At 43.0% G+C, this 115,343-nt stretch carries 106 protein-coding genes and 2 pseudogenes (2 of these 108 cut by a window edge); 53 read left to right on the top strand and 55 right to left on the bottom strand.

The genetic code is table 11. From position 1 onward, the window contains the following. The 4 genes from MAS10914_RS0103920 to MAS10914_RS0103900 form a co-directional block, all read left to right on the top strand. On the top strand, positions 1 to 505 hold the 3' end of the coding sequence (locus MAS10914_RS0103920) for an acetate kinase (protein ID WP_026082322.1). The gene continues 719 nt to the left of window position 1, outside the view; only the last 505 of its 1,224 coding nucleotides appear in the window; the start codon falls outside the window, past its left edge; its stop codon occupies positions 503 to 505. 545 nt (positions 506 to 1,050) lie between these two features. Then, a complete protein-coding gene (locus MAS10914_RS0103915; RefSeq protein ID WP_017314595.1) occupies positions 1,051 to 1,410 on the top strand; it encodes a hypothetical protein in 360 nt (119 codons plus the stop codon). Between the two features lie 671 nt (positions 1,411 to 2,081). Then, the gene (locus MAS10914_RS0103905; RefSeq protein ID WP_017314593.1) at positions 2,082 to 2,621 is read left to right on the top strand and encodes a Dps family protein; all 540 of its coding nucleotides are present in this window, start codon (positions 2,082 to 2,084) and stop codon (positions 2,619 to 2,621) included. A gap of 122 nt (positions 2,622 to 2,743) precedes the next feature. Continuing rightward, positions 2,744 to 3,511, top strand: a complete 768-nt coding sequence (locus MAS10914_RS0103900; RefSeq protein ID WP_017314592.1) for a ChaB family protein — start codon at positions 2,744 to 2,746, stop codon at positions 3,509 to 3,511. A 149-nt stretch (positions 3,512 to 3,660) separates the two neighbouring features. On the opposite strand, the gene MAS10914_RS0103895 is transcribed toward MAS10914_RS0103900, so the two are convergent. Both MAS10914_RS0103895 and MAS10914_RS0103890 read right to left on the bottom strand, forming a co-directional pair. Then, entirely contained in the window at positions 3,661 to 4,086 is a 426-nt protein-coding gene (locus tag MAS10914_RS0103895) for a TIGR02588 family protein (RefSeq protein WP_017314591.1), read from the bottom strand. After that, the gene (locus MAS10914_RS0103890; protein WP_017314590.1) at positions 4,083 to 4,976 is read right to left on the bottom strand and encodes a TIGR02587 family membrane protein; all 894 of its coding nucleotides are present in this window, start codon (positions 4,974 to 4,976) and stop codon (positions 4,083 to 4,085) included. The genes MAS10914_RS0103895 and MAS10914_RS0103890 overlap by 4 nt, the downstream gene beginning before the upstream one ends. Positions 4,977 to 5,398: 422 nt before the next feature. On the opposite strand from MAS10914_RS0103890, the gene MAS10914_RS0103885 reads away from it, so the two are divergent. Continuing rightward, on the top strand, positions 5,399 to 5,581 hold the full coding sequence (locus MAS10914_RS0103885; RefSeq protein WP_026082321.1) for a CsbD family protein: 183 nt from the start codon (positions 5,399 to 5,401) through the stop codon (positions 5,579 to 5,581). Between the two features lie 177 nt (positions 5,582 to 5,758). Here MAS10914_RS0103885 and MAS10914_RS0103880 read toward each other — a convergent pair whose 3' ends face one another. Beyond that, positions 5,759 to 6,031, bottom strand: coding sequence for a GlsB/YeaQ/YmgE family stress response membrane protein (locus MAS10914_RS0103880; protein ID WP_017314588.1), 273 nt, complete (start codon positions 6,029 to 6,031; stop codon positions 5,759 to 5,761). A gap of 687 nt (positions 6,032 to 6,718) precedes the next feature. Beyond that, positions 6,719 to 7,438, bottom strand: coding sequence for a response regulator (locus tag MAS10914_RS0103875; protein WP_017314587.1), 720 nt, complete (start codon positions 7,436 to 7,438; stop codon positions 6,719 to 6,721). Between the two features lie 478 nt (positions 7,439 to 7,916). Here MAS10914_RS0103875 and MAS10914_RS33425 point away from each other — a divergent pair, with 478 nt between their 5' ends. The 5 genes from MAS10914_RS33425 to MAS10914_RS0103850 all read left to right on the top strand — a co-directional run bounded on the left by MAS10914_RS33425 (position 7,917) and on the right by MAS10914_RS0103850 (position 14,612). Then, positions 7,917 to 10,310, top strand: a complete 2,394-nt coding sequence (locus MAS10914_RS33425) for a PAS domain S-box protein (RefSeq protein WP_017314586.1) — start codon at positions 7,917 to 7,919, stop codon at positions 10,308 to 10,310. Positions 10,311 to 10,659: 349 nt separating this feature from the next. Then, positions 10,660 to 11,091: a response regulator gene (locus tag MAS10914_RS0103865; protein ID WP_017314585.1), complete on the top strand. Its 432-nt coding sequence runs from the start codon at positions 10,660 to 10,662 to the stop codon at positions 11,089 to 11,091. A gap of 205 nt (positions 11,092 to 11,296) precedes the next feature. Beyond that, positions 11,297 to 12,625 carry an ATP-binding response regulator gene (locus MAS10914_RS29545; protein ID WP_017314584.1) on the top strand — a complete coding sequence of 443 codons (1,329 nt, stop codon included), beginning with the start codon at positions 11,297 to 11,299 and terminating at the stop codon, positions 12,623 to 12,625. Between the two features lie 64 nt (positions 12,626 to 12,689). Further along, positions 12,690 to 13,811, top strand: a complete 1,122-nt coding sequence (locus MAS10914_RS0103855) for a hybrid sensor histidine kinase/response regulator (protein WP_017314583.1) — start codon at positions 12,690 to 12,692, stop codon at positions 13,809 to 13,811. 363 nt (positions 13,812 to 14,174) lie between these two features. Next, the gene (locus MAS10914_RS0103850) at positions 14,175 to 14,612 is read left to right on the top strand and encodes a DUF2294 domain-containing protein (RefSeq protein ID WP_017314582.1); all 438 of its coding nucleotides are present in this window, start codon (positions 14,175 to 14,177) and stop codon (positions 14,610 to 14,612) included. An 18-nt stretch (positions 14,613 to 14,630) separates the two neighbouring features. Here MAS10914_RS0103850 and MAS10914_RS0103845 read toward each other — a convergent pair whose 3' ends face one another. After that, a complete protein-coding gene (locus MAS10914_RS0103845) occupies positions 14,631 to 15,080 on the bottom strand; it encodes a response regulator (protein ID WP_017314581.1) in 450 nt (149 codons plus the stop codon). Positions 15,081 to 15,681: 601 nt separating this feature from the next. Between MAS10914_RS0103845 and MAS10914_RS0103840 the strand changes: the two genes are divergently transcribed. The 3 genes from MAS10914_RS0103840 (at position 15,682) to MAS10914_RS0103830 (ending at position 20,063) form a co-directional block, all read left to right on the top strand. Then, positions 15,682 to 16,131 (top strand): hypothetical protein, encoded by a 450-nt coding sequence (locus MAS10914_RS0103840; protein WP_017314580.1) that lies wholly within the window; start codon positions 15,682 to 15,684, stop codon positions 16,129 to 16,131. A 133-nt stretch (positions 16,132 to 16,264) separates the two neighbouring features. Further along, entirely contained in the window at positions 16,265 to 17,395 is a 1,131-nt protein-coding gene (gene recF / locus MAS10914_RS0103835; protein WP_017314579.1) for a DNA replication/repair protein RecF, read from the top strand. Positions 17,396 to 17,699: 304 nt separating this feature from the next. Continuing rightward, complete coding sequence (locus MAS10914_RS0103830; protein WP_017314578.1) at positions 17,700 to 20,063, top strand: putative PEP-binding protein; 2,364 nt, start codon at positions 17,700 to 17,702, stop codon at positions 20,061 to 20,063. Positions 20,064 to 20,111: 48 nt separating this feature from the next. Here MAS10914_RS0103830 and MAS10914_RS0103825 read toward each other — a convergent pair whose 3' ends face one another. The 7 genes from MAS10914_RS0103825 to MAS10914_RS31980 all read right to left on the bottom strand — a co-directional run bounded on the left by MAS10914_RS0103825 (position 20,112) and on the right by MAS10914_RS31980 (position 26,814). Next, positions 20,112 to 20,354, bottom strand: a complete 243-nt coding sequence (locus MAS10914_RS0103825) for a hypothetical protein (RefSeq protein WP_156818084.1) — start codon at positions 20,352 to 20,354, stop codon at positions 20,112 to 20,114. Positions 20,355 to 20,385: 31 nt separating this feature from the next. Next, on the bottom strand, positions 20,386 to 21,444 hold the full coding sequence (locus MAS10914_RS0103820) for an RNA-directed DNA polymerase (RefSeq protein WP_017314576.1): 1,059 nt from the start codon (positions 21,442 to 21,444) through the stop codon (positions 20,386 to 20,388). A gap of 25 nt (positions 21,445 to 21,469) precedes the next feature. Beyond that, entirely contained in the window at positions 21,470 to 21,811 is a 342-nt protein-coding gene (gene avd / locus MAS10914_RS0103815; protein ID WP_026082319.1) for a diversity-generating retroelement protein Avd, read from the bottom strand. A 187-nt stretch (positions 21,812 to 21,998) separates the two neighbouring features. Further along, complete coding sequence (locus MAS10914_RS0103810) at positions 21,999 to 23,573, bottom strand: formylglycine-generating enzyme family protein (protein WP_017314574.1); 1,575 nt, start codon at positions 23,571 to 23,573, stop codon at positions 21,999 to 22,001. 5 nt (positions 23,574 to 23,578) lie between these two features. Continuing rightward, positions 23,579 to 24,646, bottom strand: coding sequence for a hypothetical protein (locus MAS10914_RS29540; protein WP_017314573.1), 1,068 nt, complete (start codon positions 24,644 to 24,646; stop codon positions 23,579 to 23,581). A gap of 15 nt (positions 24,647 to 24,661) precedes the next feature. Then, positions 24,662 to 25,675, bottom strand: coding sequence for an AAA family ATPase (locus MAS10914_RS0103800; protein ID WP_017314572.1), 1,014 nt, complete (start codon positions 25,673 to 25,675; stop codon positions 24,662 to 24,664). Beyond that, positions 25,672 to 26,814 (bottom strand): hypothetical protein, encoded by a 1,143-nt coding sequence (locus MAS10914_RS31980; protein WP_017314571.1) that lies wholly within the window; start codon positions 26,812 to 26,814, stop codon positions 25,672 to 25,674. The genes MAS10914_RS0103800 and MAS10914_RS31980 overlap by 4 nt, the downstream gene beginning before the upstream one ends. Before the next feature lie 174 nt (positions 26,815 to 26,988). Between MAS10914_RS31980 and MAS10914_RS0103790 the strand changes: the two genes are divergently transcribed. After that, a complete protein-coding gene (locus MAS10914_RS0103790) occupies positions 26,989 to 27,270 on the top strand; it encodes a hypothetical protein (RefSeq protein WP_017314570.1) in 282 nt (93 codons plus the stop codon). 217 nt (positions 27,271 to 27,487) lie between these two features. Here the strand turns inward: MAS10914_RS0103790 and MAS10914_RS0103785 are convergent, their stop codons facing one another. Beyond that, entirely contained in the window at positions 27,488 to 28,666 is a 1,179-nt protein-coding gene (locus tag MAS10914_RS0103785) for a baeRF7 domain-containing protein (RefSeq protein WP_017314569.1), read from the bottom strand. A gap of 182 nt (positions 28,667 to 28,848) precedes the next feature. Then, positions 28,849 to 29,520, bottom strand: coding sequence for a DUF1361 domain-containing protein (locus MAS10914_RS0103780; protein ID WP_017314568.1), 672 nt, complete (start codon positions 29,518 to 29,520; stop codon positions 28,849 to 28,851). Between the two features lie 546 nt (positions 29,521 to 30,066). On the opposite strand from MAS10914_RS0103780, the gene MAS10914_RS0103775 reads away from it, so the two are divergent. Beyond that, a complete protein-coding gene (locus tag MAS10914_RS0103775) occupies positions 30,067 to 30,366 on the top strand; it encodes a Ycf66 family protein (RefSeq protein ID WP_017314567.1) in 300 nt (99 codons plus the stop codon). 303 nt (positions 30,367 to 30,669) lie between these two features. Here the strand turns inward: MAS10914_RS0103775 and MAS10914_RS0103765 are convergent, their stop codons facing one another. From MAS10914_RS0103765 to MAS10914_RS0103745, 4 genes are all read right to left on the bottom strand, one after another. After that, entirely contained in the window at positions 30,670 to 31,146 is a 477-nt protein-coding gene (locus MAS10914_RS0103765) for a hypothetical protein (RefSeq protein WP_017314565.1), read from the bottom strand. Positions 31,147 to 31,381: 235 nt separating this feature from the next. Then, positions 31,382 to 32,104: an energy-coupling factor ABC transporter ATP-binding protein gene (locus tag MAS10914_RS0103755; protein ID WP_017314563.1), complete on the bottom strand. Its 723-nt coding sequence runs from the start codon at positions 32,102 to 32,104 to the stop codon at positions 31,382 to 31,384. Between the two features lie 80 nt (positions 32,105 to 32,184). Continuing rightward, on the bottom strand, positions 32,185 to 32,847 hold the full coding sequence (locus MAS10914_RS0103750) for an energy-coupling factor transporter transmembrane component T family protein (RefSeq protein WP_017314562.1): 663 nt from the start codon (positions 32,845 to 32,847) through the stop codon (positions 32,185 to 32,187). After that, positions 32,840 to 33,763, bottom strand: coding sequence for an energy-coupling factor ABC transporter permease (locus tag MAS10914_RS0103745; RefSeq protein ID WP_017314561.1), 924 nt, complete (start codon positions 33,761 to 33,763; stop codon positions 32,840 to 32,842). The genes MAS10914_RS0103750 and MAS10914_RS0103745 overlap by 8 nt, the downstream gene beginning before the upstream one ends. A gap of 685 nt (positions 33,764 to 34,448) precedes the next feature. Here MAS10914_RS0103745 and MAS10914_RS36090 point away from each other — a divergent pair. Together MAS10914_RS36090 and MAS10914_RS0103735 are read left to right on the top strand one after the other, a co-directional pair. Then, positions 34,449 to 34,583, top strand: a complete 135-nt coding sequence (locus tag MAS10914_RS36090; RefSeq protein WP_269635042.1) for a hypothetical protein — start codon at positions 34,449 to 34,451, stop codon at positions 34,581 to 34,583. A gap of 19 nt (positions 34,584 to 34,602) precedes the next feature. Further along, on the top strand, positions 34,603 to 36,867 hold the full coding sequence (locus MAS10914_RS0103735; RefSeq protein WP_017314559.1) for an alkaline phosphatase family protein: 2,265 nt from the start codon (positions 34,603 to 34,605) through the stop codon (positions 36,865 to 36,867). Positions 36,868 to 37,280: 413 nt separating this feature from the next. Here MAS10914_RS0103735 and MAS10914_RS31975 read toward each other — a convergent pair whose 3' ends face one another. From MAS10914_RS31975 to MAS10914_RS0103710, 5 genes are all read right to left on the bottom strand, one after another. Then, positions 37,281 to 40,685, bottom strand: a complete 3,405-nt coding sequence (locus MAS10914_RS31975; protein WP_017314558.1) for a tetratricopeptide repeat protein — start codon at positions 40,683 to 40,685, stop codon at positions 37,281 to 37,283. Between the two features lie 182 nt (positions 40,686 to 40,867). Continuing rightward, positions 40,868 to 41,698: an energy-coupling factor ABC transporter ATP-binding protein gene (locus tag MAS10914_RS0103725; protein WP_017314557.1), complete on the bottom strand. Its 831-nt coding sequence runs from the start codon at positions 41,696 to 41,698 to the stop codon at positions 40,868 to 40,870. Then, positions 41,673 to 42,485: a cobalt ECF transporter T component CbiQ gene (cbiQ, locus tag MAS10914_RS0103720; protein WP_017314556.1), complete on the bottom strand. Its 813-nt coding sequence runs from the start codon at positions 42,483 to 42,485 to the stop codon at positions 41,673 to 41,675. The genes MAS10914_RS0103725 and cbiQ overlap by 26 nt, the downstream gene beginning before the upstream one ends. Then, complete coding sequence (locus tag MAS10914_RS0103715) at positions 42,469 to 42,783, bottom strand: energy-coupling factor ABC transporter substrate-binding protein (RefSeq protein WP_017314555.1); 315 nt, start codon at positions 42,781 to 42,783, stop codon at positions 42,469 to 42,471. The genes cbiQ and MAS10914_RS0103715 overlap by 17 nt, the downstream gene beginning before the upstream one ends. Before the next feature lie 103 nt (positions 42,784 to 42,886). Then, entirely contained in the window at positions 42,887 to 43,606 is a 720-nt protein-coding gene (locus MAS10914_RS0103710) for an energy-coupling factor ABC transporter permease (RefSeq protein ID WP_017314554.1), read from the bottom strand. A 510-nt stretch (positions 43,607 to 44,116) separates the two neighbouring features. Here MAS10914_RS0103710 and MAS10914_RS0103700 point away from each other — a divergent pair. The 8 genes from MAS10914_RS0103700 (at position 44,117) to MAS10914_RS0103670 (ending at position 51,249) form a co-directional block, all read left to right on the top strand. After that, positions 44,117 to 45,139, top strand: coding sequence for a multicopper oxidase domain-containing protein (locus tag MAS10914_RS0103700; protein ID WP_017314552.1), 1,023 nt, complete (start codon positions 44,117 to 44,119; stop codon positions 45,137 to 45,139). Positions 45,140 to 45,608: 469 nt separating this feature from the next. Then, entirely contained in the window at positions 45,609 to 46,112 is a 504-nt protein-coding gene (locus MAS10914_RS0103695) for a transposase family protein (protein WP_017314551.1), read from the top strand. A gap of 217 nt (positions 46,113 to 46,329) precedes the next feature. After that, positions 46,330 to 46,497, top strand: coding sequence for a hypothetical protein (locus tag MAS10914_RS35295; protein ID WP_232224099.1), 168 nt, complete (start codon positions 46,330 to 46,332; stop codon positions 46,495 to 46,497). A 555-nt stretch (positions 46,498 to 47,052) separates the two neighbouring features. Continuing rightward, positions 47,053 to 48,087 (top strand): ComEA family DNA-binding protein, encoded by a 1,035-nt coding sequence (locus MAS10914_RS0103690; protein ID WP_026082315.1) that lies wholly within the window; start codon positions 47,053 to 47,055, stop codon positions 48,085 to 48,087. 139 nt (positions 48,088 to 48,226) lie between these two features. Further along, positions 48,227 to 49,174 carry an FTR1 family iron permease gene (locus tag MAS10914_RS0103685; protein WP_017314549.1) on the top strand — a complete coding sequence of 316 codons (948 nt, stop codon included), beginning with the start codon at positions 48,227 to 48,229 and terminating at the stop codon, positions 49,172 to 49,174. Positions 49,175 to 49,294: 120 nt separating this feature from the next. Beyond that, positions 49,295 to 49,795 (top strand): helix-turn-helix domain-containing protein, encoded by a 501-nt coding sequence (locus MAS10914_RS0103680; RefSeq protein ID WP_017314015.1) that lies wholly within the window; start codon positions 49,295 to 49,297, stop codon positions 49,793 to 49,795. Then, a complete protein-coding gene (locus tag MAS10914_RS0103675) occupies positions 49,780 to 50,367 on the top strand; it encodes an IS630 family transposase (RefSeq protein WP_332248791.1) in 588 nt (195 codons plus the stop codon). Before MAS10914_RS0103680 ends, MAS10914_RS0103675 begins: the two co-directional genes overlap by 16 nt. 33 nt (positions 50,368 to 50,400) lie before the next feature. Then, entirely contained in the window at positions 50,401 to 51,249 is an 849-nt protein-coding gene (locus MAS10914_RS0103670; protein WP_017314548.1) for an MOSC domain-containing protein, read from the top strand. 162 nt (positions 51,250 to 51,411) lie between these two features. Here the strand turns inward: MAS10914_RS0103670 and MAS10914_RS0103665 are convergent, their stop codons facing one another. From MAS10914_RS0103665 to MAS10914_RS0103655, 3 genes are all read right to left on the bottom strand, one after another. Continuing rightward, positions 51,412 to 51,660 carry a hypothetical protein gene (locus MAS10914_RS0103665; protein ID WP_017314547.1) on the bottom strand — a complete coding sequence of 83 codons (249 nt, stop codon included), beginning with the start codon at positions 51,658 to 51,660 and terminating at the stop codon, positions 51,412 to 51,414. Positions 51,661 to 51,840: 180 nt separating this feature from the next. Continuing rightward, on the bottom strand, positions 51,841 to 52,068 hold the full coding sequence (locus MAS10914_RS0103660; RefSeq protein WP_017314546.1) for a hypothetical protein: 228 nt from the start codon (positions 52,066 to 52,068) through the stop codon (positions 51,841 to 51,843). 197 nt (positions 52,069 to 52,265) lie between these two features. Then, the gene (locus MAS10914_RS0103655; RefSeq protein ID WP_017314545.1) at positions 52,266 to 52,664 is read right to left on the bottom strand and encodes a hypothetical protein; all 399 of its coding nucleotides are present in this window, start codon (positions 52,662 to 52,664) and stop codon (positions 52,266 to 52,268) included. Between the two features lie 642 nt (positions 52,665 to 53,306). Between MAS10914_RS0103655 and MAS10914_RS0103650 the strand changes: the two genes are divergently transcribed. The 3 genes from MAS10914_RS0103650 to MAS10914_RS0103640 all read left to right on the top strand — a co-directional run bounded on the left by MAS10914_RS0103650 (position 53,307) and on the right by MAS10914_RS0103640 (position 59,756). Then, entirely contained in the window at positions 53,307 to 56,951 is a 3,645-nt protein-coding gene (locus MAS10914_RS0103650; protein WP_017314544.1) for a WD40 domain-containing protein, read from the top strand. Between the two features lie 171 nt (positions 56,952 to 57,122). After that, positions 57,123 to 58,811 (top strand): B12-binding domain-containing radical SAM protein, encoded by a 1,689-nt coding sequence (locus MAS10914_RS0103645; RefSeq protein WP_017314543.1) that lies wholly within the window; start codon positions 57,123 to 57,125, stop codon positions 58,809 to 58,811. 54 nt (positions 58,812 to 58,865) lie between these two features. Beyond that, positions 58,866 to 59,756, top strand: a complete 891-nt coding sequence (locus MAS10914_RS0103640) for an ion channel (RefSeq protein WP_017314542.1) — start codon at positions 58,866 to 58,868, stop codon at positions 59,754 to 59,756. Between the two features lie 52 nt (positions 59,757 to 59,808). On the opposite strand, the gene MAS10914_RS29525 is transcribed toward MAS10914_RS0103640, so the two are convergent. Next, entirely contained in the window at positions 59,809 to 60,339 is a 531-nt protein-coding gene (locus tag MAS10914_RS29525) for a PstS family phosphate ABC transporter substrate-binding protein (protein ID WP_071599793.1), read from the bottom strand. A 31-nt stretch (positions 60,340 to 60,370) separates the two neighbouring features. Here MAS10914_RS29525 and MAS10914_RS0103630 point away from each other — a divergent pair, with 31 nt between their 5' ends. Together MAS10914_RS0103630 and MAS10914_RS0103625 are read left to right on the top strand one after the other, a co-directional pair. Further along, positions 60,371 to 60,667 (top strand): transposase, encoded by a 297-nt coding sequence (locus MAS10914_RS0103630; protein ID WP_017314541.1) that lies wholly within the window; start codon positions 60,371 to 60,373, stop codon positions 60,665 to 60,667. Further along, on the top strand, positions 60,664 to 61,209 hold the full coding sequence (locus tag MAS10914_RS0103625; protein ID WP_026082314.1) for a transposase: 546 nt from the start codon (positions 60,664 to 60,666) through the stop codon (positions 61,207 to 61,209). Before MAS10914_RS0103630 ends, MAS10914_RS0103625 begins: the two co-directional genes overlap by 4 nt. Here MAS10914_RS0103625 and MAS10914_RS29520 read toward each other — a convergent pair. From MAS10914_RS29520 to MAS10914_RS0103600, 5 genes are all read right to left on the bottom strand, one after another. Continuing rightward, on the bottom strand, positions 61,206 to 61,904 hold the full coding sequence (locus MAS10914_RS29520; RefSeq protein ID WP_051151110.1) for a substrate-binding domain-containing protein: 699 nt from the start codon (positions 61,902 to 61,904) through the stop codon (positions 61,206 to 61,208). The two genes, MAS10914_RS0103625 and MAS10914_RS29520, sit on opposite strands and share 4 nt — an antisense overlap. Further along, positions 61,894 to 62,712 (bottom strand): ATP-binding cassette domain-containing protein, encoded by an 819-nt coding sequence (locus tag MAS10914_RS0103615; protein ID WP_017314539.1) that lies wholly within the window; start codon positions 62,710 to 62,712, stop codon positions 61,894 to 61,896. The genes MAS10914_RS29520 and MAS10914_RS0103615 overlap by 11 nt, the downstream gene beginning before the upstream one ends. Before the next feature lie 26 nt (positions 62,713 to 62,738). After that, a complete protein-coding gene (ssuC, locus tag MAS10914_RS0103610) occupies positions 62,739 to 63,521 on the bottom strand; it encodes an aliphatic sulfonate ABC transporter permease SsuC (protein ID WP_017314538.1) in 783 nt (260 codons plus the stop codon). A gap of 23 nt (positions 63,522 to 63,544) precedes the next feature. After that, the gene (gene ssuD, locus MAS10914_RS0103605) at positions 63,545 to 64,678 is read right to left on the bottom strand and encodes an FMNH2-dependent alkanesulfonate monooxygenase (protein WP_017314537.1); all 1,134 of its coding nucleotides are present in this window, start codon (positions 64,676 to 64,678) and stop codon (positions 63,545 to 63,547) included. Positions 64,679 to 64,878: 200 nt separating this feature from the next. Continuing rightward, complete coding sequence (locus MAS10914_RS0103600; protein WP_017314536.1) at positions 64,879 to 65,967, bottom strand: sulfonate ABC transporter substrate-binding protein; 1,089 nt, start codon at positions 65,965 to 65,967, stop codon at positions 64,879 to 64,881. A gap of 1,147 nt (positions 65,968 to 67,114) precedes the next feature. On the opposite strand from MAS10914_RS0103600, the gene MAS10914_RS0103590 reads away from it, so the two are divergent. Beyond that, the gene (locus tag MAS10914_RS0103590) at positions 67,115 to 67,483 is read left to right on the top strand and encodes a BON domain-containing protein (protein ID WP_017314534.1); all 369 of its coding nucleotides are present in this window, start codon (positions 67,115 to 67,117) and stop codon (positions 67,481 to 67,483) included. Positions 67,484 to 67,529: 46 nt separating this feature from the next. Here the strand turns inward: MAS10914_RS0103590 and MAS10914_RS0103585 are convergent, their stop codons facing one another. After that, positions 67,530 to 68,483, bottom strand: a complete 954-nt coding sequence (locus MAS10914_RS0103585; protein ID WP_017314533.1) for an alpha/beta fold hydrolase — start codon at positions 68,481 to 68,483, stop codon at positions 67,530 to 67,532. A 523-nt stretch (positions 68,484 to 69,006) separates the two neighbouring features. Here MAS10914_RS0103585 and infC point away from each other — a divergent pair. Next, positions 69,007 to 69,540: a translation initiation factor IF-3 gene (infC, locus tag MAS10914_RS0103580; RefSeq protein WP_017314532.1), complete on the top strand. Its 534-nt coding sequence runs from the start codon at positions 69,007 to 69,009 to the stop codon at positions 69,538 to 69,540. 3,401 nt (positions 69,541 to 72,941) lie between these two features. Next, positions 72,942 to 73,382, top strand: a complete 441-nt coding sequence (locus MAS10914_RS36370; protein ID WP_084786439.1) for a Crp/Fnr family transcriptional regulator — start codon at positions 72,942 to 72,944, stop codon at positions 73,380 to 73,382. A 13-nt stretch (positions 73,383 to 73,395) separates the two neighbouring features. Here the strand turns inward: MAS10914_RS36370 and MAS10914_RS0103570 are convergent, their stop codons facing one another. Both MAS10914_RS0103570 and MAS10914_RS0103565 read right to left on the bottom strand, forming a co-directional pair. Beyond that, positions 73,396 to 74,403 carry a phosphate ABC transporter substrate-binding protein gene (locus MAS10914_RS0103570; RefSeq protein ID WP_017314530.1) on the bottom strand — a complete coding sequence of 336 codons (1,008 nt, stop codon included), beginning with the start codon at positions 74,401 to 74,403 and terminating at the stop codon, positions 73,396 to 73,398. A gap of 503 nt (positions 74,404 to 74,906) precedes the next feature. Beyond that, complete coding sequence (locus tag MAS10914_RS0103565; protein ID WP_017314528.1) at positions 74,907 to 76,430, bottom strand: flavin monoamine oxidase family protein; 1,524 nt, start codon at positions 76,428 to 76,430, stop codon at positions 74,907 to 74,909. 144 nt (positions 76,431 to 76,574) lie between these two features. Here MAS10914_RS0103565 and MAS10914_RS36575 point away from each other — a divergent pair, with 144 nt between their 5' ends. Continuing rightward, on the top strand, positions 76,575 to 76,745 hold the full coding sequence (locus tag MAS10914_RS36575) for a type II toxin-antitoxin system PemK/MazF family toxin (RefSeq protein WP_198014958.1): 171 nt from the start codon (positions 76,575 to 76,577) through the stop codon (positions 76,743 to 76,745). A gap of 140 nt (positions 76,746 to 76,885) precedes the next feature. On the opposite strand, the gene MAS10914_RS0103560 is transcribed toward MAS10914_RS36575, so the two are convergent. The 9 genes and pseudogenes from MAS10914_RS0103560 to MAS10914_RS29510 form a co-directional block, all read right to left on the bottom strand. Then, positions 76,886 to 78,310 carry a cobyrinate a,c-diamide synthase gene (locus MAS10914_RS0103560; protein WP_017314527.1) on the bottom strand — a complete coding sequence of 475 codons (1,425 nt, stop codon included), beginning with the start codon at positions 78,308 to 78,310 and terminating at the stop codon, positions 76,886 to 76,888. A gap of 47 nt (positions 78,311 to 78,357) precedes the next feature. Next, positions 78,358 to 79,737, bottom strand: coding sequence for a glucose-6-phosphate dehydrogenase assembly protein OpcA (gene opcA / locus MAS10914_RS0103555; protein WP_017314526.1), 1,380 nt, complete (start codon positions 79,735 to 79,737; stop codon positions 78,358 to 78,360). Positions 79,738 to 79,877: 140 nt separating this feature from the next. Then, the gene (zwf, locus tag MAS10914_RS0103550) at positions 79,878 to 81,407 is read right to left on the bottom strand and encodes a glucose-6-phosphate dehydrogenase (RefSeq protein ID WP_017314525.1); all 1,530 of its coding nucleotides are present in this window, start codon (positions 81,405 to 81,407) and stop codon (positions 79,878 to 79,880) included. A 91-nt stretch (positions 81,408 to 81,498) separates the two neighbouring features. After that, positions 81,499 to 82,644: a transaldolase gene (tal, locus tag MAS10914_RS0103545; RefSeq protein ID WP_017314524.1), complete on the bottom strand. Its 1,146-nt coding sequence runs from the start codon at positions 82,642 to 82,644 to the stop codon at positions 81,499 to 81,501. 226 nt (positions 82,645 to 82,870) lie between these two features. Next, entirely contained in the window at positions 82,871 to 83,920 is a 1,050-nt protein-coding gene (fbp, locus tag MAS10914_RS0103540; RefSeq protein WP_017314523.1) for a class 1 fructose-bisphosphatase, read from the bottom strand. 388 nt (positions 83,921 to 84,308) lie between these two features. Beyond that, complete coding sequence (locus MAS10914_RS0103535) at positions 84,309 to 84,584, bottom strand: RNA recognition motif domain-containing protein (protein ID WP_026082313.1); 276 nt, start codon at positions 84,582 to 84,584, stop codon at positions 84,309 to 84,311. A gap of 580 nt (positions 84,585 to 85,164) precedes the next feature. Beyond that, on the bottom strand, positions 85,165 to 85,386 hold the full coding sequence (locus MAS10914_RS0103530; RefSeq protein ID WP_017314521.1) for a hypothetical protein: 222 nt from the start codon (positions 85,384 to 85,386) through the stop codon (positions 85,165 to 85,167). Positions 85,387 to 85,565: 179 nt separating this feature from the next. Beyond that, positions 85,566 to 86,636 (bottom strand): annotated as a pseudogene (gene nrdJ / locus MAS10914_RS29515) (ribonucleoside-triphosphate reductase, adenosylcobalamin-dependent); the annotation flags it as partial. A 310-nt stretch (positions 86,637 to 86,946) separates the two neighbouring features. Continuing rightward, positions 86,947 to 88,173: pseudogene (locus MAS10914_RS29510) on the bottom strand (ribonucleoside-triphosphate reductase, adenosylcobalamin-dependent); the annotation flags it as partial. Between the two features lie 126 nt (positions 88,174 to 88,299). Here MAS10914_RS29510 and MAS10914_RS0103520 point away from each other — a divergent pair. Further along, a complete protein-coding gene (locus MAS10914_RS0103520; RefSeq protein WP_017314520.1) occupies positions 88,300 to 88,881 on the top strand; it encodes an Npun_F5749 family FMN-dependent PPOX-type flavoprotein in 582 nt (193 codons plus the stop codon). A 218-nt stretch (positions 88,882 to 89,099) separates the two neighbouring features. On the opposite strand, the gene cysE is transcribed toward MAS10914_RS0103520, so the two are convergent. Together cysE and MAS10914_RS0103510 are read right to left on the bottom strand one after the other, a co-directional pair. Next, a complete protein-coding gene (gene cysE, locus MAS10914_RS0103515; RefSeq protein WP_017314519.1) occupies positions 89,100 to 89,924 on the bottom strand; it encodes a serine O-acetyltransferase in 825 nt (274 codons plus the stop codon). Between the two features lie 223 nt (positions 89,925 to 90,147). After that, entirely contained in the window at positions 90,148 to 91,836 is a 1,689-nt protein-coding gene (locus tag MAS10914_RS0103510) for a DUF3352 domain-containing protein (protein ID WP_017314518.1), read from the bottom strand. Between the two features lie 211 nt (positions 91,837 to 92,047). On the opposite strand from MAS10914_RS0103510, the gene MAS10914_RS0103505 reads away from it, so the two are divergent. The 6 genes from MAS10914_RS0103505 to MAS10914_RS0103480 all read left to right on the top strand — a co-directional run bounded on the left by MAS10914_RS0103505 (position 92,048) and on the right by MAS10914_RS0103480 (position 95,980). Next, positions 92,048 to 92,407: a rhodanese-like domain-containing protein gene (locus tag MAS10914_RS0103505; RefSeq protein ID WP_017314517.1), complete on the top strand. Its 360-nt coding sequence runs from the start codon at positions 92,048 to 92,050 to the stop codon at positions 92,405 to 92,407. 399 nt (positions 92,408 to 92,806) lie between these two features. Then, positions 92,807 to 93,898, top strand: a complete 1,092-nt coding sequence (hrcA, locus tag MAS10914_RS0103500) for a heat-inducible transcriptional repressor HrcA (protein WP_017314516.1) — start codon at positions 92,807 to 92,809, stop codon at positions 93,896 to 93,898. A gap of 106 nt (positions 93,899 to 94,004) precedes the next feature. After that, positions 94,005 to 94,685 carry a hypothetical protein gene (locus MAS10914_RS0103495; protein WP_017314515.1) on the top strand — a complete coding sequence of 227 codons (681 nt, stop codon included), beginning with the start codon at positions 94,005 to 94,007 and terminating at the stop codon, positions 94,683 to 94,685. 4 nt (positions 94,686 to 94,689) lie between these two features. Then, positions 94,690 to 95,370 carry a hypothetical protein gene (locus MAS10914_RS0103490; RefSeq protein ID WP_017314514.1) on the top strand — a complete coding sequence of 227 codons (681 nt, stop codon included), beginning with the start codon at positions 94,690 to 94,692 and terminating at the stop codon, positions 95,368 to 95,370. 63 nt (positions 95,371 to 95,433) lie between these two features. Then, positions 95,434 to 95,766: a DUF4258 domain-containing protein gene (locus MAS10914_RS0103485; protein WP_017314513.1), complete on the top strand. Its 333-nt coding sequence runs from the start codon at positions 95,434 to 95,436 to the stop codon at positions 95,764 to 95,766. Further along, entirely contained in the window at positions 95,756 to 95,980 is a 225-nt protein-coding gene (locus MAS10914_RS0103480) for a YgiT-type zinc finger protein (protein WP_017314512.1), read from the top strand. Before MAS10914_RS0103485 ends, MAS10914_RS0103480 begins: the two co-directional genes overlap by 11 nt. Positions 95,981 to 96,087: 107 nt before the next feature. Here the strand turns inward: MAS10914_RS0103480 and crtW are convergent, their stop codons facing one another. Together crtW and MAS10914_RS29505 are read right to left on the bottom strand one after the other, a co-directional pair. Next, entirely contained in the window at positions 96,088 to 96,855 is a 768-nt protein-coding gene (crtW, locus tag MAS10914_RS0103475; RefSeq protein WP_026082311.1) for a beta-carotene ketolase CrtW, read from the bottom strand. A gap of 301 nt (positions 96,856 to 97,156) precedes the next feature. Beyond that, positions 97,157 to 97,330 carry a hypothetical protein gene (locus MAS10914_RS29505; RefSeq protein ID WP_017314510.1) on the bottom strand — a complete coding sequence of 58 codons (174 nt, stop codon included), beginning with the start codon at positions 97,328 to 97,330 and terminating at the stop codon, positions 97,157 to 97,159. Between the two features lie 336 nt (positions 97,331 to 97,666). Here MAS10914_RS29505 and MAS10914_RS0103465 point away from each other — a divergent pair, with 336 nt between their 5' ends. Then, entirely contained in the window at positions 97,667 to 98,485 is an 819-nt protein-coding gene (locus MAS10914_RS0103465) for an SDR family NAD(P)-dependent oxidoreductase (RefSeq protein ID WP_017314509.1), read from the top strand. A gap of 24 nt (positions 98,486 to 98,509) precedes the next feature. On the opposite strand, the gene MAS10914_RS0103460 is transcribed toward MAS10914_RS0103465, so the two are convergent. The 6 genes from MAS10914_RS0103460 to psbA all read right to left on the bottom strand — a co-directional run bounded on the left by MAS10914_RS0103460 (position 98,510) and on the right by psbA (position 103,989). Next, complete coding sequence (locus MAS10914_RS0103460) at positions 98,510 to 98,959, bottom strand: SRPBCC family protein (protein WP_017314508.1); 450 nt, start codon at positions 98,957 to 98,959, stop codon at positions 98,510 to 98,512. A gap of 170 nt (positions 98,960 to 99,129) precedes the next feature. Next, complete coding sequence (locus MAS10914_RS32545) at positions 99,130 to 99,318, bottom strand: CPXCG motif-containing cysteine-rich protein (RefSeq protein ID WP_071599792.1); 189 nt, start codon at positions 99,316 to 99,318, stop codon at positions 99,130 to 99,132. A gap of 102 nt (positions 99,319 to 99,420) precedes the next feature. Continuing rightward, the gene (locus tag MAS10914_RS0103455) at positions 99,421 to 101,064 is read right to left on the bottom strand and encodes a B12-binding domain-containing radical SAM protein (protein ID WP_017314507.1); all 1,644 of its coding nucleotides are present in this window, start codon (positions 101,062 to 101,064) and stop codon (positions 99,421 to 99,423) included. 21 nt (positions 101,065 to 101,085) lie between these two features. Then, the gene (locus MAS10914_RS0103450) at positions 101,086 to 101,340 is read right to left on the bottom strand and encodes a SemiSWEET transporter (RefSeq protein WP_017314506.1); all 255 of its coding nucleotides are present in this window, start codon (positions 101,338 to 101,340) and stop codon (positions 101,086 to 101,088) included. A gap of 260 nt (positions 101,341 to 101,600) precedes the next feature. Beyond that, positions 101,601 to 102,689: a chorismate synthase gene (gene aroC, locus MAS10914_RS0103445; RefSeq protein ID WP_017314505.1), complete on the bottom strand. Its 1,089-nt coding sequence runs from the start codon at positions 102,687 to 102,689 to the stop codon at positions 101,601 to 101,603. Positions 102,690 to 102,906: 217 nt separating this feature from the next. Beyond that, complete coding sequence (gene psbA, locus MAS10914_RS0103435) at positions 102,907 to 103,989, bottom strand: photosystem II q(b) protein (RefSeq protein WP_017314503.1); 1,083 nt, start codon at positions 103,987 to 103,989, stop codon at positions 102,907 to 102,909. 454 nt (positions 103,990 to 104,443) lie between these two features. On the opposite strand from psbA, the gene cofG reads away from it, so the two are divergent. From cofG to MAS10914_RS0103405, 6 genes are all read left to right on the top strand, one after another. Then, a complete protein-coding gene (cofG, locus tag MAS10914_RS0103430; RefSeq protein ID WP_017314502.1) occupies positions 104,444 to 105,457 on the top strand; it encodes a 7,8-didemethyl-8-hydroxy-5-deazariboflavin synthase subunit CofG in 1,014 nt (337 codons plus the stop codon). A gap of 19 nt (positions 105,458 to 105,476) precedes the next feature. Continuing rightward, complete coding sequence (locus MAS10914_RS31425) at positions 105,477 to 105,731, top strand: hypothetical protein (protein WP_071599873.1); 255 nt, start codon at positions 105,477 to 105,479, stop codon at positions 105,729 to 105,731. Between the two features lie 151 nt (positions 105,732 to 105,882). Beyond that, positions 105,883 to 107,235: an ATP-binding protein gene (locus tag MAS10914_RS0103420; RefSeq protein ID WP_026082310.1), complete on the top strand. Its 1,353-nt coding sequence runs from the start codon at positions 105,883 to 105,885 to the stop codon at positions 107,233 to 107,235. Then, positions 107,216 to 108,601, top strand: a complete 1,386-nt coding sequence (locus MAS10914_RS0103415) for a tetratricopeptide repeat protein (RefSeq protein WP_017314499.1) — start codon at positions 107,216 to 107,218, stop codon at positions 108,599 to 108,601. Before MAS10914_RS0103420 ends, MAS10914_RS0103415 begins: the two co-directional genes overlap by 20 nt. Before the next feature lie 49 nt (positions 108,602 to 108,650). After that, positions 108,651 to 108,872, top strand: a complete 222-nt coding sequence (locus MAS10914_RS0103410) for a hypothetical protein (RefSeq protein WP_017314498.1) — start codon at positions 108,651 to 108,653, stop codon at positions 108,870 to 108,872. Beyond that, positions 108,850 to 109,179: a type II toxin-antitoxin system PemK/MazF family toxin gene (locus MAS10914_RS0103405; RefSeq protein ID WP_017314497.1), complete on the top strand. Its 330-nt coding sequence runs from the start codon at positions 108,850 to 108,852 to the stop codon at positions 109,177 to 109,179. The genes MAS10914_RS0103410 and MAS10914_RS0103405 overlap by 23 nt, the downstream gene beginning before the upstream one ends. Here the strand turns inward: MAS10914_RS0103405 and MAS10914_RS0103400 are convergent. Then, on the bottom strand, positions 109,176 to 109,805 hold the full coding sequence (locus MAS10914_RS0103400) for a Uma2 family endonuclease (protein ID WP_017314496.1): 630 nt from the start codon (positions 109,803 to 109,805) through the stop codon (positions 109,176 to 109,178). The genes MAS10914_RS0103405 and MAS10914_RS0103400 overlap by 4 nt on opposite strands. A 170-nt stretch (positions 109,806 to 109,975) precedes the next feature. On the opposite strand from MAS10914_RS0103400, the gene hflX reads away from it, so the two are divergent. The 5 genes from hflX to MAS10914_RS0103375 all read left to right on the top strand — a co-directional run. Further along, a complete protein-coding gene (gene hflX, locus MAS10914_RS0103395; RefSeq protein ID WP_071599791.1) occupies positions 109,976 to 111,718 on the top strand; it encodes a GTPase HflX in 1,743 nt (580 codons plus the stop codon). A 689-nt stretch (positions 111,719 to 112,407) separates the two neighbouring features. Then, entirely contained in the window at positions 112,408 to 113,337 is a 930-nt protein-coding gene (locus MAS10914_RS31970; protein WP_017314494.1) for a cistern family PEP-CTERM protein, read from the top strand. Between the two features lie 564 nt (positions 113,338 to 113,901). Continuing rightward, on the top strand, positions 113,902 to 114,174 hold the full coding sequence (grxC, locus tag MAS10914_RS0103385) for a glutaredoxin 3 (protein WP_026082308.1): 273 nt from the start codon (positions 113,902 to 113,904) through the stop codon (positions 114,172 to 114,174). A 135-nt stretch (positions 114,175 to 114,309) separates the two neighbouring features. Beyond that, a complete protein-coding gene (gshB, locus tag MAS10914_RS0103380; RefSeq protein WP_017314492.1) occupies positions 114,310 to 115,275 on the top strand; it encodes a glutathione synthase in 966 nt (321 codons plus the stop codon). Next, positions 115,272 to 115,343, top strand: partial view of a hypothetical protein gene (locus MAS10914_RS0103375; protein WP_017314491.1) — the 5' end (the start) only. Its footprint extends 144 nt past the window's final position; 72 of the gene's 216 nt are visible here — the first part of the coding sequence; it begins with the start codon at positions 115,272 to 115,274; the stop codon falls past the right edge of the window. The genes gshB and MAS10914_RS0103375 overlap by 4 nt, the downstream gene beginning before the upstream one ends.

The following is a 115,343-nucleotide window of genomic DNA, read 5'->3' as shown; positions in this document are numbered from 1 at the left end:
AGATGGATTGATGATGGGCACTCGTTCTGGTGCTGTTGACCCAGGAATTCTGATTCACCTGATGCGGCAATCTGATTATTCGGTTGAGAAACTCGACCATGTTCTTAATCGTGCTTCTGGCTTACGTGGAATTTCTGATGTCTCTAATGATATGCGACAGATTAGAGAGGCAATTTCCCAAGGTAACTCCCGCGCTCAATTAGCATGGGATATCTACGTGCATCGCCTGCGGTCTTATATGGGTGCTATGCTTGCAACCTTAGGGGGATTAGATGCCCTGGTGTTTACCGCAGGTGTGGGTGAAAATAATCCTGATATTCGCGCCGCCGCTTGTGAAGCCTTTGGATTTTTGGAACTAAAACTTGACCCCGAAAAAAATGCACATCAGCCTGTTGATGTGGATATTGCTACCCCTGATTCGGCGGTGCGGGTACTCGTGATTCACACGGAAGAAGATTGGGAAATTGCTTGTGAATGTTGGCGAGTGTTGAAACAGAGTTGTTGAGTGACAAATAATTTATCACCACAGTTAAATTATTTATTGCTCAACAGTTGGTTTCCGTAAAATTTACAGAGGAATTATGTCTGTTAAAAATGTTTAGCATATTAATAATGACTAATAGTGAATACAATTAGTAATAATCACTTAAGAACCCAAAACCGTACAAATTTTATCTACCTATAGATTGATTCTGTTGCAAGCGCAGCTAAAAAAATTTCAGTCTACAGGTCGATCCATACTTTATTGAATTCAAAGTAGAAAGAAGATTACGCTGATCCTTAACGAAATCTTATTGGGAGCCGCAATCAAGCAAGTAAAGATAGAAGCATATATAATTTAACATTCAAATTGACGAAATTAAAGTATAGGCTTCTGTGTTAAAAGTTAAGATTGTTTTGCAACCACTGCTCAAACTTTCTCGATAGATACCAAATTAGGTAAGCTATAGTGTATCCAAGATTCATGACAGGCAGTATTTATGATGCTTGTCAGCCAGGAATTGTAACCAGGCGTGACTTTTGGATAGCCTAGTTTTTGGAGGAGTTTAAATGAAGAATATTGGTTTTGATTTATCTATGTTACGTCCAGTGCGTTTTGTCATTGTGGCATTTACCTGTGCATTACTGATTTTCTCTAATGCTTTGCCTGCTGCTGCAATTGGTAGCCAAAAGAGCAATCCTGAAGACGCGACCACACAGCTCCTTGGAACTCAGAAAGAAACAGACAAACTATCTACAGAAGCACCTCCAGGATTGGAAGAGACACAACAGAGAGCAAACGAGGGACTTAACGAGATTCAAGGAGCTGCTGATATTGAGAAGATGAAGCGTCCAGAGAATTCTCAAACGGCAACCACAGTAGAAGATGAAGTGAAAAACTTGTTGAATAAAGTCACAGGTAACCAGTAAGTAGGACTTCATGCCTTTTCATAAACCAGGGTATACTTTGGTGTACTTTGAGAAGTTGGTGTGACAAGTAAGTTATTGCTCAATGTTCTAGTGTTTTGAGCAGTTTGATAATTATCACCGTTTTGTAGGCATCTTGATTGCTCAGTCAAGATGTCTATTTCTATCTTGGATGTCGCAAGAGGACTCCCGTTACAGGCTTCGCCTTAACGGTGAGATGAATTGCGACCAATAAAAAACATGGCTTTGCAATACCTTGGTGTAGTAGAATATACTTGCCACCAAAAAAATTAGGGTTAGGCAAGATTGGTGTTTCTCCACCAGACAACTCGCATCACCAAAAGGAAATACCTGATGAACAGGGGGGTCGAATGTTGTGAATGAGACAAACGATACATCAGAATAAGTATTTTGTGACTGCGGTCGGGCAGCCCGTGGTAGTAAAACAGATGCTTGTGGAGGGGAATCTGTCGGGGTCAGTGCCTGTGGGAGAGTTTTTAACTCGTTATACCACAGTGGGCTAGAAAAACCTGTTGAAGCAAGAATCTCCCTTCAAGGCTTCGCCTGTGAAGGTGAGAGTGTCAATTAAAGATGACAATCCTTCCTTCGGTTGATGATCGTATGGGATTGAATTTGTGAAGTTAGTAAAGAAGCTAGCTGAGGGATTCAAAAAAATGCGAAAGATAAACATTGGTTTGACCGAAGAACAACGTCAAGGTGTTATTAATCTGTTGAATCAAGATTTGGCAGATGCCTATGTACTGTTAGTGAAAACGAAAAAGTTCCACTGGGATGTTGTCGGACCTCAATTCCGCAGCCTGCACCAGATTTGGGAAGAGCAGTACCAAGCACTGACTGAAACTATCGATTCCGTAGCTGAGCGGGTTCGTGCTTTAGGCGGTTACCCTGTTGGCACATTGGAAGGATTTCTGAAGATTGCTAGCCTCAAGGAGGAAGGCGGTAACGTCCCCACAGCAACTGGTATGGTGGCTCGACTGGTGGATGACCACGAGCAGGTTATTCGGAACTTGCGGGAGCATATAGATCAGTGCAGTGAGAATTTCCATGATGAGGGAACTGCTGACTTCCTGACAGGATTGATGGAAGGACATGAGCAGATGGCTTGGATGCTGCGCTCATTTATTGAAGGGCAGTCACTGGAACCAGACGGTACACAAACCCTTGCAGGAACCAAAACTCCTGTCGGCGTGTAGCCATCGGCTGATTGAGCTTAAAGCATAACGTTTAAGTTGAAAACGGCAGATTGAGGTTTGAGTAAATCTTCCGCATCTATCCCCTCAGTCTGCCAACTGAAAAAGTTAAAAGGAGTATTCAAGTGCCAGAACCATATAAGGCAGAACGTACCATCTCGGCTATTTTTAAAGAGCACAAGCAAGTTGATGATCTTATTCGGCGTTTACTAGACCGGGGTGTTTCTAGGGATCATATCTCGGTGATGGGTAGAAACTTTCAGTCAGAAACTCGAATAGCTGGCTTTATTACTAAAAGAGATGTGATTTTGGGAGGTTTGAGAACTGGGGCAATCTTTGGCTCATTGTTCGGTTCCTTCCTCAGCTTGCTCACGGGAGTAGGCGTACTGTTCATTCCCTTTGTTGGTCCAATTGTAGCAGCAGGTCCTATTGGTGCAATTTTATTAGGGGCTGCTAGTGGTGCGCTCGCAGGTAGTGCAGGTGCTGGTTTAGTATCTGTTCTCACCACATTGGGTATGCCAGAAGACAAAGCAGCAATTTACCAAACTCGCTTGCAAGCTGGTGAATTTTTGGTGATGGCAGAAGTTCCAAGTGATCGTGCTGGAGAATTCCAATTACTGATTCAAAGTGCTGGTGGCGAAGAAGTTCACACAATTGAGCAGGCGTTACCTCGTGCTTGTGCTGGTGGCTGCAACACTCCTGAGGATTTATCTCCAGAAATTCGCTCTCATCTTTCACCTGAAGCTCAAGGCACATTCGTTGAACGCTATAACACTGTACTAAAAGAAACGAATGATGAAACCAAGGCTGAACATGCAGCTTGGGAAACAATTCATCAGCAATATGATGAAGATGAAAATGGCATTTTTTCTAAGGCAAAAACAACCGTTTAGTAAATCTTCCAATAGTTAACAGTTACTATTAACTATTGATTATTAACAATACAGTTCAGTTAAGGATTGTTTGTGGAGATTCCATGCGTGTAGAGACGTTGCATTGCAACCTCTCTACATTTGAACCGTATTGGACTATTAACAAATTGTTAGGGCAATTTATAACTAGAAACTCTGATTGTTAACTGACCTTTTCGTGGGTCTTGCCTAAACACAAAAGCTCCTTTTTCCTTCTCGCCACCAGATAAAAAGTCAATCTGCATATCCCCCGTTTCTTCTACTTTGCCATTTATCTGCAACTCTGCCATAATCTGAATCGACTCGGCTGTTTCTCCTCCAGAATTAGCCACTTCAAAGGGAACATAAAACTGTCCATCTACTTCACGAATTGCCTGTTTGTTACTGACAGAAAGGATAGGAGGTTGATCCTTTTCGTTGACCCAAGTATAACCTACCAAACTGACAACCACTGCAAGGATGAATGAAGCTGCACTTAATGTTACCCATTCCGCTGGTGTTCTCTTTGGTTGTTGTTGTTCTTTTTTCCCATCAGTGAATTCATCTGATTTCGTCATACTGCTAACCGTCCTGCTGCACCTCCGATAGTCGCAGGCAATCCAAGTATCAAACTCTGCTCAAGCCAAATTGCCCAAGGGTCGCTAAAAGTTAATTTTTGAAAGAACCACAACATAAATGCAGCTGCTAGCAGTGACACCAAGTATGACATAACTGTTTCGCTGATAGGTCGTTGGAAAATTCCTTGTTGCTGCCTGCGCTTTTGTTGATCTGAAAAGCCTGCTTCAAACACAATGCCATAGGAAATGAGCACAGATGTGGCAATAATTGCCAAAAGCCAGGGTGGTGACACCGCTGCTGCTAACATAGGAATTTCATCTGTTGGCGCAATGTTAAATGCAATGACGGTAGCACCAATTAAGGTTGCACCTATATCAGCGAGGGTTCTATGTAACTCGTCTGGGTTCTTTGTGCTTTTATGACTAGCTTCACCGCCTGTTCGCCCTTGAGCATTCCCATCACGAGTATCTCCTAAAAACTGGTTGGCTAATGCCACACCTAAGGTAAATGGGACGCTTTCAAAGACAATTTTACCCAAGGCTTCTTGAAGTGGAGATTCAGATGTGACTTCTTGCAGTAACAGGAGCATAAAGGCAGAACAAGTTAATCCAATCGCTATCGCTTCTACAGTATCTGTTACTGCTCCATAAGGTGGTGAGTGCCTTCTGCTTCTACGAAAACCTTCTGTCCGGTTAAGCAAGAAAATGACCAGAAACATCAATGCGATCGCCAAAATTATCATTGATGGTTTTGCTAGCGAGCCTATCCACCAGACTTCCATTGTGTAGAGCAAAGGGATGCCAAACAAAAAACCTCCACACGCACCCCGAATGATGTCATTAATCTCATTGACCCACACATTTTTTCTACGCTTTGTTCCTACACCCATACTTTGCTAGCCATGAGTCCTTTCTTTTATGGTAGGTATTTAGTTATTAACAAGCATTCTAAATGCGTTGGCTCACATCTACTAGGCGAATTGGTCTAAGAAATAATTGCTATTGACCCTGAATGACCAATTCGCCTTTATTTTTCCTCACTATCCACGATTTAGGAAACTTTAACTTAATCAAGAGTAAAATCTTTAAATATTTTTTATACTAACTTACTACAGTTCTTGCTTGCATCTATCGCTAGATAGGAGTTTTCTATTAATTTATATAAAATATTCTTTGTCTCTAAACTTTTTCCTGAAAACCTGTTTCTTTCTTTTTTATGATTCAAATCATTCTTCTGATAGGTACGCACAAAAACCAACCATGATAATTTATGATTCTGGAGAAAATATTAATTATAAAGAAGAGGCAAAATATGAGCGTTGAGAAGAGAGTAGAAGCAACTGCCAAAAATATCGAAGGTAAAGTTCAAGAAATAATTGGTGACTTAAGTGGCAACCCACAAGATAAAGCCGAGGGTCAAGCTAAACAAGCTGAAGCACAAGTCATTCATACCACCGAGAACATAAAAGATGAAGTCAAAAAAGTTATAGAATAGTCTAATAACTATTCTAAGAAACTTTGGTTATATGTGTCATTAACCACAGTTTTTGAGTCATAAATATTCTATAAAATACTCCAGCTTGTAGAGCACACTGGAGTATTTTGATAGATATAAGAAAAAAAGGTTAGTCCTACTGAATTGGCTCTAACCATTGTTTCCGCTATCATTGATCTAAACAGCGCTGCGATTAGTAATTAAGCCCCATATGAAGATAGCAACCATTGCGCCAAGGACAGCAACAATCAGACCAGGAATACTTAGGGTAGCTGCAGTTAGTTGAATCGTTCCCGTTTCTAACAGGGTAACTATGCTACCTCCTACAAATGCTCCAATAATACCTAAAATCATCGTGGAAAGAATCCCACCGCCTTGACGACCAGGATAAATAGCTTTACCGATTGCCCCAGCTATAAGACCCAGAACTATCCAAGCAATAATGTTCATAATTTCATTCCCCAATTCCTTAACACTGTTGTAATTAATCTATCAATTGAAATCAAATAACTCTTCTATCGCAAGTCCAGTAGCTATTCTGTCGTAAGAAATAACTGTTAGAAATACTGTCAAATGCAGTTAAAGTGTTTGCAACAGAGCTAATGAGTTGCGTAGATCAGGGAAATTAGTATTAGTTAAAAATGACATCTGGCATCATCTGGGAGTTTTCAAACTTCCTAAAAGCACAAAACCCGCTGACGCGGGCTAAATAAAAAGGAGTAGATGAACCGGATTTAATATGAGTCCAAAAGTTAAATCCTGTTCGTCATGTAAAGCAAATCTTTATTTATTTACTAGCACAAATATAGTTGATGCTTCATACAAAATCATTAGAGATTTGCATTCATACTACAGCTGACTACACCCTAGTGGTTGTTCGGCTTGCTTATTTTCAGCCTAACACGTCAGAGGAACTGCAAAGTAGACAGTTAGACTGTTTGAACTCTTGTTCATTACTCAACTGAAGGGTATGGGTAGTGGTGTGAGAATTGCAATCTGTTATCAGATTATGAGTGGAAAAACTTAGCAGAGTTCTACAGTGCATTTCCTCATGAGAGTAGGGTGCTGAGTTTGTGATTCAGATTCTGCTGCTCATTTAATCATTGGCAAGACTCAATCCACGCATTGGCGTATACTTCATGCTACTAAGCCAGAACGTAGCGCGCGAACAGCAGCTTGGGTACGGTCATCAGCACAAAGTTTATTCAGGATGTTGCGAACATGGGTTTTAACGGTGCCAACTGTGATGTATAGTTTCTCAGCAATCTGCCCGTTGCTGCACCCAGCGACAATCAGCTCTAGAATCTCCAGTTCTCGTTGAGTGAGTGGATAAGTTTCCAAAACTTGCTCGTACTCTGATGACAGTGCCTCAATTTTTACAGTCTTGGGCTGATCAGATGGCTGGTTTTCTGGGATACCTTGCCGCATTTGCTGTAGCACCACATTGGCGATCGCCGGATCGATCCAAGAGTTACCTCCGTGAGTCGCTTGGATGGCTTCCGTCAACTTATCGATGCTCGTATCCTTCATGTAGTAAGAATCAGCCCCTGCTGCAAAAGCAGCAAGTACAGCATCCTCTGTATGATCCATTGTCAAGACAAGGATTTTTGTTGTTGAATCACCTGTCTCGGCTTGGAAGTGCCTGAATCTTCGGGTGAGTTCAATCCCATCTATGTCTGGCAAACCAATATCCACAACAGCCACATCTGGCTTCGCTGTTTCCAGAAGTTTCAGTCCTTTGGTCCCATTTGGTGCTTCACCAATAACTCGAAGTGTGCTATTTGACTGCAATGCAGCCTTTAGCCCCATTCTTGTCAAGTCATGATCCTCAATTAAAACAATACTAATTTCACTCATTGCTACACTCACGCTCCGTTAATTGCATCTGTCGATAGCCGACATTTTGCCCACTGTTTTTTTTATTTTCCAAAACCAAAGATAGATGATATTTTAACAAACTTGCATCCACCGATAGAAGTAAGGAACTTACTATCTTCTTTCCTTTTGACACAGGCTAATATCTAGCTTGGGGTATATGGAGAATTTATGAAATATTATGAAATACTTGTACACATTCCAACTGGTAGCTCTCAAATTTACTAGTTGAGAGAATGTGTCTTTCCTCGTGCAAGAAGGCAGAAGGGAATAATACTTATTCCATAATGGTTTAGCTGTTTTTTTACTACCCTTGTGATTTCCGCCACGCTGTACTAGTCGTTAAGTAATAATTTAGTCATTTATAACTAGTTTGTAGCTACTAATAACTCTGGATACGAATTAAACTATAACGCTAATTTTCTAGAAGAGTTAATAAATTTTAACAAAAAAGAAAGGTATGGCTCAAGATTTCAAATCTGCTGACACTAATACAAAGAAATTAGAGCAGGTCGAAGCAGCTTTACGAGAAAGTGAGCTACGTTTTCGTGCCATCTTCAACCAGACCTTTCAATTTATGGGAATCATCAAGCCAGATGGCACTCTCGTTGAAGCTAATCGAAGGGCATTAGAATTTGGAGGATTGACCAGCGCTGAAGTGATTGGGCGCTTGTTTTGGGAAGCTAGCTGGTGGGATTCACCCAAAACTCAGGCAATCCTACGAGAAGCAATTGCTCATGCTCTAAAAGGAAAATCCATTCGCTGCCAAGTCAATGCTGCTTCTTCAAACAATACAGTCGCAACTATTGACTTCTCTATTAAACCCTTTAGAGATGAAACTGGGCAGATAGTATTATTAGTAGCAGAAGGTCGGATTTTCCCTAATACAGATGTAGAGCATTCGCCAAATCACCAAAATAACGAACAATTGGAGCATGAAACAGTTTCCCCCGTACAGTGGGAAATGAAAGAACAAAACCAGCTTTACAGGGATATTGTCAACAATATGCAATTCGGCTTGGTTGTGTGGCATTTAGAAGACCCCAACGATATTACCTCGTTTCGGCTTGTGACCACAAACCCTGCTGCATCCCGGCTGACAGGACTCACTCTCGAACAAGAAATTGGCAAGCGAATCGTTGAATGTTTTCCCAAAATGTTTTTGGAGAGGAAAACATCTTTGGAACTGTATGCAGAGGTTGCCAAATCCGGTCGAGCAGTAGACCAGTATCAAGTTTATTACGGCGATGAACGCATACCAGGTAGCTATTTCAGCGTTAAAGTGTTTCCATTACCGAATCTGTGTATTGGAATTGCGTTTGATAACATTACTCAGGGTAAGCAAGCCGAGCGAGCATTGCTCGAAAGTGAGCGCCGTTGGGCAACTCTAGCAAAAATGTCCCCTGTAGGGATTTTTCGTACAGATTTATCAGGAAACTATCATTACGTCAACAAACGATGGTGTGAAATTGCTGGACTTTCTGTAGAAGATGCTCTTGGCAAAGGGTGGAGACGTGCTGTCCATCCAGAAGACCTAGAGCGTATCGACACACAAGTCAAGCCAGAGGAATACCTGCCACTTGAGTATGAGTTTCGCTTCGTGCATCCAAATGGGAGGATAAACTGGGTGTTTTCTCAAGCAGTACCTGAAACTGAGGACGACGGGAAGGTGATTGGCTACGTTGGTACAGTTACAAATATCACTCAACACAAGCAGGCAGAGCAAGCACTGCGCGAGAGCGAGGAAAGATTCCACGCGATGGCAGAAAATGCTCCTGTGATGATTTGGGTGTCTGGTGTAGATCAGCTCCGTACTTACTTTAATAGTGGTTGGCTAGAGTTTACCGGACGCACAATGGAACAAGAACTAGGCAATAGTTGGACACAAGGAGTGCATCCTGAAGATATCAAGCATTGTTTAGAGACACAGAGCATCGGGTTTGATGCGAGGGAACCATTTATGATGGAATACCGCCTCAGACGTTTTGATGGTGAATATCGCTGGATTTTAGATAAAGGCACTCCCAGGTGGAATCCAGATGGCAGTTTTGCTGGATACATTGGTTCATGTATTGATATTAGCGATCGCAAGGAAGCAGAAATTGCTCTCCAACAAAGGGCAGAAGAACTCACACGCACGAATATAATTTTGGCGCAAACAACAACATTGTTGAAAAAACGCAATGATGAACTAGACCAGTTTGCCTACGTGGCGTCCCATGATTTGAAGGCGCCTTTGCGGGCGATCGCCAGCCTCTCAGAATGGATGGAAGAAGACCTGGCTGATATTCTTCCAGAAGAAAATCAGCACCAAATGCGCCTGTTACGAGGGCGAGTGCGCCGAATGGAATCCCTCATCAACGGCTTGCTAGAATATTCACGAGTTGGGCGCACTCAAACTCCATCCGTGATGGTGAATGTGACCGCATTGCTTAGGGAAGTGATTGACTTACTTGACCCGCCACAAACTTTCACGATTGAGGTCGAACCAGGAATGCCTATCTTTGAGGCAAAGCGAGTTCCCTTGCAACAGGTGTTTAGTAACTTAATTGGTAATGCGATTAAGCACCATTCACGACCTGATGGTTATGTTAAAGTTTCTGTAAAAGACCAGGGACATTATTACGAATTTGCTGTCTGTGACGATGGTCCCGGTATTGCCCCTGAGTATCACAATAAAATTTTTAATATCTTTCAAACACTAGAAGCTCGCGACCAAAAAGAAAGTACGGGAGTTGGGTTGGCAATTGTTAAGAAAATAATTGAAACAGAAGCGGGGACTATGACCATGAAGTCTCAGGTCGGGGTAGGAAGCACTTTCAGCTTCACTTGGCTCAAACAACCAGTTCAATAGTGCTAAGTCTTGAGGAACGAGCTATTACCTTCCTTGATCCCACTTAGCACTCGTTCCTCAGCAGTTGGCACTAGTGTGGGAAGTTAGTATGTACTTCTGACCAAGGGCTGAAGACGGGTGTTTCACTGCCCATCTACAATTGTGGTGAGCTGAACCGAGTATTTTATTTTACTCGGGTTCAGTTCTATTTGCATAATATGATTATTTTCATGCCTGTTAGGGGTATTTGTTGTTATGTTTTGGTGCAGTGACAGATCCACAGGAAAAGATCTGAATATCTTATATTCCGGTAATTTCATCATTAATAAACCGGAACATCGATCAAACAGATTGTATTTAATAAAAGGAAATGTCAGAAAAAGTGATTAATATACTACTTGTGGAGGATGACGAAGTTGATGTGATGAATGTCAAACGGGCATTCAAAAAAGTTAATATTACCAATCCACTTTATGTTGCTACAAATGGAATTGAGGCGCTAGCAATGCTGCGTAGCAATAACGGTCAGCCACCAGAGGTTCCTATGGAGCGACGTTTGGTTTTACTAGATTTAAATATGCCTAAAATGGGAGGAATAGAGTTCCTTCAAGAATTACGTTCTGACCCTCGATTAAAACCAATTCCTGTGGTAGTCATGACAACCTCAAACCAGGATAAAGACCGTGTGGAAGCCTATAACCTGAATGTTGCTGGCTATATCCTTAAGCCTGTCACTTTCTCTAACTTTATTGAGCTAATGGCAACGCTTAATAAATATTGGACATTGTGCGAAATGCCGTAAGCTAACTCGTGCTGCAATTTTAGGTTTGAGATTAAAGAATTGTTGTCATTAGTTATTAAGTGTTGGTTGTTTGACTAGTCCATAGCTACTATAAAATCTAAAATTTTTACAAGGAAAATTAGAACAATAGAATGTTATACATTCGCTAAGAAAATAGAAATGATATACATGAAAACAGTGTGTTTAATGGCGATGGCTAGAAGCAATGGAAGAGAAACTAAGAATTTTAGTTGTAGACGATGACGAAGTAGACCGCATAGCAGTGCGTCGTGCTCTCACCAAAGCAGGCGTTGAGATGGAACTGTCTGAGATGGTTGACGGTACGCAAGTACTGGCTATCCTGACCGATACTTTGTACGACTGCGTATTTCTCGACTATCGCTTACCAGACCAGAATGGTTTAAGCCTACTCCAAAAACTTCGTTCACATAACATCAACGTGCCTGTCATTGTCCTTACAGGTCAAGGAGATGAACAGATCGCAGTTGAACTGATGAAAGCAGGCGCTAGCGATTATCTTTCCAAGTCTAGGTTATCACCGATAATCTTGGCACAGGTTTTGCGGAATGCCATTCGGATTCACCGAGCAGAAATGCAGGTCGCCTTGGCAAATCAACAACTGCGTGAAAGTAATGAGCTACTTATTCGTAAGAACCAGGAACTGGAAGCACAGCGGCAACATATAGAGCTACAAAACCTGAAACTCATTGAAGCATCGCGGCTCAAATCGCAGTTTCTGGCAACTATGTCTCATGAGTTGCGGACACCAATGAATGCCATCATTGGGTTTTCTCAGCTCTTGTTGCGTCCCAAGTGTGGTCAACTTACAGATCAGCAAACAGATATGGTACAGCGTATCCTGAACAATGGGAAACATTTGCTGATGCTGCTTAACGAAGTTCTTGACTTTTCTAAGCTAGAGGCAGGAAGGTTGGATTTAAAACCCGACATATTTGATTTGTCAAAGGTCGTAAACGCCACTGTGGAAGAGATGCGTTCTCTAGCAGAGCAAAAACATTTGTCTTTGTTTATTCAAAGTGACTTGCAAAACCCTGTGGTGTTTAATGACCCAATTCGTGTGCGACAGATTTTAACGAATCTGCTCTCAAATGCGATCAAATTCACAGAGTCTGGCGGTATTGCAGTTGAAGTTAAAGAACTGTCAGAAAATGAAGTAGAAATTGCGGTTCGTGATACAGGCATAGGTATTGCTCCAGCCGACCTACAAAATATTTTTGAAGCTTTTCGGCAAGTTGATCAAAGTATCACGCGCAAATATCCTGGTACAGGTCTGGGTTTACCAATCATAAAAGCGCTGCTACAAAAGATGGGGGGCAAAATCGCTCTTGAAAGTCAGTTGGGTGAGGGTTCAGTCTTTCGGGTTAAAATACCACGTCAAATATCATCCTTAGCTGAACAAGGTCAAGATAGGGCATCAAACTCGACCCATGCTTCAGCCAAAAAAAAATTTTTGGAAACAACAGGAAATTCCTCGCTTTGCTCAAGAAGGTGTACAGAGCAAGAGCAAAGATAGGTAATTATAAAATCCCAACAGGAAGTTAAACGATAAAATTTTATTTTCAATAAAGCGAAAAACTATGTTAAATGAAGAAAATTCTAGAATAGAACGTATACTTGCTATCGATGACAATCCTGATAACCTCATCTTGCTTCAGACATTTTTAGAGGTTGAAGGGTATGAAGTTGAGCTAGTCTCCGATGGGATCAATGGTCTAAAGCAAATTGCACAGTCCCCCCCCGACTTAATTTTGCTAGATGTCATGATGCCGGAAATGGATGGCTATGAAGTGACACGCCGCATCCGTAACAATCCGGACATAACATACATTCCTATACTACTCATTACTGCCCATCATGATGCCAGCGTCGTCGAAGGTTTGGATGCAGGAGCAGATGATTTTGTCCGCAAACCATTCGATCATGAGGAGTTGCTAGCAAGAGTGCGATCAATGCTGCGCCTCAAGCACAGTATTGACGAACAACAAAAAATGGCACGCCAACGGGAGGATTTTGTTTCACGTTTAACTCATGATTTGCGAACCCCTTTAGTAGCGGCAGATCGGATGCTCCATTTGTTTCACCAGGAAACCTTCTGCGCCATTTCCCCAGACATGAAACAGGCAATATTTGCCATGATTCGCAGCAACCAAAATTTGCTGGAAATGGTGAACAACCTCCTAGAAGTCTACCGCTTTGAGGCTGGTAAAAAGACTCTGCAAGCTGAAAGCTGCAATATACGGCAGATCATTGAAGAAGTTGTTCAAGAACTCAGTCCTCTTGCTGTTGAGAAGGACTTAACTGTGAATATAGACTCTAGCAACCTCAACCAACAAGACGAAACTGCTGGTGTGGTTAAGGGCGATCGCCTAGAGTTACGGCGGGTGATGAGCAACTTAATCGGAAATGCCATCAAGTTTACAGATGTAGGAGGTGTAAACATTCGCATTTGTGAATCGGTAAAACCTCAGGGTAAAGCTTGCTTGATCATAGAGGTACAAGACACAGGATACGGCATTGCTCCAGAAGACCAAGCAACAATCTTTGAGCGGTTTCGTCAAGGCAAAAATAAACGTGCTGGTAGTGGCTTGGGATTGCATCTATCTTCCCGGATCATTGAATCACATAAGGGAAATATTGAGGTTTTCTCTGAACTTGGTCAGGGCAGTGTATTCACTATACGTGTACCAAAGCAAGCGTGAGTTATGCTCATTCTTAGGCTGCTTGTCCTCTCTTACCAGCAATTGCAGCCTACAGGATATACACATTAGAACTTATGCCAAGAGATTAGACATATATCTAAAATACTGCATTAGGATGGTGATTTCCAGCAATGCATCCCCATATAATTCTCTCAGTGATTCGAGAATCCTTAGTTTTTTTACACTAAATGATAACCGTACACTGCTAACGACAACTCAAAAAGTAAAGATTGAGGGTATTGTGGGGTTTTAACTCCAAGTTATGAGTAATGCTTGAAAAGTTGAGTAACTCGTAACTTATGACTCATAAAATTACTTTTTGACTTGTCGCTAGCGGTCTAAATCTCTCACGTAAATACACACATGAGTACATCAACACCAACTCGCGGTCAAGTAGAAAGAACATTAGCACAACGTATTCAAGCTCTGTATCGTGAGCAACTTGGACATCAGCCTAGTAAGGTTGTTTGCCAACTCTCAGAGCAAAATGTAGTGGTTGTCATGGAAGGTTCCATCACTCCACCAGAAGTATTACTGGCTCACACAGGTCGGCTGGAACTCGCTGAACAAGTTCACTCAGATTTAGATGATGCTATTCAGCCACAGCTTAAGGCACTGATTGAAGAAACTTTAAATGTTACGGTCTTAGAGGTGCTCAGCGATGCTACATTAGAGACTGGTCGTACTGGCATTATTGCTCTTTTGACGGATACACCTACTCTTCGTACTCCTGCTCCCAATTCTACCAAGACCAAGAGAAGAACTTCATTCGACAGAAGCACCAGTGAGAAATCAGCGTGATTAAGTTAATTTTAACATTTAACATAAGTCAAAAGCTGAATCAAAAGCCAATTTCTTGCCTAGGTGGCGGCAAACCAAAGCTTCTAAGTCCTCTATCATGTAAGGCTTGCTGATGTAGTCGTTGAAGCCTGCCCTAAGGATGCGTTCTCTGTCCTCAGTACTAGCCAACGCTGTAACCGCAATAGCTGTAATGTTACTCGTTAGGGGTTCTTGTTTCAGAGAACGCACAACATCAATTCCACTCTGACCAGGCAACAAAATATCTAGCAGTATCAAGTCAGGTTGATACTCTTTTGCAACGAGTACTGTTGTTGAACTGTCCTTTTGACAAATAAGCTTACAACCTAGCGACTCAAGAGCATAACTCAAAAGCAGTAGGTTATCTTCATTATCCTCCACCGCTAATATTAGAGGCGGTTGAGCGTTGTAATTCTTTTCATCACTCATAAGGACTTGTGCCTGTTCCATTTCTTCTCCAGAAGATTCATGTTACATTCATCATCTGTCTTGAGAGAACAAACGAGGCATTCTGCGAGCGGTCAGATAGCGCTCATTCTAGACTGGCTCGTGTTTCAACTGTGCCTAGTTGATGTCTTTTCTCACCCAATTAGCTCTAAGGAAACAACACCTCAAGCCGACAGAGTCAGAAGGCACTTCTTAATTATATGCAAATTGGCTAAGAATTCTAGCAAATAAGTTATAAGTACTTAATATATTTAATAATTATTTAATTTAGTATCCTTGAAGATACATATTTGCTAGCAATCGGTTATACAAAAGTTAACAAAACCCGCTTTAGGAACGAGGTATAGGGTTGTCAGATGTAGGTGTGTGAGGGTGTAGGTGAAGAACATCAAAATTCCCCATACACCCTTACCTCTGTAGAGCCGCAAAGTATTACACCTCTATACTCTTATTTACTTTGACTGTAAAAAAATGCCAAATTTTATCTAGACTCTTGATATCTATTGTAGCACATCAGTAATATATAAGTATTAATAAACAAAAAGCAAAGATTTCTTAATCGATAGAAGTCGCTGGAGCAAAAGTGAACCTCAGATCATCCATAATGAGTGATGAAACTGGAAAATACCAGACAACTGATGAGATAAAAAATCTCATGGATGCATTTGAAAGTTGTACTTTACCACGATGTGAGTGGCATCATTCTGTACACTTAACAGTGGCGTTATGGTATCTCATTCAGTACGAGGAACACGAAGCAATAAACCATTTACGTGAAGCCATCCAGCGTTACAATTCATCTGTAGGTATCCCAACGACGAAAGATGGTGGTTATCACGAAACCATAAGATTATTCTGGATGCGGATAGTGCGCCGCTATTTATCAGTTGCTCAGGCAAATGCCTCCATATTACAGCTAGCTAACGGACTCATCCAGACTTACAGCGATAAATCTTTACCACTGCAATACTACAGCAAAGATTTACTCATGTCCTGGAAGGCTCGCACCAGTTGGATAGAACCAGACTTGAAGCCTTTTGAGCTTTGTGAATAATGAATGATCGCTGCCATCAACCCACTCACCCTGCTACGAGGTGAACAAAATCTGAGTACCATAACATCATTCCTCTAAAGATTAGTCCAAGTACTCCCGATTCGTGAAGGTAAAACTTGTCACTCATCCCCTTATGTACCTGAAAACCCTTCACCTCCGACAATTTCGCAACTACAAAGAGCAGCAGGTTGAGTTTACTGCTCCCAAAACGATTTTGGTGGGCAATAATGCTCAGGGAAAGTCCAATTTGTTGGAAGCGGTGGAATTGTTAGCGACATTACGATCGCATAGAATGGCACGCGATCGCGATTTAATCCAAGATGGAGAAACCACAGCCATACTGTTTGCCACCCTACAGCGACAAACTGGCGTCAGTGACCTAACTCTCACCCTACGTCGAAATGGTCGCCGCACCGTTGCGCTCAATAGTGAAACTCTCCGGCGTCAGATGGACTTTCTCGGTGTGCTCAATGCGGTACAATTCTCTAGTTTAGATTTGGATCTCGTGCGGGGCGGACCTGAAGGTCGCCGAAACTGGCTAGATACACTCTTAATTCAACTTGAACCCGTATATGCTCACATATTGCAGCAATATAACCAGGTTTTGCGGCAGCGTAATGCATTTTTGAAACACAATGTAGAAACGTTGCATGCAACGTCTGTACAATCTGAATTAGCAGTGTGGAATGAACAATTAGCCACCACGGGTACACGAGTGATTAGACGACGCGATCGCGCCATACAGCGACTAGCCCCGATTGCCAGTTCGTGGCACGCTAGCATCAGTGGCAGTACAGAAATTTTAGAACTCAAGTACTCACCCAATGTCTCCTTAGAGCAGAACCATCCAGAACAAGTACAGCAAGCTTTTTTAGCCAAAATTCAGCAGCGAACTGTTGCCGAGTTACACCAAGGTACGACCCTTGTCGGTCCCCATCGCGACGAAATAGAATTGACGATTAATCAAACACCAGCTCGTCAATACGGTTCTCAAGGTCAGCAGCGAACTCTTGTACTAGCCTTAAAACTAGCAGAATTACAACTTATTGAAGACGTTGTTGGAGAACCACCACTGCTCCTGCTTGATGATGTCTTAGCTGAACTTGACCCATCTCGGCAAAATCAGCTACTCGATGCTATTCAAGACCGCTTTCAAACTCTAATTACTACCACACATTTGGGTTCTTTTGATTCCCAGTGGCTCAATTCCTCTCAAATTCTTTCTGTTAAAGCCGGAGAAATACAGCGGTTTGCAATTGGGTGAGGTACACAAAGAAATAATGAACCACAGATGGACACAGATGGACACAGATAAATTAGTACTTCATTCAATTGAGTTGCGCTGTATCAATGAGAAGGATTTGAAACCCACGCAGGTGGGTTTTGTCTGTATAGCCGCGACTTCTAGTCGCCAGGGTAAGTAATAATTTAGACTTTTCAAACAACCTCTAAAGTCCTCACTACGAACTTATTCAATGCAAATCTGGCAAAAGAGCTACCCCATAATTCATCTTGCTGCCAAGTCTTGCGACTATGGAAGGAGCCTTCTTATGGAATTAGGTAATTGAGTGAACAAACTCTACTGGCTTGATCAAATTAAACTGCAAGACCGCGCCAAAGTTGGCGACAAAGCATTTTATTTAAGCAGAATGATGCAGGGTGGTTATCCAGTGGTGCCTGGTTTTGTAGTTTCAGCAGAAGTTTTGCGAGAATTTTTAGAAACTCTCAACAGTTCGGAAGCATTAGTTGCTGATTTACCCCATTCTTCCTTACACCTGGATGTCAATAATTGGCGTCAACTTCAGCAGGTGGCTGGGCGCTTGCGCCAAGAAATGACTACCGCCAATTTACCACCGCACCTGCTAAGTACAATCGTTAATGCAGCTAAAGAATTGGAAACTGCATACCTGATTTTTCGACCAACTCTTGTGATGCCCACGATAAGGCACGGGATAGGGAATACATTTGGATTGCTGGAATCGCAAGTATGTCGATGTGATGAAGAAGCGATCGCCCTAGCCTTGAAGAGCACCTGGAGCCAGATGTTTCGTGCTAAGAGTCTATTATACTGGCAATGGGCTGGAATTAACCTGCAACAAATTAATTTAGGAGTTTTGGTACAGCCCTTAAAGAATGCGATCGCCAGTGGTTTATTCAATGCCAACTCCTCTGGGTGGGAAATTCTAGCGACTTGGGGATTAGGAGTGGCAATGACTCAAGGTGAAGTTTTGCCAGATGTTTACTACATCCATCCAGAAACTGGTACAGTCACAGAGCGACAACTCGGCAATAAAATGCTGGCTTATTGTCTTGATGATGCAGCGCCTGTAGCTGTGCAAACTGTATCTCCTTCAGCGCTTGCCTCAGACGACTCAAGTCTTGTTGCCTACCTGTTAGAGGAAGACCAACAAAAACAGTATGCTTTACCAGAAGAATATCTGCAACAACTCATTCAACTGGCAAGTCAACTTGTCACAGAAATTGGTGTACATTTTAGCTTTGAGTGGACTATCTCTTGTGACACAACGAGGACACTCTACCTAACCCAAGTTAGCACCCCCCAATCCGCGATTTCTCATTCCCACTTGCTCAAGGGATTGGCAGCAGCGGCGGGACGTGTGACGGCAACTGCTTATGTCATAATTAATTCACAGGCAACACCAAAACAACTCCCCAAGGGAGTCATTTTAGTAGCACCGACAATAACGCCTGATTGGTTACCGCTCCTGCAACAAGTTACTGGTATTATTACTGAACACGGTGGGTTAACTTGCCACGCTGCTATTCTTGCCAGAGAATTGAGAATACCAGCAGTCGTGAGCTTGGCAAATGCCACAGCCCTCATTCAAACTGGCGAAAGATTACTTATCGATGGCAACAAGGGAGAAGTTTATCGTGTCACAACAGAAGCTCTTGAAGCTGCGGAGGTAGGAAGATTGGGCGAGATGGAGAGATTCGCCCCATCTACTCATCTATCGTCCCTCACTGGGTCACAACAAGCCCCTTCACACCCGCTTCCGGTCATTGCAACCCAACTACTGGTTAACTTGAGCCAACCCAGCTTAATAGAGCAAGTGCAAAGCTTACCTGTGGATGGTGTGGGATTGTTGCGATCAGAACTGATGGCTTTAAATATACTGGAGGGACAACACCCCAGTACTTGGCTACGAGAGGGACAGCGGAGACAACTGCTAGAGCATTGGCGTGAGCAGATTATGCAGTTTGCTCACGCTTTTGCACCAAGACCTGTTTTTTATCGGTCTTTGGATTGGCGTTCCCATGAACTGTCATCTTTGAATCATCATAATGTACAATCTGCAACGCAGTCGATGCTGGGAGAACGTGGCACATTCAGCTATTTGAAAAATCCCGAAGTTTTTGAGTTAGAACTGGCGGCTTTGGCGGCTGTACAGAAAGCAGGCTACAGTAATATTCACCTACTGTTACCTTTTGTTCGCACAGTGGAAGAGTTTTCTTTTTGCCGTCAAAAAGTTGAGCAAGCCAGATTAACCCAAGTCTCTCAGTTTCAATTGTGGATTATGGCAGAAGTTCCAAGCGTGCTGTTTTTACTGCCAGAATACGTCAAAGCAGGTGTAGCCGGAATTTCAATTGGTACCAATGACTTGACTCAACTCCTGTTAGGAGTCGATAGAGAGCAAGGACAACTAGCAAAAGTGTTTGACGAACGTCATCCGGTCATCATGAGTGCTGTCGCTCAACTGATCCAAATGGCAAAAAGTGCAGGAATTCCTTGTTCTATCTGCGGTCAAGCACCAGTGCTGTATCCTGAAATTATACAGCAACTGGTGCAGTGGGGCATTACTTCCATTTCTGTTGAACCAGAAGCGGTATCGAGGACATATTTGGCGATCGCTCGTGCCGAACAACGGATCATTTTAGAAGCAGCGCGGCGTCAAATCCATCAGCAGTAGTATGAATTTTTTTTTAAACTAGATTGGGCAACCGTTCGGTGTTGACACCTACCAGGCTACCCAATCTAATTTGATTTTCGGATACTGGTGAGCCAGCATCGCAGGAACAGGTCTGGACTCTTCTTTGACTCTCCCAACGAATTCCCATTCGCCAGTTCTGGTACAGAAGAGAGCTCGCAGCAAAACCGCACACAACCCGAAAACCGTTGTTGTTGTTGTTGTTGTTGTCGGCGTTGTTCCTGTTGCGGTTAGCAGAACGACAGTTTTCAGGATTGTTGTTCCACGAACCACCACGCAGCAGCTGGAGTTGCCTGTCCCTTCTTTACTCCCTTGTCCAAGCAAGAGAAGTAAATATCTGTTGACGCAAATGCCAAGTATCCCCATGTTCTAAATGAGCAAACCAGCTTTCTATAGATTGAGATACTTTCTCTAAACTCATCTTACCTTGAGCATAATGAGTCTGCATTTTCTTGAGTCTGCGTCTTGCCCGTCTTAAGTTTTCTGTACGTACTCGAATATAGTCTGGGAAGATGCGAAAACCAACAAAGTTAGCACCGTGCTTTGTTTCAAATAATTGACTTTTTATAGGATGAATTTTCAGTCTTAACTTACCTAAATATTCTTCAATAGCCAATCGCGCTTCGGCTAAAAATTCCCAATCATCTGAAAATAGGGCAAAGTCATCTACATAGCGCAAATATTTCCTAACTTTGAGTTGTTCTTTAACAAAATGATCAAAACTATTGAGATAGACATTCGCAAAGAATTGACTTGTGAGATTCCCAACAGGTAAACCTCGCCGTCTTTGCAGTGGGGTTAAAAAACCATCTCCATCAAAGTATTCAACGACTGGTAACTGTTCATTGCTGTTATCAATAATGGTATCAATGAGCCAAAGTGTATCTGGACATTTTATTTTTCTTCGTAGTAAAGTTTTCAAAATCTCATGGTCAATGCTAGGGAAATATTTTTGAATATCACATTGAAGCACATAACGACTAGAGCGAGCAAATTTAACAAACCTTTGTAAAGCGCGATGGGTACCAAACCCCACTCGATTAGCATAGGAATCAGCAATAAATGAAGTTTCTATTAGAGGTAATATGATATTACATAAAGCATGATGCACCACTCTATCACGGTAGGGAGCGGCAGAAATCATGCGACTTTTTGGTTCTTTAATATAAAAAGTTCTATAAGTCCCTGGTTGATATTTTTGTTCAAGAAGTTCTTTTTGTAATTTTGCTAATTCACCTTCTAAGTTATAATTGAAATCCAGGACATTTTCTCGAAAACGCTTACCTCTTTGTGCTTTTCTAGCTGCCATCAATAAATTTTCAAATTCAACAATTTTATGATAAAGATTGCCATAGCGTTTCATGTTATTCTAAATTCTAGTTTTTGGATTATTGACGCTTATTCTGCTGCTTAATCCAACCACCTAACTCCATCCCAATTTCATTAATTGATTTCCCAGCATATTCGTAACGGTGTACAGGAATAAGCCGAAAATCAAGCAAAAGCCGTGTTTGGTAACGTAAAATATCTAATTGAGTATTCAGCGATTCTAGTTTTGTGAGTTTCTCCTTAGCGTAACGAGCGCTAATTAAACCCTCCAATAAATCATACAATCCATGTATCATTCTGTCTCCTATCGTAAATTTATGAGACCGGGGCAGGCGATTGAGAATCGGAACATACCATTTAATCAAATCGTACGTCTTTTGAATAATTGGTAATTCGTCCATTGATTTTTTATTTTTTGATATTTTTTCTGATTGACTTTACATTGTAAGACTCCCATGATAAATTAAGACTGGAATCAAAATAAGACAAATACACAACCTGTAAAAAAAATAGATCGCTCCGCTCCGCTTCGCTTAACAAAGGGTAAAAAATAAAGAGTAAAGGGTAAAAGTGCAAAAGTGTCAAGGGCTACGGAAGAGTCCTCGCAGCAAAACCGCACACAACCCGAAAACCGTAGGAGAGGTTGTTGTCGTAGTAGTCGGCGATGACCCTGTTGCGGTAAGCAGAACGACAGTAATCAGGATAGTTGTACCACGAACCACCACGCAGCAGCTGGAGACGATTATCATTATCATTCTGTTTTTGCTTTATCCAAGCGCTTCCATTTGTAGGCGCTCCTTCATAGTTATCATGCCAAGTATCAGCACACCATTCCCACACATTACCATGCATATCGTATAAACCAAAGGCGTTGGGGAGAAAAGCTCCTACGGGTGTAGTTTCTTTTCGAGACTCTCCTTTTGGTTCATCAGCAAAGGTGCTGCTGGCATCGTAATTTGCTAATTTATCTGTAATCGTCTCGCCAAAGTGAAAGGGTGTTGTGGTTCCAGCACGACAGGCATATTCCCACTCCGCTTCTGAGGGAAGTCGATATTCTCGTCCTGTCTTTCTAGAAAGTCTAGCACAAAATTCCACCGCTTCATACCAGGTGACACATTCTACAGGACGATCATCTCCTTTGAAATGAGACGGTTCGCGTTTAAGTTGACGTTTGACTTTCGGGAGTTTACTCACTGCCCGCCATTGCGCTTGCGTGATAGGATACTTGCTGATGAAGAATGGTTGAACAGTGACTTGATGCTGAGGTTTTTCGCTTTCATGTCCTTCTGGTTCTGGCGAACCCATCATAAATTTGCCACCGGGGATAGCAACCATTTCTAAGGTGATATCCTTTCCTAAATCTTGAGTGAAGTACTGAGCTTGTCTGGTTTCTCGTTTAATAATTTCGCCACGACGATTGACGGTGACAACCTCAAACTCAAAAGTCAGTAATTTATCATCGTTATCTGCTGGCGGAATTTTAAATTTGACTTTCCCAATTTGAATTTGTTTTCCTGGTTGTCCCAACTGGTTAAATTCTGCTGCTGCGGCTTCAGATTCCCCTCGCGCTTTTGCATCCCAACCACGAGCTAACCTTAACAAAGGTTGAAAACCTGATTCAATGAGTGGGTTAACATCAGCGTAGCTTTCTATTAACGAAGTTAGTTGCACCCACTCCGCAGGATTTTTGTGTGCTAATGCACGTTGCAGCGTTTGGGCAATGTCATGAACAGCTTCTTTAGGTTTAATGTAAGCTAATGCTGTCCATTGTGGAGCTGCACCCAAATCTTGATCCGCGCGTTCATTGGTCTTGAGTTGCTGGCGAATATAAGCGACCATAAAATCAGATAATTCATCCAATCGCTTTTCATCAAAACGATTTTTCAGCTTCACAAGTAACTCGTTGCGGACTTCTCCTTCAAGCTCATAAAGTTGGTAGCCTACAGGATCGCACAAAAAGAGCAAAATATCAGCAACAGCTATCCAGGGAGCATGAGGTAAGAAATTCTCACGCAAGCAGTACAAAAGTTCTGGTGTAAGCGCCAAAGGGAAAGCAGCATGACAGGCGAAATCGACGTGTACTTCACCAAAGCGTTTTGCAAAGGCGTTAAGACGGGGGTGACTAAATTTCTCGGTACTGTTGGAGTGAGTCAGAGGAGTCATCAAATTCAACCTTTGCGCGAACGGATAGCAGCTTTGAGTCCAAAAGGAGTGAGTTCAAACATTTGTACTCTTTCGGAAATCGCCTGAGCAGTCGTACCTTGCCAACGTTCTTCTGGTGTAGGATTGAGCCAAGCGATGTGACGGACAAAAGGAGTCAGATTTTCTAGAAATGTAGCTGTGAGTTCAATACGCTCTCGATTTATCCCCCCACGAGCAGCACCTCCATCACTGACAATTAAAGCAACAGTCTTGTTACGATGCAATTTTGGCAGTAGCTCATCAATAGGTTTAGCATCAGGACGCTGGGGATGGAAATATAAGTAATCTCTAGGAGAGTTGCGAAAGTAGTAAATATCAGCTTTGCCCAAACGTCCACCCTGTATGTTATCAACTAATCTCCCACAAAGGAGATCAAAGGGAACCATTGAGTTAGAAACATCTATTAACAAAAGCAATTCCGCCTGATTCACACGATTGGGAATCAGCACTGGTTCCAAAAAAACTCCGTCTTGACTAATTTGTTGAACAGTGGCTTCTATATCGACTTCGGTTAATGCTCCCTCTCGAATCGGACGACGAAGGTAACGCCAATTTTGCTGGATTTGTCGTTCCGTGACGGGAAAATCTCTTACACTCAATTGATAGTGACTTTCTCTGGGAGATTTCTCAGGAAGCAGTGTTCCTCGTATCGCGATGGGATGTAGAGATCTGAAAGCTGAACCAGTTTGATTTGGAGAAGTTTGCAATTGTTCTGTGTCTGATGAGTCTTCTGTTTCCTCTGGTGAGGTTTCTTTTGGCGTGCGGTTTGACTTGCGCGTTTGGGGTGGAAGTTGTCGCTCAAAGTATTGTTCAAAATACTGCTCAAAATATTGCTCAAATTTCTCTGCGTCGTGTGAGGATTTTGATTTCACCCACAGTAGCCGACAAACGTGTTTCAACTCATCACGACTAGCAATGCCAAATCCTCCCTTTAATGCTTGCAGTAGCAGGTGATATTGGTCGATAGTTAAAGGTAAGCCTTCCTCTCGCAGTCCGATAAAAAGGTCAAATAGAGGTGGCTTTTGCTGAGTCATATTAGTTATCAATTATCAATTTTTTGTTCCTTGTTTACTGTTCCCCGTTTCCTGTTCCCTCTGCTTGTGATAGTATTCTTGGTCTTCTTTCGTTTTCAGCAAAGCTCCCAAAAGCGGAAGATTCTCCGCTAGATTTTGAATCATCTCCAGAGCCTCTTCTGTGGGATAACGTTTGAGCCAGCGTATCCAATCAAGTAACTCACTGGTACTGGCTTTTTTACCGTTTCTTCTGCTGGCTCCATTCTCACGCACTGTGATAAATTTCTCAACTGCTGCTTCTACTAATTCTCTATGCAATGAATCAGGGAAATGAGCATTGACAATATTAATTAATTGTTCCTGACTAGGAAAGTCTAAATAATAAAAAATGCAACGCCGCAAGAAAGCATCGGGTAATTCTTTTTCACTGTTGCTAGTAATAATAACAATTGGCGGCTGTTTCGCTTCGATAGTCGTGCCAATTTCTGTTACTGTAAATTTGAGTTCGTCTAATTCACGTAAAAGGTCGTTAGGAAAGTCAATATCAGCTTTATCTATTTCATCAATCAAGAGAATCGGACGGTATTTTTCTACTTGAAACGCATTACCCAAAGCTCCCCAGGTAATATAAACATCAGGTTTTTGCAGCCGTTCAAATAGTTTTTTGATTTCTTCTTCCTTCAAGTATTTTTCATAATTTGTACCAACTAATTGAGCATCGCGCAAGCGTCCAACAGCATCATAGGTGTATAAACCTTCTTTAGCACGAGTTGTAGATTTGATATACCAGGGAAAGTAGGGATATTGCTTGACTCGCTGACGCTTACCAAATTCATTGGCAACTGCACAAGCTAATAGTGTTTTACCACACCCTGGTTCGCCTTGGAGTAACAGAGGACGCTGGAGATAAATTGCCAAGTTAACAGCTTTAACTAAGTCTGGACTGGGAAAATAAGGATACAGCCTTTGTTCTCTCAGATTGGTACTTGTGGAGTCTGGCTTAGGCTGGTATTTTTGCTCACCAGTGTACTCTAGTGGCTCATTTTTCATAATGCAAACCCTCTGACTATATCTTGCTCCCATTCCAAGTCAAAACACTCACAAATCTTTCCAAGTACAGAGATGGGTTGATTATCTCGTTCTACTATCGTCTGCATAACTTTTTCTATAGAATCTGAACCCTGCCATAATTGCGAGAGTAATTCAAATTGGACACCAACCCAAGTTTCTATCACATTTTTGTTAAAAGGTTCTAGTTCCTGTAATGCCAAGGGAACGTGAGGTTGATTTATATCGGGTTGAGATAGCAAAGATAAAGACGTTTCTAACTTCGATTTTGAGTTTGTATTATCAACTAAAAAGAGCAACAGTCGATAGGGGTGTTGCGGCGGTACACCACTGTTTACCTTATTAACCAAAGGCTGCCAAAGCTCATTTATAAACTGTTTCAAACAACTTCCAGCAATTAAATCTACCTCATGGATAGCTAAAATGACTGTTGTTGTTTGCCAATGCTGGTAAAGTTTCACTGCAATTTCTTGTGGTGAAGGAGAAGTTTCTAATTGCTGAGATAAACTTTGCCAAAGAGTCTGGATATCTCTGCGATGCGGCTTAATATAAAGTGATTTTTGCCAAGCATTTGTATGGTAAGGAACCTTATCTTTGAGGAGATTGACTAACCAGCGTTGCCCATAATTAGGTTTACCGTGGATTAAGAAAGCTGCTGCTGGTTTCACTTGGCTGATAGCACTTTTGAATAAGTTCTGCTGGTTATCGTAGTCTATCTCCCAAAGAGCCTTTTTGAGTTTTTCAATCTTTGTTTCATCAATGCTGGGGTAATTGTTATTAGATGAAATACTAGGTTTTGTTTTGTGAGGTTGAGCAGTCCTAGGAAGTTCTTGATAATCCTCCCCTTCATTGAATGAAATATCTAATTTATTTGAGAAATTCTCAAGAGTTTGGAAATTGACTCCTTTGTTACCATTTCTAATCTTAGCAATTGTGTTTCTATCAAAACTATTTTTTAAAAAATTTACGATAGTTTGATTGGTTATATTTTCGTATTTACTTTGCAATTTTTCTTCTAAAGCATCTTTGACTTTTTCATGTCCTTGTTGTGTCAGGACATAGCTTGGTTTTGGGGTTCGAGATCCTGGCACGTTGTACACCAAATTGCTGATCATCAGCATCTAGACTTACTTCACTTTATCACCTTAGCTTGAAAAGCTTACTATGACTTGCTTTAAGCTGCTCTATAAAAAATTATTTTAACCTTGTGGATCATCACCAGGATCATCAGCAGTAGCAGATTTTATTTCTCAGATACTAGTCAGCATCAGGTAATCCAATCACTGCTAACAACTATGTCCAACCAGAACAACAGTTTTTTACAGGATCTTATTCGTCGAGCCAAGTCAGTTCGTAATGTATTGTTTGGAGCAACATTACTTAGTGGTATTGTTACCATTACTGGTGTATACGTTGCAATCTCTGGTCACATTGCAGAGGGAACGACAATCAGCAAAGTAGGAATCATGTCCACTGTGGAACTGACAAAACGGGTTAAAGATGAAAATGATCGTCTTGACCAAGCTCTCAAAGATGCAATGGAGGAAAATCAACGTAGAACGCTTCCGCCATCCTAATAATACCAAATCCGCTTTTCCAACCCCCTTTTAGCCCAGGCGATTAGAAATCGCGGCTACACAAACAAAGTCCGCCTACGCGGACTAAATTATAAAGGGGGTATTACATCCGGATTTGGTATAAGGTGCAGCTAAACGTACAAAGCCTGCAAAAGCAGGCTTCGTTTACATAGCCCCAGGCTTTAGCCTGCGGGCTTATGTTTATACAACACCAGGATTAATATCTAAAAATTGCCGCAACAGGTGTGCTAAATGGCACTTCTTCTGGCGCAACGGCATAGACTGTACCACCGTTTAACAAGGTATGAGCTGCAGCGAAATCTAACAAATCCTCATCGCCGGTTTCTTCTTCTTGATGTAAATAAACGGTTTCTGAGGTTGGGTTAAACAGACCCCATTGCTGCTGACCAACTGCAACCAACAATGAATCAACTCTTTGGTAATAAGCTGCTGAAATGATTTCTTTGATCTCGTTTGATGCTTTGCCAGTATTACCGCCAAACAATTCGTTAAATCGCTCTACAACCTCTTGCTGCGATTTATGGTAATATGGCTCAACAATGGGCCAAGCTCGTTCGTGCAGTTGTTGTGCGCTCAGAATCTCTTGATTCCCTGTGATCCCTTCTTCAATTAAATGCTTGTAAGTATTTGCCTCTCTGTAAAGGGGCATCAGATATTCTACCCCAGCCAGCATCAAGGGCGCTGTTTGGTTTCGCAGTTTCTCTTCCAATGCGTCATTAACAGCGTGAAAGAATTGCAGGATGTCTTTCTGGTGTTCGTCCCTGTCAGGACTACCCTGCCCGTGAAACGCACCCGGTTGTGCGCGTGAGAAAGAATTGGCGGTTCCGCCTTTGGATGTTGCAATGCGGAACTGACCCTCTTGGGCAGTCTCATCATAATTGAGAGCTTCATCCAGACTTTTAGGCATATTTTCCACTTCTACTTCTTGGATGCTATAGCGTGTTCCCTCAAAAAACCGCACATCCTTTTGACTTAAAGCCAGCAGGTAGAAACGCCCATCGCCGTTTAAAATTGGCAGTAATGGCTTAATGTGAAATCGGTCTGTTACCACGACCAACTCGTCAAAGTTGTGAGGCAGGGTATAGTAGCGGAAAATATCTTTAGAAATAAAGACTGCCAATCCTTGCTCTCCGACTTGCTCCCAAAAATCCGAACGATCTAGTTGATGGGCTGTTGCTAGCAATGCAACCGCATCGTTATGTTCAACACCTGCATCAATTAAGCGAGCCTCAGCCTCTTTTATTAAATTTTTGAAGCGAACAGGGTCTTGTCGAACTTCTGGTCCGGCTGGGTGCATTGGCATATAAATTGAAACGGAATTTTGTTTTGGTTGTTCTAGTAGTGTTTTTATTTCCTCTCTAGAAATTAATGTCATGCCATATCCCTCCTATGAAAGTAAGTAGAAATTCCAAACAAAACCGCTGATATATTCAACAGCCTTATGGGAAATTTCTCCTTTGACTATATTGATCTGGATTTATTTCACGTCAATGAAGGTTAAATTTCATCTTTCTTATGGTAGGCAATCTGTACGAAACTTTTGGATAAAAATCTCATTCATCCAGCGTTAGGTGTGTTTGAATTGGTGCGTTTTGAGTTAATGGCTATCTTGTTGTGTCCTTGCCTGGCAAAACCCAAAGTCACTCGTTTCATAATCCAATACAAAGCTGCAAGTATACCAAAGGTGATACCAATAATCACGAGGGGTTGTTTGCCAGCAATTTCCTCTACACCTTTGGTAAGCAAGGCATCTGGTTGAGTCACAAAATCCCAACTGTTAAAACGCAAGAAACGTCCCCAATAAATACCAACGGCGCAGAGAGCATGAGTAATTAATTCAACCCACAAAATCCATTGGCTTTTCCCAATACGATGTAAGTAATAACCTAAATTAATTAAAGATATAACGTAAGCTTCAAATCCACCCAGAATCACTAGTATATACAACGGGATAAGGACAAGGGTGATCATCCACACTGAATCAATTGTCCGAATATCTTCTATCAGGTGAATGATATCAGTCAACAGGTAAGGTGCGTTCGGTAAAAAAGCATAGAAAACTACAAATCCCAGCCACCACACCCAAGACCGCCCACGCTTGGTGCGAAACAACCAAAAGCTCAAAGCCAAAGGTATAAAAGCTAGAAATAAGTTCCAAGTCATCCAACGCATATTGATTTGTAAGACTTGCACTACTCTGGGTATTAATTCCATTGGTTCTGCTTTCATAGCTGCTTCCTTAGAAGACGTGTGAATGATTCTGGGGATTCCCTGTATAGTTATAAGCTAGCTGGTTGACTATCGAAACTGTATTAGGTGGTAGAAAATGGTTACTGACCAAATGGTCACTCAGGCAAGCTAAGTCACTAGTATAGCCAATGCATATATGAAATCAAGTTTTCCATAGAGTAATTTCTCATAGGAATACGCGGGATGCGGGAAACTCAACAGATAGTGGATTAGCTAAAAATCGCAAAGTAACAGTTAATGAAAAAGCACTCGTGAGAGGTTAGAATAAAGTTTATTTTGTCAATCAGCTAAAATACTCAAAACAATTTAAACGAAAATGATAATCGTGTGTGGGACAGGGGAAGGAGGCGATCGCCAGGGCAACCGAAACAAACGACGCGACCGTGCCTTAATTTTGTACGCTAATGATTGGACAAGGATATCCTCCTCACGGAGGATATATACTTAATGTGTTAAGACAATTATTTGTTATTTACACAGTATTGATACCCCTATGTACTGATAAACCTATTAAGGAAATTCAATATGTTAAATTTTGGAGCTAATTCAGCCAGTATTTCGGCGATCTTTTTGGCGCTATTTGGTTTGCTACTTGTACCTCTAGGATTGTCGTTTCGGCGACCTTTTCGTATTTGGAATCTATTTCAAGATATTTTACTAGCTCTAGTTTGTTTGTTGTGCAGTTTTATCCTTATTTATCAGGGATGGCGACTCGACCCTATTTTGCAATTCGGTCAAATTTTACTAATTGTCTCCGTTATTTATTTGAACATCAAAGATATTTTTTCTCATATCAGGATCGTCGTCCAAAAAAGAGATAGATAACTTTATTATTGATGGCACTTGTTTTGATGTTCCAGACAGTGATGAAAACGCCAGAGTGTTCAGATCATTACCTCGTTTGATAACTGAATTTACCTAATAATTAAGCTCTCTTTTTGCAAAATTATTTTGTCGTTACAATGCTTTTTCATCTCATATTTAAGCTGTGATTCGCCTTCTCTTAGCAGGTCTTCAAACTGGAGTTTTGTAGATTTGTTCATATTACGTTATATTACATAAATCTGTCACCAGGTCAAATAATTTGGCGATCAACAGCGCTTAAACGCTACTACAATCCCGTTGATGTCATTCTGATTGGCTACAGTACTTATTAACCTGAGATGCCAGGGTATCAGACTGCTTGGCAGCATTTGTAGCTGCTGTCAAGGCTGTATCGATTTCTCCTCTCGCCTTTTGAACTTTTACCATACCCTCTGATGAGGCTTGTGCAGTCTTTGCTGTGTTAAGAGCGTGACTTGCTTTGGCAATTGATTGACTAAAAGTCTCAAAGACCTTCACAAAACGGCTCTGAAATGCTTGAAGCTTGGGGTCTTTCAAGTTCAGATCTTTGATTTCCTTGGTAACAGCTTCCAAATCTTTGGAAAGTTGCAAGCTCGTTGTCACCTGCTGCGCTTTATTCTTATCAATCAGGTCAGTTCCTTTGTTAACAGCATCAATCAATCGCTGACATTGAGCGACTTTGCTGTCATTGCAAGCACTTACTAACAAACCTAAGCTCAAGCAAATAGTAACAATAACTGTATATTTACGTAAAACAGACATCTATACCCTAGTACTCATAAAACTCAAATAATAGTACTCAATGATGGAGTATATTTAACGACTGTTCCAGTCATGAGATATTTCAATCAAATTGGGGTAGTGGTTTACCAAACAAAGTTTGTGGAGTTCGAAGTAAGCGATTTATCGTTTTTTCAGGACTTTAGTCCTGACTACAAATTAGGTAAAGTTCCTTTGGTGGACTAGTAGTAGACGTAGCATGCTACGTCTCTACTCATCACCAATCTGGAGGTAAACCCAGCGTATCTAGGGTATCAGCTTCTTGCAATAGAGGTTGAATCTCACTATCTATTGCAATCCGACCGCCAGAAAGCACTAAAGCGCGTTGAGTCACTTTACTGAGCCAGTGTAGGTCGTGGGAGGCGATTAACATCACCTGCACCGGCAACTTTAACAAAACTTGAGCTAAGTGCCGTCGCCACGCTGGATCAAGACCGTTGGTGGGTTCGTCTAAAATCAAAATTGCAGGGTCTAACGCTAAAATTGCTGCTAGGGCGGCAAGACGTCTTTGTCCACCGGAAAGTTCGTGGGCAGAACGGTTGGCGTAAGCTTCTAATCCAAAATCAGCTAACAGATGCCTTGCCTTATCAATTGCTATTGCTGGTGGTACACCGTAGTTGCGCGGTCCAAAGGTCACATCTTCTAAGATGGTTGGCATAAAGAGTTGGTCGTTGGCATCTTGGAAGCTAAACCCGATGTTACGGCGTACTTGTGGTAGGGTTTTCGGTTCGACTGGGATGCCATTGATCCAAATTGTCCCTGAGAGGGGTTGTTTTAAGCCGATGAGGTTCTCTAGCAAGGTACTTTTACCAGAACCAGTCGGTCCCATGAGTGCAACGCGATCGCCTGCATTTAAGGTAAAAGAGATTTCTCGTAAAACTGGTTCCTGGTTTGAATAGGCATACACTAAGTTTTGAACCGCGACCCCTACTTGTGACATTCTAGTTTGTTAGTTGTTAATTATCTGAATTCCCTGGCTTAGATTATTTGATGAGTAGGCGTTGTCCATCCTACTGAGGACTAAAATCCAAAATTGGTATAGGAAGCCACAGTCACACAAAGAGCTACGGCACACATCATCGCCACTGCAAAATGCTCTTTTGGTCTTAATGTCGCGTCTACTGGTAGCTGTCCATTATAACCACGAACTTCCATTGCTGCGTAGACTCTTTCTGCTCGTTCCAGACTGCGGAGATACAAAGCTCCTATCATAGCTGCACTGGCGTAGCGCAGCCATCCAGCTGGACCATTCAAACCCCGTAGTTGCGCGCTGCGTTGCATTCGCGTCACTTCCCCAAGCAAAATTTCCATGTATTGTCCAGCCAACAACAAATTTTCTTTTAATGCTCTGGGTACGGGTAAGCTTTTGAGGGCAATGCCAAAACTGTGAGGCGGCAAAGTTAACAAAAAGCTATTCATTGTTATCAGACAAATCAAAGAACGAACTAGCAAAAAACTAGCTCGCTGCCATCCCAAAGGTAACGCCAGCAATGAAAGAAAAATAAGTTCTGTACCTAGTAATCCTGTCAGTTTACGAATAGGTACGCGCAGTAGGACAGCCCACAACAGTGCGATCGCTCCATATGCACCTAAGCAGTACCAAGCATTTTGCTTGAGGAACGCACACCCCACAACTATAACTAAGGACAGCTGCAGGCGTAACGGTAGAGAAATTCTAAGCATTATTCGGTCTGACTAATTGTGCAATACCAAAGGCAACGCCAAAGCAAACGATAGACCCGACAATTCCAGCAATACTCGTGCCAATTAATCCCAATCCTTCTATACCATAGTCAGCCAAAGGCGTTGGCACTTGCACTCGTACATTCTCTGCCAATTTGATAAAGCCCAAGTTTTCAGCAACCCTTTCTAAACCATCTGGCGATGCTGAGGCTGCAAGTGACAATACACCAGCAATTAAAAAAATGCTCACCACTGGTACAACCCACCCTTTAAACTGCTCCTGGTTCCCTGGTAACAAGTCTGGTCGTGCTGTGGCGAGGTAAGCCAGCACACCCCCGGTAATTAAGCCTTCGCCAACGCCAATCAAAATGTGAACACCTGCCATTGCTGGTAAAACCAGCAGTGGGGGTGCCGTTCCAGAAAGGGCTAACTCAATGGCACAAGCTACCGCTGCTACCACGATACTGATGCCAGCTGCAATGCCAGCAGCGACGGGTAAACGTCCTCTGTGCCCTCCAAACAGTCGTTGTAAGGTTTGAGTTAACCCCCAGCCAACCCAAACTCCAATCAATGCCATGTTAAAGATATTTGCTCCCAAGGCTGTGATCCCACCATCAGCAAATAGTACAGCCTGAATAATTAAAACGGTAGCGATGCACAAAGTACCAGCCCAAGGGCTACCCAAAGTGATCGCTGCCAAAGTACCTCCTAATAAGTGACCGCTTGTCCCACCTGCGACAGGAAAGTTAATCATCTGCGCGGCAAAAATAAACGCAGTGGTTAAACCAAGAACAGGAGCGCGACGGATACCAAAAGCGTCTTGTGAGCGCCCTAGGGCAATCCCCAGTCCTACCATACTTGCTAACCCGGTAGCAGCAGCCACTGGCAAAGAAACAAAGCCATCAGGAATATGCATGAAGTGCCCCTATGTTTTTATGTGCTTTATTACACACAGCTATTAATGTAATTACCGCATTGTATTAACATAAAAACCAAATTTTGCCACCCTTTTGCAATGCCCTGATGGGGGATTTTCTAATCTTTCTAAGGAGAATGCTTAATAATTTATTTTTTCATCAATATACTAAAATTATTAATTATAAACTTTTGTAATCTATTTTAAAAATAACTGTAACTCATGGTTTATCAAAAAATCATTGAGATATAAAATCCCTAGCATTCCTCAACTCAAATTTGACAGAATACTAAGGTGATTTCATTTTGTCATTGCCACAATTGCTCAAACTATCCCATATTGTTTATCCAACTTTTAAGTCCTAAGCTTAACTCAAACCATTGCAGAAGAAGGAATCATACCAAAAAGTATTTGCTCAGATATTAGTAGAGTTTTGAAAACAAATTGAAATAGATATTTTAATGATTGCGGACAGCGCATTGTATAGCGCTGCCAACCTTACATCATGATGTCTAATACCATTAACAGTGACATATGCAAAACAAATTGTGCTAATACAGCAAATATCAAGTTTGTGAGTCCATTTTTTGCACAGATTGTTCCAAAGATAACCTATAGTATTTCTTGATCGCATTTCTATTTACCGATCTGCCAATGTCGTCATTCATATAGCCAAAGCATTGCAGTGGCACAAGGATCGACTTTGGCAGGTTTTGCACTGCGAATTAGCCGCTTCTCGGCAGAATTGGCATTGGGTTCTAGAGACATTTGTCTCCATGGGCTGTTACTGGACATCGGCTTGTTAATGAATCTGCTTTAGAGATAACAAGGTAGTGTTTATGATTCAATTCTTGAGAGGTCTTCTACGAACACTGATCTGGTTTGCAGTTGGCTTGCTCTGTGCATTCCTATTTGCGACAGGGTTTTCCTTTACCCAGCTAACTACAATCGCAACCAGCCCTAATCATCGAGGTTCTCCCAATACATACACTAGTGATGGCAAATTGACAGGGCGCTTCGTCAACAAGGTTTCTCAGAGTAAAGTTCCCAAGAATAAAGTTCCCAAGGTTATTGTGATTTCCTTGGATGGTGCAACACCACGATTGGTTAACCAATACCTGACCGATGGAGTACTCAGCCAAAGTCAAGGTATAGGGTTACTGCAAAGCCAGGGAGTTGCTGCTCAACAAAATATTACAATCACTCCATCTCTTACTGCTCCCGCACATATCGCGATTGGAACAGGCTCTACAGCAGCAAACAACGATATCAACGCCAACTCATTCCATCTAGTTGCTAGTCCGTTTAACCAGAATATTAGCGGTTTTGCTGCCCCGATCGGCGGTTACGAATTTGATATTCATGGACCTTCTGAAAGCGTAGATCCAACAGCTGAACCACTGTGGCTAGCTTTGAGAGAAAATGGCAAAAAAGTTCTTGCTGCCACATTTCCGGGCGCAGATGGAGCAAATATCACCGTCCCAGGTTTAACAAACAGCCCAATTGTGCAGTCAGCCAGTAAAAGGACTGTAGATTATACAATACCTTACGGAACCTTCGCTGGAACTGGAGCGCGAGGTTTTAGCCTGACAGCAGAAGACTTTGCTTCTGCTTCCCAAACAATTCTTGACCAGCTGCAAGGAGCTGGCAAAGTGTCCTACAGCCCTGTTTTGGAAACCAACAAATCTTTTGATACGTTTACAGTTGGCGGGGTAAATTACAATATTCAGGCGGCAGCTCTCGATACCACCAATAATAACCAAGTTGATTACGATACATTGGTTTTCTTTGATGACACTCAAGGTATCCAGCCAGGTCCCTTTAGCTTGCCTTCCACTGGACCTGCTTACGTGCGCGCCAGTGACCAAAAATCCAGCCGATTCTACTTAGAGGGCAGCTCCAATAAAGCAGGAACTGCCTTTTACGTGACAACCTTAGCACCTGACTTATCCACTATTCGTTTCGTTCGCTACTCTGCTAACTACATCCCAAGAAACTCAGCAGTACTAGCGGATGTGGATGATATCAATAATAATGTTGGTTTCTGGGCACCCGAGCCTGACTATCGTATCACTGAGCGACTCAGCCGTGGACTGGAGAACTTTTCTGACACGGAATTAGAAGCTGTTTACCAAGACCAAGTTCGGACGTTCGTTGATTACCAATCTCGTGTTGGTTTACGGGCAATCAGCAAGAACCCCGATGCTGACTTGACATTGCTCTACATCCAGCAACCCGATGGTGCAGAACACCAATTTTTCATTACTGACTCACGTCAAGCAACTGATCCCAGTGATCCTAACTCAATTGGACAAGGTCAAGATCAGGAGAAGATAGCCCGTTACCAAAGCTATATACAAGCAGCTTATCAAGCAGCTGATCGCGCAGTGCAAAGAGTGATTGATGCCGTTGGTACTGATGACCAAGGCAGACCGAACAGCAATATCATTGTTGTTTCCGACCACGGGTTTGACCCCTTCCACACAGCGGTCAATATCAATAACTTCCTTCGCAACCAAGGCTTCGACTCCAACAAAGTTCGAGCTGTTTCCTCCGGACCTGCGGTCAACATTTACATTAACCTGGAGGGACGAGAACCTAATGGTACTGTGAGTCGTGAAGAGTACATTACTCTGCAACAAAAGGTAGCAGATGCGCTCAAGTCCTTTGTAGACAGCAACTCATACTATGCCTATGGTGGTAATGTCCCTGTCTTTGACAAAATTTATACCCGACCTATCCCTAAAGACCTGAATGATTCCTCTTTTGGTCTAAGCACCAGCGATTTCATTGGTCAAGATAGCGGTGATGTCTTTGCCCTACTCACAGAGGGTTACAACTTCGACGGTACTCAAACTCCAGTAGTGCAGCGTTTGGGGGACACCGCCTCTAGTAGTCCTGTATTATCTGTGCCCAATTTCTACGGCGCACACGGCTATGACCCAATTCTGCCAAATATGAGTGCGATTTTCTATGCAGCTGGTCCAGACATTCAACCTGGTCAGTTGGAGCAGGTGCGTAATATTGACATTGCACCAACCATCCTAAGATTACTGGACGTTAAGCCAGCACGAACAGTGCAGGGGAAAGCGATTTTCAAATAGTTGAATAGACTTCTTGCAAAAGTCCAGTTGATGAATTTTGGAACCACAGATGAACACTGATAATTCATCTGTGTTTCATTTTCAAAAATTTGACTTTTGCAATTTTATGCTCATGAATTATTGACGTTTGCAGTGCTACTATCTCCCGTTATAAATGATTTGTGTTTTTAGGGTTGGCACAGAGGATGAGGATTTTTTTCACGGTGTTATTTGATATGGTTTTTTATATGTGTTCTGGGAAAATAAGTTGGTATTTGAGATTTTGATAGAAATTGAGTATATATTTTTCCGGTAGATTGTAAAATATGCTGCTCAGTAAGTAATCGCACTGTTATGGAGTTAAGGCGTCTCCTCCAAAGCATCGCACAAGCGTAAACTTGTCAGTTCGCTAATTACCGCTGTTTGAAAAAAGTTCACTCCTCCTCCTCATTCTCCTTCTCCTCCTTCAACTCAGGATGCTGCTGCTCCACATGAACCGTTAAAACTTTCGCCAGCAATTCCACCTTACAATTGTCACTGGGACATTGTTGCGTAGCTTTCAGTGCCTGTTCCCAGTTTTTCAGGTTCGCTGCGGCTTCGGCAATGGCACTTAAGGCATCGGCTTTGCGATCAGCTTCGGTACTCAACATATTGACTGCGCCAATGGAATGCTGAATCTGGTTGGCAGAAGCGAGCGCTTTTTCGAGCAAAAGAGCGGCTTTTTGGGGTTGGTTGAGCTTGCCATAAGCTTCGGCAATGGCACTTAAGGCATCGGCTTTGTAAGTGGAATGCTGAATCTGGTTGGCAGAAGCGAGCGCTTTTTCGAGCAAAAGAGCGGCTTTTTGGGGTTGGTTGAGCTTGCCAATGGCTTGGGCAATGGCTCTTAAGGCTCTTGCTTTGGAACTGGAATCCTCAATCTGGTTGGCAGAGGAATTCTGAATCTGGTTGGCAGAGGCGATCGCTCCCTCGAGCAAGGTAGCGGCAATTTCTGGTTGGTTGAGCTTGCCAATGGCTTGGGCAATGGCACTTAAGGCTCTTGCTTTGTATTGGGATTCCTGAATCTTGTCGGCAGAGGCGATCGCTCCCTCGAGCAAAGGAGCGGCTGTTTGGGGTTGGTTGAGCTTGCCATAAGCTTGGGCAATGGCTCTTAAGGCATCGGCTTTGTATTGGGATTCCTGAATCGCTTTGGCAGAGGCGATCGCTTGCTTGAGCAAATCAGCGGCTTTATCCGGTTGGTTGAGCTTGCCAATGGCTTGGGCAATGACACTTAAGGCATCGGCTTTGTATTGGGATTCCTGAATCGCTTTGGCAGAGGCGAGCGCTCCCTCAAGCAAGGCAGCGGCAATTTCTGGTTGGTTGAGCTTGCCAATGGCTTGGGCAATGGCACTTAAGGCATCGGCTTTGTAACGGGAATCCTGAATCTGGTTGGCAGAGGCGATCGCTCCCTCGAGCAAGGTAGCGGCAATTTCTGGTTGGTTGAGCTTGCCATAAGCTTCGGCAATGGCACTTAAGGCATCGACTTTGTTACGGGATTCCTGAATCTTGTCGGCAGAGGTGATCGCTTGCGTGAGCAAATCAGCGGCAATTTCTGGTTGGTTGAGCTTGCCAATGGCTTGGGCAATGGCTCTTAAGGCATCGGCTTTCTTATAGGATTCCTGAATCTTGTCGGCAGAGGCGATCACTTTTTCGAGCAAGGCAGCGGCAATTTCTGGTTGGTTGAGTTTGCCAATGGCTTGGGCAATGGCTCTTAAGGCATCGGCTTTCTTATAGGATTCCTGAATCTTGTCGGCAGAGGCGATCACTTTTTCGAGCAAGAGAACAGCTGTTTGGGGTTGGTTGAGCTTGCCATAAGCTTCGGCAATGGCACTTAAGACTGTTGCTTTGTAAAAGGAATCCTGAATCTGGTTGGCAGAGGCGAGTGCTTTATCGAGCAAGGCAGCGGCAATTTCTGGTTGGTTGAGCTTGTCAATGGCTTGGGCAATGGCTCTTAAGGCATGGGCTTTGTATTGGGAATCCTGAATCTTCTTGGCAGAGGCGATCGCTTGCGTGAGCAAATCAGCGGCTGTTTGGGGTTGGTTGAGCTTGCCATAGGCTTGGGCAATGAAACTTAAGGCTCTTGCTTTGTCAGAGGAATCCTGAATCTGGTTGGCAAGTCTTAAGGCTTGATCTGGATTTTCATCCTCAGCAAAGGCGACAGCCGCTTTAAATTGATACCAAGAACTCGTCCGCTGACTCACATCACGCAAGTTCCAGCGAATTTGAGTCAATTGCCCCGGAGTTGTATAATTCAACCAACCCCAAAACCCCACCGCCAGTAAAAGGATACTCCCAATCCCCCCCAAACTCAAGTAAATTCGCTGCTTACCACCTCGTCGCAGTGCTACGCTAGCTTGAATAAATTCTTGCTCTCCTTTGCTCAGTTCTTCTCGGCGTTGTTCCAGCTTTTCTTCCGCTTCCTTTAACACTGCACCCCGCAACAATGCCCCTTCATCCCGTTGCATTTTTTGCCATTGAAGCATTGCGAACCGCAGTCTTTCTTGCCAAGCGCGAAAGCTACGGTCTGCATTCATCCATTGTCGCAGTTCTTCCCAATTACGAATCAATGCTTCATGAACAACTTCCACAGTTTCTTGGTTAGCTGCATTTTGACTGGTGACGACTAATCGATCATCCGCCAACTGTGTCACCAATTTCCACCGTTCTTCACCCAATTCGGCTTTCGTCGCCACTCGTCGCGTATCTTGTCTGTCTTCACCCGGTTGCACTAATTGGATGAAAATCTGCCGTACCTGTTCTTTCTGGGCTGCGCTCAACTTACCATAATTCTCATCTGCATGACGAGCCAACGCACCTTGTACCTCACCAATTTCCTCATAAGCTGCATGAGTTAACTGTTTACCCTTTCGCCGTTTCCACAACTCCGTCAACGCAAACTCTAGCAGAGGTAAATTACCCGGTTCATCTTCCACGTCATCTAAAATGCGTTTTACCAGTCCATCTTGAAATGTCACCCCCAACTTTTCAGGTGGCTTGACAATCACCTGTGAAAGTTCCTCACGGTTCATTGACCTGATTTTGACATCAGCATTTCGTAACACATCACCAAATTTAGGATAGGAGAGGGCATTCCCCAAGAAATCCGCCCGCATGGTTGCAACTAGCACATTAGTCTTGCCAGGGGAAGATTGAAAGCTGGCTAATAAGATATCTAAAAAACTATGGCGAGTTTTCTGATCCGCACACAAAGTATAAAGTTCTTCAAACTGGTCGGCAATCAACAAAACCCGATGATTGGGATAATTCCGTTGAATTTTGGAGAAAACATCTTGAAGAGGAACGGAACCATTCACAAAAAATTCAGCTAACTGACGAGCTTGACCCATTTGTTCGGTAGCATTTTTATCAGGCTCGTAAAGTGGAACCAGCGCCTCAGCCAAAGCATGGAATGGTTCTGAACCGGGACGGAAGTGAGTAAATAACCAGTGACCTGCTTTTTGCAGCTTTGGCACTAATCCCGCCAACACCACCGAAGATTTTCCGCTTCCCGACGCACCTAACACGGGTATAAAATTCCGGTTTTGAGTCGCCGCGAATAGTTCTTCTACAAATACCTCACGTCCAAAGAAAAACTCCGCATCATCGGGACCAAAGTGAAACAAACCGCGATAGGGACAGGGAAGATTTTCGTTACTTACATCAGTAGATTCAATAGGTACTACCGTTGTATTTTCATGGTAATAGTAGTTAGTGATAGTGATAGTAGCAGTATTGCTATCTCCAGTAATAATCGCACTGCGGTCAGCATTTCCCCCAACTTTGGCACTGCGGTCTTCTGTCATATCACCCTCATTTATTGATACTGTAAGGCTGGTACTGATTTAATACGTCACATTAATATGTAGTTGTTGTGAACATCTACATAAGCATTCAAAGGAGTATTCAGTACAAATATCTGTCATTACGGAAAACTCCACGACGACGAGTAGTGCGGTGCAAAAGTCAAAAGTCAAAAAAGTTTTATTTAAAAGTAGCGAAACAAATTTAATATCCGTTGCCGCAATCGTTCCAAAACGGGTCCCTCTTCAGCGACTCCGTCAGCGAATAACATTTCATATATAAGTGGCACTCCTAACTGTAATTCTTCTAAAATCTCTCGTTGAGTAAACACATCCTGCGGCTTTCCTTCCAAAACGAGTCTTCCTCTATCCATGACAAAGATCCAATCTGCCCAGCGATAAACTAAATCAAGGTCATGGGTTGCCATCAATATTGATGTTCCAGATGCATGAATCTTTTTCAAGGTTGCCATCAGGTTACGGGTATGCAACTTATCCAGATAAGCTGTAGGTTCATCTAACAACAGAAGTTCAGGTCGTAGCACCATCACATCTGCTATGGAAACTCGCTTTTTTTGTCCCAAACTAAGATGATGAACTGGTCTTTGAGCTAATTCAGTTAAACCAAATTCTACTAAAGCTTGCTCGACTCGCTTTTCAATTTCTGCTTCTGGTAAACCCAAATTACACAACCCGTAAGAAATATCTTCTTCCACTGTAGAGGCTACCAGTTGTTGCTCTGGATTTTGAAAAATTAACCCGACTTTTTGGCGTAACTTCATGAGGTAGTTACGGTCATATTTTAGTGGCTCGCCTTGCCAATGCACAACTCCTTTCTGAGGTTTGTATAAACCATTAGCTAACAAAAATAGGGTCGTTTTACCACAACCATTTTGACCTATTAATGCACATCTTTTATGAGCAGGAATCCGTAGCGTCAGACCATTGAGAGCCGATTGTTGTGTGCCAGAATAGGTGTAATGTACCTGCTCAAATTCGAGTAACCATTCCTGCATATTTCCACAATTCCAATCCTATTAATACTGCACACCCGGCAATTGCTTCTATGGTATAACGCTTGGATTGATGATAGCGATGGGGATGCCAAACCCGCAATTCTCCACTAAAACCCCGTGCGGCTAAACTCAAGGAAACTTGACGATAGTTTTCTATAGTTCGCTTTAGTAATTGCCCAATCAACAGTGCTAAACTTTTCATCCCAGTCGTAAAAGTGCGGTAGCCACCACGAGATTGTTGAGCAGTCCATAACTCGGCAGTGGTATTTAAAAGGACAAAAATAAAGCGGTACATCAGCAATAGAAGCTCGGTTAAAAGCACTGGAACACCGACACGACGCAATATTTGTAAAAGTTCGGAAAAGGGGATAGTTAACATGATAAAGTACAGGCAGGAAAGAGAGGCGATCGCTCGCGTTAAGATAGTCAATCCCTGCTCAATACCGTTGTGACTGATGTATACATAATAAGAGCCAAAAGTCAACCCACTGACTGAGTCATTTGGCACTAAATGCAGTTGGGAAATATCTACTCCATTAATGACTAAAGCTGGTAAACTAGTTAACCAAAACAGAGTAGCCAAATAAACTAATTTCAAATAAGTTTTAGCAGGAATCCCTGCATAGATAACTGTCCAAATACTCATCCAAACTGCTATCAAAACTTGAACCTGTGGATGGGAAAAGGCAGCAATTATCAGCAAGGCAATAGCAAATAGCAATTTTTGTTCTGGTGGCAACCAACGTAAGCGATTAGTGTAAGCTAAGGTGTCAATCTGAATTTTCATTTTGTTTGTTGCTTTGTTCGGAGCGCCCTTTGTATAACCCTATAACATAGCCAATCACACCAGCACCTGCTGCTGCTTGCACTGCGAACAATAAGCTTTCAACTTCTTTACTAGGCAACTGAATTAATGAATTAAACCAAGGTTCATATTGGGGCTGTATTTTTTTTATTTCCTCTTGAGCTTGACCATCTGAACCGCCAAATTCCGCACCTTTTCTTAGCATAAGTGGCGTGACTGTTAATACTAACACCGCTAATACCAACAGCCAGTTATTCCATTTTTGATTTTGCTTAGTCATGAGTTAGTTGTTAGTTGTTAGTTGGTAGTTGGTAGTTGTTAGTTGGTAGTTGTTAGTTGTTTTTTCTACTATCTACTATCCACTATCCACTATCCACTATCCACTAACTTTCCGGTTTAATGAGCTGTAACATTTCTAGTTCTTGACGACCATAGTTAGAAAGCCAATTCCATACCAAGACTGTCAATAATCCTTCGCTAATTGCCAAGGGAACCTGTGTTACGGCAAAGATTCCTGCAAATTTAATAAATGATGCCATAAAACCACCCGTAGCTGTGGGGAAGGCAAGAGCCAGTTGTACGGAAGTCACAAGATAGGTTGTCAAATCTGCAACAGCAGATGCTAGAAATATCGCCAACCTTTGCTTGCCAGTTTGCATCACCAATCGATATATCCAGAAGGCAACAAATGGTCCGACAATTGCCATGGAAAATGCATTGGCTCCCAGTGTTGTTAAACCGCCATGTGCTAACAATAGTGCTTGAAATAGCAAGACTAAGCTACCTAGCACTGACATGGCTAAAGGACCAAATAGCACTGCTCCTAATCCTGTACCTGTAGGATGAGAACAACTCCCTGTTACTGAAGGCATTTTCAATGCCGAAAGCACAAAAGTAAAGGCTCCTGCCAATGCTAAGAGTAATTTTAGTTCAGGAGTGGCTTTAGTGATGCGAGTGAGCGATCGCAATCCCAACGCAAAAAATGGTAATGCGACAACCCACCAAAAAATTGCCCAGCCTGGTGGTAAAAAGCCTTCCATTATGTGCATGGCATAGGCTGGTTTAGGTAGGCACACAATTAAGTAGAAGCTACTAGCCGTCATCAAGATGAGATGTACTAACCTTGATGTGCCTTTTGTTTTGGGAATAATTCTCGACACAATAAGTACCTACAGCATCTAAAGCTTTTAGTGTAGATCGGTGGGCGTTTTGACTCAAGAAATATCCTTGCAAGTAAAGGTTCCCACTTTTTCAGCCAAGTGTGGGGAGGTGTCGGATAGCAAAAAGGTCTTGGCTACCATTTTGCCTTTACCTACTGGGGAATATGCATCATACACCTTTTCATAATCTGTAGTTTCAAAAACAATGAAATCCATGTGACTACAGGACACAATAAAGAAAAAATGAAAATTTTTTCACCAGACTTTTCAGGGTTGTATTAGCGGATTGCAACGTTAAGGGAGAAATCCAGTTTCTCACAATGATAATAATTATCATTGTATTTAGCATATTTGAGAAAGATTGACAATAATTATTGATTCTTTTAGGATTCGATTAGTGAATAATTGCAAAATATTTGCAATTTTCTTTTGCCGCAAACTTTCGATAACACCATGCCTAATATATTTACTTTAGATAAAGAAAAACTTATAAGCCGTCGTCATCTGTTGAAGCTAGGTTTAGTAGGTGCTGGTGTGACTAGTGCGGCGTCATGGCAAATATTCAACTCCCGAAGCCAGCCACAGGTAAAAGTACCACCCGTGGAGACAGTGGCTACTTCTGATTTGGCTACCCCCTCCAAGATGGTGCGGGAATTCGAGTATGGTACTCTAAAGCGGGAAAATGGGCGTATAATTCGAGAATTTCGCTTGACTGCTGCTACTTCCATTATTCAGCTCAATAGTGCTGTTTCTTTCAATATTTGGGATTTAAATGGTCACATACCAGGACCGACACTAAGGGCAAAACAGGGCGATCGCGTGCGCGTACTGTTTTTCAACCAGGCGGGACATTCGCACTCTCTACATTTTCATGGCGTCCACCCCTCAGATATGGATGGCATTCGTCCAGTTCGCCACGGTGCAGCAACGATCTATGAATTTGACGCGGAACCCTATGGCGTTCATCTGTACCATTGCCACATTGAGCCAGTCACCCGTCATGTTGCTAAAGGGTTGTACGGAATGTTTATCATCGATCCCCCCACTGCGCGTCCTCCAGCGGATGAGATAGTACTAGTTATGGCTGGGTATGACGTGAATGATGATAACCGTAATGAATATTATGCCTTCAACGGTCTGCCCCACTACTACATGGATCATCCTATCCGCATTTACCAAAATCAGTTGATTCGGCTGTACGTGCTTAACATCATTGAATATGATCCAGTAGCAACGTTTCACCTACACGCCAACTTTTTTAAAGTTTATCCCACAGGAATGACCACCAAAGCGTCTTTTGAAAGCGATGTCATCACAATGGGGACAGCCGAACGGCACATCTTGGAATTTGCCTTTCGCTATCCGGGTAAGTATATGTTTCATCCCCATCAAGATGCGATCGCAGAAAACGGATGCATGGGTCAATTTGAAGTAGTAGCTGAGAGTAACTCTCAAAAGATGACAAAAAGTTCCTGATTTAGGGAAGGGGCGCAACGCATTGCGCCCGTACGGCTGTAGTTTAGCTTCTTTGCAGATATCTCAAAGCAGATATATATAGCGTAGGTGACTTCCCACAACGCCCACAGTAGCCGTTTTGGGAACGATACGAAACTTACCCGTGCATGGAATGATTATTTATCATTGTTTTTTATTTATGAGAGATTTTACCGTTCTATGTGGTAAAACTTGTTTTAGTATCGTGACAAACGCATTACTACCACAGAAAATTTTGACTAGAAATTTGTCAGGGATATGCAAGAGTCAGGGGTGACAACAACTGCGTGCATCTTAACAACTCCTATAAGGAGCAAAGCTTGTTTATAAACAATCTCTATCTACAGGTTCCCTAAACAACCCTTACTTGACTCTGCAATGACTCAGCAATAACAGCACCAGTGAGTCAGAAATTCATGCTGCCTAATGTAATATCTGGTGACTTTTCCCGATGAACAGACATTTCACACATTTACTAAATTTACCTAGTGTAACCGTAGCATCTTGGGATGCTACTCAGGATTCACTTTCTTTTCAGTTAAAAGTTTTAGCTGAAGGTACGAACTGCCCACATTGCCGTAACTACACGAAAGAATTACATCAAACCAGACCAATTGTAGTTAGGGATTTACCAGTAGGTGGTAAAGATGTTTACCTAAAGTTACCACGTCGTCAATTCTATTGCAGAGTATGCCAGTGCTACATTACTGAGCGATTACAGTTTATCGATTGGCGTAGAAAGTACACACAAAGATATGAGGAAAAGATTTACTCGCAAATCAATCATACCAATATTGAGCAAATTAGCCAACAGCAACACCTTGGTGTTGAGCAAATCAAGAACATTTTTAACTACATAAGTCAAAAGCGAAAAAAACAGCACCGCCTTGAACTAAGTAAAAAGATGTTTTGCTATGAGACTTACGGAAAAGATAACCAAAAATTATCACCATAATGTCAAATAATAACTGTATTATTTTTTTGCCTGTAGACTTTTTACGGGAAAATATGTATGCTCAAATAAGCGAATAAAACGCAAGTAAAAAGCGCACTTTAGAGAAGTTTCTCTTAAGTGCCAAGTCATCCGATTTCCCTCCTGGGAAAGACTTCCTAATTTAAAGTTTCCCTCCATCATCAATAGTTATTCCTTGAACACCAAATGAGGATTTGTTATGGTACGAAATTCAGTTGTTGATTCAATTTTGAGGGAATTTCCCAAGCCGTTAGATATTGCCAAGATGTCAGTTTATGCATTGAGCATTTTGTCTACTGGGATATTTCTCTTTTTGCCCTTCTTTAACCTATTGCATCCTAGAACAATCGACGGTTTTGCAGCATGACTTGTACAGATGTCTGTGGGTTTTTGTAGGGATTTTTACTCTCATAACAGTTATTTTCAGTTAGAAGGCAAATTTTTGCCGATGTTATGTAAAATCTTTAATACTCGACGACAAATTGAAACAACGCTTCATCAATTAAAGAATTTTTCAGCCATAAGCTGAAAAATTAACATAGAGTATTCAATTTTTCCCAGTTGTAAATATAATCCCCTTGTGATACCGAATGAGGTATCACAAGGGGATTTTCTTTTTCTTTCAGATATTAATTAGGAATATTTTTAATATACAGCAGAATACATCCGTCAGGAGTCAGAAGTAAAATTCGCTCTGCGTCTGGCTTTGAGACAACGCGCGTTGTACTTCATTTACTTGCAATGTGCTGTAATATTTGACAATTTTATTAAATTGAATTTAACTTTTGATAAAGTAGTTGCAAAAGAATCTCATTTATGAGAAAGTATCATAGCAAAATCCACAATACGTTGTCAAATTCATCTACTGACAAAAATTTGAAATGTTTTCATGATGACCTTTCAAACACTTCTGGGAGCAAAAATGATAAAATTCCGTTACATTAGTCTAACTTTTGCTACTGCGGCAATCATCTCTCTAAGTTCTTGTGCCGATACGCCAACCGCACAAAAGTCAACCGCACCAACTGCTAGTTCCAGCTCCCCAACTACTGAGGCAGTTAGTCACAGCGGACACAGCAGCAAAAAGCAAATCAACATCAACAGTGCTATTCTGTCAGAGTTGGATAAGTTTGAGGCACAGCTTGGTGTTCCGGCATTATCACATAAAATTCAGGCAAGCCGTCCTTATAGCAGTCCTGAGGACTTGGTTTCTAAAAAGGTGATTACCCAGGAGCAATTTGACCAAATAAAAGACCAGGTAACTGTTCAGGAAGTGGTGCTCGCTGGGGAAGCAAAAGATGTTGACTACATGACCAAACTGGGGTTAATGAAAGGACACCTTTTGGTAGCAAAAGAACTGTTGGATCAGAATCAACCGAAACAGGCAGAACCTCATATTGGACATCCGGTTGAAGAGATTTATGTTGATGTAGAAGAGCAATTAAATGAGCGCAAAGTCAAAGAATTTAAGACATCTTTAATTAGTTTGCAAGATTTCGTCAAATCTAACCCTAAAAGTGCCAAAGTTAAAACTGATTTTGCCTCTTCCATGCAATCTGTTGATAGCGCGATGACAGCTTTACCAGCAGCTCAACGCTCGCAACCTAGATTCGTGCTACAGGTGATGAACGCTTTGCTAGATGCAGCTAACTCAGAATATGGTGCGGCGATCGCAGATGGGAAAATTTCCGCAGCCATTGAATATCAAGACTCCCGTGGCTTTGTCAACTACGTTAACGACTTATACAAAGGGATTGCTAGCAAAATGTCTCAAGAGCATCCCGAAGAACACAAAGCGATTGAAACTAGTATGGCTGAACTGACAAAAGTTTGGCCCTCTGCCATTCCACCAGCTAAACCAGTTCAGACTCCCGAAGATGTCACCAAGCTGGTGAAAACGATTGAGCAAAATTCTCAAAAAGTGATTGACAACTCTAACACTCAAGCGCAGCGATAGTAATATGGTAGGTCAGGAAGAGTTGCATAATCTTGAACTGAAAAAGATGTTACGCGATTTCAACTAACGATTATTAGTCATTAGTTATTAGTAAAAATCAAGTGACTAATAACTAATAACAAAGGACAAAGGACAAAAAATGAACTTTAGTGCTGCCTTACCCACTTTTGTGATTACACTCCGAGAAGGAGTAGAAGCTGCTCTCGTAGTTGGCATTGTGCTAGCTTTGCTAAAAAAAGCTAAACAACAGCGACTAAGCCCTTGGGTCTATGCTGGTGTCGGCGTTGGCATCGTTGTCAGCGCACTGATAGGTTTTTTGTTCACTTGGATAGTTCAAGCACTAAGTGCAATTAATCCCCAATATTCATCAGTGGTTGAGCCATTGATGGAAGGTGTGTTCAGCGTGTTAGCAATTGCTATGCTTAGCTGGATGCTCATTTGGATGACCAAACAAGCCAAATTTATGAAGGCTCAGGTTGAAGGAGCGCTAACAGATGCCCTAAAGCAAGACTCGTATGCTGGTTGGGGTGTTTTTACTTTAGTATTTGTTGCCGTTGTGCGCGAAGGCTTTGAAACTGTTCTGTTCATCGCTGCTAACTTTCAACAGGGTCTTATTCCTAGCCTTGGTGCTCTTGGTGGGATTGCAGTCGCGGCTGCAATTGGCGTGCTGTTATTTCAATGGGGCGTTAAAATTAACATTCGCCAATTTTTCCAGGTCATGGGCGTTTTCTTAGTGTTGATTGTGGCTGGGCTAGTGGTGACAGCTTTGCATAAGTTTGACGAAGCTTTTGCTACCCTTGCTCTGAGCAATCGCGCCTCAGAAAGTCTTTGTTTTTATTACGAACGGTTTACTAAAATTCACTCTTGCATCTTGGGTCCAATGGTTTGGAATACTTCCAATATCTTGCCCGACGAACAGTTCCCTGGCGTTGTTCTTAAAGCCTTATTTGGGTATAGACAATATCTTTATGTTGTGCAAGCAGTGGGATATGTTGTGTTTTTGGTAACAGTTGGTGGTTTGTATTTCCGCAGCATCATGGGTACAGGAAGTGCTAGTGCTAAAAATCAGCCAGTTGCACAAAAATAGAGACTGGATAGTGGGTAGTGGATAGTGGATAGTGGATAGTAGGAAAAACAACTAACAACTAATACCAATTCACTAAAACTATGATACAGATAAAGAAGGAATAAATATCAACGAGCAAAGATGGCTGGAGTCACCAAAGTAGAAATATATGAGTCAGCAGAAGAATTACAGGAACTGCTGAGAAAACAAAAAATAGTATCAAGTCGTGAACGGATTCAAGCGTTGTATTTGCTGAAAATAGGTCATGTAAAAACAATACAGGATGTAGCGGTGGTGCTAGGGAGAGCAAGGGTAACGGTACAAAGATGGTTGAAGGACTATACCGAATCAGGAATAAAAGGTTTATTGTCAACGAAAAAGAGTCCAGGAAGACCGCCAATGATTAACTTACAAGCAAGAGAGCAGCTAGACAGAGAACTTCAACAGCCACAGGGATTTAAAAGTTATGAAGAAATACGAACTTGGTTAAAAGCAGTGGAAGGGATAGAAGCATCATATAAAGTAGTACACGACACAGTGCGCTATCAAATGAAAGCGAAGCTAAAAGTACCGCGAGCCGTAGGTGTCAAATACGATAGTGAAGCAGAATTGGAATTTAAAAAAAACTGCCACAATACCTAGAAGTAATTAAAAAACACATCATAGCACCAGTCGATAAACAAAAAAAAATTAGATATTGGTGTGGAAACGAAAGCCGTGTGGGGTTGAAGACTGAACCTGGGAGATTAATTACGACAAAAGGAGTCAAGCCCATCGGCATTATGCAATGGAAGCGGGATAATTTTTATTTATATGGATTAGTAGAACCATTAACTGGAGAGCATTTTATTTGGGAATTCTCTCATTTAAATACAGCTTGTTTCAATATTTTTTTAGAAAAATTCTCAGAGACTTATTCTCAAGATATACATATTCTTCAGTTAGATAATGGAGCGTTTCATTTTAGTCAGCATCTCAAACTACCAGAAAATATAGTTTTGTTATTTCAGCCTCCGCATACACCTCAAGTTAATCCAATTGAAAGATTGTGGGAGGAGGTTAAAAGGCATTTAACTTGGGAAAGCTTCTCAACTTTAGATGAATTAAGAGAATTTATTTGGAAGCGATTGGAACAATTAAACACATCAATCGTTGCTTCTATTACAGGTTGGGATTTTATTCTTGATGCTTTATTTGTATCAGGCTTTTCGTGAAATGGTATAACAACTAACCACTACCAACTAACAATGACCAAGATTTGTGTCAAAGAGTTATTCATATATCCATTTAAAGGGTTAAGTTCTCACAAGTGGGTTAGCGTTCGCGTAGCGTCTCCGTCAGGAGAAGCTCCTCCTTCGGAGGCTCGCGTTGAGGTGCAAGTTGGATATGGCATCAGGGGCGATCGCTCTTTTGCGTTAATGTTCAAAGAAGACGCCCAATATCCCGACTCTACAAAAGTCCCGTGGATGAAAAAGCAACACTTCGCCATGCAAAATGACTGGGCAGGACTAGCGGCGTTAGATTGTTCCTACGAAGCAGGTACTGAGACTTTAACAGTAAAGCGCAAAGGCGTAGAGTTATTAGTTGCTGATACGCATAGCCCTACAGGACGCGATCGCATTGCTGCCTTTTTCACAGGATACTTAGCAGGAATTTATCCCAGCCAAACAGCCAGACATCCAAACCACGCACCCTTGCAGCTTGTGGGAGAGTATGGCAAAACTCGCTATCCCGACCGGGAAGCTGTGCATATTTCTCTTGTCAGTCAGGCAACCCTTGACCATTTGAGTGAGATAGCAGGACTTCAGGTGGATGTCCGGCGTTTCCGCCCCAATATTGTTTTAGATGGTGTACCAGCCTGGGGAGAATTTGACTGGGTGGGCAAAGAAATGCAACTTGGTACAGCCCGAATTGCCATTACAGCTAGGATTAATCGCTGTTTAAATATAGAAGTCAATCCCGAAACAGGAGAACGAGATATCTCCCTGCTTTCTTTGCTAAAAAAGCATTTTCAACACACACAAACAGGTGTTTTGGCACAGGTCATTACCAGTGGTCATGTGGCAATTGGCGATAATGTCAGTCGTGTTGAGTGAAGACTTGATTTAGTTAGCGGAACGACTCAGTAATGACTGTGAGTGCTATCGTGCAAAACAGGATAAGTCCTAACCGCCAAACTAAATCTAAGAATATCGACCATAGTATTGGCGGATAAATGCACCCTCGACTACAGCAAGCGAGGGGCAGTTGCAACAGTTCTACTCCATGTAAGTAGGGGTAGAATTGGGAGTGATATCTTCATTGGGAGCTTGAGAAGATGGAGAATTCACACTAATAAGAATCAAGACGATAGCTGCAATGATGAATAGCAGCCAATTAGGAGATGGCGCGACATCTCGAACGTCGTACGATTCCCGACAGTGAGGACAAAAGTAAATATTGCGATTTTGAGGATGTTGCTCAAAACGGCAAGGAGGAAAAGGGTGATCTTGGTATTTACAGCTCATACAGAGAAACCTCCCAGTAGTTACTAGTTTTATAGAAAATCTTCATGTCAAACGAATATTAAGCAAAAAGCCGGGAAGCGCTTTCATCACTTCACCAACTTGTAAACGTCTGGTTTATCGAAAGCCAAATGTCTCATCATTTGCAGATATTTTATTGTGTTAGCAACCGCCTGGAGTCAGTTATCGGAAGGACTCAAAAATCACTGTTATTGCTATCAAACAAAACAGGATAAGTCCCAACCGCCACACCCAAGTGAATACGAACGGCAATAACGTGAAGGCGAAATGTACTGCACCAAAACTCATTGAGGCAATGTAGGCGATCGCCAAGCCAAATAATGCCAGTAGAAAATATTTGAGGAAACGAGAAACTAATCTCAATAGACGACTGTCTTGCTGTGGTTTCATCTTTCTTAGACTCCTTAATAAAATGAATCTACGCAAAAAGCCGGGAAGTGCCTTAATCACTTCTCCGGCTTGTAAACTTCTCGTTTATAAAAAGCCAAATGTCTCATAACTTGCAGATATTTAGTTTTGCTATTAACTCTACCCAAGCTATGTGTTTTCTCTACTGTTAGGTAGCTGTGGGTATTGGATGTAGCTTTTTAGGTTTTTTTGCGGGACACCCTCCATCCAATCCAATTTTCTAGAATTTGTTCGTACATCTGTTGAATTTCCTCCAGTTCCTTCTTATCAAGATGGTAGCGGTGACTCGTGTGTCCACCCAGTTCAACGATGGTTTCGTAATTACCCTTTTTGCTACGGGTGATGAACTCACCATGTTGAGTGACCGACAACGTCTCAATCAGTAGAAAGCTCATGTGAGAAAAAACCGGGTGCAATTCAATCAAGCAGGATTGCTGCGGAAAAATGTCTTGCTTTCCTTTGTCTTGTAGTGTGACCATAGGCAACGCTTCCGGAGGCGTATCTCCAAACTTTAAGTGCATTTTGATGCCATTGGAACCGCTAAAAAATTCAGGAAATCGTGAGCGTGAGAAGGTCATATCAGTTCAGTTTCTCCGTAACGTTGACCGTTAGTCTCGACTACTGTTACCTAATTGAGTGATGGAAAGCTGCAAACTACTTACATCCACTTCTTTCCTCACGTATATATACCTTACCTATAATCATAAACATATTTTCTTTGCCTAGCAACTATTGAAAATTTTAATTTCCCAAAATATGGGGTTATGTGAAGTATTATTTACTTCGAGTGCTATTTTTTCTCACATTGCTAGAATTGTCCCGTCCTGTTTTACATAGAAAACCGTTTGAGAAATGAACCAGATAAAAAGATAACGCCTACGCATTTCCAGGAATTCCTGTGATTTTGTAGGTAAAACGTGTTTAAACAAGCTCAAATCCCTTTTTAAGGGCTATATTTGGGAAATTGTCTGGTTTATCGGTATCCTACTAGCGGGACTCAATTGCCTAAGGCATTGCTATCGATGATCTCGTATAACCTTATGACTGCTGGGCATCAGCAGAATATAGTCTTTCTCACATAGATGTGAGAAAAAAATAAAGTGAAAAATAAAAAACAAGACCGAGTCACAAAGTCCAAACAAATACTCTTTTCTAGGCTATTGAGCCATGCTATAAGGGATTATCTCACATACTAATATGTTGTGTGGAGCAAGGGTGAAATGGAGAACGCTGCCTATATGTCTCAGCTTCCAGAAAGTTTTATTACAGAGGTAGCAACCAGGTCTGGTGTTACTCAAACAGAGCTAGATGCCTTGCTGCTGGCATTAAATGACTTCTCAGGTGCTGAGATAGCTTCCAGGTTGGAGATTTCCCAAGCAGCCGTGAGAAAAAGATTAGGAGAGAGCTACCGCAAATTTGGTATAGAAGGTAGTGGTAACAAAAAACTCAATAACATCAAGCAAAAGCTATTAACCCAATACCAAATAAGTAAAGCAATTAGCAGGACACCGCGTGAGGATTGGGGAGAAGCCGTAGATGTCGAGGGTTTTTGGGGTCGAGAAGAGGAAATTGTTAAGTTAGAGCAGTGGATTGTAGGAGATAGTTCCCAGCGCTGTCGATTGGTGGCGGTGCTAGGCATAGGAGGTATTGGCAAGACAGTTCTAGCAGCACGGGTTGCCAAAAAAGTACAGCAAGATTTTGATTACCTCTTTTGGCGATCGCTTCACAACGTTCCACATTTAGGAGATCTTCTCACACAGCTACTACAGTTTTTACCTAAAGAAGCTGAACCTGACTTGCCAGATAACGATAACAGCAAAATACTACGGCTGATTGATGTTTTAAGAAAACACCGTTGTTTGGTGATTTTGGATAAAGTGGAAGCCGTGCTACGCAGCGGTGAAGGCAAAGCTTACGAAAGGGCGGGAGAGTACCAACAAGGGTATGAGAAATACGGCTATTTCTTTAAGAAAGTGGCAGAAGCAGGACATAAGAGTTGTCTGCTGCTAACGAGCCGGGAAAAGCCTAAGCAAGTCGCAATACTGGAGGGGAAAAAGCTGCCAGTAAAGGTATTGCATCTTTTGGGACTGAACCGAGAAGACGCTAGTGCAATACTGAAAGATAAGGGATTTTCTTGTTCAGATGCCGAGTTAAGCGAATTAGTGGAACGATACTCCGGCAACCCTTTAGCGTTAAAGATGGTCGCTACCACAGTCTACGACTTATTTAGCAATAACATTGCTGAATTTTTAAAACAAATTCACCAAGAAACAGCAGTTTACGGAGATATTCGGACTCTTTTAGACCAGCAATTTAATCGCCTGTCAGAGTTGGAAAAACAACTGATGTACTGGCTGGCAATTCATCGCGAGTATGTTTCCCTAACAGAACTCAAAGACAACCTGATTACACAGGAACCTGCAACCAGAGTATTAGAAGCTGTAGAGTCTTTGTTGCGGCGATCGCTCATTGAAAAAGAAGCAGATTCCAGTAGGTTTGGTCAGCAGTCTGTGGTGGTGGAGTATGTCATAGAGCAATTGATTGAAAAGACTTATCAAGAAATCTGCCAAGGAAACTGTCTGGGATTTGTTGACAATTATCCACTGATGAAGGCACGCTCGCTTGATTATATCCGCAAAACACAAGAGCGATTAATTCTTGAACCAGTCAAAAAGAAACTACTCAGTACTTTTGGCAAAGAACTAGAACCCAAGTTACGTAGGATGCTAGCCAACTTACAACAGCAATCTCCACTACAGAAAGGATATGCTGCCGGCAACCTAATCAATCTGCTGCGTCAACTTCAGCTTGATGAATCACAAATTGATTTGAGTGGGCGGGATTTTTCCAATTTAGCTATTTGCCAAGCATATCTTAAAGATGTCAATTTACAGGATACTAGCTTTACAAACGCTGACCTGACTGGTTCGGTATTTACTGAAACACTATCAAGTTTGGTATCAGTTAGATTTAGTCGTGATGGAGAGTTTTTTGCCACAGGTGCGATTAATGGAGAAATTCGTCTGTGGCGAACTTCAGATACCAAACAACTTCGTATCTATAGAGCACATACTGCTTGGGTTTGGTCATTTGCCTTTAGTCCAGATAGTCAACTCCTAGCTAGTGGCAGTGCAGATTACACTATTAAACTCTGGGATGTACACACAGGCGAGTGTCTTCATACATTTAAAGAACATACCAATAAAGTATATTCCGTTACTTTTAGCCCAGATAGTTACATCTTGGCAAGTGCTAGTGAAGACCAAACCATTAAACTGTGGGATGTACACACTGGAAGTTGCTTGAAAACTCTCAAAGGTCATACCAATTGGGTTTGGTCAGTCACCTTCAATCCTGTTGACCACAACACCATTGCCAGTAGCAGCGCCGACAGTACAATCAAGCTTTGGGATATCAACACAGGTGAATGCCTGAAAACCTTAAAAGGACATAGTAGCCAGGTTTACTCTGTGAGTTTTAGTCCAGATGGGCAACTACTAGCTAGTAGCAGTGAAGACCAAACCATCAAACTTTGGGATCTTCTGACAGGAAAATGTAGGAAAACACTGAATGAACATAATGGACATAGCAAAAAAGTCTACTCTGTACGCTTTAGCCCTGATGGGAAAACCATTGGTAGCTGTAGCGAAGACCGGACAATCAAATTGTGGGACATTGATACAAGTAAATGTTTAAGAACCTTACGAGGGCATAATAGCCAGGTGTGGGCGATCGCCTTTAGTCCCGATGGACACACACTCATCAGCAGCAGTGATGACCAAACAGCAAGACTTTGGGATGTGGCAACAGGTAATTCTCTTAATGTATTGCAAGGCTACACCCGTGGTGTGTATTCAGTAGCATTTAGTCCAGACAGCCAAGTTCTTGCAAGTGGTCTTGATGACCACACAATCAGACTATGGGACTTGCATACAAATGAATGCCACTTTATAGGAGAACATCAAGGACGCATTCGCTCTGTTGCCTTTAGTCCAGATGGGCACATTCTCGCTAGTGGCGGTGCTGACAATACTATCAAGCTTTGGGACCTTACAGACATTGGCAACAGCAAATGCATCCGGACGCTTAGAGGACATACCAACTGGGTGTGGACAGTGGTTTTCAGCCCAGATGGGCAAACTATTGCCAGCAGCAGCGAAGACCGAACTGTTCGAGTATGGGATACTCACACAGGTGAGTGTCTCAAAATATTGGAAGGACATAGCCACTGGGTCTGGACGGTTGCTTTTAGTCCCAATGGTAGTACCCTTGCCAGTGGCAGTGCTGACAGTACAGTTAAGCTTTGGGATGTTCGCACAGGAGAATGTATTGCGACTTTAGCAGACCACAAAAACTTAGTTTGGTCAGTTGCATTTAGTCCCAATGGACAGTTTCTGGCAAGTGGTAGCGAAGACCAGACTGTTAGGCTATGGAACCTAAACACAGGCGAATGTTACAAAATTCTCCAGGAACACAGTCAACAAGTTTACTCAGTGGCTTTTAGCCCAGATGGCCAGACCCTTGCCAGTGCAAGTGGTGATGCCACAGTCAAGTTGTGGCAAGTTAGCACAGGTGTCTGTTTAGACACGCTTACACGGGGACACACAGGAGCGATTCGTTCGGTGGCGTTTAGTTGTGTTCGCGCAGCGTCCCCAGAGGGGTTTGGTCGGTTACTTGCAAGTGGTAGTGAAGATGAAAATATTCAGCTTTGGGATGTACAAAAGTGTAGCCGACTGCGCCAACTCAAGTCTGACCGACTTTACGAGCGTATGGAAATTACAGGGATTACTGGTCTAACAGATGCAGAGAAATCTTCTTTGAAAGCTTTAGGTGCAATGGAAAGTGAGCGCGCGCGCGGACTGTAGCGCCCCAAAGGGCGATGGCGCACAGCGATCGCCTATTTAGATAAGTTTTCTCAATCAGTTGTAGAGCAGGCGAGACGCTTGCTCACAGATCCGTAGCAGGCAAAATACCTGCTATACAGGACGAACGTGCTTTTTTACCGGAAAAAACTCTATGAAGGCAGGTATTAAATAGTGTTATCTTTTGCAACCCCCGAACAAACATCAACATCCATCCCTCTCAACCAGTTAAAAATAGTCCTTGTGGGTGAAGTCCTCAAATACAGAAGCTTTAATGGCGCTAACAAAGCTTTACCCGTTCTCGCTTCTAGTTTGTACAACGCTGGATTCACCAAAGTCGTGCAGTTAGACTTGGAACGTCCCGACCTTTCTATGAAAGATGTCCTGCATGAAGTTACTGACGCTCATTTGGTTATCTTTGCAGGTTGCATGACTCCTCAGTGGCAGGAAATTGACGAACACACCAAACAAGTTTTTGATTATCTGCAAAGTTTGGGTAGAAAAAACGTGCCAATTCTGGTTGGAGGGTATGCCACAAAGGGGGTGGAGGATATTGCACAAATCACTCCTTGGATAACTGCATTTTGTGATGGCGAGGGTGAAAAGTCAATCGTCGAAATTGCTCATGCCGTTGCTAGAGGGACTTTCTATAAAGATATGCCTCACTTACCAGGATTGTGTTTCGTAGATAAAGAAAGAAAATTCTGCCATTCCACTCCGAGTGCAGGTAAGATCTGGTTCCATCGTTCCATAGCCCCTAGGGTAAGCAACTTTGATGAGATTGACCAAAACTTAGGTCTTGTCCATGTTCCCCAAATTCATAACATGGACATATTTAAATCTCAGGATGGGAAACAATTGAAAACAGCCCAACTCTTCACCCAAAGGGGATGTCCTTGGGGCTGCGGATTCTGTAACAAAAGTACTGAAAGCAATCACGTTGTCAGGTTGAGTGAGGAATCTTTCCGCAGGCAATTAAGACAACTCAAACAGCGTGGATACGAAGCAGTTTATCTGGATGTTGACACCTTTACAGTTCACGAAAAAGCAGCAAGGCGAGAAGCAGAAATCCTCAAGCAGGAAGGATTTGTTTGGGGATCAAATACAAGAATCGACAAGATTGACTATGAACAGATGTGCTACCTAGTGGAGCATAACTGTGTGTATATGTTCTTTGGCGTAGAGCATACTCTGCCAGAAGTCTCGCTAGCAATCCATAAATTTAATGGCTCCCTCCAAAGTCAAATCAAGCAAGCACAAGATTACCCAGCAAAGGTTAAGAAAGTCTTTACAGACATGGGTAAAGCTGGGTTGCCAAGCAGCTACTTTATCATCTTGGGATTACCTAAGGCAAAACTTGATAAGGATAAAACAGAGGTTGTGGGTTATGAACCAACAACTTTTGAAGACGACATGAGTGCCATCCGCTTTGGACTCCAAGAGTGCAACCCAGATTTTCTGAATTTCAATATGCTGAGATTTATGCCTGGTAGTATTGCGGCTGATATGCCAGATCATCCAAGTTACTCGTGTGTGCGTCCTTCAGGAAAAAAGCCAATTACTGCTGGATACTTTTTACCAAGAGCTGCAAAGCATTATGGCTACCATATTCCCCAAAATCATGGAGTTTATCGGCTGTGTGAGTCGGTTGGGAGGAACCAACCCACTACTGTAGCAATGAATGCTCAAAGAGTTTACGAAACCATTCGTTGTACTATGGAACTGATTAACGCTAAGATTGATGCTGGGGGAAAACCCACAAAATTGTTTCTTGATAGAGATTTGCTGGCTTTTGGTTTAGTTGAAACAGATGAAAAGGGAAGGTATAAAATTGCTTCTCTAGAGGATTTTGTCGGTATTTAAGTAGATAATAATAACTATATATCCTGGGTTCGTTTTACCATAACTCCGTCGTTGATGAAAAAAACTCGTCGCAAAGCCCCAAAACCTCGGATAATTAATCGAGATGGAGGTTTCAACGTCGTACGTATAGGTGCATCCAACTACCGTTGGCGTGACCCGTATCATTTGCTACTCACTCTTTGCTGGTATAAAACTCTAGCAGTTATCAGTTTTGGGTATATACTTGCCAACGCCCTGTTTGCCTTGGGATATCTTGCAGGAGGGGATGGTATTGAAAATGCGCGTCCGGGTAATTTTCTTGACGCCTTTTTTTTCAGTGTCCAGACTATGGCATCTATTGGATATGGGGCGATGTATCCCAAAACAGCCTATGCCAATATCTTAGTTACCATTGAATCGCTGTTAGGGCTTATAGGATTGGCAATGGCAACTGGGCTAATGTTTGCCCGGTTTTCTATTCCCAAAGCGCGAGTTATGTTTAGCCGTGTAGCGGTCATTACTCCTTATAACGATGTGCCAACTCTCATGTTTCGGGTCGCCAATGAACGCCAAAACTGGATTTTAGAAGCACAAGTCCGGGTCAGCTTGGCACGCAGCGAAATTACTAAAGAAGGTGATGTGATGCGTCGATTTTATGATATGTCACTACTTCGCAGTCAGTCACCACTTTTTGCCCTGACCTGGGCAGTGATGCACCCAATTGACGAAAGTAGTCCTTTGTATGGAACCACACCAGAGGCGATGCTTGAAGATGATATGGAAGTCGTGGTCACTCTGACTGGGCTTGATGAAATAGTAAACCAGACTATCCATGCCCGTCACTCGTACATCACTGAGGAAATTTGTTGGAATATGCGATTTGTGGATATTGTATCGAAGACGCGGGATGGCAGGCGCAGTATTGACTACTCCCGATTTCATGATGTCATGCCACTACAAAATTAAGCAGCCGACGACATCAAAATCAATAAGCAGTCAATAGTAAGAATTTTGACTATTAATTACGGATGGGGACAAAACCAGCCTTTTCAATGAACTGCTGCCCTTCTTTAGACAGCAACAGATTGGCATATGCCACTCCAGCATCCTCGTCAATAGAGCCGTCTTGGCGAATCACCACAAACAGACGCCTAGTCAGGGGGTATGTGCCATCTCGTAATGCTACAGCGTTAACCCGCTTGCCACCCTCTGTGAAGGGTGGCACATAGTTTTTAGTGTTGGCAGCAGCCACAGCTAGAGGGCGGATTGACTGCTGATTAAGAATAGCTCCAGTAGAGCCGATGCCAATCGCACCTGGAATTGAGGAGACTTTACGAACACCATCGGTGTAATCGCGCATGAATTGTACCTTGGAACTGAGTTTGCCAATTTCTGGACCGAGAAGGATGTTGAGTGCGGCACCAAACTTGGGGTTGAAAGCAAGAGGTGTGATGGGCAAGTCCGGTCCTCGCACCTGTTTCCAGTTGGTGATTTTGCCCTTATAGAACCCATTTGAGATCTTTGAGGTGAAGAAGTAAAATCGGCACAAACAGTGGAATAGAATCAGGTCAGGGCGAAAAATGGGATATTCAAGCGACGTGACAGACTTGGAATGGGAAATTATNGAGCCGTTATTGCCGACCAAGAAGAAAACAAGACCTCCTGTGTGGACAAAGAGGCAAATATTGAACGGGATATTTTATCAACTTAAGAATGGTTGCAACTGGGCAGACTTACCCAGAGATTTGCCGCCCTATTCTACTGTGTTCTGGCATTACAAGCAGTGGTGTGAAGATGGCATCCTGGACTCAATTATGGCTAATTTACATCAGGGAGTGCGTGAACAAGTAAAAAAAAACCACACTGGACAACCCTGATCCTGATTGATTCACAAGCGGTCAAAAATACTTGTAATGCCAGTGTTGAGTCGAAAGGGTTTTGTTTTTACAAAGCAACCAACGGGATTAAAAGACATCTAGCAGTGGATATATTGGGTTTCCCTTTCTTCACTCACTGCACCACCGCCAACGTATCTGATGACCAGGGGTTGATTGAAATGCTCTCACAAAATATCGATTATTTCCAATCTAAACCACTGGAATTGCCCAAAACAACTATCTTGGTAGATCATGGCTATCATCCTGAAAAAATTATCCCGGCCTTAGAGCAAATTTATCCCCAGATCATGACCAAAATCCAATTTGAACTCTCTGCCAAGCCATCAAAAGCTGAAAAGCAAGCCAAAGGACAATCCGGATTTGTTCCGGTGGCTGCTAGATGGGTGATAGAGAGATCCAATGCTTGGGTAGAGCGATGTAAAAGTTTAGTCAAAAACTTTGACCGCACACTCGCTCGTGCCAATGCCAAGCTCAAACTTTGTTTTATCCGATTGATGCTCAAACGATTAGCTGCTAGCTAGCAAAAAGATCTCAAATGGGTTCTATATATATCCTGAATTTGGTCAACAGCAAGTCCCGGGATAGACAAATCTTTATGGGTAAACAACAGGAAGCCGTCGATAGCCACTGGCACTTGCTGTAGCGCAAAACCGCGTTCTTTTGCCTTGTTGTAGTGAACATCCTCAAGGGGCTTAGAGGACTGGGCAAAGCTCAGTTCACCATCAAGCAGCATGGTGATCCCAGTATTTTGACCAGGGTTGTTGTTGGTGGGTTCGGTGAAACGCAGCTGAAACTTCGGGTGAGCCTGGGTGATAGCCTTGTGTGTGCCGTGAGCAGTCAGAGCTGAGAAGACGACGGAACCACCGTAATTGAAGACTCCTTCCGGCACGTTTGGGACTTCCTTCATTGAATTATAAAGTCGCCTGTCCGAGGAATTGTTGTCGAGGGTGTTGCTGAGAGTGTTGGGGGTTGTTACCAATTGAACTTGCTGCCAGAAATAGTAAATTCCCACACCAGTAAGTAGTAACACTAGACCTAGTACATTAAGCCAAAGCACATGAGAATTAGCTCTGGTAACCTGCTCTCTGATAGGTTTAGAAGGAACAACAAGGAGCTTGCCGCACTTCTGACAGTGTGTAGCCCCAACAGGATTTGCATCGTAGGCACACCAGCCACAGATTATGGTTCCCTTAGCATTTGATTCGTTAGTATTCATCCAATTTCTCAAAGGAGTATGTTCTAGGTTGCAGTTTTGCTACAGTAGATACCCCTTTTGCCAACTCTTGAGAATGGGCTTTTGTGTTTAACACCCGCTCTAAGATTTTTTCGACTAGCGCTGCAAACATAGCATTACCACGCTGCCGAGGACGAGCAAGGGCAACGGCCAAATCCATCGCTACCTTACCTCCTTCTATCAGGATAATTCTATCAGCTAGAGTGACGGCTTCTTCCACATCATGAGTAATCAATACTACACTAAATTGCTGTTGTTGCCAGATATTTTCTATAAGCCGCTGCATCTCAATCCGAGTTAGGGCATCCAATGCCCCCAAAGGCTCATCTAATAAAAGCAAACGCGGTTCACTCACCAATGCTCTCGCCAGTGCGACCCGCTGTCGTTGCCCTCCAGAAAGCACAGCAGGCCATTCAAAAGCACGTTCTGCAAGTCCTACTTGTTCTAATGCCCAATATGCCCTTTGTCGCCAGTTTAGCTTCAGTCCCAATCCTACATTTTCTATGACCCGCTTCCACATTAAAAGTCGGGCATCCTGAAACATTACCCGTGTTTGTGGATTGAGCTTATGCAATGGCTTTCCATCTAGTAATATGCTGCCACTACATGGAATTTCCAATCCTGCTAACAGCCGCAATAGTGTACTTTTACCGCAGCCACTGCGCCCAACGATCACCACAAATTCGCCCCTAGCTATTTCTAAATCCAGTTTCTGCAATACATGAATATTCCCAAAGCTTTTGCTCAGACCTAAAATCTTCAGGTCTATTCCTATACGCCCTAATTTCATGGTAAAAATCTCCTAAAAAGTTCGGGCTACATTTGCTGGTAACTGGGATGCCAAGCGAGCCATTTCTTTTCTAAAAATCTGGCAGACATATCTGCTAACTTTCCAAGCATTGCGTATAGGATAATACTCAACACGACCACATCAGTTTGCATGAATTCACGAGCATTCATCGCCATGTAACCAATGCCAGAGTCATAGGAAATTGTTTCGGCAACGATGAGAGTCAGCCACATCACTCCCAAAGCATAACGCACGCCAATCAAAATTGAAGGCATAGCACCAGGCAGAATGATTTGCCAGAACAAAGACCAAGCGTTCAGTCCATAGACTTTTCCCATCTCAATTAATCCTAGGTCAACGGTTCGGATGCCATGAAACGTGTTTATGTAGATGGGAAACAATACGCCTAAGGCAACCAAAAATATCCTCCCTTCTTCTCCAACGCCAAACCACAAGATAACCAAAGGAATCATGGCTAAATGCGGAATATTACGCAACATTTGAATAGAGGTATCTAACAGATTTTCAGCTAAGGGAATGATGCCATTTACCAATCCCAAAACAAAAGCAATACTACCGCCTATTGAAAAGCCAAGAACTGCCCGCTTTGCACTAATACCCAAGTGATAAAATAGTTCTCCCGTCCTAGCAAGACGAATTCCAGCTAACAAAACATCGACAGGAGCAGGCAATACTCTTGCAGATATCCAACCAAATTGCACGACTATTTGCCAAATCAAAAGTAACAGAATAGGTACGCCCCAAGGTGCTAATCTATGGAGGTATTGGTTAAGAATTTTTCTTTTCATGACCAATCTTTTTTAACTGCCATTTATTGCTGTTTTGGAAAGTTTTCAAAGCCGATAAGTTCGCCAACAGGGCTGAACATTTGTGCTTCATTTGTGTGATTTAATTTTTGGAGTGGCAAGCGCGGAAATAGTAACTCAGCGACTCGATAGGCTTCTTCTAAGTGGGGATAGCCGGAAAGAATAAAGGTGTCAATTCCTAGTTCCGCATACTCCAGTATTCTGGCAACGACGGTATCGGGATCTCCTACCAAAGCTGTCCCTGCACCACCCCGCACTAGCCCGACTCCCGTCCACAAATTCGGGCTGATTTCTAGTGCCTCTCGATTGCCATTGTGCAGTTGCGTCATGCGGCGCTGTCCTTGGGAGTCCATCCTAGCAAAGATTTTTTGTGCATTGGCGATCGCCTCGTTATTAACATATTTAATCAGTTCATTTGCCGCTTCCCAAGCTTGTGTTGCAGTTTCTCGAACAATGACGTGCAGGCGAATACCGAAGCGGAGACTTCTACCCTGTTCTGCTGCCAATTTACGCACAGATGCAATTTTTTCTGCCACTTGTTGCGGAGGTTCTCCCCAAGTCATATAGACATCAACATGTTTAGCAGCAATCTGTTGTGCAATAGGTGACGAACCGCCAAACCATAAGGGAGGATGCGGCTTTTGTACCGGAGGAAACAGTAGTTTACCACCCTTGATTTGCAGATATTTACCGCTAAAGTTGACTTCACAACCACCTGCAATTTCTTTCCAAACTGTCAAAAACTCGTCGGTTAATTCATAACGCGCATCATGAGAAAGATGCACTCCATCTCCTGCTAATTCCACCGGATCGCCACCCGTCACAACGTGAACCTGCAAGCGCCCATTAGATAAGCGGTCAAACGTTGCAGCCATCCGTGCAGCCATCCCAGGAGACATCAATCCAGGACGAATTGCAACGAGAAAACGTATTTGTCGGGTCACAGCAATTAAAGATGAAGCCAATATCCAGGCATCTTCACAAGAACGTCCAGTGGGTAACAAAGCCCCAGTAAATCCCAAATTATCTACTGCTTGAGCTATTTGCTGAAAGTAAACAAAGTTGCATTCGCGTCCTCCAATTGCTGTTGCTAAATAGCGACCATCTCCATGTGTTGGGATAAACCAAAGCAATTCCATTTAGCTGTCTGCTCCTCAAAACTTGTTCAAAATTGACCAGTTTTGATGTAGAAGAGACGTAGTATGCTACGTCTCTACATCCGTTTTAACTATCCGAACAATCAGAAACTTTAATCTTTTTTAAGCGAATACGAGCTATGTGGTCAGAGGTTTTAATGACTAGCGAAAATGTCGGAAAGACAGACTTTTGAAAGATAGGTCTACTGTTTAGGTTTCCAAATAGCATCTGCTACTTTGATTTGTTTAGGTATCAACTTCTGACCTAAGAATGTATCAGCAACCTTTTGTTGCTCTGCGATGACTTCTTCGTTGACAGGTTCCACATCGTAACGTTTCCGCCTGCTTTCTGCTAACTCCAACGAAGCAACATCAATGCCCATTTGCGGTGATAGGAATTCAGCAACTTTCCGGGGATTTTTCTTCGCCCAATCCCCTACCTTGTCGATTGAATCGAGAACTTGTTTGACAAGCTCGGGATTTTTGTTGGCAAACTCGCGCGATGTCACATAAAATTCCCTCCATGATGCTAGACCCTTACTATCTCTTAAGATTCGCGCTCCTCCACTCCGTTGAGCTGCTGCCAAAAATGGGTCCCAAATTGCCCAGGCATCAATCTTACCTTGTTCAAAGACAGCACGGGCATCCGCCGGAGAAAGATAAGCAGGCTGAATGTCAGTGTATTGTAATCCCGCAGAAGCCAGAGCTTGCACCAACATAAAATGGGCACTCGAACCTTTAGTGAAGCCAACTTTTTTACCTTTGAGGTCGGCTAGAGTCTGAATTGGAGAATCGTTCCGGACTAAAATACCCAAACCTTCTGGACTCGCTGAGGAGTTGCCAACATACACCAGTGGGACACCAGCTGACTGAGCAAATACTGGTGGTCCTTCCCCTACAGTCCCGAAATCGATACTACCTGCATTTAAGGCTTCCATGATGGGAGGACCTGCGGGAAATTCTGCCCACTTGACAGTAACCCCAGAAGAGGAAAGTTCTTTTTCTAGAGTGCCTTGTTGCTTCACCAAAGCTAGAACCGCAGATTTTTGAAAGCCAAGCCGCACAACTTTAACAGCTGCTGACGAGGTATTTGCTATCGGTTGGGCAGTAGAACTTTGAGTAGAACTTTGAACGTTATTGGAAGTGCAACCAGAAAATCCTAAACTTAGGCACAAGCCAACAGTAAATAGGAGTGCAAAAAATTTAACTGAGTTCTGCTTCAGTACCCTGATGCATTGGCTCAAAAAACTTGTGATATTTGAGAGAGGTTTTAAGAGAATAAAAAGATTCATGTTTTAACTCAAACCCTGGTGAAATTGAGGTGTTTGCAATGCAGAAGTCACAGCCTGCGATGCAACTTATACCCTACTCCTTTCCCGTTTTAAGAATTTACGAATAGTAGAACCAAAGAGGATACATACCATCAAAGTTACTCTTTAGCACAAAAGTACTTCTGGAGTTGTCTCGATGGTATTGCTTGGTTGGAAAGGAGTAACAACCAACAGTGTTATTCTTACCATGAAAATATTAAAGATTAATCTCTTCTCAAAGATTCTCAAAGAAATATTGGTAATTTATTGCCTTGGCGAGTGACACATGAGTTATTCGGCAATACTTTAACATAAAGCCTGAGATTGATAAAAGTGCAACGAGTTGCGTATCTGCTAACTCTTTGAAAGGAAAAGTATCATAGCTAACTACAATTTTCGGTACTTCGGTAAAGATTATATTTATTTTAATTTGTCAGTCTTGAATGATGGCATCACTTGTCCGCATTGCCAGCATTACACTAGAGATATTCATTAAAAAGACTTATAGTAGTTAGAGACTTACTTATATTGTGCTGAGACCTGTATTTAAAAGTACCACGACAATAATTTAGCTGTGACAGCCATGGAAAATACACTATAAGAAAATCTAGATTTTCTCGACCTAAATGACACTTTTAGTTAAGGGTTATTTGTGACAATTCCATGCGCGTAGAGACGTTGAGTGCAACATCTCTAATAAGCAATTACGCCTACAAAGCATCTTGTTTGAAACGTATTAATGCTTAACCCGCTTGCCGGAAAATTTGTATCCTTATAGATCAATACCGTTCAGTTAAAGTTATTGGTTTGAATTTCTGGTGTGTAGAGACGCTTCAAGTGCAACGTCTCTATATCTGAACTCTAAACCGTCTTGCTTTATATAGGGATTCTCGTTTGAATGAAGTACAAATTTATCTGTGTCCATCTGTGGTTCATTATTTCTTTGTGTACTTCACCCAATTGCAAACCGCTATAGATTGTCAAAATTTCAAGATGAGATAAATTGCGCTAAAATTACTCCCAAAGCAGTAACCAATGGCACTCAATATATTTTCCAAGGCAGATGTTGCTATTTATCCAGCCCTTTATATTCAGATGTTGTGAACCCGTCATAGGAGATAACAGTATTATGGGTTGGTTAAAAAGACTTTTTGGAATGGAAAAACCCCAAAATGCAGAAGTCAATCCTGCTCCACAGCCAGTAGAACAAGCTCAACAAACTGCTGCTCCTACTGCTGCAACTCAACAAATTGCTCCAGAGCGTATGGGATTGAATGGCGAATATGACCAGAGTGGTTTGGCAAAGCGGGTTGCACTGGCATTCGACCAAGACTCACAATTAGATGATGTGGATACCCTCTGGGTAGCTCAAACCGGCGGTACTGTTGTGTTAAAGGGCAAAGTTCCTAGCCAAGACATTCTCAATAAGATGGTTTCTGTAGCGCGTTCAGTTAATGGTGCTACTGGGGTTGACACAGACCAAGTGACGATTGGGTAGGCACTTTAGAATATGAGGTGGGCAATGCCCACCCTGCACACTACTGCTAGAACGCTTGGGGAGCAACACTGTGCTTGGTTTCACCAAAATTTTTGTTAATCCAATCTAAAATCACCAAATTGACTACATCTGGGCACTCATCATGGGGACAATGTCCCACATCTTCTAGACTATGCAGATGCAAATTCTCGTTGTACTGAGCAAATTGACTAGCAAGTCTTGGAGGAACAAACTTGTCCTTTTGCCCCCATATCAAAAGCATGGGAATAGTCAAGGTTGGTAATACTGTTTTGACATTTGGACCAAAGTTCGCAGCCATTGTGGCTCGGAAAAGGGCGATAAAAGCACGGGCAGAACCACGATCTTGGGTAGGTCCAGCTATAATTTCCACTAACTCATCTGTTACAGCTTCTGGATTGGCGTAAGCAATTCCAGCCCAACGACGCAACACCCCAGGCCGACGCACAACGCTAAATACAGCTTTGAGAATAAATCCAGAAGCAACAACAGATTTAATTCTCGCCACAACAGGTCGCAACCAAACAGGGAGAGCTTCCTGCTCCAACGATGGATCTGGCAAACTCATCATCACCACGCCCTGCACCATGTCGGGATGGGTAGCAGCGGCAGCCATAGCAATCAATGAACCAATAGAATTGCCCACTAACACCACAGGTTTACGGATAAATGCTTTCCAAAAAGCGTAGACCTGTTCCACCCAAAGCTCTACACTATAATTTGCTGAGGCTTTTTCAGAACCTCCAAAACCCAGCATATCAAGGGCGTAAACTGTGTGGTGTTCGCCCAGGACCTCTAGATTGTGTCGCCAATGACCAATAGATGCACCGAACCCGTGTAGCAGAATTAGAGGAGTCGTCTTTTGGTGATTTTGAGCAGGGCGAATGTATGTGTAGCGAGTTTGCCACCCTCGCCAAACCCAGTCTCTTTGATTGCCAACCCGTTGCTGCCAATGCACTGCACTATCCTCGCTTTCCTCCAATTTATCGTAGACAAGAACTTTTGATTTGAATTTCTTCGTTAATCCCAACTCCTTCGGGCTAAATCTGTGCAGAGTTGTTACTCTAGTTTGCCTACAGAAAATAGTTTCTAAATATATTCTAGGTTAAGTACATTTTCACTTTTTTATTTTAAGAGTTAATACTGATAAAAATCATCAGAAAAAGTTATTAAAATTACATTTATGTCAACAGAAGAATTGTATTTTTTTAATTTTCTAGCTCGGGAAATTTACTGAAAGGCAAAAACGTCAATGGTTTTACGAAAACTGTTACAATGATTAAAGATTGCTACTATTGTGTAATTTAGATTAACGATTGGACAGAAATCCTTTCAAAGTGAGTAGAATGGCAGATACAACGACGACGATGAAACTGCTCTATGGATTAGTTACCCTAGAAGTGTAGGTTCCTTTTGTAGTCTTCAGTTATTTTAGTATTTTGCCTCTAAGGCATACCACAAATAACCAAGCCAGTTTCTTAACAAACAGCCTCCCAAAAATCATAATGTCTCTGATTGAAAAAAAAAGAAATCGCGACCTGCCCCAAATTAACGAGAGAATTCGCTTCCCGAAGATTCGGGTTATTGATACCGATGGTTCCCAGTTGGGAATCCTGTCACCACAGGAAGCAATACAACTAGCCGAGGAAAAAGAGCTTGATTTAGTGCTGCTCAGTGACAAGGCTGACCCACCGGTTTGTCGGATTATGGACTATGGGAAATACAAGTTTGAGCAAGAGAAGAAGGCACGAGAAGCTCGCAAAAAGCAGCATACTGCTGATGTCAAAGAAGTGAAGATGCGTTACAAGATTGAAGAACACGACTATAACGTACGAGTCAAACAAGCAGAGCGTTTTCTCAAAGATGGCGATAAAGTCAAAGCAACTGTGATGTTCCGGGGTCGAGAAATCCAGCATAGCGACATGGCAGAAGTATTGCTCAAGCGAATGGCAACCGATTTAGAGTCAGTTGGTGAAGTCCAGCAAGCCCCTAAAAAAGAGGGACGAAACATGATGATGCTTATTTCACCTAAGAAGTAATTAAGCAATAAGCAGGCAAGGCAGAAAAGACAAGGCGACAAGGAAGAAATTGCTCCCTGCTCTCCCCCCCTCTTTAAAACAGCCCTTGCAACAGAAAATAAGCTAATTTCATGAAGAAGCGATAGTCTTGAGTGCTGAGTGGGAAACATAATACTCAGATACTCAGGACTTTTGCTTTTGCTAGGAAACTGTAGCGACTGCTACCAGTGTTTTAATAACGGTTTTCAGTTGAATGCATGACAGTTGGAGATTTTCTTGTGGGAACAGGTGTCCTCACCTGTGCCTTGAATTCAGGGCGGGCAGGATAGCCTACCCCACAAGAACTCTATTTAATACAACTGAGAATCGCTATAAATAGCAATGCTGATTTTGGAGAACTGAGGAACTATTTGTCCTTGTGCTTACCCTCCAAGGGGTAACTACTCCAGAAAGTAAAATGCATGGAACCCAAAAATCACTGGATTGCTCCAAACACAGATGCCCTATCACGACTCCTACAGTGGGTAAATCTTCGACCAGAGGAGAGCGATCGCACCTGGTTAATGTTCGCTTTTTATACCACGACATCAATAGGATTACGATGGTCTGAGGACAGTACGGTAGCTTTGTTTTTACGTGAATATGGGGCTAAATTCCTGCCTGGGATTTATATTGCCAGTGCGATAAATGGCACTCTGTTAGTCTTTTTTTACTCTTGGTTGCAAAAGATTTTCCCCTTGCGTCGGGTTATAGTGGCGATCGCGCCTTGTATGTTTGTGCCACTCGTTTTATTGAGTTGGGCAATGCAATCACACTTAGCCGTAATTAGCATATTTCTACTACGGCTATGGGTAGATGTCTTTTATGTTGTCAACGACCTCAACACCTCGATTGCAGCCAATCAACTCTTCAACATTAGAGAGATTAAACGCACCTACCCACTTGTGAGCAGTGGCATTTTGGTGGCTGATGTCATCAGCGGCTTTAGTTTACCTGTACTACTCATATTTGTAGGACTGGATCATGTCATTATGCCAGTTGCTAGTGTGTTCATTGCATTGGGGGCTTTCATTCTCTGGCATTTAAGTAAAAACTATCAACAAGTTTTTCCCGATGTCCCACAAGGCGAGATTCCAGAAGCACGGCAAGGACGCCATCTTTCTGGTCCACTTAAGCGTTATGCCTTGCTGCTGTTTTGCTTTTTTGCTCTACTGCACGTCATTGGCGTGTTAATAGATTTTCAGTATCTTAACCAATTGGAATCAACTTTTCAGGGTAAAGACATCGCAAGCTTCTTAGGTATATTGGGTGGCATTACGGGAATATGCGAACTGCTCATGCAGTTATTTGTCTCTAGCAGAATACTTGAACGTTTCGGAGTGTTTGTCGGCGCTGCAACTTTACCAGTCAGTGTATGCATTTTGACGCCACTGGCAATTCCTGTGCTAAATTTGTTTTCCTTGAGCGAATCACAAAAACTTTTATGGGGTCTGGTGATTCTCAAGTTTCTAGACGAACTTCTACGCTACACCTTAGTGACCAGTAGCGGACCACTGCTATTCCAACCCATTCCAGATAAAATTCGCAGCTACGTGCAAACACTGTCAGGAGGTATTGCAGAAGCGTTGGCTACAGGGATGGGAGGCGTGATCATATTGGTCACTCTTTGGCTTTCAACGCGGCTTGCACCCGCACAGATACAAAACTCAGTGTTGCTCGTAGAAACTATTATCGTTGGATTGGTTTGCGTAGGTGTTGTTTTGGTCATGCGATCGCGCTACGTTGACCTGTTAGTCTTAAGTGCAGGACGGGGTCAACTGAGTAGCACAGATGTGGATTTGCCTGCATTCAAGCAGGCGGTTGTCAAAGCTTTAGGAGAACAAGGCACTGAGGCAGATAAACGCTCTTGCATTGAACTTTTATCTCAAATTGACCCTAAAGGAGCAGGAGATGTTTTAGCACCCTTGCTAGTCAAGCTTCCCTCTTCTTTGCAGAAGCCGAGTTTAGAGGTCATGCTTGCACGCGGTGCTAATCCAACTTATCTACCTGAAATCCGTGCTTTGTTGAATGCGCCTCAAGAAATCGTTACCCCAGAAGTTTTTGCCCTCGCCCTACGTTACGTTTGGCTTGCAGTGCCACATCCTAATGTACACCAACTAGAAGACTACCTGAAAGACCAACAAAACTCACCGATTCGAGCTACTGCTGCTGTCCTACTGTTGCGTTATGGAACGTCAATGCAAAAGATAGCAGCTGCTAAAACTTTGCGGCGAATGCTCACTCATAAACAAGAACATTTACGAGTCAATGCAGTCAGAGCATTGTCAGAAGCACTTTATTTACAGGAACTGCGGATTTATATACCGAATTTGTTGCAGGATGAGTCCTTAGGGGTGCGCTGTGCAGTTTTGGAAATGATTGCAGCAACTCATTTAGAGGAATACTATTCAGCACTGCTAGGAGGGCTTTACTACAAGTCAACCCGAAATACAGCAATGCGTGCCTTAGTAAAACTGGAGAATGAAGCCCTACCGATGCTCGTGAAACTCGCTACCAATGTTTACAAACCCGAAGTAGTACGAATGTATGCTTTGCGTACCATAGGTCAAATTCCCACCCTAGAAGCAATAGATGCTTTATGGCTACATTTGGAAACATCTGAGGGTAAGACCAGGTATCATATCCTCCGGACCTTAATTAAAAGATATCAACAAGAAGGAATTGTGTGCTTGGTGGATCGGTTACTTGAAAGTAGGGTGAAAACGTTAATTGAAAAGGAAGTGCGCTTTTTGGGAGAGATTTACGCCACATACATAGATTTCAACACTCAAGATGATGCAGAAAACTATCACTCAAGTCAGAGATTTAACACTGTCTGTGAACTCCTGCAACGCGCACTCCTGGAATTAGAAACCGATGTCAAAGAGCGATTATTGCTATTACTAGAGCTACTGTACTCATCAGAAAAAATTAAAGCAGCAGCATTTAATCTCCGTTCTGAATCAACGAAAAACTTAGCACGGGGATTAGAAATATTAGAACATACCGTAAATTTACAGACCAAATCTATATTGCTGCATATTTTAGATAGGCGATCGCCCCAAGAAAAACTGCAAAAACTAGCAGAAAAAGGGATAGTGGAATATCAACAAATGGCAGTAAGCGCGCGCCTCCGAAGTTTGGTAACGCTTAAGAATTCACTTTCCGATTGGTGTTTAGCTTGCTGTTTTCATTTTGCTCAAGTTGCTCGCATTCGGCTAACAAGCGAGCAAGTTTTATCTAGTCTGCGCCATCCCACAGGCTTTGTCAGGGAAGCAGTCATCGCGTACCTAAGCGTGGTTTCACATCGCGTCCTCCTCGAACTCCTACCCCAACTCCAAAATGACCCACACCCTCTTGTTGCTGCTCAAATTACCAACTTTATGCTAACAAGCGTTGACCGTTTATTATTTATTAAGCAAGTGCCTATTTTTAAAGAGTTACGGGATGACTTTATCGTTCGACTGGCTTCAGTGATGGATGAACTTTCGTTTCCAGCAAATGACACCATTTTTAGACAAGGAGATCAGGGGCGATCGCTTTACATTGTTGTCTCAGGTCGAGTCAAAGTTGATATTGACAATCAACAGTTAGTCGTGTTTTCTAAAGGAGAATCTTTCGGAGAAATGGCGGTGTTTGATGCCCAACCACATTCTACTTCAGCAACAACCTTAGAACGCTGTGAATGTTTGGAATTGACGCAAGAGCAACTCTACGACGCGATTGAGGAAACTCCTGAAATTGCTGTGAATATTATTGGCGCGCTATCCCGTCGCATTCGGGAGCTAAACGAAAAAATAAATGCGATTGGGTCAAACAATTAGCTGCTCATTCAACCTAGTTTAACGGAATAAAACCTACTCGTTGGACAACCTGTTGACCACCAGAAGATACGGCAAAGTCAATAAATTGTTTAGCGGCTGGACTCGTTTTACGCGGCGCAACTAAATAAACCACTCGACTAATGGGATAAGTACTATTTTTAATTGCAGTTTTATCAGTAGGAGAAATCCCATTTATAGGGACAATACGAACAGTTGTTTGGTTTTCTATCTGGGAAACTGTGCTGTAACTGATACCGTTATCACCCAAGGCACGTAATATCGAAGTTGTTTCATCTTTCTTGATTGTGGTGAAATTGGCGCTATCAGGTGCGAAAGGCTCTCCTAACAGGACCACTTCCTGAAAGAATGTATGTGTACCACTATCTGGAGAGCGGTTAATTACTTTAATAGGCAGGTTTGGACCTCCTACCTGTGACCAATTGGTGATTTTTCCCTGAAAAACCCCCTTCAACTGTTCTATGGTCAATTCACCTTTGTACGGGTTGTTGACGCCTACTGCTACAGCTAAAGCATCTCGAGCAATTGGAACTCCCACAAGCCCAGCCTGTGCCTCCTCAGGCTTTAGAGGACGTGAACTGGCTGCCATCAATACTCTGCCGTCCCGCAAGTTTTGAATTCCTTTGTTGGTACCATTGGGACTACCAGATGGTAAGCCATAAGTTGTGGGTAACGAAGGATTCACCGGATTAAAGGCAATTTGAAGCTGCTTCATCAGAGCCACTATTGTGACGCTACCATCTATCGTCAGCACATTTGGATTAGGCAAGCTAGTATCTAAGCTTGATGTGTCAAAAGCTTGACCCGCGTTGGGTTGGGAGGTGGAAGCTTGCTCAGAACTCTGTTGTTCGGAAGAATTCTGGGCAGAGGGTTGAGTTTGTTGGTTGGAGCCAAAAGGCAAGCTATTACGAAAGTACCACAGACCAAACCCTAAAAGTCCTAGAGTAAGGAGCAGAGATAGCACCAAGGTGAGTGTTTCTCGATTGTTGCTTCTATTAGCCATGTGGAATGTTAGTTATTGGGACTTTGCAATTTGGGCGAGTGCAAACATTGTCTGCCGTCCAGCCTCCTAAGTTTGGTCGTCACCGTAAAACAAGTATTCCCTAGAACGCTGCTGTAAGTACTTTAGCTCAGAAAGAAGAGCAGCTTTGATTGCTTGAAACATTGCTGAAAATGGCTCCTGTGGCAACGCCACAAATCTGAGCCAAGAAGGAATTCATTGTTCCTATACTATCGTGAGTTTACTTAAAATGCCTAGAACACCAATTCAGTATTCAGACTTGGAGCTAAAAAACCCGTTTTTTTGTAGAGACGCGCCATGGCGCGTCTCTACAGCCAACGAAAAATTAATCTTTTCTCTGTAGCGTCACCGCATAAAAAAAGCCCGCTGATCGCGGGCGAAACAAAAAGGGATTTATGAGCTGAATTGAATATGGACTGTTAGCTGGTTAAATTGTCTTGATGCTGACCTCCGAACTGTAATAATTTAAATGAACGTAGTTATAACTACCGGACTCCAACTGTGACCATTTGAGGATTTTTGTTCCAGGAGTTGCCTACGGGCACAGCAGTAGATTGTGCAACTGGCTTGTGCTTAACGATATCGTAAACCGCTTCCAGTGCTGACTCAATGGAACCTTGTAACCAAGCTGGGAAGCGAGAGCAGTGTTCACCAGCAAAAAACAGAGTGTTTTGGGGTCTTTGCGCTTTGAGGTAACTGCTAGAGCCATCTGTCGAATCCCAGTGAATTGTGCATCCGCCAGCACACCACTTGTAGTTACCCCAAGCAATGGATGCTTTGTCCACGATCACACCAGGTGCATTCAGTTCGGGATGCATCTTACTTACAGTGTTTTGGACGTAATCAAAGCGCTCTTGTTCAGACATCATCCCCATGCGTTGGGCATCATCACCGATGGTGTAGCTCGCCAACATCACGCTACCGCTATTGGGGTTGAACTTCACGCTTGGGTAGTATGTTTGACGCACACCTTCACCACTGAAGGAAGCACCACCTTTGATACCATCCTTTTCCCAGAAAGACTCGCGAGTGTGAAAGGCAACTTTCGTTCCGGGACAGTAAACAGTGTTGTGAATCGAATCAAGTTTATCATCATCAAAGCCGCTCAATTCCAACTTGCGTAATACACTGAAGGGAATTGTGCATAGTACGTAGTCGCATATCTTGGTGTGCAACTGACCATTTTCCTTGTAGGTGATTTGGACGTGGTCTTTTTGCACACGCAGGGCGACGATTTCTTGGTTACACTTGATAGGACCTTTGATTGATGCTGCCAAACGTTGGATGAGTTGATCCATCCCACCTTTGAGTTGCAACAAGTCATGGCTGGTTTCTGTCATGATGTCGCCGAGGAAAATATCCAACCCTTGAGAGCACTTTGCGCGGAAGCTTGGGTTTTGTGTCAGGAATGAGTGTAAGTCAATCGTTTCGCCGTCTTCGCTGAAGTAAGGGTTTAAATCTAAGCGCTCTAACTCATCCATCAAGTGAGAGTTCAAGTCGCGTTCAAAATCAGAACGGAGATTACCAGGAGCGATAGTATTAATAATAGTTTTGAGCCAAGCAGCAAAGGCGCGAGTTCTTTCACTGTAGCGAGTGTCACTGAGGATACCACCTTCTGTTTGTTGCAATACACGGGGTGCGTCTTTCATCTGCAGCACTTGTCCGTTGATGTTCATCATTGCGTTGCTTTCCTCAAACACTGTCATAAACTTGCACAGTTTGTCAGACAGTCCCATTTCATGCACATAATGCAGAGTCATTTCATGGTCGCTTGGGATACGCATTGCTCCCAGCTCCGCGTAAGGTGCATCTGGGGAGTTACCGAAGCGGTGTGTCCATACCCGTCCACCAATGCGTGGGCTACCTTCCATAATTTCGACTTCATGTCCCAGGCGTTCGAGTTCATATGCTGCTACTAAACCTGCGATACCTGCGCCCAGTATGGTGATCCGCTTGCCTTTTTGAAAGTTTACCAGTTGGAATTGCTCAAGTAAAATTTTGGTGTCCATTGTTTCAGCTTCCCTTTTTCGTTTGTGTGGCGGCAGTCGTTTCAACCGCCTCTGTTACTTCATAAGGGGGACTAAAAATTTTTATGCAGGGTCGTCATGACAGTCTTGACGAAAAAATATCCAATTTAGACGCGTATTAGCTTATTGCAGTTAACTAAGAACCGCGAAAATGGTTTAAGTAAGCTTTCTGCTGCTGATACATTTCAAGTACGTTCAATCTCGCAGCAGAGATTAGTTCGCCAACTGGGAATTGTGTCAGATGAGCAAATGCAGAACATCAGCAAAGCCTTAGCGATTGTCTTATGCATTAATTAATTTGTTTGTCAATAGATAATGCGATGCTGCTTTAGGAGCCGCAGTCATGCGATGACGCGGAGCGATCACCCTTGGCGCTCGCCTGGAGATAATTTTTCGAGAATAATGTCACGCTTCCAAGCGATCACAGTCTGTAGACTTTAAGTAAATTTAAATACACAACAACTCTCTAAAAATCGCTGGGGAATTTCCCGACTCTCTCCCCAGTGTTGGTGAATATAAGAAGCGTGTAGAGACGGAAGCAAACTCCATCCTTCATATCCTGTGGATTTCTCGCAATCGTAGCGATAACTTTGAAACAAGGGTGGATTGGGAGTTGAGATTAAACGGGAACGGTGAAACTCATGTCCGTAGACAGTTGCACCTGCGCGTACTACCAAACTATCTTGTAAAGCAACTGCTCGACGATACCCTAAGGTAAGACGCCCACCCATCTCGGCTATTGTGGGTAACACGCCTACCATTGACCAAGATTTCCCCTCAAAATCGACTATTTGCTCGCACAGATACATTAATCCCCCACACTCAGCTATGGTGGGCATTCCAGAGAGGATTGCTGTTTTTACTGTATTGCGAGCATTGGCGTTTTCTGCTAGTTGTTGAGCAAAGACTTCTGGAAAACCACCGCCAAAATACAATCCTTGCACATCCTCTGGTAATCCAGCATCTTCTAGAGGACTCCAGAAAACCAGTTCTGCACCCAACTGTTGCAGTAAATCAAGATTGTCTTGGTAGTAAAAATTGAAAGCGCGATCGCGGGCAATAGCGATTCTTACCTCTCTCCCCTTAGCAAGAGGAGGGATAAGGGGTGGGGTTTTCCCAGAAACCTGCAACAGTGGTAATAAGCGTTCCCAGTCAAAGCAAGTATTGCCCAAATGGGCAAGTCGGTCAATGACAGCACGCAGTTGGGGGAGTTCTGCTGTTGGTACTAAACCCAAATGGCGATCAGGAATTGTAATGTTATCCTCACGTCGCAGCACGCCAAGAATCGGTAATTGGAGGGGTTCTAGGGCATCTTTGAGAAGAGATAGATGGCGATCGCTACCCACGCGATTGAGTACCACCCCAGCAATTTTCACTCTCTTGTCCAACGAGCAATAACCGTGGGCGATCGCAGCCACAGAACCAGACAACCGACTGCAATCGATCACCAACACGACAGGTAAATCGAGTAGCCGCGCTATATGAGCCGTACTACCAAAAGAGAGGGGGATGGGGGGATAGGATGATGGGGAGACAAGGGGAATTCTTTTTGTTCCCTCCTCTGCTTGTGCCCTCTCCCCAACTCCATCAAACAGACCCATCACCCCTTCTATTAGGGCAGATTCACACAGTTGGGCGTGATATCTAAAACATTGCTCTACGTAGGCTTCTGATGTAAGTACCGTATCTAAATTGCGACAAGCACGACCCGTAACGTGCTGATGAAACATCGGGTCAATGTAGTCCGGACCAACCTTGAAAGATTGTACTTGTAAACCTCGCTGATACAAAGAAGCCAAAAGGGCGAGCGTAACAGTCGTTTTGCCCACCCCACTACGTTCTCCTGCAATGACTAAAGCCATAAATTTCTCGTAAGGAGTTAAGAGTCAAAACTCCTAACTCCATAATCTTACTTCTTAAGTCCTAATTTGAGAATTTGGGTTGTGACACCAAGGCTTTCTTCAAAAAGTGCCTCGTGACCCCAGCGTTGCACCTGCTGACTCACCAAAGCTTCTGCCTTTTGCTCAGAAAGTGAACTCACCTGTTGAAACACACCTGTAGACTGGGCACCACCTTGTGTTTCCATCCGCATACAACCACCAGTTTCTGAACAGATAAGGGTACCGCAGTTGGCTTGCACATTGGTGGAACTTAGGCGCAAGGCAATCAAGTCCCCAGCAACTTCACCTACATCACCAACTGGAACTCCTGCTAACTCGGCTTGTATTTGCCGTTGGTCATGTGCTACGAAGTGAATTTGCGTGATGTCGTAATCTTCGCTTTCTTTTTGATAAGAAACCGGACGCCATTGCAACCGACTCGCTAGCCAACCCAAAAACATCAGCGCTTGCACAGGGTTGCCTTTTTCGTAATCAATGTTTACTTTATCAACTTCTGTCAGAGCAGCACGACGCTGGGGTGGGTCGTAAGCTTCCGCTGTTAACTCCTGCCATCCGGAAAGACGACGCCAGTTCAGGTCTGCTAGAGGTACACCAGCTTCTACCAACTCTTGCAGGCTCAGCAAATCAGTTTCTGGCTTGTTAAAGTTGCAGGAATCTACAATAACGTTGTTGCAGACTGCCGACAGTCGTTTGAATAAGGCGTTGTTGGGGTCTGGCGTTGCCTTCCACCAGAGAAACTTTGGCAAGCCACCAATTAGCAATGCTGGAATCATGCCACCTATGCGTTCCAAAGCAGCAGCGGTTCCTGTTAGAGTAATGTATTCGCAGCAGATTAGTGTACTTGAAGATTGCTTTTGGATTGGGCAGTAGGCAGAGACTTGAGCTTTTACCCCTACGTCTTCACCAGTTATGGGAAACAGGGCAATGATGCGGCAGGGGTTACGGCTAGCAATTTCATCAGCAATTCGGGGGCTGGTGGCTTCTGGAGCATAGGACACACCACCAGAACCGTTGTCTCCTGTTGCCCCATTGCTGTGACGTTTGGCAACTTCTTCTCGCAGTCGGGTGAGCATTTCCGGAGTTGCCTTCCCCGTCCGATCTAGTCCAAAAGCTTTTTGCGCTTCCCGTAGTGCTGCTACGGTTTGCGGTCCTAAAATCCCATCAATTGGACCGTTGTAAAATCCCAAAGCAGCCAACAGTTGCTGGGTTTCTTCTGGTTCATACACTACCAGGGTAAAAGTCGTGGCGCGAGTAGCCGCAGGCAGGGCACCATCTTCACCGGCCATGCCATAACTTTGCCAAATTTGGCTCAGTTCCGCTTCAATTTCTGAGAGCGAAACATCCTTCGGGGCTTGAATTGAAAAAATAGTAGGAGCTTGGGTAGTCATAGCAAATTTTGGATTGTTAGTTGTTAGTTGTTTAGTTGTTAGTTGTTAGTTGTTAGTTGTTTAGTAGTTAGTTGTTAGTTGTTCCACTACCCACTAACCACTATCTACTAACCACTACCCACTAACCACTAACTACAAATCTAAAGTCTGCGCCAGCGACGACCGTCTTGGTTAATCAAGAATTCCGCTTCGGCTGGTTCCCAAGTACCAGCTTCATACTGAGGAATTGACGTCGGATCTGCGGGCGCATCCCAAACGGAAAGGGCTGGTGTCACGACCTGCCAAGCGGCTTCCACTTCGTCCGCCCGTGTGAACAATGTCTGATCGCCCATCATACAATCCAAGAACAGGCGGTCATAGGCATCAGAAGTTGCTTTGATGCCAAAGGAACCATAACTAAAGTCCATGTCCACCGAACGGGTGCGGAAATCAGCACCGGGCATCTTGACCTCAAAACGCAAGGAAATTCCCTCATTCGGCTGAATCCGCATTGCCAAAACGTTGGCATTCATTTGTTGCGCGGCGGATTGAAACATCCGAGAAGGAACTTCACGGAAGTGGATCGAAATCTCACTGACTTTTTTAGGCATACGCTTGCCGGTACGCAAATAGAAGGGAACTCCTTGCCAGCGCCAGTTGTCAACGAGAAACTTCATTGCCACATAGCTGGGTGTTGTGGAGTTGGGATTAACTCCTGGTTCTTGTCGATACCCAGGCACGGGTTTACCTTTCATCCAGCCAGCGCTATACTGACCGCGCACTGCTGAACGGTGTAGATTTTGGATATCAGCTAGACGCGTAGCTTGGAGTACCTTCACTTTTTCCGTACGGAGACTGTCGGCATCCATTGCGTTGGGTGCCTCCATTGCGGTGAGGCAGTAAAGTTGCATCAGGTGGTTTTGCAACATATCCCGCAGCGCACCGGAGGTTTCATAATAACCAGCCCGGTCTTCAACTCCCACGGTTTCTGCCACGGTAATCTGAACGTGGTCAACAAATCGACGATTCCACAACGGTTCAAAAATCGCATTCGCAAAGCGAAATACCAGCAAATTCTGAACTGTGTCTTTACCCAGGTAGTGGTCGATGCGGTAGACTTGGTTTTCTTTGCAAACTTTCTGCACCACTTGGTTAAGGCTCTGAGCAGAAGCCAAGTCCCGACCAAAGGGTTTTTCAATCACCAAACGATGCTTGTAGGGATCTTCCAACATCCCCGCAGAGCCTAGCTGCTTAATCGCCTCAGGAAAGTATTTCGGAGCAACGGAAAGGTAGAACATCCGGTTTCCCCGGGTTCCCCTTTTCTGGTCTAATTCGCTCAAAAAGTTTTTCAGTTTCTGGTAACTTTCGGGGTTGTCTATATCCCCAGAGCAGTAGAACAGACCTTGGGAGAAGTCTTGCCAGAGTTCCTCTGGACCGAAATCGCCGCCAGTCTCCTTCATGCCTTTGAGCATCTGCTCGCGGAAGTAGTCGTGGCTCCAGTCTCGACGTGCCACACCCACAATGGTGGTTTCTGGTGGAATACGCCGTTCCCGTCGCAATTTATAAAGCGATGGCACTAGTTTGCGCCAGGTAAGGTCCCCTGAAGCACCAAAGATGACTATAATCTGAGGTTCGGGCATCCCTTGCTGTTGCAGACCCACGCGCAGGGGATTTTCTAGCAGACTGACCATAACAATTTTCGATTTTGGATGTGAGATTGGGGATTAAAGATTGGGGATTGGCTTGTAGTAAGCGCTTAAGCGCTTACTACAAACCTAGTTCCTACACAGGCGACAACTGTCTAACCTTGGTTTCTAGGGAGTTCATCAGCGATTCAAAGGGCTTGACAAACTTATCGATACCATCAACAAGCAATTCGTCCATCACTTTGTTGATATCGATGTTGATGTCTGGGTCTTTGAGGCTTTCTATCAGGTTATAAGCTTCTTCTACGCCTGTTTCAACACGAGCTGCAACATCGCAGTGATCAGCACAAGCTTCAATCGTCGCTGGTGGCAGGGTGTTCACTGTATCAGGACCAATCAACTCATCGACATACATCACGTCGCTGTAGCTGGGGTCTTTGGTGCTGGTGCTTGCCCACAGGAGGCGTTGCACGTTAGCACCTTTGGCGGACAATGCTTTCCATTGCTCTGTCTGAATAATCTTTTTGTATTCCTGGTAAGCAATTTTAGCGTTGGCGATCGCCACTTTTCCTTTGACAGCTTTGAGCTTGGCTTCTTGGGTAATGTCATCAACGCCTTTTTTCAATTTGGCGTCAATCTTACCGTCAATGTTGCTATCAATCCGGCTGAGGAAGAAGCTAGCAACGGAGGAAATTTTGCTAATGTCCTGACCTTGTGCAACCCGTTTTTCTAAGCCGCGAATGTAAGCCCAAGCTGTGTTGACGTAGCTTTGGACGGAGAACAGCAAGGTGACGTTGACGCTGATTCCTTCGGATATGACTTGCTCCACTGCTGGCAAACCCGCCTCTGTACCGGGAATTTTAATCATCAAGTTTTCCCGTTGAACTTCTTGGTAATAGCGGCGGGCTTCTTTGATTGTTGCCTCGGTATCATGAGCAATAGTTGGTGGGACTTCGATGCTTACATAACCATCCAACCCATCAGTTGCGTCATAAACAGGGCGCAGTATATCACAGGCGTTGCGGATATCTGCAAAAGCTAGGGATTCATAAATTTTGTATGTTGGCAATCCTGCTTTGATTCCCGCTTCAATATCGGCATCATAAATGGCGTTACCGGCGATCGCTTTTTCAAAGATGGCTGGGTTGGAGGTAATCCCGCAGATTCCTTTATTTTCAACCAGGTCTTTGAGTTCGCCAGATTGAATAATATCACGGCTCAAATTATCCATCCAGATGCTTTGACCGTACTTCTTAATTTCCAGTAGTTGATTAGTTGCCATAGCTGTCCGTTTGACTCCTGCTAATGATCTGTCTAAGTGACTTTTGTCAGGCTGTTAGTAGTTATTTGTTAGTTTGTTCGTTGTTCTACTTACCAACAACCACTAACCCTTCGGGTTCACCAGTTACCTGCGGCAGGGTTTCCCTCCCGCAGTACTGGTTCACCACTAACTACTAACCAATGGTTTACGCGCTTACTGCACCCTAGAGTGAGCTTTTCACGCTCTTCTAGTGACCGTTTTGAATAAAAGACTCCACTTTTGCAACATCTTGTGGACTGCCAATAATCAAAGGCGTGCGCTGGTGCAGTTTTTTCGGTACCACGTCTAAGATATTCATGTGTCCTGTAGTGGCGCGACCACCTGCTTGCTCAATGACATAGGCTAGGGGAGCAGATTCATAAAGCAAGCGTAGTTTACCTTCTGGTTTCGGTAGTGTGCCTGGGTAGAGAAACACCCCGCCTTGAAGCAAAATTCTATGGATATCGCTTACCATTGCCCCACTATAGCGGGCGGTATAGCCTTCTGTTCTGTGGACGTAGCGCACATATTCCCGAATCGGTTCATCCCACTGCCAAAAATTCCCCTCGTTGACGCTGTATATGGAACCGTGATCAGGAATCCGGATGTTTTCTTCGGTGAGAATAAACTCCCCTAAGCTGGGGTCGAGGGTAAACGAATGAACTCCCTTACCAATAGTATAGACCAGCATTGTGCTCGGACCATATAATATGTAACCTGCGGCAATTTGCTTGCGTCCAGGAGCTAGCAGGTCAGCAGCTTCACCATTTAGGTCGCTTCCTTCCTGTTGCACAATCGCAAAAATGGAACCCAAACTGAGATTTGTATCGGTGTTTGATGAGCCATCAATCGGGTCATACAAAAGAGTGTAGCGACCTATGGGGCAGTTTTCAGGAATATAGTAGGGTTTTTCCATTTCCTCAGAAGCTAAGCGACAGACCAAACCGCTTTGCTTGAAAACTGAGATAAAGACATCATTGGCATAGACATCCATCTTTTTGACGGATTCTCCCTGCACATTGACTTCCCCTGTAAATCCAAGAACCCCTTCCATTAAGCCGGCGCGACTGAGGCGACGAGCAATCAGTTTGCCTGCGAGGGCAATCCGATTCATCAACGCACTCAGATCCTGCGCCTGGGGCGAAAAGCTGTGAAGTTGCTGTAGGACATGACGGGATAATGTTGTACAATCGCGATCTAACGCCTTGTCTGCTACTTCGTTGCTAGCCAACTCTAAAGATTCCGGCGCTGTAGCCATTTTTTGTCCTCCCTAGAGACTAGGTGTTTGCTTGGTTCATCCCGTGCGTTGCAACTTGTAGTTGCTGCCTCTATCTTAGAGAGGTATTTTGACAACTTAGATGTGATTTTAGATAAACTAAAGAAATGAACTCCCTGTGGGTCTATACCAAGCTAAATCGCCAAGTAGGAATGCTATACTTGAGTAAGTCTACCTAATTGAAGATGGGAATTTAAACACATTTAGTATTTTAAAAACCGACTCATCATGACTACTATCTTAGGAGTCATAACTCGTCGGATCTGTGTCTATCAAATCACTTGATTGATTATTTCTAGATATTTCAGCACTTAATAGCTTGCATAACTAGAAAATAATTTGCTAATATTATATTTCATTGCTCTTGAAACTATTTTTTCACCCAACTACTTCGTCGCTCCTCCTCGCGCGGTTTAGCCTTATTAACTCTGAGTTGGCGACCCATCCATTCAGCACCATCTAACTCTGTAATGGCTGCATCCTCTTGGGCATCTTCAATCATGTCTACAAAGGCAAAACCGCGTAGTCGACCTGTTTCGCGGTCAGTAGGTAACACAACTCTTTTGACCTCACCGTATTCTGCAAATACCAGTTTTAAATCTGCTTCTGTAGCGCGGTAGGAAAGATTTCCAACGTAAATAGTCATGTGAATCACGTAAGTCGCAACGAAGAGCGAAGAGTTCAACTTGAAAACAGGTAAAACCAATAGCAGGCATTGCTTTCGTTTCACCTGATTCACCAATGGCAAATGTTGTAGAAGAAAAGGAACCAACAAGGAAACTTCTTCTTAGGACTTAGCCAATGGTCAGGCTGAATTTTCGCATACGCTACATATCATAACTGATTGCGTCAATTTTCAAAGTATGAGATTTTACAAACAATTTTTTGTTAGAATCAGTCTCACTTATATGTGCTGATATTTTTTATAGGTTAATAGAATTTTGTTTGTTTTTTTCTAAGTTTCAGTTAAGAAATCTACCTATTTGTGCAGATGCGGAAATTTAAAACTTTTGATGTGTCGCTTTTGATAATAGCTGATATTAGTTCTGTGTAATACCTTAGATTATCCTTCCGTCTAGCCTGATGAAGGAGGCACAAAGGGATATGATATGTTTTAATAAAAAGAATTGGCAGACAAATGATAAATTTGTGTAAAGACGCAAAGGTACACTAGATACCTTTGCGTGTTCGGGTGAGACTTCCTGAAAAATCAGTACATCTGAACTCTATTCAATACTAATTGACTGAGGACCACCAGCTTTGCCATTATGTGCCTCAGTGGGTGTAGAAGTCGTGTAGGTGCTTGAGCCAAGTTGTTGGGAGAGCCAGCCTTTAACGGGGTCATCAGCAAGGTTGAGTCGAAGCAAACCAGAGAAAAACCCGCCCATAAATGACACTGGGTGCTGGGTAAATTGTTTGAATATTGGTGTTAATTCATCAACGAACATGAAGAATCTCCTGGCACTAAGTTAAAAATTAGGACTATTAAAGCGATCGTAACGTGTTGGATGGTGCTTTCCTTGGCAGTGTTATCAGTTTTAGCAGCTTTGAATGGTATGTTGTGGGCAGAAAATAAGCGGTAGTGTAGGATTCCCACGACAACTACCGCTTTTATTGTCGATATTGTTTACATCGAATTTTGTTCAGGCATCAAGCACTTATCAGAGTCGCAACCGGCTGGTCCTGCTTCCATTAACTCACCGAAATCGTAGCGGCTCAAAACAGCATGAAAATCATCGGTTTTGCGACGCATTTCCACTTCCTTCATCAGCTGCTCGTACTGCTGTTTTGTTATTGGCTCAAAGGGTAAGCGAGGAAAAGTTTGATGGTCGTCAAATCGTGCCAAAAGCGCAGCACTAATGTAGCCTTCATCATCTCTGATAGTTTCATAGATGCGAGTTCCTAAGGCTTCCACTTCATTTTCCCTCAGTTCAATGGTAGCAGAGGTGTTATGTGTGACGTAAAATTTCTGCACTTGCATATAGAAATCCATCTGGGCGATCGCATTAAATTTACTGATGTCTATCTCATCAGCGCCTGGTAAATCTGCCCAAAGTACGGCGACTGGAATTTCCACCAGCCATTCGCTCACTCGCGGATCAAACGGGTCGTTCAACAACTTACCCTGTTCATCCTTGTCTGATTGAGAGGGTATAATAGTGTACCCATATTCAAGACAAGCCAACGCTACAGGATCATTTTTGCGGAAGGTGATCCGACGAATAAATCTTTGCGCCTTGGGGGGATGCCATCCAGGGCTGGCTCCTGTTAACAAGGACTTAGTGCCACTTGGTTGGACTGTGGTGCAGCGGTTGGGACGTTTGAGATTATGGCGATCGCAGTAATCCCAAACGACTCCCTGCACAGTATTTTTCCAAAAACTTAGGTATTCTTCCTCCTGACGCTTAAACGCCAATCCTTGAGCCGTTTCGGGTCTTCCTTTTTCCCACCAGCGCAACCAATCAACCCCAAAAGCCTTGACAAAGAAATCAAATAACCCTGTGAAAGAAACACCCACAATCGGGTCTAATTCACGGCTGTATTGGTAGCGTGGTTCAATAAATTTATGATGCAAAAGCGCGACTACAGAGAGCGCACCAGCAGTGAAAGCCTCTTCTTGTTCCTTGTAGTTATTTGGGGCAATTTGATTTAGGTGAATTTCTGCTAAGTTGCAGTGAAAATTCGAGCCGATAATTTCCATTTTTGTTATCCTAGAGGCTTTTTATCCCCTAGTTCTACGAGTTCCTTATTCCCCGTAGATCCGACTATATTTTCTACTAACGATAGTAGCCGGAGACTCGTGGAGCCGTTCTTAAGAACGGGGGTAAAACCCAGATTATATTCTTTATTAAACCCCAACGTTGACTTTCTATTTGTGGTTTAAAAAGGTTCACTCTCTAGTCTGTACGGTGTCACAGGTGCTTGAGTTCCTCTGATTACCTCGGTATTCCCAATCGCAGGGTTCACCGAATTTCCCCGGTTTTTAACGTGAGGCAAAATTATTATCTACCACACGGATTTAAACCATAGCGAGCTAAACGATGCTCTAGCTCACTTGCAGGAATTTCAGGATATTGCTGTTGCAACCAATCTTTTGCTTTTCCTTGAGCATAAGCCTTGAGAAAATCTACTTTTTGTTCATAATTTCTCAAAAGGTCGCAGTTAGCTCTTGCTACAGCTTCACCAGCCCATTGAATCGCACCTTCGCCACTAGAGTATTGTTTGCGGACAGCATCAATACATTCTTCTAATGTGGGCTTTTGGTGAAAAACTCTTGTGTGATTTGCCATCCTCAAAGCATCACGCTCTGGATCGATGCGCCAGTTGCCATTTTCATCCTGCTGCCAAAGATTGTTTTTGGCATCTGCAAATAAATGATCCTGACTTGAACCTTGACGTATGCCAGCTGAACGCCTAATATTGCCTGCAACGATTGTCACAGCTGCTTCATCAATTAATAAACAGCATTCAACAGAATTTAACTGTCGTCCAACAGCCTTATCTAGAATGGATGCACAACGCTGGTAAAGTTCGGGCAATTTTACGGGATTAGCAACACCTCCAAAGCCATTGAGAGCCTCTCCCGCTTTACGTACGTCGCTAATATCCACAATAACTTGAACTTCTGTTGAAAATCGTTCATCGGTTGAGAGTTCCAATAGGCTTTGATATGATTTCACCCAACCTTGACGGCTATCGCCAACAAAAATAGTGACGAGATTGCCTTCTATTTTGACTTCTGTCTGCTCACGACGCGCACCAGCAGGAGTACTACCAATCTCACCCCGCACTTGTACTTGAAGGTGATTGCGGATGGAGGGCAACTGGTTAATATATTGTGGTTCTAACACTGCTCCAGTACCAGACCCCATCATTGCTAAATCTACCATCAAGCCGAAAGCGCTCCAGTCTTGCAGGTTGGTAGAGGTACAATTATATGCCCCAGAAAAGTTTTTTTGCTCTTTTAGCCAGTCCGTACCGCCAACCCACAACCAACGTCCGCTGGGTAATGCTTTCAAGTTCCGCTGCATCCGCTGTAGGATATCAGCTTCATGTGGAAGTAGCTTTCCGATAGTGATTAAGCCGATTAGGGTGCGGGAGCACACCTGATCCCAAGTCTCCCTCACCCCCACCTCTTTGCGGCGGCTATAGGTTCTAAAAAACACTGGGTTAGCAGCTGGGGCAGTTTCTGGAAATTTTGCACTCTGACGTTTTATTTCAAGCTCACGAACCATAATCAAGTCTTGTTGCTCGCTGACATAGATTATGACTATACGCCAAGTGAATGAGAGGGTAAAGATTGAAAAATTGTGAGATTTGCGCTACGTGTAGGGCTGCACTTATTGTAGTAACGTTTTCCTATGTCTGTTGCCCCTTGGCGTTCTCCCCTCGCCCATGCCCTTCATCGTAACCGTAGCCAACCATACTCGCGCTACTTTCAACTGGCAACTGTCCAAGCTGACGGACGCCCTGCTAATCGTACTGTTGTCTTTCGGGGATTTTTAGGCGATACCAATCTGCTTAAAATCATTACAGATACGCGCAGCCAAAAATTCGCTCAAATACTCCATCAACGTTGGGCAGAAGTTTGCTGGTATTTTACCATCACTCGCGAACAATTCCGCATTGCCGGAGAATTAACTCTCATTGATGCCAATCATCCTGATCCGCAACTGCAAACAGCCCGTCAGTCAACGTGGCAAGACCTTTCAGATAATGCTCGTTTACAATTCGCTTGGCCCCATCCTGGTAAACCTAGAGCTAACCAAGAAGCTTTTTCTCCACCTCTTAGTGATCCCGCTAGTCCCTCACCTAACTTTTGCCTATTATTACTTGATCCCATTCAGGTAGATCATCTAGAATTGCGGGGCGAACCCCAAAATCGTTGGTGTTATCATTGGGAGCAGTCTCAGGGTTGGTCTACTACTGAGGTTAATCCCTGAATGACCCAAATTTGAGAAAAATCTCCACTGTCTTGTTAAAATTGAGCAGCCCAATAAACTCTTCCAGTTGGGTGTATTTCATTGATTAAAAATCTCTATAAATCTAATTTGGAACATTTCACCCTCTGGCTGCTCATCGAACGAAGATTGGGCAAGCAGAACTATCCAATCAGTTTAACGATTAGCTATTAGTAATTAGAAATTAGCAGTGTTAGGAGTTAAATCCCAGCTCCATCCAGAAACTCTTCTATTATTCTATTTTCTAAGCGGCAACAAGTATGATCGCTCAAACATACGTCATCAGTTGAAATTTGATAATTTGAGGCGTGAGGTGTTTGCACTGGGTTAATGGAAGGAACTGAAACTTTTTGTTGTACTTGTTGTACTTGTTGTACTTGTTGTACTTGTTGTACTTGTTGCAACTGTTGAATTTGTTGTTCGAGTTGCTCAAGGCGGTCTACCAAAGCACGTATCACTTGGGCTTCAGCATCTGGTAAACTTCCGTGTTCTAGTGGGTTAACTCGAACGCCAGAGCGATAGATAATTCGACCTGGAACGCCAACCACGGTACAGTCAGCTGGTACATCCCGCAATACAACTGACCCAGCACCAATACGGACATTTTTACCAATTTGGATGTTACCTAATACCTTCGCTCCAGCGCCGACGACAACATTCTCGCCCACAGTAGGATGGCGCTTGCCACATTCTTTACCTGTACCGCCAAGGGTGACACCTTGATAAATCAGAGTATAATCTCCTACAATCGCCGTTTCCCCAATCACCACACCCATTCCGTGGTCAATAAAAACACCATGTCCAATCACTGCACCAGGATGGATTTCAATTCCGGTCAAAAATCGAGCGATGTGGGAAATTAAGCGGGGGATAAAGGGAAGACCAATGCTATACAGCCAATGAGCTAGCCTGTGTAAGAGTAGAGCTTGCAAACCGGGATAGCAAAACAATACTTCCAACCAGTTACGAGCAGCAGGATCGCGTTCAAAGATGATGCGGAAGTCAGCAATGAGTGTAGATAGCACGCTTCTAGTACCCTAGTTTTGCCAATCAAGTCAAACTCTATCTTAGCGTCCTATGTGCCATGCATAATTGTTCAAAATCCCAAGCTTTTTTCTTTTGAGTTTCAAGCGACAGAAACATAAGAAAGCAGGGGAACAAGAGGAAACCTCTTCATTCCCCTGCATCCTCTGTACTCCCTGTACCATGAACAGCTACAGCTTTGTTTGTGGAAATTTCGGAATTGAACTAGCTATTGAATTGGAAAAACACGCCGCCTTTGAGTAATCCCGTGTCGCTCCCATAACTACTAACTGTGAGCGATCGCAGGTTTTGGAAAAACGGCTTGCCCAGGATTTCCACAAACTTAAGAATTGGTAGTTGACGCTCTAAAATGTCTTGACTCTTTGCCCAGTCGATATACACATAGCCTTGATTAGGTTGAGGGATAGCAGCGATACTATCTTGGAAATTACGATTGTTGATTAAGGAGTTCTCCTTGGCTGTCAAAGCTGCATCTATTGCCTCAATAGAGGATGCGAAAATCTCGTAATTCCCTACATCAGCACGCGCCCCTAAAACCTTTGCCTGGATTGCGAATGATTCTCGGTCTGTTGTTGCAGTAGATTTATTGAGAGCAGCGCTTAACTGTGTCCAAGCGGAGATTTGTTGCTCATCCAGGTTAAAGGAATTCAGCGAGAGTCCTCCTGATGAGGCGAGTTTATCCAAACGAGAGATTGCTGCTGGTGTCCCTTCTGATTTTTGGACCACAAAAATCCACTCGGGAGTTGTTTGCTCCCCACGGGGTAACAATCCTATGGCGTATTCTCCTTGCACCCAGTTGAAAATATCCTCTTTCCAGTTTATGCCCCAACGTTTTTGAACACTTACCAAGGGTGGTAGCAATCTAGAAGTGACATCTTCTGTGGAAGCAGATAGGGCTGCTGTCACTTGTTCCCAGAGTTGGGCTAAATCACTGTCACCCAAACCGCTCAAATTCGACCCTGCCACTGCCAAACTTGCTGAAGCAGGGATATACTGCAACGCACCCACAGGTTTAGACAGTTGTGCAGATGGGGGTGAAGTTTCTTCTTTCGCCAGGAAAGCTGTTTGCGCGAGCAATCCTTTGGGGTTTGATACTAGGGAAATAATTTGGTTGTCATAGGTTTGGACTTCAGGTTTGAGCCTCTGCCATTTTGCCACTGTGGGGAGATTCAGGAAAGCAACAGCCAGTGCTTCTTTGGGCAGTTGTTTGGCGGCTTGTTGGTATTTGCTGGAACTGGTCAAATTAAGATCAGTCGCTTGTACGTTATTAATTGCCTCTCGCAGGACTTTTGGATCATTAGCAAATAATACAAAGCTCTTGCCTACAGATGCACCAGCAAGACTATTTTGCTTTTTGACTCCTTCCTTCTCTAAGGACGTTGAAGGGATCTGATTATCATATATGAGCTTGACGCCTTTGTACTGTTCGGTAGATAAGTTTGCTCCAGCCAATGCCCGTTTGGAGAACAACAACTCTACAAACTCGCGGCTTTTCTCCGGTTGAGTGGTTGCTAGTGCCATCAGATATCCTGGCTGTTGTCCGTTTTCGGAGTCGTGGTCAATGTCTAAGCTTGTGACAGCCAGTGTCATTTCGTTTCCTAGCCAAGGTTTAATGTCCTGTTGGTAATCTATACCTGTATTCGCTAGTAAACTTGTTTTTAATTTTGACAGTTCCCCATCACGCTCAAACGCTTGCAAGCGGTCTGGATTGACTAGCATTGACACCATGACTGGTGCTTGTTTAGACACGAATATGGCAGCATCTGACTGTCCAGTAGGGACGATGCGGGTCAGCGAACTTTTAGCGAACAACCCGTTACAACCAGTGGTACCAATCAACAGCAGCATGATGATACTCGCTGCTAAGACTTTGAAAAATGAGCGTTGCGTCATAATTTTTACACATACCGCTAGGGGCGCAAACACAAATAATCAACCGCCTGATTGAATATCGAAGGCAGTTGTGTTACTAGAAATTAGTTTAGTACTGAAACTTACGCAGAAACCTATCTAAGCTTAATCAAAGCACTTATGTGCTTACCCATTCCAAAGAAGGAAGATTTTCTGCCAATATAATATAGTATAGGATTTTTATCAAAACTTCATGGTAGGCAAACCTTCCGAACAATCCATCACCCAAATTAGCGTAGAGGAACTGGCACAACGCCTGTCTTCAGGTGATTCAAGTCTTCAGCTAGTAGACGTACGCGAACCCCAAGAGTTGGCGATCGCCCACCTTGATGGCTTTGTCAATCTTCCCTTAAGTCAATTTCCTGACTGGGCAGATCAAGTCAACACTCGCTTAAATCCTCAGGCTGAAACCCTTGTCCTGTGTCATCATGGCATTCGTTCTGCTCAGATGTGTCAGTGGTTAATGATTCAAGGATTTACAAATGTGAAAAACATTGCTGGTGGAATTGATGCCTATTCAACGTTGGTTGACCCTTCGATTCCTCAGTATTAGCTTGTGTTTTGCACCAACGGACCTGCTTTGAGTTTGGGATTGCAAGCCTAAGTATCCTGAGCACAAAAAACATTGGCACTCTACCTAAGCATATTGTTTAGCTGTTAGGAAATTAGTAACTTGAAATACAGCGACTTCAAGAATCATATGGAATTATGCATAAGTAGGGGGCTATTTTACTTAAAATCCACAAGCTTTTTCAACAGAGTTGCGCTGTATTAAAAGGCTCTTTCTTCTAGGGCAGTACTGCAATCTTTACTCTTGTTGACTTCTATTTACGTATTCCTGTAGAAGCCAACAGCTTGCTATCTTGCTTTACTATTATTAATCCTTTTCACAGTTATCTCCACAAATTTTTGCAAGCTTTGCTTAAAATTCGGCTTTAGTAAAAAATTCCTTATGCAAGTCCAGTTAACAAATCGTCAACAGCATATACTTTGGGCAACGATACGTCATTATATAGCCACAGCAGAACCTGTTGGTTCTAAAGCTCTTGTTGAGGAGTACAACCTTGGTGTTAGCTCAGCAACAATTCGTAATGTAATGGGCGTGTTGGAAAAATCTGGGTTACTCTATCAACCTCACACCTCTGCCGGACGCATACCTTCCGACTCTGGCTACCGCATCTATGTTGACCAGTTAATTACACCATCTGAAACTTTAGCACGAGAGGTAGAACTAGCACTACAAAACCGCCTCAAGTGGGAGGATTGGAGTTTGGAAGCTCTACTGCAAGGAGCGGCGCATATCCTAGCAACCTTAAGTGGTTGCATTACCTTGATTACCATGCCCCAAACTGCAACAGCAGTGTTGAGACATTTACAACTGGTGCAAATAGAAACGGGACGGGTCATGCTGATTGTGGTGACGGATGGATATGAGACACATTCAGCAGTGATGGATTTACCGCCAACTCAGGAAGATACACAAGCAGATGCAGATGTCATCGACCGTGAGTTACAGATTGTATCTAACTTTTTAAATAGTCATTTACGGGGGCGAAGCATCACTGAATTAGCCAACCTGAAATGGAGTCAATTAGACCGAGAGTTTCAAATATATGGGGAATTCTTGAAAACCTCACTTGCGGAACTCGCCCATCGCACTCTGACTCCATCTGCGACACAAATTATGGTTCGCGGTGTTGCTGAAGTTTTGCGTCAGCCAGAGTTTTCTCAATTACAGCAAGTACAAATGCTGATCCACCTGTTGGAAGAAGAACAAGACCAGCTGTGGCGGTTAATATTTGAAGAACAACCGGAGGCGGAGGAAGTGGGTAAACCACGAGTCACGGTTCGTATTGGTGCAGAAAATCCTCTAGAACCGATACGCACTTGCTCGTTGATTTCTTCCACTTATCGTCGAGGTTCTGTGTCACTGGGTAGTGTGGGAGTTTTGGGACCAACGCGCCTAGATTATGAAGGTGCGATCGCAGTCGTGGCTGCTGCTGCTGATTACCTGTCGGAAGCTTTCAGTTATTTCAATCCCTAGTACGGATTTATGAATTTGGGCGCTCTCAAACCTATAAAATAACAGCATATCAATGATGCAACTTGTAGCGGCACAATTGGTGAATTGGTAAGAACCAGCTTGAATCATGGTCAGAAAAATTGCCTTTGGGATGCTGTGGCTAGGATTTAGTACCTATGCCTTTTTCTTTGCCCCTCCTAATCAGCCAGAGACATTCGAGTTAATTAAAAATCTTTCCACTGGTAACTGGCAAGGGATTAACCCCTTAGTGGTGGCACTCTTTAATATTATGGGCATCTGGCCTGTTATCTACAGTTGCCTAATATTTTTTGATGGTAGAGGGCAAAAAATTCCGGCTTGGCTGTTTGCTTCAGCTTCTTTTGCAGTTGGGGCTTTTGCTTTACTACCCTACTTAGCCCTTAGGGAACCAAGTCAAAAGTTTGCTGGCAAAAAGAATGCTCTTTTGGCGCTTCTTGATTCTCGCTTAACGGGTATCGCTCTGGCTGTAGGTACAGCTATTATAGTTTCCTATGGTGTAGGGCAAGGAAATTGGGGAGACTTTATTCAGCAATGGCAAACAAGCCGCTTTATCCATGTGATGAGCTTAGATTTTTGCCTACTTTGCCTATTGTTTCCAGCTTTGTTAGGAGATGATATGGCGCGGCGAAATATGAATAATCCTCAGTTGTTCTGGTTAATAGCATTCATACCGCTATTTGGTCCGTTGATGTATTTATGTATGCGTCCACCTTTACGAGAAACAAGTGGAGAGATAATACCAACTCAGCAACAACCCGCTGAGAATTAAGATTATGAATAGAAAAATAGCTCTTTGGTTATTGTGGGCTGGATTTATCATCTACCTTTTGTTCTTTGCTCCTCCACTGCACTTAGAAGAAACTCTGACACTGCTGAAAAATATCTTCACTTTGAATTGGGTAGATATAAATCCAGTGATCCTCTCTCTATTCTCCCTAATTGGTATGTGGCTGTTCATTTACAGTGGGGTTCTGTTCTTTGATGGTAGGATGCAGTGGATTCCTTTCTGGCCCTTTGCTATAGCGTCAGTCGCTTCGGGTACGCTTGGTCTTATACCTTATTTGGCTTTGAGGGAATCGAATCAACAATTTTCTGGGCGCAAGGATGCTTTTTTACAGGTGTTAGATTCTCGCTTTTTCAGTGTTACCGTCAGTTTAAGCACCCTTGGTTTGATTGGTTATGCTTTTCTTGGGGATTGGATAGGTTTTTGGCAGCAGTTTCAGAGCGATCGCTTTATGAATGGCATGAGTTTAGCATTTTGCCTGTTTTGCCTACTCTTCCCAACTGTCCTTGGGGATGATATGGCGCGACGAGGTTGGAATAATCCTCAGATGTTTTGGATAACCGCGCTTGTCCCACTTTTCGGTCCACTTGTGTATCTTTGCCTGCGTCCAGCGATACTGGAAAATGTTGCTCAACAAACACCAACATCTTTTGGCAGCAGTAGGGCGTGATAAGTTCTGGGGTGTAGTTAATACTGGGGTGCAACCAACAGCACTCGCCAGTAAAATAGTTCCATGACACTATTGATCGAAGAAATTCGTCGTAAAGTTGCAAGCGAAGAGTTTGAGTTCTCCAAGCATGCTGTTGACCAGTCTATTTTGCGTCAGATTCGAGTCCGAGAAATTAAGGAAGCGATTGCTAACGGACAGGTTATCGACGACTATCCGAAGGACAAGTATGGTCCAAGTTGTCTCATCTGTGGCTTGACGGAAGCTGAACGACCAGTTCATATTCAATGCAGCTATCCCACTCGAGCGTTAATCAAAATCATCACAATATACGAACCTGATCCTAAGCAATGGAACGACGACTTCACGAACAGGAGGAGCAACAATAATGACGGGTAATTGGCAAGAAACACTCGTTGAGAAACGAGTGACCTACACACTAGAACTGAATGGCAAATTCTTCTTAATTGAGAATGTGCCTGCTCGCGTGCATGAGGAAACAGGAGAGCAGTTTTTCTCTCCATCAACAGTGGAGTGTTTGCAGCAGATTATTTTGAACGGGAAAAGTCCAGACCGTGTGATTGAAACTCCTGTATATAACTACGCTGCGTGAGACAAGCCTTATACCAATTTAAAAAATGTTTGCGACAGATAACCCCACCCGCCCGATCAGGCGGGTGGGGTTTAACCGATGTGTTGCATTCTTTTTTCAAATTGGTATTAATTATTGTTAATTATTGACCGCTCCAACATATAAATCTCTGGCAGTTGCCACCAAGAAACATGAGGATACTCGTGATGTTCTTCGTGATAACCAAAGTGATAGCAGCTGATAAATGACCACCACACCGGACGTGAGATAGTTTGGGAGCGGTGAGGTTCACTATAACCGTCTTCTGGCTCTCGATGAGGCAGGAAAGTGCCAAAATAAAATAATTGTAATGAACTCAAAAGCGAGGGTATTGCCCAAAAGTCAGTGAGATTTGCCTCAGGCATATGGAGTATGTGATGGGCACAGTTATAGATAATTATTAAGATGATGATCTGTGCCCAACTCCAGTAACCCTTCATAAAATGAAAATACCAAGTAAAGAAATTTTTATGTGTACCGTCGTGAAAGTCGGGGTCTTTTTCACTAGCAGGATTATGATGATGCACCCAATGCTTTTTTAAAAGTTTTTCATAAGATAAACAGCCATAAAGTATCAAACACATTGAACCAATAAAATGATTAATTTTACTGTTGGCAGGAAACACAACTCCATGCATGGCATCATGAGCCGTAATGAATAACCCGGTGTAGAGAAATGTCTGCCAAAGTACAGCAAGTAATAAAGTCAAGACATTAAAGTTAGATATATCTACTGAGAGTAATAAAATTAAGCTAGTTGCCCAAGTTGCAATAATGACAATAGCAATGACCAGTCCTGTGGTAGATTCACTCGGAAGTTTTAGTTGATGAGTGGTCGGTTTTTCTAATTGTTGAATCAAGGTTTTACTCCGTTTTAGGTGAAAATTCACAAAAATAAGCGAATGACAAAGTACACTAATCACTTAACAGAACAATTCCATCAGCGATTAGTGCTGTCTGTTAGGCAACACCAGACTAGGATTATGTAGAAATATTAATTTATTTTAATAATTACATACATAACTGCCATACCGAAAACTTTTTTTGTCTGAAGGTTGGCTGGTATAAACGCGATGTAGGTAAAATTCTTGAGAAGAGTTCACAACCCAGAACCCAGAATTTTAGTTTCTGACTCCTGAGTTCTGGGTTCTTTCAAAACTAGTGAGTCAGGTTGAGTACGTCGCGCACAACACTGTAGCCGTTGAGATCCCAAAGTAGGTAAGCGATAAAACCAATCATTGCTAAACGACCCTGCCAAAGTTCGGACTGTGGAGTAAACCCAAACTTAACCGCATTGCGATTCGCTGCCGTTATATGCCTTTTCAGTTGCATCCGTAGGAAAAGGCCCCTTTGTCATTGTTAAGTTTCCTTAAGTATTTGTACACTCTTTATAGTAGTGATCTACCTAGTCAGCGCAATCTGTCTGTAGTGCCAAAGCATCAACTAGCCGAAAGGATGAGATTTTGAGTGGTTAATGTAAAGATTTGTAGCACAAAAGGTTAATGGACGTTTGACGAGGTGATCAAATAAAGGATTTTTTTTGTAGGCAAGTGGTAATCAGCTATACCAAGAGAATTTATAAATTGAAAATCTAACGCAAGTCAGAAGGTTTCCTAAATTTTGTTGCCCAAACTAATAGACAGTAAATCAAGTTTTTAACTGAAGAATATGGCTCCTACAGTACTCATTACAGGTGCTTCCCAAGGCATTGGGAAAGCAACATCTCTTCTGTTTGCCCGCAAAGGATATGACCTGGTACTGACTGCTCGTCACCTTGACCGCTTGGAAAGCGTCGCCCAGGAGGTGCAAAGCCTTGGTCGTCCAGCGCCATTGACGATTTCTTGTGATGTCACAGACCCATCGCAGGTGAACTCACTGGTGGAAAAGGCTTTGGATCATTACGGCTATATTGACGTACTGATTAACAATGCAGGTGTTTTCGCAGAGGGACCAGTGGACGGGTTCTCGCTCAACGATTGGCATCAAGTGATAGACCTGAACTTATGGGGATATATCCACACAATTCATGCTCTTTTGCCTCATTTCTTGCAGCGGAAATCTGGAACGATTGTGAATCTCAGTTCCATTGGCGGCAAAGTCCCTACCCCCTATGTCGTGGTTTATTGCACCAGTAAGTTTGCTGTTACAGGATTAACAGAATCGCTACACGCGGAATTACAGCCTAAAGGTATTCATGTTTGCGGCATTTATCCAAATTTAATCAAGAGTAGTTTGATGGAACGGGCAGTTTTTCGGGGTAGTGATGAGCACGATGCTCAAATCCGTCGTGATCAGCTCAACACTGTGCTGAAAGTTCCTATGGTGGAAAAGCCTGAGGATGTGGCAAATGCCATCTGGGATGCAGTCAAGAATCAAAAATCTGAGGTCATGGTAGGTTCGGCGAATGTTTCCCAGGGCTTTTATCGGTTGTTTCCTGGTTTGCTTCAGTGGGTTTCTCGCCAAGGCTTGAAAAATAAAGATAAATAAAAGCTGGATATGGAAATAATTGACTTAACTTGACTCGCACTCCCGTTTTGTGACGTGGTGGCGGTAGCGAAACATTGCTTCTAGCTGCACTTGTACAAGCCAACCACTGGCAAATTCTACAGGTTGTCCACCTGGCATAGAAAAGGAAACATCATCTGTCAATCTGGTTTTGCCATTTTCCGGTTCAAACAGATGTCGGTGTACCCAAGAATCAAAAGGTCCAGAAATTTGTTCGTCGCAAAACAGGCGATATTCTTCGTATTCTGTGTGACGTGCTAACCAGCGCAAAGGCAATGGCCCGAGGAAAAGACGAAACTCAGTGATAGCCCCCTTGCCCAGTCCTCCCTCCCGCCGGAGGACTTGAACTGGTTGCCAAGGTGGGGTAAGTAATTGCAAAACATCTAATCTTTCGTGAAATTTCCAAACGACTTCCACTGGTGCATTAATCACTGAAGAATATTTGAAGTGCAGCATTTTAACAATTTTCGATTTTGCAAGTGGTAATTGATAGTTGATAGTCGGTAGTTGTTAGTTGGTAGTTGTTAATGAATTTTCAAATAACCACTAACTACTAACTACTATCCATTAACCAGTCTCAATGACCTATTACTAAAAAATATTAAATTTAAAATCAGTAGAAAAGTTTATTCTTCATATTCGGTATCTATCTCTATATCAAGAGTATCTTCATCTATCCGAACGTAGAGAGTATTAGGACGACAGCAAACTTGACAATCTTCTACGTAAGATTGCTGTCCACCCGCACTTAAATCAACGAAGGTTATATTCGGTTCGCCACAATAGGCGCAGTAATATTCAGTTGTTGTTTGCATATACAGTCATTATCCTAATAATATCGAATTATAGAGACGCAGAGAACACAGAGGAAGAATTTAATTTTGCGTTCCTCTGTGTTCAAAAAATTAAGTTTTCGGCTATGAGTTTAATGGTTGTAACTGTTTTTGGGGCGAGTTGAAATGACTGGTGGCATCAGCCAAATGCTTTAGTAGTGTAGACTGCGGTAAGGGTCCTTGCAAATGATTCCAGGGTAAGACTTGGTCTGTTGACCAATTAGCATGAACGTAAAAATCTAAGTCGGGGATTTGTCCCTTGAGTTGTTTGAAAGCACGTTTGTAGCTACCCAAGGAATCACCAAAATCGCGGGTAAGTTTCAAAAGCTGGGAAACTCTGCGATCGCCTCTCGATAACAAGGTTTGAATGATTGACCAATTGTAACTTTCTGGGCGAAAGTCGATGCCTTGAGGCTTGAGTTTTTTTTGTAAAAACTGCAACCGCTTTTCTGCTTGTGAATTCACTCCAAACCACTGAAAAGGTGTGTGTGCTTTGGGAACAAAGGTGCTACACCCTAGTGTTAAGCGCAGCCCAGGAGCAGCTTTTTTAACATCACGCATCATTGCCACGGTTGCATCTAAATCCTCTGGTTCCTCACCGGGAATTCCTACCATTCCGTAGAGTTTCAAACTAGATAATCCACCAGCTTTAGCATTGACTGCTGCTTGGATAATTTCGTCATTGTGCAACTTTTTGTTAATGATTTGTCGTAATTTTTCCGAACCACTTTCTACGGCAATAGTTAGCGATTTCGTATCTCGTTTTGCTAAAGTCTGCGCCAACTGCACCGTAACGGTGTTTGTTCGTACCGAGGCAATGCTAAGACGTACATCATCGTACTTTGGTTGACTGATATAATCTAGCAAAGCTTCAAACTCCGGATGCTGAGTTACTGAAGCTCCCAATAATCCTAAGCGATTTGTGGCTGATAATCCTTTTTCAATCGCTGGAATGAGGGATTCTTCAAAACTGGCGGTTCTAAAAGGTAGTGTGAGATAACTAGCCAGACAGAAGCGGCACATTTCTGGGCAACTTCTTACCACTTCCACCATATAAATATTTTCCCAAGCCGCTTTTTCTGTCACCACCGTTGATGCTGAGAGGACATTTCCCCGGTAAGTTTGCTTGTGTACCTCTGCGGGAATGTCTGGTGAAATCGGTTGAATTGACTTTACAGCGCCATCTGATGCAAGATATTCCACCTCATACAAACTGGGGACGTAAACACCCCTGACTTGTGCTAATGCTTTGAGTTGGGTTTGTCTATCAGCGTTTCTAACTTCTTTGTAAGCTTCAATAAAATTCCCCAGTAAAATTTCCCCATCCCCCAGCAAAATGACATCAAAGAAATCCGCGAAAGGTTCGGGGTTGGCTGTGAGTACGGAACCACCACCAAAAACTATGGGATGATTATCATCTCTGGCATTTGTTCTGATGGGAATTTCTAAAGATTCCAGCAGGTTTAATATATTGACATAATCCAGTTCCCACGACAAGGAAAAACCCAGTAATTCCGGCTTTCTAGGAAGTTGTTCGTGAGTATCAGTGAACAAACGCCTTACCTGTACATCAGAACGCATTGCCAAAGTTGCCCATACCACCTGATAGCCAAGGCTAGTAATACCCACGCTGTACTCATTAGGAAAGGCAAAGATGGTGGGGATAGCATCGGTGTCAGGGGTAGCAGGGGTAAATAAAAGGCGTTCAGCAGTAAATAAAGATGTCACAGGTGTTTGTTGATTACATAGTTATCTATATTTAATTTTAAGCCATAGAATTATGAGGTTAAAAACAAATGTCACACCGTTAGCAAGAATAATCGGCAAAGCTTTTAGAGAAATTCCATAAATTAACCACAAAAATATACCTGTATTGAAGGTAATTAGCATAACCAAGGAAACATCTTTGGCTGATTTCGTTTGCCATGTTTTTATCATTTGTGGCAAAAATGAAAAGGTAGTTAATGTAGCGGCGGCTAATCCTAATATTGTAATCAAATCCATTGAGATGCAACCCTTTTAAGAACTTATTTGACTCATTTAATTGCTGATGAAATTTTCTGCACGCAACAATAGACTTCTGGCAAAAGTATGATTAAGGGATATTTAGAACCACAGATGCACACAGATTAACACTAGTTATTTATCTGTGTGCATCTATGTAGTCTACGGCACGGCTTACGCCTACATCTGTAGTTTCATTACTAAAATTAGGGTGCGTTACGACAAAGCCTAACGCACCCTAACAATTGTCTATAAATAGATTACAACACCTTACATTGCCCGTGATGCCGTAACAGATGGTCGCATAGCACCAACGCTACCATCGACTCAACCATTGGCACTGCACGCGGTAACACACAAGGATCATGGCGTCCTTTCCCTGCTAAAGTTGTTTCTTCACCCTCATTCGTGACTGTCTTCTGCTCTTTTCTAATAGTTGCCGTTGGCTTAAATGCTACACGTAAGATGATATCTTCACCATTGGAAATTCCGCCTTGAATTCCACCAGAACGGTTGGTTACGGTGCGGATTTCTCCTTTTTCATCTGTATAAAACTCGTCGTTATGCTCAAAACCAGTCAGCAGCGTCCCTGCAAAACCAGAACCAATTTCAAAGCCTTTGCTAGCTGGGAGGGACATGACACCCTTAGCGATATCTGCTTCCAATTTATCGAAAACTGGTTCACCCAAACCTTTCGGTACATTTCGCGCTACGCATTCCACCACGCCACCGATAGAATTACCTTGTCTACCAGTTTGTTCTATTAGTGAAATCATCCGTTCTGCACATTCAGCATCCGGACAGCGGACGATGTTGCTTTCAACTTGCTCTAAAGTAACGGTGTTGGGGTCAATGTCGCCTTCTAAATCTTTGATGCGTTTGACATAACCAATAACTTCGACATTGGCAACTTGACGGAGGATTTTTTTGGCGATCGCACCTGCTGCAACTCGTCCAATAGTCTCACGCGCCGAAGACCTACCTCCACCCTGCCAATTACGAATACCATATTTTGCGTCATAAGTTGCATCCGCGTGGGAAGGGCGGTACTTGAGCGCCATCTCATCATAATCTTGGGAGCGAGTGTCTTTGTTCCGCACCAAGATTGCTATTGGGGTTCCCAGCGTTTTGCCCTCAAACACCCCAGACAGAATTTCGCAGGTGTCCGTTTCCTTTCGAGGTGTTGTAATCTTACTTTGTCCGGGACGCCTTCTATCTAGTTCTACTTGAATTTCCTCAGCGGAAATTTCTAGTTGCGGAGGACAACCATCAATTACGACTCCCACACCGCCACCGTGGGACTCGCCGAAAGTAGTGATGCGAAACAGATGCCCAAAAGTATTGCCCATGATGTTGAGGAAGTATCGCCAAGCGGCTGTGTTTTACCTAGATGTATTTTCTCATTACAAAGTGAAAAATGACATGATTGTCACTGACTCATTTATTGGACTTTTCTTGCTGAATTTTATGGACTGGACGGCTCAAACCAAAAAGCGCCCCCCTCTCGGGAGACGCTTTTTACTTTAATGTAGAGACGCGCCATGGCGCGTCTCTACATATTTAGAATTAGCCGTTGATAGCGGGAGCAGAGAGTGCAACAGGAGCAGCTTCACCAGCAGCCAAGTCCAGAGGGAAGTTGTGAGCGTTACGCTCGTGCATCACTTCCATACCCAGGTTAGCGCGGTTGAGGATGTCTGCCCAGGTTCCAATCACACGACCCTGAGAGTCAATCACACTAGAGTTGAAGTTGAAACCGTTGAGGTTGAACGCCATGGTGCTGACACCGAGTGCGGTGAACCAGATTCCAACTACTGGCCATGCAGCTAGGAAGAAGTGCAAGGAACGAGAGTTGTTGAATGAAGCGTATTGGAAGATTAAGCGACCGAAGTAGCCGTGTGCTGCAACGATGTTGTAGGTTTCTTCTTCTTGACCGAACTTGTAACCGTAGTTCTGAGATTCGGTTTCGGTTGTTTCACGTACCAAGGAGGAAGTTACCAACGAACCGTGCATTGCACTGAACAAGCTTCCGCCGAATACACCTGCTACACCTAGTTGGTGGAAGGGGTGCATTAGGATGTTGTGCTCTGCTTGGAACACTAACATGAAGTTGAAGGTTCCGGAGATACCCAAAGGCATACCGTCAGAGAAGGAACCTTGTCCGATTGGGTAGACCAAGAAGACTGCGGTTGCTGCTGCTACGGGTGCTGAGTATGCTACTGCAATCCAAGGACGCATACCTAAGCGGTAGGACAGTTCCCACTCACGACCGAGGTAGCAGAATACGCCGATCAGGAAGTGGAATACTACCAATTGGTATGGACCACCGTTGTACAACCACTCATCTAGGGAAGCTGCTTCCCAGATTGGGTAGAAGTGTAAACCGATGGCGTTGGAGGAAGGTACTACTGCACCTGAGATGATGTTGTTTCCGTAGATTAAGGAACCTGCAACTGGCTCACGGATACCGTCGATGTCAACGGGGGGAGCTGCGATGAAGGCGATGATGAAGCAGGTGGTGGCGGCTAGCAGGGTGGGGATCATGAGTACGCCGAACCAACCGATGTATAGGCGGTTTTCGGTGCTGGTGATCCACTCGCAGAACCGTTCCCATACGTTGGCGCTTTCGCGACGCTGTAAGGTGGTTGTCATTGTTTTATGAGTGCGTTACTTAAGTGTTATGTATGTATCTGATGTGGAGGTAGGTTTCTTTACCTCTCTGTAAATATCTTAATATCTCTATTGCGTTTTGTAAAGCCTTTTCAGAAAAATATATTTTTGGTAATCGATATTGTAGATGAGTAGAGGCGTAAGGCAATGCGCCCTTATACCCTGCGTTTGTTAAGGGCTTGGTTAATCCAATTGCAAGATTGACACGACTTGTTCGATATCGAGAGCCAGATACTTATCTATCGGTATATACATCCAAAACAGCGATCGCTCTGAATTGTAGCTGTTTTTCTGAAAGCCTCTGGGCAAGCGAGTTGTTCATCCCCTGGAAGCACTGCGATGACATACATATCGCAAAGGTTAAGCTAATACGCATTTAAATTGCATAGTTACTCGTGAGGGTCGTCAAGACCTCATTTGTCAAAAGTCAAGTTTTATGCCAACTTCTCATTCCCGAAAAGTCACCTACAGTCCTGCTTACACAATTGTTCCAACTTATGAATGCTTCAATCGCTGTGCCTACTGTAACTTTCGCACAGACCCAGGCAAGAGCCAATGGATGACAATCTCAGAAGCACAAAAGCTTTTCAAACCACTTCACAGCCAAGACATTTGTGAAATATTGATACTCAGTGGCGAAGTGCATCCCCAGTCGCAACAACGTCAGGCGTGGTTTCAGCGGATTTATGATTTGTGTGAATTAGCTCTTGCAATGGGTTTTCTACCACACACCAATGCAGGACCGCTGAGTTTTGAGGAAATGCAACAATTGAAGAAAGTTAACGTTTCAATGGGACTGATGTTGGAACAGTTAACGCCAGAATTGTTAAAGACAGTGCATAAACACGCACCGAGTAAATTACCAGAAGTGCGTCTACAACAATTACAGTGGGCGGGAGAATTAAAGATACCGTTTACCACTGGATTACTGTTAGGAATTGGCGAAACACAAGACGATTGGTGGGAAACATTAGAAGCCATATGCCACATTCATCAACGTTATGAGCACATTCAAGAAGTTATCCTGCAACCTCATAGTCCAGGAAATCAGCAAACTTTTGACGCGCCACCTTTTGACCCTCATCAACTGCCAAGAGTGATTTCTCACGCACGTCAAATTTTACCGCCAGATATTACCATTCAAATACCGCCGAATTTAGTAAAAGATGACGAATGGTTACTCGCTTGTTTAGAAGCTGGTGCGAGAGATTTAGGCGGAATTGGACCAAAAGATGAAGTGAATCCTGATTATCCTCATCCTAATTATCAGGAATTGCAAGAAATATTAGAGCCAGTTGGATGGGAACTCGTTCCGCGTTTACCAGTTTATCCCCAGTTTGATAATTGGTTATCGGGAGAATTGCAAACTGCTGTTAAGTGGTGGCGGAAAAGCTTATACCAAACTCGTCTTGTGCAAGAGGGAAGCAGAAATTCTCACGTTTCCTGTTAGTTCTCTCGTGAATGAGTGTTTGATATTCGCGGACGAGTCTCAGAAGCTTGTCAACGAGTCTTTGGAACTCGTGGATGAGTATCAAAACCTCGTCAACGAGTCTTTGGAACTCGTGGATGAGTATCAAAACCTCGTCAACGAGTCTTTGGAACTCGTGGATGAGTATCAGAAACTCGTCAACGAGTCTTTGGAACTCGCTTGCGAGTATCAGAAACTCATGAATGAGTCTTGGAAATTTGTGAACGAGTCTGAAAATTGGGTGGATGAGTGTTGAAAACTCAAAGACGAGTATTAGAACTTAGTGAATGAGTGTTGGAAACTCGCAGGCAAATATAAAAACCTTGCTTTCCTAATTTGTTTATCGTTTTTAAGGGGAGATTGGAAACTTCAGGTTAATATAGCGCTAAATGACAAGAGTTCAACTCATGGTGCAAGATTTTGCAACTTTAAAACGCATATACAACAGTTTTGACCCATTTCGACCATTACCCGCAGGAGATCCAGCTTATGTAGATTGTGGGGAAGTGCGGGGAGATGGCGATATCTTGGTAGAGGTCGGTAGAGAAATTTTGTACTCAGATAGGATGACTTGTCAACTTTATGCAGGTCATCGCGGTGCAGGTAAATCCACTGAACTGCTGCGACTCGAGAAATTTTTAGATGAGCAAGGTTGCTTTGTTGTCTATTTTGCTGCTGATGAACAAGATGTTGATCCAGAAGATACTCAATATACGGATATTCTCCTAGCTTGTACACGACACTTACTAGAAGCATTAAAAGATAATGCTAGTCCTGTACCTTTGCTGGATTGGTTAAAATCCCGTTGGCAAGATTTAAAAGATTTTGCACCTGATATATCTTTAGAGACTCTAAGTATAGAACAGCAAATTCCCTTATTTGCCAAAATCACAGCCAATTTGAGAACAGTACCAAGTTCACGGCACAAAATACGAGAGCGAGTGAATCCCCATACAACAACTTTGATTGAGGCGTTGAATCAATTTATTACAGACGCAAAAAAACACTTACCACCAGGATATAAGCAACTGGTAGTGATTGCTGACAATCTAGATCGCATTGTGCCAATATCTCAAGAAGATGGACGTAGCAATCATGACCAGATTTTTATAGACCGTAGCGAACAACTTAAAGCCTTAGATTGCCATTTGATTTACACAGTGCCAATTTCAATGGTCTACTCTAACCGCGCTACAGATTTGCGAGATATTTATGGTGCTGATGCTCAAGTGTTGCCGATGATTATGGTGCAAACTCCTGACAATCAAAGCTACCAACGCGGAATTGATAAAGTTATGGAAGTGCTGCAAAAACGGATTAGTCAGATTGACCCTCATCTTTCTATCCGAAATTTATTTGAGCAGCCAGAAGCATTAGAGAAATTATGCTTGATGAGTGGGGGTCATGTGCGAAATTTGTTACTATTAATGAAGGAAGCAATTAAATATACTGATAGATTGCCCATTCCCAACAGAGCTTTACAACGGTCGATTAGCGAAGCACGAAATACTTATCGTAATACTGTTTATGCTAACGAATGGCAAGCACTTGCTAAAGTTTATTATTCAAAACAAATAGATAATGATGAAATGCATAGGGCTTTATTATTTCAGCGTTGTATTTTGGAATATCGCTATCTAGATCCAGAAGGGGGAATAAAATGTTGGTATGATATTCATCCCCTGATAAAAGGAATCACAGAATTTCAGGATGCTTTTACAGAACTTTACCCGTCATATGATGAACTTGGAACTAACTGATTGGGATAAAGATTTACCACCGGAACCAGAGGAAGAATACAAGGCTCTAGTCCGCACTCTCAATTTTATAGAAGGCTTTAGCATATTATTTGTGCGCTGTTCTCCGGCAAGGGGTGAGCAGTTGATTGCTCAAGTCAAAGAAGATATTGCCGACAGGAATATAGAAACTTTGTCCTTAAAAGAACCTGTTGATAATTTATATAAGATCATTGAAGAAAACTATCAGAGAAATAAAAATAATATTTTATTTATTACAGGTTTAGAGCATTCATTTTATAAGTATGAAGAATGTAAAAGATTGACAAATTGGAATAGTAAAGATATTTATTCCTATAGTTGGAAAGGCGTACCACCAGTTTTAATTAACCTCAACCAACAACGGGAACGTTTTAGAGACAACTTTAATATCTGTTTTGTTTTCCTGCTACCTCTATTTGCAATTAAATATTTGATTCACCGCGCACCAGACTTTTTTGACTGGCGTTCCGGATTATTTGAATTTCCTATAGATCCAAAAACTTTGGAGCAAGAGTCATCCCATATCTTTTCACAAGGAAACTATGAAAAATATCTCAGCTTAACTCCACAAGAAAGAACTCAAAAAATACTAGAAATTCAAGAACTCATTGCAGAAGACCATCAAACACCCAGTCGTAAAGGTAACTTGCTCGTTGAATTGGGAAATTTGTATGTATCTGGACAAAATAATGAAGAAGCTGTAGCATCTTACGACCAAGCACTGAAAATTAAACCTGACTACGATTCGGCTTGGAACAACCGGGGGAATGCGCTGGGGAATTTGGGACGCTACGAAGAAGCTGTAGCATCTTACGACCAAGCACTGAAAATTAAACCTGACGACGATTCGGCTTGGTACAACCGGGGGATTGCGCTGGGGAATTTGGGACGCTACGAAGAAGCTGTAGCATCTTACGACCAAGCACTGAAATTTAAACCTGACGACGATTCGGCTTGGAACAACCGGGGGAATGCGCTGGACGAATTGGGACGCTACGAAGAAGCTGTAGCATCTTTCGACCAAGCACTGAAATTTAAACCTGACGACCATTCGGCTTGGTACAACCGGGGGTATGCGCTGGGGAATTTGGGACGCTACGAAGAAGAAATCGCATCTTACGACCAAGCACTGAAATTTAAACCTGACGACCATTCGGCTTGGTACAACAAAGCTCGCTGCTATGCTCTTCAAGGTAACATTGAACAAGCAATTGAAAACCTCGAAAAAGCAATTCATCTTAATCCTGATAAATGCCAGGATTGGGCAAAGAATGAATCAGATTTTGACAGTATTCGTGAAGATGAGCGCTTTGTGGCATTGATTCAAGGACAGCACACAGGCGATTAATTTTGTTACAAAACCAAACTAACACTATGAAAATACCAAAAACAAATCTATGAAAAGTGAACTAAAAAACTTGACTTACGAAATTGAACTTAAACCAGGGGAGAAATTGAATCTTCCAGAATCATTACTTGAAAGTGTGGGTGCAGGACACTGGATCATCACCATCGAACAAAAAGCAAAAGAACCTGTAAATACCCGTAGCCATGATGCATTTTTAAAAGGTTACGCACCAGAAGACGAAGGACTTTATGACGACTATCCAACCAGGTGAATTTTGGGTAGCAGATATTCCATTCACAAGCGGTGGCGGTTATAAAAAGCGCCCAGTACTCGTATTGTGGTTAGATGGGGATGATGTTGTTGCAGCAGTAGTCACATCTGCCAAACCACGTACACAGACTGATGTACCGCTTAATGATTGGGCTGCAAGTGGTCTACGTGTTGCTTCAACTGTGCGTCTGTCTCGACTGGACTGTCTAGAAAAGTCTTTGTTGCTCGTGAAAATTGGTCAGATTTCCGAGTCAGATGCAAAGCAGTTGAAACAGGTATGGGATACGTATATTAAACTGCAATTTTAAATCTGTTTCCTGACCCAATTACGAAAAATTCGCGTCATTTCCATCACCCCAATTCTTTGGCTTTCCTCCAAAAAATGAGGAATTTCAACTAAAGGCAATTGTGCAAAACTAGGTGAATTATTACACTCTACATATTCCCCTTGTTGCAGCTGGTAAATGTGCAGCACACCTTCGTCATAGCGCCAAAGCTCAGGAACACCCAAAGAAGCATAAATCTGGAATCGATCCAGAGATGAACTGGTCAAGTCTACTTCTACCACTAAGTCAGGTGGCGGATCATTATTCAAGTCAATTGCTGTTTTGTTTCTCACCCGTGCTTCATTCCAGATATAGTAGCTGCTATCGGGTTCAGCTCCACACCGCAAATCTTTACGTTTAAGAGTCGTGGAACCTGTAGGAAAAATTTCTAAATTCAACTCTTCCCCAAGAACAAAAATCAATAGCTCAAGCACGCACTTACAATACTCATGAGGCAAGAGTGGAGTCATAATTTCCAGCGTACCTCTGTCGTAAGCCATTCGGGAGGCTCGGTCATTTCCCATTTCTGCTAGCATGGTTTCAAAGGTCTGCCAGCTGATGTTTCTCAAGACAACTCTTTGGTCTGAAAAAATGCGTGTCGTTACCATTGCTCTATTGGGTACAGGCTTATACTATAAAAAAACATAGCGTCATAGAAAAACTTTGAAAGCAGTGAATCCAAAAGCATCTATCTTAAGTATGAGTTTAGACACAAAAACAGTGATATAAAATAGAAAAAGCAGGATTCGGGGGACCATTTAACTGGTCATAGACGCTTATAGAGACTATCTTCGGTAATCTCCAAGGTCTAAAGTCAAGTCAGCTGAAGCAATTACAGCGACTGTATCACCAGCGCATACCGGGCGATCGCATCACAACGCCCGAGTTTTCCCAGCGACTGGCAGCAATTAGCACTGAAATCAATCAGCCGGTATGTGCCTACCTCAACCGTCGCGGACAAGTGATCCGTGTAGGGGTAGGTACGCCGCGTCAAACGCAAATTCCACCGTTGGAATTGCCCCGTTATGGCGCAGAACGATTGAGCGGTATTCGTTGCATCGCCACTCACTTGAAGCCAGAACCGCCTAATGAAACGGCGCTGACGGCTATGGCACTGCAACGGTTGGACGCTCTGGTTATGCTAAACATTACCGGCTCGGGATTTCAACGACGGGGCGGTGGTGCGACTGGCTATGTCAAGGAAGCTTACTTAGCTCACCTGACACCCCAAGACGCTCGCGCCCTCATCACAACTCTGGCGTTGACAGAACAAAAGAGTAACCTCCCATATACGAGCTGGAGCGTATCGCCGCCGATGAGCCTGGATATGCTGACAAAGCAGGACTTCATGGATTTAGTCGAAGGGCTGGAAGCAGAGTTTCGACGGGAATTTGTCGCCCAAGAGGTAGACGCTGACCATGAGCGCGTCCTCCTGGTAGGAGTGATGACTGAAGATATAACTGCTCAACAATTCCAAGACACTTTGGAAGAATTGGGACGATTGGTGGAGACTGCTGGCGGAGAAGTATTGCAGATGATGTGGCAAAAGCGATCGCGCATTCATCCTCAGACAGTCGTTGGTGAAGGTAAAGTGCAAGAAATCGCCATAGCCGCCCAAACTTTGGGAGCAAATCTTGTGGTCTTTGACCGTGACCTCTCACCCGCTCAAGTCCGTAATTTAGAATTGCAAATTGGTGTCCGGGTGGTTGACCGTACCGAAGTGATTTTGGACATCTTTGCCCAACGCGCTCAGTCTCGTGCTGGTAAATTACAAGTTGAACTCGCACAGCTAGAATATATGCTACCGCGACTAACTGGTAGAGGTCAGGCAATGTCTAGGCTGGGGGGTGGTATTGGTACAAGAGGTCCTGGTGAAACAAAACTAGAAACAGAACGCCGTGCTATTGGGCGACGTATTTCCCGACTGCAACAAGAAGTCAACCAACTACAGGCACATCGGGAACGGTTGCGCCAGCGGCGACAACATCAGGAAGTTCCCTCAGTGGCTATTGTTGGTTATACCAACGCTGGCAAGTCTACCTTGCTGAATGCTCTGACTAATGCTGAAGTTTACACAGCAGACCAGTTATTTGCCACTCTCGACCCCACCACACGCCGCCTAGTTGTTCCCCACGGCGAGATGGGTGAACCCCAAGAGATTCTGGTGACGGATACAGTAGGGTTTATTCACGAATTGCCCGCATCTTTAATGGATGCCTTCCGCGCCACTTTAGAGGAAGTCACAGAAGCCGATGCCCTGCTGCATTTGGTAGATTTGTCTCATCCTGCTTGGCTGAGTCATATTCGCTCAGTTAGGGAGATTTTGGCACAAATGCCAGTCACTCCTGGTCCAGCGCTGGTTGTCTTTAACAAGATTGATGAAGCGGGTAGCGACACTTTAGCATTAGCGCAGGAAGAGTTTCCCCTAGCGGTGTTTATTTCTGCAAGTAAGCGTTTAGGATTAGAAACCTTACGCCAGCGTCTCGGTCAACTGGTTCAATATGCTGCTTCCTATGGGTAAGTACGTAGGCTTTTCCAACTAAATAAACATAAACTTGCACAATTACAGCACCTTGCAAGTAAATGAAGTACAACGCTGTCGTCTAAAAGCCAGACAGAAAGCCCTTTTTACTTCTGAGTTCTGAGTTCTGAGTTCTGAATTCTGCTGTATTATCTGCAAGTGAATAAGTTGTTAGTTTGTGACCAGACGCGAAATTTCGCGTCTGGTCAACTTTATTGAATGAAACCGACTAAATACGGATACGCTTCAGATCAGAAAATTTGTTCAACGATAACCAATGCAAGAGACGTTGCACTGCAACGTCTCTACACGTATGAAATCTCCACAAATAATCCTTAACTGAACAGTATTGGACTAAATGCTTCTTCTTGAAACCTACCAAGGAAGAGATATACATTTCCAATAATAATGACCTTTTTGGGAAACGTTCTTCAAAAGAAATCTTTAAGTATCAGTATTTTCTCAGTACTTTATCTGTTTTTTACTTATTATTTTTATATTTTTTATCTATAAAAAAGCTGAAATATAAAGATATTATACAACAGCAAAATAAATAAAGATATGACTAAAATGTGCCCATAAATAAGGCGATTTCCAAGGCTAGGCAAGATAATTGGAGAAACAGCCAAACAGAATATATATAGAAGATTCTTGAATGTTTGGTTACTAAATAAAAGGAAAAAAATAAGATGTCTATGCGTTTGTCAAAATTAGTTTTTGGAATATCTACAGCATCTCTAGTCGGACTTTATTGTCTAACTTTTGCTCCCTCAGCTTCAGCTAAATCTAGTGGCAAAACAGTTGATACTAGCGGTACCACAACAACCAACAATTCCAGTAGCAACAATAATGAAGGCGGCAATTCAAATAGTGCTAGTTCCGGTAGCGATACCACAACAAGCAACAGTCCTGGTGGCAGTTCGAAAACTTCAACCAGACCCTTACCACTTCTAGAGTTCACATCCAGCGATATTGGTAAGACTTTCCAGTTTAACTTTGACGGGAATGTGAACGAGCAAAATGTTTCTGGACTCTCGTCTACAGCACTCTTTACGTTGAAAAATTTCGCTGGTAATGAGGCAACTTTTGATGTCGCTCTAGATAACACATCTAGTGATGGCATTACATCTAGAACTTCTGCCTTGGGTTTTAACGTTTACTCTGACTTGAATTCTACTAATCAACTTTCTTTAGTAGGCATCGGAGATCCAAGTGGTTCCGGAAACACAAGGGTATCTGGGCTTTTTAGCAATGATCGCAGCGGCTCATTCCCCAATCAATTTGGTGATATTGATGTATGCTTCACCAACGGCAATACCTGTCAGGGAGGAAGCAATGGAGGTATTAGTACCAATGATGGTATTGGTAACTTTTCCTTCACCCTTGCTTTTGAGAATGCTGTTAACTCATTTGCTTTAGGTAACTTCGGCGTACGCTATCAAAGTATTGACGGTAACGGCTTCAACGGTGACAGTGGCACAGGTCGAGGAACATATAATCAGACTCAACAGGTGCCTGAGCCTGGTACAAGTGCTGCCCTCGGTTTATTTGCTGTGGGTGCGTTGGTAGTCATGAAAAAAACAAAAAGCATTTCCCCCAGAGCTAAACAACACTGCTAAGTATTTATTAGGCTGAAATTTGGAACCAGAAGTGCTTATGCACTTCTGGTCTGTTTTTTCAAGCAGTAGGCATTTGTGAAACTAAATCAAATGAGGGTGTTGATTTCCGCAAGTAATATCTAAGCAACAAGCTTGGCTCCCTCATGGTTAGCCTGAGCTAAAAAATTTACACAATTATTCTCCGTAGATGCTGGTAATAACTTCTAATCTTTAAAAATTCTCAGTAGAATCCCTGAAGTTATAGGTTTTGTTACTGCAATATTATCAGTTCATTCCATAAGGACATATAATAATGACAGGTAAAGTATTCCCTTGAATTACCTTGTCTTTGAATAGCAGGCGGACGAGTGGATACTTTATAAATACGGATTTGAATAAGTGTTATAAAATACAAAAAAAAGGAAAATAAAGGTGCTGTTTGTTAGCCCTGCCAGAACCTTTTTTATCTTTTTGTATCAATTCAGTTAGCACCTAATTAAGGATGAGCAAAGACGGGACAAGCACCGACAGCCAACAACAACATTATCTTAAAATTAAGAAACATTAATGAAAGTTGAGGATGTTATGGCTCCAAAAGTAGAAATTTACACGTGGAGAACTTGCCCGTTTTGTATCCGTGCCAAAAATTTGCTGACGAGAAAGGGAGTGAATTTCAGCGAATACAGCATTGATGGAGATGAGGCTGCACGCAGTCAAATGGCTCGAAGAGCAAATGGCAGGCGTTCTGTGCCGCAAATTTTCATTAACAACCATCACATTGGTGGTTGTGACGATATTTATGCTCTAGAAGCTCAAGGCAAGCTGGATGAGCTACTAGCATCTACCAACAATGTTTAGGTTTACGCAAAAGTCAAGACTGAAAAGCAAGGAAAAAAGTTAAGAGTGAGGAGTTAGGAATAGTAACTCATAACTCTTAAAGGGATAATCAAAATTGAACAACCTTGGAATTTCCTGGCAATTGAGGCAGAAAGCGTGAAACTGGCTTTTATTATTGATCCCATCCATCAGCTTGACCCGTGTCACGATACCAGCGTTGCTCTCATGGAAGCAGCGCAAATTTTAGGACATGAAATTTGGGTAACTCAAGCCAATCTACTTAGTGTCGTAGAGGGGAAAGCTTGGGCAGTCCTAGAAAGAGTGGAACTTGTACCAGTGCAGTTGGTGGAAGGACGTTACCTGGCGGTGAATACTTGGTACAAGTTGAGCAATCGCACCGCCCTTTGCCTGGAAACAATGGATGCCGTCTTCATGCGGACAGATCCACCAGTCACAGTCCCTTATCTCTACTCCACCTACATTCTGGACTACATTGACCAAAACAAAACCTTGGTCATTAACAGTCCTTCAGGTATCCGAGCGGCAAACGAAAAAATGTATGCCCTCCAATTTACCAAAGTCATTCCAGAAACCCTCGTCACCGCTGATAAGCAATTGATCCGGCAATTTGTAGAAGCCAAGGAAAGAGCGGTACTCAAACCACTGGGTAACAAAGCAGGAGAAGGGATTTTAATTTTAGAACCGGGCGATCGCAACTTCAACTCTATAGTTGAACTCAGTACCCTCCAAGGTCGAATGCCAGTTATGGTACAAACCTATTTACCAGAAGCGAAGGAGGGAGACAAGCGGATTATTTTACTCAACAGTGAACCCATTGGCGCCGTCAACCGCCTTTCTGCCCATGGTGAATTTCGCAATAACATGGCTGCTGGTGGTACAGTTGCCCAAACCGAAATCACTCCAAGAGAACATGAAATTTGCGCTCAAATAGCCGCAGATCTACGTAAAGATGGCTTAATTTTTGTCGGTATCGATGTAATAGGTGGTTATCTTACCGAAGTTAACGTCACCAGTCCCACCGGAGTGCGCGAGATAGACCGACTAGACGGCACTCGCCTTGGTCATCAGGTCATTCAATGGATCGAGCAAGCAAAAAAATGATCAATCACAACCATTGCCATAAACCCAAACTGGCACAGTTAGACCCTAGTATCCTGAGAATGGATTCA

Source organism: Mastigocladopsis repens PCC 10914, from assembly GCF_000315565.1.
Lineage (GTDB): Bacteria > Cyanobacteriota > Cyanobacteriia > Cyanobacteriales > Nostocaceae > Mastigocladopsis > Mastigocladopsis repens.
This window is presented reverse-complemented; position numbering and strand designations above follow the sequence as displayed.

Bases quoted from the DNA above. Each gene is read 5' to 3' on its own strand.
- MAS10914_RS0103660 (WP_017314546.1), bottom strand. From the start codon at position 52,068: ATGAAACCACAGCAAGACAGTCGTCTATTGAGATTAGTTTCTCGTTTC.
- MAS10914_RS29540 (WP_017314573.1), bottom strand. From the start codon at position 24,646: ATGACTCAGCAAAAGCCACCTCTATTTGACCTTTTTATCGGACTGCGA.
- MAS10914_RS32545 (WP_071599792.1), bottom strand. From the start codon at position 99,318: ATGCAAACAACAACTGAATATTACTGCGCCTATTGTGGCGAACCGAAT.
- MAS10914_RS29545 (WP_017314584.1), top strand. From the start codon at position 11,297: ATGGAAGAGAAACTAAGAATTTTAGTTGTAGACGATGACGAAGTAGAC.
- MAS10914_RS0103565 (WP_017314528.1), bottom strand. From the start codon at position 76,430: ATGGACACCAAAATTTTACTTGAGCAATTCCAACTGGTAAACTTTCAA.
- MAS10914_RS0103780 (WP_017314568.1), bottom strand. From the start codon at position 29,520: ATGAAAGCAGAACCAATGGAATTAATACCCAGAGTAGTGCAAGTCTTA.
- MAS10914_RS0103495 (WP_017314515.1), top strand. From the start codon at position 94,005: ATGGTCAGAAAAATTGCCTTTGGGATGCTGTGGCTAGGATTTAGTACC.
- MAS10914_RS0103670 (WP_017314548.1), top strand. From the start codon at position 50,401: ATGACCAAGATTTGTGTCAAAGAGTTATTCATATATCCATTTAAAGGG.
- MAS10914_RS29520 (WP_051151110.1), bottom strand. From the start codon at position 61,904: ATGAATACTAACGAATCAAATGCTAAGGGAACCATAATCTGTGGCTGG.
- hrcA (WP_017314516.1), top strand. From the start codon at position 92,807: ATGCAAGTCCAGTTAACAAATCGTCAACAGCATATACTTTGGGCAACG.
- MAS10914_RS0103480 (WP_017314512.1), top strand. From the start codon at position 95,756: ATGACGGGTAATTGGCAAGAAACACTCGTTGAGAAACGAGTGACCTAC.
- MAS10914_RS0103415 (WP_017314499.1), top strand. From the start codon at position 107,216: ATGAACTTGGAACTAACTGATTGGGATAAAGATTTACCACCGGAACCA.
- MAS10914_RS0103700 (WP_017314552.1), top strand. From the start codon at position 44,117: ATGCCTAATATATTTACTTTAGATAAAGAAAAACTTATAAGCCGTCGT.
- MAS10914_RS0103785 (WP_017314569.1), bottom strand. From the start codon at position 28,666: ATGACATTAATTTCTAGAGAGGAAATAAAAACACTACTAGAACAACCA.
- MAS10914_RS0103790 (WP_017314570.1), top strand. From the start codon at position 26,989: ATGTCCAACCAGAACAACAGTTTTTTACAGGATCTTATTCGTCGAGCC.
- MAS10914_RS0103505 (WP_017314517.1), top strand. From the start codon at position 92,048: ATGGTAGGCAAACCTTCCGAACAATCCATCACCCAAATTAGCGTAGAG.
- MAS10914_RS0103405 (WP_017314497.1), top strand. From the start codon at position 108,850: ATGACGACTATCCAACCAGGTGAATTTTGGGTAGCAGATATTCCATTC.
- MAS10914_RS0103725 (WP_017314557.1), bottom strand. From the start codon at position 41,698: ATGCAGGAATGGTTACTCGAATTTGAGCAGGTACATTACACCTATTCT.
- MAS10914_RS36370 (WP_084786439.1), top strand. From the start codon at position 72,942: ATGCTAACAAGCGTTGACCGTTTATTATTTATTAAGCAAGTGCCTATT.
- ssuC (WP_017314538.1), bottom strand. From the start codon at position 63,521: ATGAAAAGAAAAATTCTTAACCAATACCTCCATAGATTAGCACCTTGG.
- MAS10914_RS0103665 (WP_017314547.1), bottom strand. From the start codon at position 51,660: ATGAGCTGTAAATACCAAGATCACCCTTTTCCTCCTTGCCGTTTTGAG.
- MAS10914_RS0103655 (WP_017314545.1), bottom strand. From the start codon at position 52,664: ATGACCTTCTCACGCTCACGATTTCCTGAATTTTTTAGCGGTTCCAAT.
- MAS10914_RS0103460 (WP_017314508.1), bottom strand. From the start codon at position 98,959: ATGCTGCACTTCAAATATTCTTCAGTGATTAATGCACCAGTGGAAGTC.
- MAS10914_RS0103875 (WP_017314587.1), bottom strand. From the start codon at position 7,438: ATGAGTGAAATTAGTATTGTTTTAATTGAGGATCATGACTTGACAAGA.
- psbA (WP_017314503.1), bottom strand. From the start codon at position 103,989: ATGACAACCACCTTACAGCGTCGCGAAAGCGCCAACGTATGGGAACGG.
- aroC (WP_017314505.1), bottom strand. From the start codon at position 102,689: ATGGGCAATACTTTTGGGCATCTGTTTCGCATCACTACTTTCGGCGAG.
- MAS10914_RS0103485 (WP_017314513.1), top strand. From the start codon at position 95,434: ATGACACTATTGATCGAAGAAATTCGTCGTAAAGTTGCAAGCGAAGAG.
- avd (WP_026082319.1), bottom strand. From the start codon at position 21,811: ATGGACGAATTACCAATTATTCAAAAGACGTACGATTTGATTAAATGG.
- MAS10914_RS0103880 (WP_017314588.1), bottom strand. From the start codon at position 6,031: ATGAACATTATTGCTTGGATAGTTCTGGGTCTTATAGCTGGGGCAATC.
- MAS10914_RS29505 (WP_017314510.1), bottom strand. From the start codon at position 97,330: ATGCAACTGAAAAGGCATATAACGGCAGCGAATCGCAATGCGGTTAAG.
- MAS10914_RS0103690 (WP_026082315.1), top strand. From the start codon at position 47,053: ATGATAAAATTCCGTTACATTAGTCTAACTTTTGCTACTGCGGCAATC.
- MAS10914_RS0103895 (WP_017314591.1), bottom strand. From the start codon at position 4,086: ATGACGAAATCAGATGAATTCACTGATGGGAAAAAAGAACAACAACAA.
- fbp (WP_017314523.1), bottom strand. From the start codon at position 83,920: ATGGCTACAGCGCCGGAATCTTTAGAGTTGGCTAGCAACGAAGTAGCA.
- MAS10914_RS0103915 (WP_017314595.1), top strand. From the start codon at position 1,051: ATGAAGAATATTGGTTTTGATTTATCTATGTTACGTCCAGTGCGTTTT.
- zwf (WP_017314525.1), bottom strand. From the start codon at position 81,407: ATGGTCAGTCTGCTAGAAAATCCCCTGCGCGTGGGTCTGCAACAGCAA.
- MAS10914_RS0103530 (WP_017314521.1), bottom strand. From the start codon at position 85,386: ATGTTCGTTGATGAATTAACACCAATATTCAAACAATTTACCCAGCAC.
- ssuD (WP_017314537.1), bottom strand. From the start codon at position 64,678: ATGGAATTGCTTTGGTTTATCCCAACACATGGAGATGGTCGCTATTTA.
- MAS10914_RS0103750 (WP_017314562.1), bottom strand. From the start codon at position 32,847: ATGCTTAGAATTTCTCTACCGTTACGCCTGCAGCTGTCCTTAGTTATA.
- MAS10914_RS0103535 (WP_026082313.1), bottom strand. From the start codon at position 84,584: ATGACTATTTACGTTGGAAATCTTTCCTACCGCGCTACAGAAGCAGAT.
- opcA (WP_017314526.1), bottom strand. From the start codon at position 79,737: ATGACTACCCAAGCTCCTACTATTTTTTCAATTCAAGCCCCGAAGGAT.
- MAS10914_RS33425 (WP_017314586.1), top strand. From the start codon at position 7,917: ATGGCTCAAGATTTCAAATCTGCTGACACTAATACAAAGAAATTAGAG.
- grxC (WP_026082308.1), top strand. From the start codon at position 113,902: ATGGCTCCAAAAGTAGAAATTTACACGTGGAGAACTTGCCCGTTTTGT.
- MAS10914_RS0103765 (WP_017314565.1), bottom strand. From the start codon at position 31,146: ATGTCTGTTTTACGTAAATATACAGTTATTGTTACTATTTGCTTGAGC.
- cbiQ (WP_017314556.1), bottom strand. From the start codon at position 42,485: ATGAAAATTCAGATTGACACCTTAGCTTACACTAATCGCTTACGTTGG.
- MAS10914_RS0103510 (WP_017314518.1), bottom strand. From the start codon at position 91,836: ATGACGCAACGCTCATTTTTCAAAGTCTTAGCAGCGAGTATCATCATG.
- MAS10914_RS0103450 (WP_017314506.1), bottom strand. From the start codon at position 101,340: ATGGATTTGATTACAATATTAGGATTAGCCGCCGCTACATTAACTACC.
- MAS10914_RS0103490 (WP_017314514.1), top strand. From the start codon at position 94,690: ATGAATAGAAAAATAGCTCTTTGGTTATTGTGGGCTGGATTTATCATC.
- MAS10914_RS0103800 (WP_017314572.1), bottom strand. From the start codon at position 25,675: ATGAAAAATGAGCCACTAGAGTACACTGGTGAGCAAAAATACCAGCCT.
- MAS10914_RS0103420 (WP_026082310.1), top strand. From the start codon at position 105,883: ATGGTGCAAGATTTTGCAACTTTAAAACGCATATACAACAGTTTTGAC.
- MAS10914_RS0103650 (WP_017314544.1), top strand. From the start codon at position 53,307: ATGGAGAACGCTGCCTATATGTCTCAGCTTCCAGAAAGTTTTATTACA.
- MAS10914_RS0103775 (WP_017314567.1), top strand. From the start codon at position 30,067: ATGTTAAATTTTGGAGCTAATTCAGCCAGTATTTCGGCGATCTTTTTG.
- MAS10914_RS0103410 (WP_017314498.1), top strand. From the start codon at position 108,651: ATGAAAAGTGAACTAAAAAACTTGACTTACGAAATTGAACTTAAACCA.
- MAS10914_RS0103855 (WP_017314583.1), top strand. From the start codon at position 12,690: ATGTTAAATGAAGAAAATTCTAGAATAGAACGTATACTTGCTATCGAT.
- recF (WP_017314579.1), top strand. From the start codon at position 16,265: ATGTACCTGAAAACCCTTCACCTCCGACAATTTCGCAACTACAAAGAG.
- MAS10914_RS0103735 (WP_017314559.1), top strand. From the start codon at position 34,603: ATGATTCAATTCTTGAGAGGTCTTCTACGAACACTGATCTGGTTTGCA.
- MAS10914_RS0103615 (WP_017314539.1), bottom strand. From the start codon at position 62,712: ATGAAATTAGGGCGTATAGGAATAGACCTGAAGATTTTAGGTCTGAGC.
- MAS10914_RS0103820 (WP_017314576.1), bottom strand. From the start codon at position 21,444: ATGAAACGCTATGGCAATCTTTATCATAAAATTGTTGAATTTGAAAAT.
- MAS10914_RS0103865 (WP_017314585.1), top strand. From the start codon at position 10,660: ATGTCAGAAAAAGTGATTAATATACTACTTGTGGAGGATGACGAAGTT.
- MAS10914_RS0103890 (WP_017314590.1), bottom strand. From the start codon at position 4,976: ATGGGTGTAGGAACAAAGCGTAGAAAAAATGTGTGGGTCAATGAGATT.
- MAS10914_RS31975 (WP_017314558.1), bottom strand. From the start codon at position 40,685: ATGACAGAAGACCGCAGTGCCAAAGTTGGGGGAAATGCTGACCGCAGT.
- MAS10914_RS0103745 (WP_017314561.1), bottom strand. From the start codon at position 33,763: ATGCATATTCCTGATGGCTTTGTTTCTTTGCCAGTGGCTGCTGCTACC.
- MAS10914_RS0103710 (WP_017314554.1), bottom strand. From the start codon at position 43,606: ATGACGGCTAGTAGCTTCTACTTAATTGTGTGCCTACCTAAACCAGCC.
- MAS10914_RS0103600 (WP_017314536.1), bottom strand. From the start codon at position 65,967: ATGAATCTTTTTATTCTCTTAAAACCTCTCTCAAATATCACAAGTTTT.
- MAS10914_RS0103845 (WP_017314581.1), bottom strand. From the start codon at position 15,080: ATGGAACAGGCACAAGTCCTTATGAGTGATGAAAAGAATTACAACGCT.
- MAS10914_RS0103680 (WP_017314015.1), top strand. From the start codon at position 49,295: ATGGCTGGAGTCACCAAAGTAGAAATATATGAGTCAGCAGAAGAATTA.
- MAS10914_RS0103685 (WP_017314549.1), top strand. From the start codon at position 48,227: ATGAACTTTAGTGCTGCCTTACCCACTTTTGTGATTACACTCCGAGAA.
- MAS10914_RS0103810 (WP_017314574.1), bottom strand. From the start codon at position 23,573: ATGACTCCTCTGACTCACTCCAACAGTACCGAGAAATTTAGTCACCCC.
- MAS10914_RS0103905 (WP_017314593.1), top strand. From the start codon at position 2,082: ATGCGAAAGATAAACATTGGTTTGACCGAAGAACAACGTCAAGGTGTT.
- MAS10914_RS0103570 (WP_017314530.1), bottom strand. From the start codon at position 74,403: ATGGCTAATAGAAGCAACAATCGAGAAACACTCACCTTGGTGCTATCT.
- MAS10914_RS31980 (WP_017314571.1), bottom strand. From the start codon at position 26,814: ATGCTGATGATCAGCAATTTGGTGTACAACGTGCCAGGATCTCGAACC.
- infC (WP_017314532.1), top strand. From the start codon at position 69,007: ATGTCTCTGATTGAAAAAAAAAGAAATCGCGACCTGCCCCAAATTAAC.
- MAS10914_RS0103715 (WP_017314555.1), bottom strand. From the start codon at position 42,783: ATGACTAAGCAAAATCAAAAATGGAATAACTGGCTGTTGGTATTAGCG.
- MAS10914_RS0103640 (WP_017314542.1), top strand. From the start codon at position 58,866: ATGAAAAAAACTCGTCGCAAAGCCCCAAAACCTCGGATAATTAATCGA.
- MAS10914_RS0103850 (WP_017314582.1), top strand. From the start codon at position 14,175: ATGAGTACATCAACACCAACTCGCGGTCAAGTAGAAAGAACATTAGCA.
- MAS10914_RS0103590 (WP_017314534.1), top strand. From the start codon at position 67,115: ATGGGTTGGTTAAAAAGACTTTTTGGAATGGAAAAACCCCAAAATGCA.
- MAS10914_RS31970 (WP_017314494.1), top strand. From the start codon at position 112,408: ATGTCTATGCGTTTGTCAAAATTAGTTTTTGGAATATCTACAGCATCT.
- MAS10914_RS0103520 (WP_017314520.1), top strand. From the start codon at position 88,300: ATGTCTGTTGCCCCTTGGCGTTCTCCCCTCGCCCATGCCCTTCATCGT.
- MAS10914_RS35295 (WP_232224099.1), top strand. From the start codon at position 46,330: ATGGTACGAAATTCAGTTGTTGATTCAATTTTGAGGGAATTTCCCAAG.
- MAS10914_RS0103755 (WP_017314563.1), bottom strand. From the start codon at position 32,104: ATGTCACAAGTAGGGGTCGCGGTTCAAAACTTAGTGTATGCCTATTCA.
- MAS10914_RS0103465 (WP_017314509.1), top strand. From the start codon at position 97,667: ATGGCTCCTACAGTACTCATTACAGGTGCTTCCCAAGGCATTGGGAAA.
- MAS10914_RS0103400 (WP_017314496.1), bottom strand. From the start codon at position 109,805: ATGGTAACGACACGCATTTTTTCAGACCAAAGAGTTGTCTTGAGAAAC.
- MAS10914_RS0103885 (WP_026082321.1), top strand. From the start codon at position 5,399: ATGAGCGTTGAGAAGAGAGTAGAAGCAACTGCCAAAAATATCGAAGGT.
- MAS10914_RS0103840 (WP_017314580.1), top strand. From the start codon at position 15,682: ATGAGTGATGAAACTGGAAAATACCAGACAACTGATGAGATAAAAAAT.
- MAS10914_RS0103560 (WP_017314527.1), bottom strand. From the start codon at position 78,310: ATGGCTTTAGTCATTGCAGGAGAACGTAGTGGGGTGGGCAAAACGACT.
- MAS10914_RS0103695 (WP_017314551.1), top strand. From the start codon at position 45,609: ATGAACAGACATTTCACACATTTACTAAATTTACCTAGTGTAACCGTA.
- cofG (WP_017314502.1), top strand. From the start codon at position 104,444: ATGCCAACTTCTCATTCCCGAAAAGTCACCTACAGTCCTGCTTACACA.
- tal (WP_017314524.1), bottom strand. From the start codon at position 82,644: ATGGCAACTAATCAACTACTGGAAATTAAGAAGTACGGTCAAAGCATC.